This window comes from Rhodovulum viride (assembly GCF_003265965.1).
Lineage (GTDB): Bacteria > Pseudomonadota > Alphaproteobacteria > Rhodobacterales > Rhodobacteraceae > Rhodovulum > Rhodovulum kholense.
Window position 1 is genome coordinate 1 of sequence record NZ_MUAV01000013.1, and the last position, 113,395, is coordinate 113,395.

Here is a 113,395-nt window from a genome sequence, read left to right on the forward strand (position 1 = left end):
GGCCGCCCGCCGCGCCGTGCCCGCAAGACCGAGGAGCCGCCCGAACAGGGCTCGCTGCTCTGAGACCGGGGGCTCAGGCGCCGACGTCGGGGCCGGTGCACATCAGCGGTTCTCGGCTCTGGTTGACCTCGATCAGTTCGGTCTGGGCCGGGTCATTCTCGAACTGCGCCATCAGCCCGCCGCCGGATTCGAAGAAGCTCCAGCATTGCGGGTCTTCGGGGTCGTGGTCGTAGCGAAAGCAGATCTGGCCGTTGGACTCGTACCAGACCCCTTCCGAGCAGTTGCCATCAAGGAAGGTCCAGATCACCCGCCGCCCGCTGAGATATTGTTCCGCCCCGTAGGCATGACCGTCCGAGGCATAGAACAGGGTCTTTCCGGTGGCATAGCGGTCGAAGGCGGCCGCCGACATCGGTTCGGCGGTTTCCGCGGCCGGGGCGCGGACGGCCGGTACGGCCAGGGCGGCAGCCAGGATCAGGGCGGTTGGCGCAAGGCGCATCGGGGTCCTCCGGGATGTCGGCGGTTTCACTGTGCCAGAGCGCACCGGTCTTCGCCAGCCTGTCCGCCCCGGGCCGCGGGTGCGTCGGCGGGTGCCATGGCCTCCGTGCGCCCCTGTGCCAAAGATAGGTCCCGGCACGCCCCCTTCCATATCGGGGCGTTTCCGCTTAGGTCAGATCTGGCCCCCGGACGGGGCAGGCAGGAGGGGATATGGCGTTTTTCAGCAAGCTCAGGCAGCGGCTCGGCAAGTCGTCCTCGAAGATCGAGCAGGGGCTTGAAGACATCGTGCGCGACGGCGGCCGCGAGGAAGAGCTGGAGGCCTCCTCGTCAGAACCTCTGCCGTCCGACCCTTCCCCGTCCGGTGCCTCTGCCCCGGTCGACCCAACGGGCGATCCGGAGGACCCGCCTTCCGCGGCTCCGGAGGCCGGGCAGGCAGACCCCGAAAGGGCGGCCGAGGCCGATGCGACCGAGTCAGCGAGCGAGCGGGGCCGTCCCGTTCCGCTGGTCCTCGGCGCGGCCGAGGCCGTGTCGCGGCCCGCAGAACAGACGGAACCGGAGCCGGAAGCCGGGCCGGTCGCCGAGTTCGATTCCGCCGAATCCGCACAGGAGGTCCCGGGCCGCTCGGGCGTCGCGGCCCAAGAGGAGGGCGCATCCGAGGCCGAGGAACGGGACGGCGACGAGCCGGCAGCCCGTGAGCCCGCTCCCTATGAGTCCAGTGAGGCTGCTTCTGGCGTGTCTTCGGGGCCCGATCCCCTGCAAGATGCCCGGATCGACCGTCCTGCCGAGGCGCCATCCTGGACGATGGCCGCCCCGGACCCGGAACCCGACCTGCCACCAGAGCCTCCCGAGCCGGACCCCGAGCCTGAGCCCCAACCGGAACCTGAGCCGGACCCGGAACCCGGCCCTCTGCCAGAGCCCGAACCTGAACCGGAGCCGGTCGTGCCGCCCCGGCCCGATCCGCAGCCCGAGCCTCTGAACATCCCGCCCGGGCCGTCCGAGATCCCGCCGGAGCCGCCGCAGGAACTGCCGGACTGGCCCGAGGAAGTCCCGCCCGAGGTGCCGGACGAGATCCCGTCGGACAGCCCTCCGGAACTGCCGGGCCAATTGTCGGGGGGTGCCCTTGCCGCGCGCGACGCGATGCTGGACGAGGCTGAATCCTACGACGCCCCGGAAGCCGGGGCCGGTGCTCCGCGCCGGGGCTTCTTCGGGCGCATGTTCTCGCGGACCGAACAGAAGAAGACGGTCATCCGCCGCGAGCTTGACGACGCGATGCTGGAAAGCCTCGAAGAGCTGCTGATCTCGGCGGATATGGGGGTCGATACCGCGCTGCGGGTCACCGCCAACATGGCCGAGGGCCGGTTCGGCAAGCGGCTTTCGGTCGACGAGATCAAGGAACTGCTGGCCTTCGAAATCGCCCGCATCATGGAGCCGGTCGCGCGACCGATGCCGCTTTATTCCAAGAAGCCGCAGGTCGTGCTGGTGGTCGGCGTCAACGGGTCGGGCAAGACCACCACCATCGGCAAGCTCGCGAGCCAGTTCCGCGACGCGGGCAAGTCGGTGATCGTGGCAGCGGGCGACACCTTCCGCGCGGCGGCGGTCGAACAGCTTCAGGTCTGGGGCCAGCGCGCGGGCGTGCCGGTGATGACCGCGCCGCAGGGCGCCGACCCGGCCAGCCTTGCCTTCGACGCCATGGCCCGGGCCGAGGCCGAGGGCACCGACCTTCTGATGATCGACACGGCCGGGCGGCTGCAGAACCGGCAGGACCTGATGCAGGAACTGGCCAAGATCGTGCGGGTGATCCGCAAGCGCGACGAGACCGCGCCGCATAACACGCTGCTGGTGCTGGATGCGACCACGGGGCAGAACGCGCTGAGCCAGGTCGAGATCTTCCAAAAGCTGGCCGATGTGTCGGGGCTGGTGATGACCAAGCTCGACGGCACCGCCAAGGGCGGCGTTCTGGTGGCGCTGGCCGACAAGTTCGGCCTGCCGATCCATGCCATCGGCGTGGGCGAACAGATCGACGATCTGGCGCCGTTCGAGCCGGAGGACTTCGCCAACGCGCTGGCGGGCCTCGATGGCTGAGCAGCCCTGGCGCGACCGCGGGCGCGGCGATGAGCGGCCGAGGCACCGGCGGCGATGACCGACTGGATCGCCGCCATCGAGGGAACCGAGGCCGGGCACGATCTGGCGCTGGTGCTGGCGCTGTCGGCGGCGGTGCTGCATGCGGTCTTCGGGGCCTTGCAGAAGGGGCGGCACGACCCCTGGCTGTCGCGGGGTGCGATCGACTTCTCCTACGGGGCGATGGCCGCGCCCGTCGCGCTTTTCGTCGTGCCCTGGCCCGAGCCGCATATGTGGCCGATCTTCGCGGGCGCCTTCGCGATCCATCTCGCCTACAAGATCGCCCAGGGCTACACCTACACCAAGGGCGCCTATACGGTCGTCTATCCGGTGGTGCGCGGCACCGGGCCGCTGTTCACGGTGATCGGCGCCTGGGCCTTGTTCGACGAGGTCTTCCAGCCGATGCAATGGCTGGGGGTGGCGGTGCTGCTGGCCGGGATCTACGGCCTGGCCATCTATAACCTGCGGCACTGGACCACGAATCGCGAGACCCTGAAGCCTGCGCTGGCGCTGGCGGTTCTGACCGGCGGGTTCGTCGCGGCCTACACCACCTTCGACGCCTACGGCATCCGGGCGACGGCCGACCCGTTCACGTTCCTCGCATGGTTCTTCTTCATCGACGGACTGACGGTGATGCCCTGGCTGGCGCTGATGCGCTGGCGACAGATGCCCGACCCGCCGGCGGCGGGGCCACTGATGTTTCGGGGCTTTGCGGGCGGGCTGGTGGCTTTCATGAGCTTCGGCGCGGTGATGATGGCCACGCGGCTCGACAAGGTGGGCGAGGCGGCCGTGCTGCGCGAGACCTCGACCGTGTTTGCGGCCTTGATCGGCTGGCTGGTCCTGGGCGAGAAGGTGGGGCCGCGGCGGCTGGCGCTGATGACGCTGATCGCGGCCGGGGCTGTGATTGTCGAGATGGGAGGCTGAGGCCGATGGCCGAAAAGCGCAAGATCAACGCGGGGCTGAAACTGGCGCTGGAACTGGGGCCGATCGTGGCCTTCTTCGTGGCCTACGTGCGGCTGCGCGACCGGACCTTCACCATCGCGGGCACCGAATACGAGGGCTTCGTGCTGGCGACGGCCGGGTTCATTCCGCTTCTCTTGATCACGACGGCGATCCTCTGGGTGCTGACGCGGCATGTCTCGAAGATGCAGATCGCGACGGCGGTTCTGGTCGTTGTCTTCGGCGGGCTGACGGTCTGGCTGAACGACGAGCGGTTCTTCAAGATGAAGCCGACCGCGATCTACACACTCTTTGCCGCGGTGCTGGGGGTGGGTCTTCTTCGCGGGAAGTCCTATCTGCAATATGTGCTGGATGAAGCGGTGCCGCTGGAGAGGGCGGGCTGGATGATCCTGACCCGGCGGCTGATGCTGTTCTTCGTCGGGCTCGCCGTCCTGAACGAGGTCATCTGGCGGACGATGTCGACCGACATGTGGGTGAATTTCAAGACCTTCGGTCTGACCGTCGCGATCTTTGCGTTCTTCATGGCGCAGGGGCGGCTGTTCAAACGCTATGGTCTCGACGACGGCAAGCGCGACGGTTGAGCCGGGGCCAAAAATCTTCTGCGAAGATTTTTCGTTCAGCCCCTGCGTCAGATCCGGTCTGTTCGATTTGCCTAGCCCCTGCGGAACAGCATGGCCTGGGCCTTGCGGTCGGTGCTGAGGTCGGACCGTTTCTCGGCGGCCAGTGCCCGTCCGCGCTGCACCCCGGGCCGGGCGGCCACGTGGTCCAGCCAGCGCGCCATGTTGGGCTTGTCGTCCAGAGTCTGTTCCTGGCCTTCCCAGTTCGAGGCCCAGGGCCAGATCGCCATGTCGGCGATCGAGAAGAAATCGCCCGCCACGAACTCTGCCAGCGCCAGCTGCCGGTCGAGCACGCCGTAAAGCCGGGCCACTTCGCTGCGGTAGCGGTCCTTGGCATAGGGCAGGTCCTGCGGCGGCTCGAGGCTTGGCGCGTATTTCAGGAAATGGTGCGCCTGACCCGCCATCGGCCCGAGCCCGCCCATCTGCCACATCAGCCACTGGTCGACCGCGATGCGCTCGCGTTCGGTCCGGCCGCAGAATTGCCCGGTCTTGCGCGCCAGATATTGCAGGATCGCGCCCGATTCGAAGATCGAGACCGGTGCGCCATCGGGCCCGTCCGGGTCGATGATCGCTGGCATCCGGTTGTTCGGCGCGATCTTCAGGAAGTCGGGCTTGAACTGGTCGCCCGCGCCGATATCGACCAGATGCAGGGTGTAGGGCAGCGCCATTTCCTCAAGCGCGATGGAGATCTTCCAGCCGTTCGGGGTCGGCCAGTAGTAAAGCTCGATTTCGGATGTCATAGCGGTCTCCCGGTCCGTGTCGGGGCTCAGGATGGGGCGTTCCCGGCGAAGGGCAAGGACAACTCGACCCGGGGCAGCGCAAGAAGGCGTGACCAGCGGGCCGCCCGGGCTTCGGGCAGACGGGTCCGCAGCAGCTCGTAGGGCAGATCGCCCCGGATCAGCGCCGCGTAAAGGGCCAGCATGCCGGGTCGCACATAGGGGCTCCAGTGGCAGATCCGCCGGTCGGGCGGCGCGACCCGGTGGCCGAGACCCGCCAGCGCCGCCAGTGTCGGGGCATCGTCGATCCGCAGATCCGCCCAGTTGGCCTGCGCAGCTCCCAGCCCCCGGCCCAGCGTCGGGCCGTCGCCGCGCCGCGCCACGAACCGTTCGAGCAGCCAGTCGTAAAGGTCGTTCTCGCCGCTGGTGACGTTCAGTATCTTGGCCCGACGCCCGGCCGTCGAGCGCAGCGCGGCCTGCGCCTGCGAGGCGAATTCGGCGGGCGCCATCAGCACCGCATGGCCAACGGCATCGGTGCTCAGCGCCGCCATCGCCGACAGGGCCACCCGCGCGCCCAGCGAATGGCCCAGAAGATCGACCCGGCGGTCGGGGGCGCGCAGCCGGATCGCCTCGATCAGCCGGGCCAGCGCCACGCCCGCCCGCGCGGCCTCGTCATAGGCGCGCCAGACATTGCTGCCCGATTCCCAGCCGAAGGCGATGCACAGGCCCTCGGACCGGCTCTGACCGGTGAAGCCAAGCGCGCGCGGCCAGGACACCGCCTTCCAGCAGCGTTCTTCGGGGTCGAGGGCCAGGATATGCCGGTGCGGGCTCAGCTCCGGGACGCTTGGACTGAATTTGAGCCCATGGATCAACACCGCGACGGGCGCACGGGGCGGCAGCCCGGCCAACGCCCGGTCGAGCAACAGGCCCAGTCTGGCCGCGCCGCCCTGGGGCTCGGGCCGTTCTCCGGCGGCGTTTACCTGGACGAGGGGCATCCCGACCGCTCCGAAAACCTCTTGCGGCCGTTCGATAGAAAAGCTTTGAAACAAGCCCGTGAAGCCGCTGTTACATGTGCATGACGATGCTTGACGCGCCGACATACAGCGCTTACCCAATGCATCACGTGGCGATTTGTTCACCGGATTGCGGGCCACGCTAAACATTCCGCTAAAGAGGTCGGAGCTTGTCCCCGGCGTCTTTGACGATTCGGGGATTTTGTTTTGCGCAGGAGGCGCGCTCCATGGACCGGGACTGGACGAAACGCACGCGGGCGGTGCATGAGGGCGCGCGCCGCAGCCAGTTTGCAGAGCTTTCCGAGGCGATCTTCCTCACCCAGGGCTTCGATTATCCCAGCGCCGAGGCCGCCGAGGCGCGGTTCGAGAAAGCCGCGCGGGACGAGTTCATCTATGCCCGCTATGGCAACCCGACGGTCGCGATCTTCGAGGACCGGCTGGCGATGATCGAGGGCGCCGAGGATGCCTTTGCCTGCGCCTCGGGGATGGCGGCGGTGAACGGCGCGCTGATGGCGCTTTTGAAGGCGGGCGACCGGGTGGTGGCGGCCCGGGCGCTGTTCGGGTCCTGCCTTTACATCCTCGAGGAGGTGCTGGGCCGCTTCGGGGTCGAGGTGGTGCTGGTCGACGGCACCGATCTCGAGGCCTGGCGGCGCGCGGTCACGCCCGGCACGGCGGCGGTCTTCTTCGAGATGATCTCGAACCCGGTTCTCGAGGTGGTCGACCTGCCGGCGGTGGCCGAGATCGCCCATGCGGCCGGGGCCAGGGTGATCGTCGACAACGTCTTCGCGACGCCGGTCTTTTCGCGGGCCTTCGAGCAGGGCGCCGATCTGGTGGTCTATTCGGCGACCAAGCATATCGACGGGCAAGGTCGCTGTCTTGGCGGCGCGATCCTCGGCCCGCGCGAGGTGATCCGGGGGCCGGTGCAGACCTACATGAAACATTCCGGCGGCGCGATCAGCCCGTTCAATGCCTGGGTCATGCTGAAGGGGCTGGAAACGCTCGACCTTCGGGTTCGCGCCCAGGCGGCGGGCGCGCGGCTGATCGCCGAGGGGCTGAAGGACGATCTGCGGTTCGCGCGGGTCATTTACCCCGGGCTTGCCGGGCATCCGGGCCATGCGCTCTTCCCTGAAGGCGGGACGCTGCTGGCGCTCGATCTCGCGGGGGGCAAGGAGGCGGCCTTCAAGGTGCTGAACGCGCTCGACATCTGGCGGATCTCGAACAACCTCGGCGACGCCAAGAGCATCATCACCCATCCCGCGACCACGACCCATCAGAACCTGCCCGAAGAGACGCGGTCGGTGCTGGGGATCGGTCCGGGGCTCTTGCGGCTCAGCGTCGGGCTGGAAGATCCGGCCGATCTGCTGGCCGATCTGCGCGCGGCGCTCGATACGCTTTGAACCGGACATCCGGCAGCGGGCGCGGTCCTGCAAAATCTGGAAAATCGTCATGGACTTTCCGACCTCCGCGCCCATCTTGGAGGCATGGCGAAGCCGAGAAGGGGACAGCCCGATGAACGTTTTCAGCCGCGATATGGACCGCGAGCCCACCCGTGCCGAGGCCGAACGCGCGCTTGCGCTGCTGCGCGACTGGGCCGGATCGGCCTCTGACACCGAGATCGAGACCCTCGATCCGGCGCTGGCCCGCCTTATGCCCGGGCGGCCGGTCTCGGACTATCCGGCGCTGAGCCGCGCCTATCCCGAGGCTTTTGTCGCCGACGACACCTACAAGGCGACGCTCCCCGATCTGCAGAACGGCCCGGCGAGCCTGATCCGCGGCGCGCGGCTACCGATCCAGCATGTCGGGATTTCCAACTTCCGTCTGCCCATCCGGTTCCATACCCGGGACAATCGCGATCTGACTCTGGAAACCTCGGTTACCGGGACCGTCAGCCTCGAGGCCGAGAAGAAGGGCATCAACATGTCCCGCATCATGCGGAGCTTTTATGCCCATGCCGAACGGACCTTCAGCTTTCAGGTGATCGAGGCGGCCCTGGCCAGCTACAAGACCGATCTCGAAACCTTCGACGCGCGCATCATGATGCGCTTCTCGTTCCCGATGACCGTGCGCTCGCTGCGCTCGGGACTTGAGGGTTTCCAATATTACGACTTCGGGCTTGAGCTGGTCGATATGGCGGGAACCGCCCGTCAGATCATGCATCTCGACTATGTCTACAGCTCGACCTGCCCCTGTTCGCTTGAACTTTCCGAACATGCACGGCGTGAACGCGGGCAACTGGCCACGCCGCATTCCCAGCGCTCGGTGGCGCGGATCTCGGTCGCGCTCGAGCCCGGCGGCGACTGCCTCTGGTTCGAGGATCTGGTCGAGCTGTGCCGCAGCGCCGTGCCGACCGAGACCCAGGTGATGGTCAAGCGCGAGGATGAACAGGCCTTCGCCGAGCTCAATGCCGCCAATCCGATCTTCGTCGAGGATGCGGCGCGGCTCTTTGCCGAAGCCCTGTCGACCGATCCGAGGATCGGTGATTTCCGGGTCATCGCCAGCCATCAGGAAAGCCTGCACAGCCACGATGCGGTCAGCGTGCTGACCGAAGGACCGACCTTCGCGTCCGGCAGTCTCGACCCCAAGCTGTTCTCGACCCTGATCCACGCCCGCTGAGCGCGCTTGACAGGCCGGGGCCGCGCCGCCAAGCCTGCGCTCATGCTGGACTTGCGCCCTGTCGGATATGTGATCGGTCTGCTCGTGGCCGTGCTCGGTGCCACGATGCTGATCCCGATGGGGTTCGATCTCTGGGATGGTAACCCCAACTGGTCCGCCTTTTTGCAATCGGCGCTGGTGACCGGCCTGACCGGAGGGATGGTGGCGCTGGCCTGCGCCAGCGGGTCGGATGGCGGTCTGTCGACCCGGCAGACCTTCCTGCTGACATCGGCGGTGTGGCTGGCGCTGCCGGTCTTCGCGGGCCTTCCCTTCGTTCTTGGCCTGCCCGAAGCCCGTCCGGTCGATGCCTTCTTCGAGGCGATGTCGGGGCTGACCACCACCGGGGCCACCGTTTTCACCGGGCTCGACGCGCTGCCCCGGGGCACGCTGATGTGGCGCTCGATGCTGCAATGGTTCGGGGGCATCGGGATCATCGTGGTCGCCATGGTTTTCCTGCCCGAACTCAAGGTCGGCGGCATGCAGATCTTCCGGTCCGAGGCGTTCGAAACAGGGGGCAAGGTGTTGCCCCGTGCGGTCGAGATCGCGGCGCAGATCTCGGGGATCTACCTCTTCCTGACGGTCGCCTGCATGCTTTGTTTCACCGCCGTGGGCATGCCGCTTTACGACGCGTTGAACCATGCGCTGACCACCGTGTCGACCGGCGGGTTCTCGACCCATGACGCGTCGTTCGGGCTGTATCAGGGGGTGCCCGAATACGTGGCCTCGGTCTTCATGGTGCTGGCGAGCCTGCCCTTCGTGCGTTACGTGCAGCTACTGGCCGGGCAGGCGCAGCCGATCCTGCGCGACAGCCAGATCTGGACCTATCTCTCGGTGATCGCGGCCTTTGTGCTGATCATCGCTGCGTTCCGGGTCTTCGCCAATGGCGACCATTACGAACACGCCTTCCGCGAGGGGGTGTTCAACGTCACCTCGATCATCTCGGGCACCGGGTTCGCCAGCACCGACTACCAGCTTTGGGGGGCGCTGCCGGTGATCCTGTTCTTCTTCATCGGGCTGATCGGCGGCTGCGCGGGCTCGACCGCCTGTTCGATCAAGATCTTCCGCTATCAGTTGCTGTTCTCGGCGATCCGGGTGCAGATCAAGTCGATCTACGCGCCACACGGGATCTTCCAGCCGCGCTATGACGGGCGGCGGGTCGACGAAGACGTTCTGTCCTCGGTGATGTCCTTCTTCGTCTATTTCGTGGTGGCGCTGGGAATCGTGTCGGTCCTGCTGGGCGCCACCGGGCTCGACGCGACCACGGCGCTGTCGGGCGCGGCCACGACGCTGGGCAATATCGGGCCGGGGCTGGGCGACCAGATCGGACCGTCGGGCAATTTCGCGGGGCTGAACGACATCGCCAAATGGATCCTGTCGATGGCAATGTTCGTTGGGCGGCTGGAACTGCTGGTGGTCTTCGCGATCTTCACCGTGCAGTTCTGGCGGGCCTGAGCGGCGCTGTCGGAAGGTCCGGAGCGCCGACCAAAGCCAGCGCCCCGGGGCAACACATCAGTTCCAGCAGGACACCGGAACGGTCATGTCGGCCGCGCGGCGCGACAGCACCGCGGGCGGCAACGCGCCGGTGCCGGCCGCGGCGCGCGGGTCGACGCCGTTGGCCGACAGGAACGCGCCGACCGCCGCCGCATCGGCCGCGTAGCGCACCGAGTCGGGCAGCTGGCGCGCGCCCTCGGCCGGGGCCAGAAGCACCCCGAGAACCGCCCCCGACGCGTCGAGGATGGGGCCGCCGGTGTCGCCGGGCAGCGCGTCGAGTTCCAGCCGGTCGACCGCCTCTTCGCCGCCAAGGCCCTTGAGATCGGCCAGGACGCCGAAGGTCAGCACCGGCAGATCCAGCACCTCGCCATAGGAAAAGCCCGCAACCGCCACGTCCGACCGCAGCCGCGGCACGCCCGGCGCGAATTCGGCAAAGCCGATGGGGGCCAGCGTCCGCGTCGGCGTCAGCAGGGCCAGTCCCTGGGCCGGGTCGGTCGCCGTCAGCCGCATCTCCAGTTCCGGGCCGATGGTGATCCGGCGGCAGGCATCGAGCCCGTTGGTCGTGGTCAGGACCGTGCCCTTGGGATCGACGAAGAACCCCGAATGGGTCGCATCGGGCTTGCGCACGTCGAGCCCCGACAGCATGTCGGCGCGCTGCTCGGGCGTGGCTTCGCCCAGCGTCTCATCGAGCGCGACGTTCGGCACGGATTCGAGGCTGTCCTTCATCATCGCGACCGCGCGTTGCATCAGGCGGGAATCTTCGGTCGGGGTCCAGATCAGCGAGAAGCCCTTGATCATCCCGCCGGTCAGCACCGCATAGCTGTAGGATTCCAGCCGGTCGTTGCGCCCGGTCAGGGTGAAGCTTTGCGAATTGCGTTCGCGCGCCCCTTCCAGCGGCACGATCTCCAGCGTCTGCATGATGTCGTAAAGCCCATACAGCGTCGACTGATCGCCGCGCTCGCTGATCAGAAGCGCCTTGACCCCGCTGTCGCCGCGGCTTGCGTAATGCACGAAGGGCGGCTCGTAGCGGTCGAACTGCACCAGGCCCATTGGCATCTCGATGCGAATGCCGGCTTCGGGCTCGTCGACCGGGGTCATCCCCAGACGTGCGATCTGCGCCTGATAGCCGCCGACCAGTTCGGCCCGCTGGCGCGATGTCAGAACGCCGGTCGCCTCATAACCCTTGGCCGCTTGCCAGCTGGCCATGGCGTTGCGCGTGCCCGGGCCGAAGGCCGCATCGATGGTCGAGGTGTAGAACCCTTCCCATTTCAGCGCGGTCTGAATCTCCATCCGGCCCTGGGTGTCGAGCCGCGCCTCGGACTGGCGGGCCTCGTACGGAGTCTCGTCGGGAAGCTCGGGCACCGTCGTCGGCTCCGGCTCGGCTGCGGCGGCCATCTCGGGGGCCGGATCAGCGGCGGGCGCAGGGGCAGCCGCTGCGTCGGTTGCCGGGGGGGCAGTCACCGGGGCTTCGGTCGAGGGCGTGCCTGCTTCGGCACCGACCGGCCAGACGCGCCGTTCGTAATTGGTGCCGTCGGCGATGAAGGTGTCGGCCGGAACCAGTCCTCCGGCCTTGAAGCGGGCCAGTTCGGCCTCGGCCTCGGCAGAGGGGAAGGGGCCCACGGCAATGGTGTACCAGCCCGAATTCAGACGGTAGGCCCCGACATCGGGCAGGATGGCTGCATAGGCCCGGGCGCGCTCTTCGGCTTCGCGCAGCGTCGGATGGGCCTCGACCTGCACCCAGGCGCGATCCTGCGCGGCCGCGGGCAGCGCCGCCAGCAGCACGAAGGCGATCGTTGCGAAAATTCTCATCAGTCCAGTAAACCTTGTCGTGTATCTCACGTTCGCCCCTGCGGCGAATCCGTAGCGACCCTAGCAGGAAGCGGATTTAATGCACGTCTAACAAGCCCCTTTCTTGTCGGGTTGATTGACCCTGTTGCATCGCTTGCCTATTGAGGCGCAGTCATCCACCGGCACAGGGGATTTAGGGCGCCATGAGCGACGGCAAACCGCGCAGTTTCCAGGAGATCATCCTCAGGCTCCAGACCTACTGGGCGTCCAAGGGCTGCGCGATCCTGCAGCCCTACGACATGGAAGTGGGGGCGGGTACCTTCCATCCGGCGACCACGCTGCGCTCGCTCGGGACCCGGCCCTGGGCCGCGGCCTATGTCCAGCCCTCGCGGCGGCCGACCGACGGGCGCTATGGCGAGAACCCCAACCGGATGCAGCATTATTACCAGTATCAGGTGCTGATCAAACCCAGCCCGCCTGACCTTCAGGAGCTGTACCTCGGCTCGCTGGCAGCCATCGGCATCGATTTCGACTATCACGACATCCGCTTTGTCGAGGACGACTGGGAAAGCCCGACGCTGGGCGCCTGGGGGCTGGGTTGGGAGGTCTGGTGCGATGGCATGGAAGTCAGCCAGTTCACCTATTTTCAGCAGGTCGGCGGCCATGACTGCCACCCGGTCTCGGGCGAGCTGACCTACGGGCTGGAACGGCTGGCGATGTATGTGCTGGGCATCGACCATGTGATGGACATGCCCTTCAACGACCCCGATGCGCCGATCGCGCTGAAATATGGCGATGTCTTCCGGCAGACCGAGGAAGAATACAGCCGCTGGAACTTCGACGTGGCCGATACCGACAAGCTTCTGCACTTCTTCGAGGCGGCCGAGGCCGAATGCGCCCGTATCCTCGACCAGCCGGCCGAGGACCCGCGCAGCGGCAAGCGCATCATCATGGTGCACCCGGCCTATGACCAGTGCATCAAGGCCAGCCATTTCTTCAACCTGCTGGACGCGCGCGGCGTGATTTCGGTCACCGAGCGCCAGGCCTATATCGGGCGGGTGCGCGCGCTGGCCAAGCGTTGCGCCGACGCCTTCGTCGAAACGAAAGCCGGCGGCTGGACGGGCGATGCGCCCGCAGCCGCGAACTAGAGACGCCCCATGCCCGACCTTCTGATCGAACTTTTCTCTGAGGAAATTCCGGCGCGGATGCAGGCCGGGGCGCGCGAGGCGCTGCGCCAGCGGGTGACCGACGGGCTGGTCGAGGCGGGGCTGACCTATGCCCATGCCCGCGCATGGTCGACGCCGCGCCGTCTGGTGCTGGCCATCGAGGGGCTTTCGGCCCGCAGCCCCGATCTGAAGGAAGAGCGCAAGGGGCCCCGCGTCGATGCGCCGGAAAAGGCGCTGGACGGCTTCCTGCGCTCGACCGGGCTGACGAAGGATCAGCTTCAGGCCCGCGACGACAAGAAAGGTCAGGTCTGGATCGCGGTGATCGAAAAGCCCGGTCGCGACGCCGCCGAGATCGTGGCCGAGGTGCTGGAGGCGACGATCCGCAACTTCCCCTGGCCCAAATCCATGCGCTGGGGCACGGGCAGCCTGCGCTGGGTGCGGCCGCTGCAGTCGATCCTGTGCCTGCTGACGACCGAGGCCGGGGCCGAGGTGGTGCCGCTGGACATCGACGGCATCCGTGCCGGCGACATGACCCGTGGCCACCGCTTCATGGCGCCCGAGCCGTTCCGGGTGACGGGCTTCGAGGATTACGCGGTCAAGCTGAAGCGCGCGAATGTCATGCTCGATCAGGACGAACGCGCCGAACAGATCTGGCATGACGCGACCAACGCGGCCTTTGCGCAAGGTCTTGAGGTGGTCGAGGACGAGGGCCTGCTGACCGAGGTCGCGGGGCTGGTGGAATGGCCCGTGGTGCTGATGGGCGCCATCGGCGAGGCCTTCCTGGACCTGCCGCCCGAGGTGCTTCAGACCTCTATGAAGGAGCACCAGAAGTTCTTTTCGGTCAAGGACCCGAAGACGGGGCGGATTGTTCGATTTGTGACGGTCGCGAACCGGGAAACCGCCGATCACGGCGAAACCATCCTCATGGGCAACGGAAAAGTGCTGTCCGCGCGCCTGTCGGATGCGGCCTTCTTCTGGGGCAACGACCTGGCCGTGGCGAAGGCCGGCATGGAGGACTGGCGCGAGGCCCTGACCCATGTGACTTTCCAGAGCGCGCTGGGCTCGCAGGCCGACCGGATCGGTCGCATCGCGGCGCTGGCCCGCGAGATCGCGCCCTTGGTCGGCGCCGATCCCGATCTGGCGGAACAGGCAGCCAAGGTCGCCAAGCTCGATCTGGCCTCGCAGATGGTCTATGAATTCCCCGAGCTTCAGGGACTGATGGGCCGCTATTACGCCGAGGCCGCGGGTCTGCCCACCGAGGTCGCCGAGGCCTGTGCGCTGCATTACAAGCCGCTCGGCCCCTCTGACGAGGTTCCGACCGCGCCGGTGTCGGTCGCCGTGGCGCTGGCCGACAAGATCGATACGCTGACCGGCTTCTGGGCCATCGACGAGAAGCCCACCGGGTCCAAGGATCCCTTCGCGCTGCGTCGTGCAGCGCTGGGCGTGATCCGGCTGGTGCTGTCATGTGGGGTAAGGTTCGGCCTCTCCGACTTGATATATGCACATCTCTTCTTTCCCTTGCAGATCAAATCTGGCGAATGTGGAGACGGCTCCGGGTTCGGTTTCGGTGGGGGAACGGAATACCAAATTGAGTTCTGGAGATTGTCGTCTGGTATGGGATTTGGAGGCCCTGAAACTGAAAAAGCCATGTTCTGGGAACTTGAAGCCAAAGCAGTATCGCAGGACCTCCTCGCTTTCTTCCACGACCGGCTCAAGGTCCATCTGCGCGATCAGGGCATTCGCCATGACGTGATCGATGCCTGTCTGGCCATGCCCGGCAATGACGACCTGACGCTGCTGGTCCGGCGGGCCGGGGCGCTGCAGGCGGTGCTGGGCACCGAGGATGGCGAAAACCTGGTGCAGGGCTTCAAGCGCGCCAACAACATCCTGACCCAGGCCGAGGAAAAGGACGGGGTCGAATACTCGTTCGGGGCCGACCGGAAATTCGCCGACGACCCGGCCGAGGCCGCGCTGTTCGACGCGCTCGACGTGGCCGAGGCGGCCATCGGCCCGGCGATGGAGGCCGAGGATTTCGCGGCGGCGATGGCCGCCATGGCTGCCCTGCGCGCGCCGATCGACGCCTTCTTCGAGGCGGTGCAGGTCAATTCCGACAACGAGATCATCCGCCGCAACCGGCTGAACCTTCTGCACCGCATCCGCACGACCTGCGGCCGCGTGGCCGACCTGACCCGGATCGACGGCTGAAGGCCGCAGCGTGACGCTTTGCTTGTCAGATTCCGCCATCGGCGTATGCTGCAGCAGGGGCGAAGGATGCTGCGGTGCGGAAACTCACGGATATCGTTGACTTTACCGAGATAACGCCGGACGCGGCCATTACCGCGGACCGTCATGGCGGGCGGGCCAAGTGCCTGCAGCGCCTGATCCGCATCGACCTGCCGGTGCCGCATACCGTCGCGCTGTCCTTCGAGGCCGTGCACCGCATCGCGCTGGGCCAGATGCCCGATACCGAGGCCCTTCTGGCGGTCTTTGGCGCCGCGCCCCTGGTGTCCGTCAGGCCCAGTTCGCAGGACCCCGACTGGGGCGGCCCGGCCTCGATCCTCAATATCGGCATGAACGACGCGCGCCACCGGGCGCTGTGCGACACCCATGGCGAGGCCGCCGCCAACGCATTGTATCTGCGCTTCATCCAGGCCTATGCGGTCCATGTCGCGCGGCTCGACCCCGATCTTTTCGAAGCCGAGGGCAGTTCCGCCGAAACCGTACGCGCAGCACTTGCCGCCTATGCCGAAGAGGCCGAAGAGCCGTTTCCGCAAGACCCGGCGCGGCAGTTGCTGGAGGTGTTGCGGTCGATGGCGCGGGCCTGGGAGGGCACGACGGCGCGGCTTTTGCGGCAGGCCAAGGGCGCACCGGCCGAGGCCGGGCTGGGGCTGGTGGTACAGCAGATGGCGCTGGGCCTCGGGCCCGAGGAAAGCGGCTCGGGGGTGATCCAATTCGTCGACGGTACCACCGGGCAGCGGCGCATCACCGGGCGTTATCTGGGCCAAAGCCAGGGTCGCGACGCGGTCAGCCGCCAGAAACAGGCGTTGTTTCTGACCCGGGACCCGCGCGGTCCGGCGCTGGAGGATCGCTGCCCCGACCTTTTCGCCCGGCTCAAACGGTTCGGCGAGACCTGCCGGATCAACCTGCGCGAAGAGATGCAGATCGAATTCACCATCGAGGCCGGGCGGCTTTGGGTTCTGGACGCGGTGCGGGTGCAGCGCAGCGCCCGCAGCGCGGTGCGGATCGCGGTGATGCTGGCCGATGAGGGGATCATCGCCCGTGAAGAGGCGCTGGCCCGGATCGAGCCGCGCGCGGTCAGCGAATTGCTGCACAGTCAGGTCGATCCGACCGGGCGGCGGCATGTGATCGCGCAGGGTATTGCCGCGAGCCCGGGCGCGGCGGTGGGGCGGCTCGTCTTCGGCTCGGCCGCCGCGCAGGCCAGCGCGGCGCGGGGCGAGGCCTGCATCCTGGTGCGGCGCGAGACCACGCCCGAGGACATTCGCGGCATGCATGTGGCGGCGGGCGTGATGACCGAACGGGGCGGCATGACCAGCCACGCGGCCGTTATCGCGCGCGGGTTGGGTGTTCCCTGCGTCGTTGGCGTGTCGGATATGCGGCTGAACCGCCGTGACGGTGTGCTGATCACCTCGGACGGGCGGAAACTGCATGAGGGCGATATCGTCACGCTCGACGGCACCAACGGACAGGCTTTGCTGGGCGAGGCGAAGATGCTGCCGCCCGCGCTTGACGATGCGTTCCATGCGCTGATGGGCTGGGCCGAGGCGGCCTGCGATATCGGCGTCCGCGCCAATGCCGACACCCCCGCCGATGCCGAGACCGCGCGCCGGTTCGGCGCCGATGGCATCGGGCTTTGCCGCACCGAACATATGTTTTTCGAACATGACCGGCTGACGGTCATGCATGAGATGATCTTTGCCGCCGGCCCCGAGGATCGCGGCACCGTGCTGGAACGCCTGCTGCCAATGCAGCGCAGCGACTTCATCCGGCTTTTCGAGATCATGCAGGGGCTTCCGGTCTGCATCCGGCTGTTCGACCCGCCGCTGCACGAGTTCCTGCCGCAGTCGCGCGAGGGCATCCGCGAGCTGGCCGATGCGCTGGACCTGCCGCTTTCCGACGTGACCCGCCGGGTGCAGGCCTTGTCCGAATTCAACCCGATGCTGGGGATGCGGGGGGTCCGGCTCGGGATCGCCGTGCCCGAGATCTACGACATGCAGGCCCGGGCCATCTTCGAGGCCACGATCGAGGCCAGCCGCAAGGGCCAGCCGATCGTGCCCGAGATCATGATCCCGCTGGTTTCGGCGATGCGCGAGGTCGAACTGGTCAAGACCCGGATCGACTCGCTGGCGGCTGCGGTGCGCACCGAGCGGGGCGTGGACTTCGCCTTTCGCTTGGGCGTGATGGTCGAGACGCCAAGGGCGGCGCTTCGGGCGGGCGACATCGCCCAGCATGCGGCGTTCCTCAGTTTCGGCACCAACGATCTGACCCAGATGACCTACGGTCTGTCGCGCGACGATGCCGGGCGCTTCATGGGGTCCTATGTCAAGCAGGGCGTGTTTGCCGAGGACCCGTTCCACGTGCTCGACACTGAGGGCGTCGGGGAATTGCTGAGCATCGGCGCCGAGCGCGGCCGCAAGGCGCGGCCCGGGATCGTGCTGTCGATCTGCGGCGAACATGGCGGCAACGCAGATTCGATTGCCTTCTGCCGGACGGCCGGTTTCGACTATGTCTCGTGCTCGCCGTTCCGGGTGCCGGTCGCGCGGCTGGCCGCCGCGCAACTGGCCCTGGGGGCCACGCGCCGCCCAAAACATGGGCGTTATTGAAACAATGGGTTAGGGGGCGTTCTTCAGGTTTCGGGCGAGGCGTCATGCGCAAGTATCTGCCGAAATTCGATCTTCCCTGGGTTGCAAAATAGCCCCCCTGATAGACATTTAAGCCATTTTGACTTAAACGGCCGCCCCAGGGCCGCCTGAGGCCCTGCGTTCTGTAGGTCAGCGGTGAGGGGCAAATGGGTCGGGTAAGCGTTCGGGTCGCGGGTATCGCGGCAGCCGCAGCTTTGACATTGGCCGGGTCCGCCTGTCTGGCCGAGATGACCGGATCGCAGTCGAACGATCCGACGGCTGTGCTGGGCGACAATCTCGCGCGGCTTCTGGGCGCCGAGCGCGCCGGTCTGCAGCGGGTCGGCCAGCGCCGGATCAAGCGGCTGGCCGCGCCCTCGAAGGCCCGGGAGGCGGTGCGCTACGATCCGAAATGGCTGGACGCCCTGCCGCAGGCCCGTGGCGCCGCGTCGTGGAAATGCCTGACCGAGGCGCTTTACTTCGAGGCCCGGGGCGAGACCGTGAAGGGGCAGTTCGCCGTGGCCGAGGTGATCCTGAACCGTGTGGCGTCGCCGCTTTACCCCGACAGCGTCTGCGCCGTGGTCAATCAGGGCACCGGTCAACGCAACCGCTGCCAGTTTTCCTATACCTGCGACGGTCGTGCCGAGCATGTGTCCGACCAGCGGCTTTATACCCGGCTTGGCAAGGTCGCGCGGCTGATGCTGGATGGCAGCCCGCGGGTGCTGACCGGCGGCGCCACCCACTATCACAATCGCAGCGTCGATCCGAACTGGGCGCGGCGCTTTGCGCGGACCGCGTCCATCGGGCAGCACGTGTTCTATCGCCAGCCCGGCGCGGTCGCGGCCAACTGACCTCGGCAGCGGTCGCATCCGGTCGCTGACAGGACGCCCGCGGGGTGTTCGCCGGGCCCGTTTCCGCCTATGAACAAGGCCAGTTTGCCGGAGAGCCCGATGACCGATGACATCCGCCTTGCCTTCGCCCACCCGTCCGAACGGGCCGAAGCGATGACCCCGGAGCGCCCGCTGCGCGACCGGATCTCGCTGCGCGATCATGTGGTGGCGGTCGAGATCGGCGCCTTTCAGGCCGAACGCGGCTCGACCCAGCGGGTGCGCTTTAACGTGGTGGTCGAGGTCCGGCCCAATCCCGCGCCGCTGGAGGACGATGTCGACCGGGTGCTGTCCTATGACCTGATCGCCGACGCCATCGCGGCCGAGCTGTCCTCGGAACGACTGAACTTGCTCGAGACCCTGGCCGAGCGGATCGCCGAGCGCATCCTGGTCGCACCGCAGGCGATGCGGGCCTTCGTGCGGATCGAGAAACTCGACCGCGGTCCGGGGGCGCTGGGCGTCGAGATCGTGCGCGACCGCGCGCCTGACCAGCCCCGGCCTGTGCCCGTCGCGCCCGAGCCGGAACCGGCCCTGGTGCCGCTGGTTGTCTTTCTCACGAATGCCGCGCTGGCTGCGCCCGATCTGCCCCGCTGGCTCGACCGCTGGCAGGCCGGGGACCGGCCGCTCGTGCTGTGCGTCGGCGCGGCCGACGCGCCCGCGCCGCGTGCGGCGGTGCCGCTGGCCCAGCGGCGGATCGACCTGCTGGCCATCGAACAGAATGCCTGGGTGCTGGCCGGGCGCGATCCGCGCTGTGTGGTGCGCGGCAGCAGGACCGAGATCGACTGGGCGATGAAGCATCGCCAGATCAGCGTCTGGGCGCCCTCGAAGATCGTGCTGGATGCGGTCGAAAGCCCCTCGGCCAGTCCGCGCGACGCGCTGGCGCTGGCCTTGTGGTTCGCCGCGGGCCTTCATGCCGAGCAGGTGCTGGTGATCGGCGAGGATGTGCCCGAACACGACGCGCGCGGGCTTGACGTGCGCTATGTCCCGCCCGGGGTGGTCGGGACCGTGATCTGACGGCTTGCCAAGCGGCGCCCGTTGGCAGATCAACGGCCCATGACACGCTATTTCCGCCCCATCGTCCAGACCGATCCCGCCCGCCCTGCTGACGCCCTGACCCTGGCCGGCGGCTGGGGCTGGTTCGCGATGGCCGAGGTATTGGCCCGGGATGAACCGCCGCGGCTGGTCCCGGCGCGCGCAATCCCCGAGGACTGGCGCCTCGCACTGACAGCACCGCGCCCGGCCGTTGCCGGTCTGACCATGGACCGCCCGCGGCTGATGGGCATTCTCAACGTCACGCCGGACAGCTTTTCCGATGGCGGGCAGCACGACCGGCCCGAGACGGCTCTGGCCCATGGCCGGGCGCTGGCCGAACATTCTGACATTCTCGATATCGGCGGCGAGTCGACCCGGCCCGGCGCGGCCGATGTGCCCGTGGCCGAGGAAATCGAGCGCACCGCGCCCGTCATCGCGGCCCTGCGCGCCGCCGGGGTCGCGCGGCCGGTCTCGATCGACACCCGCAAGGCGGCGGTGGCCGAAGCGGCGCTCGCGGCGGGCGCCGATATGGTCAATGACGTGGCCGCGCTAGGCTTCGATCCGGATCTGGCGGGGGTGACGGCGCGGGCGGGCGCGGCGGCCTGCCTGATGCATGCCAAGGGCGACCCGGCCACCATGCAGGACGATCCGCATTACGATCACGTACTGCTGGACGTTTACGACTTTCTGGTCGAGCGGGTGCGGGCGGCGCTGGCGGCGGGCATTCCGGCCTCGCGCATCGTCATCGATCCGGGCATCGGCTTCGGCAAGACGCTGGCCCATAATCTGGCGCTGCTGCGGGGGCTGAGCCTCTTTCACGGGCTGGGCTGTCCGGTGCTGCTGGGCGCCTCGCGCAAGCGGTTCATCGGCACCATCGGCGGCGCCGAGCTGGCGGCGGCGCGGGGGCCGGGGTCGGTCGCGGTGGCCCTGGCCGCCATCGGGCAGGGGGTTCAGATCCTCCGGGTGCATGACGCGGCCGAGACCCGACAGGCGATGCGGCTGGACGCGGCGGTCAAGGGCATGGAGTTGGGACATGAGTAGACAGATCTTCGGCACCGACGGGGTGCGCGGCCGCGCCAACAACCATCCGATGACGCCCGACATGGCGCTGCGGCTGGGCCAGGCGGCGGGCCGCTATTTCCGCACCGACGGGCTGAACCGGCACCGGGTGGTGATCGGCAAGGACACGCGCCGGTCGGGCTACATGCTGGAAACCGCGCTGACGGCGGGGCTGACCTCGACCGGCATGAATGTGCTGCTGCTGGGGCCGGTGCCGACGCCGGCCGTGGGCTTTCTGACCCAGTCGATGCGCGCCGATCTCGGCATCATGATCTCGGCCAGCCACAACCCGCATGAAGACAACGGCATCAAGTTCTTCGGCCCCTCGGGCTTCAAGCTGTCGGACGAGGCCGAAGCCGATATCGAGGCGATCCTGCAAGGCGAGATCGCGCTGAGCCAGCCTGCCAATATCGGCAGCGCCAAGCGGATCGACGACGGGCTCTGGCGCTATGCGGAATTTCTCAAGACGACCTTCCCGCACGGGCTTCGGCTGGACGGGCTGAAGGTCGTCGTCGATTGCGCCAACGGGGCGGCCTACCGGGTGGCCCCGACCGTGCTGTGGGAACTGGGCGCCGAGGTGGTGCATGTCGGCACCGACCCGAACGGGTTCAACATCAACCAGAAATGCGGCTCGACCCATCCCGATACCGCGGCGGCCGCGGTGGTGGCCCATGGCGCCGATCTGGGGATCTGCCTCGACGGCGATGCTGATCGGGTGATGATCATCGACGAGACCGGGGCGGTGGCCGATGGCGATCAGATCATGGCTCTGTTCGCCGAGCGCTGGGCAGCGCAGGGGCGGCTTCGCGATGGCACGCTGGTCGCGACGGTGATGTCCAATCTGGGGCTCGAGCGGCATCTGGAGGCGCAGGGGCTTCGCCTTGAGCGCACCGCGGTGGGCGACCGCTATGTGGTCGAGGCGATGCGCAAGGGCGGCTGGAACCTTGGCGGCGAACAGTCGGGCCATATCGTGATGACCGATTACTGCACCACCGGCGACGGGCTGCTGGCGGGGCTGCAATTCCTCGCGGCGATGGTCGAGACCGGCCGATCTGCCTCGGATCTCGCGTGCCGCTTCGACCGGGTGCCGCAGCTGCTGAAGAACGTGCGCTATGCCGCCGGGGCCGACCCGCTGGGCAGCGCACCGGTCAAGGCCGCCATCGCCGAGGCCGAACACCGGCTGGACGGGCATGGGCGGCTTCTGATCCGCAAGTCGGGGACCGAGCCGCTGATCCGGGTCATGGCCGAGTGCGAGGATGACTCGCTCCTGACGGACGTCGTCGAGGGGGTGGTGCATGCGGTCGAGGCGGTGGCGGCGAAGGGCGCGGCGGGCCTGGCCGGGGTCTGACCCTTCCGCGCGGCCGGTCCCCCGGGAAAAAGCGGCAAGGAACGCGTTCAGCCCCGAACCGTTGGGTCTTTGGAAGCGGGCGCAATCAGATGCGCCCGCAGTCTTAAAGGAGAGCCCGTATGGACGCTTCATCCATGGACGCCACGTCCCTGATCGCAAATCTTGCCCTCGGGACGCTTTGCGCCGTTGTGGTCTTCGCCTGGGTCAGCAAGCGCCGGACCGAGGCGCGCAAGGCCGACCCGGATGCCCCCAAGAGCACGCTGGCCGCGGACGCGCCCAGCACCCGGAGCGACGGCAAGGGCGCGCCGTGATCCCGGCTGCCTGTCAGGACAGGGAAACGCGAAGGGCCCCGGAGAAATCCGGGGCCCTTTTTGCCGTATCCGAGAGGGACGGGCTCAGTTCTTCGACTTGTCGACCATCTTGCCGGCGGTGATCCAGGGCATCATGGCGCGCAGTTTTTCGCCGACCTGTTCGATCTGGTGGGCGTCGTTGTTGCGGCGGGTGGCCTTGAAATAGGGTTGGCCGACCGAACATTCCTGCATCCAGTTGCGCACGAAGGCACCTTGCTGGATGTCGGTCAGCACCGCCTTCATCCGCGCCTTGGTTTCGTCATAGGGCAGGATGCGCGGACCCGACACGTATTCGCCGTATTCGGCGGTGTTCGAGATCGAGTAGTTCATGTTGGCGATGCCGCCTTCATAGATCAGGTCGACGATCAGCTTCACTTCGTGCAGGCATTCGAAATAGGCCATCTCGGGGGCGTAGCCCGCCTCGACCAGGGTCTCGAAGCCCATCCGGATCAGCTCGACCAGGCCGCCGCACAGGACCGCCTGTTCGCCGAAGAGGTCGGTTTCGCATTCTTCCTTGAAGCTGGTCTCGATGATGCCCGAGCGGCCGCCGCCGATGGCCGAGCAGTAGCTGAGCCCCAGTTCCAGCGCCTTGCCGGTCGCGTCATTGGCCACCGCCACCAGGCAGGGCACGCCGCCGCCCTTGACGTATTCGCCGCGCACCGTGTGGCCGGGGCCTTTCGGCGCCATCATGATGACGTCGACGCCGGGTTTGGGTTCGATCAGGCCGAAATGCACGTTCAGGCCGTGGGCGAAGGCGATGGCGGCGCCTTCCTTCAGGTTGTCATGGACGTATTTCTTGTAGGTCTCGGCCTGCAGTTCGTCGGGCATGGTGAACATGATCAGGTCGCACCAGGCGGCGGCTTCGGCGATGCCCATCACGGCCAGGCCTTCGGCTTCGGCTTTCTTGGCCGAGGCCGAGCCTTCGCGCAGGGCGACGACGACGTTCTTGGCGCCCGAGTCGCGCAGGTTCAGCGCATGGGCATGGCCCTGGGAGCCGTAGCCCAGGATCGCCACCTTCTTGTCCTTGATCAGGTTGATGTCGCAGTCACGGTCATAATACACGCGCATCGCGTTCGTCCTTCATGAGGGTCGGTTGGCGCGAATTTAGGCGCATCCCGAACGGGACGGGTTTCATTCCTTGAAGGAATCCGCCAAAAACGGAAAAATACATTCGCAAGATAAGGCGAAGGCGCAATGATCATTCAACTGGACGATGCCGATCATCGCCTGCTGCGCTATCTGCAGGCCGAGCCGGGGCTCTCGACCGCCGATCTGGCGGATCGGGCCGGGCTGACCACCGCGACCTGCTGGCGGCGGCTGGAAAAGCTGCGCGCCAAGGGGGCATTGAAGGCCATCCAAGCAGTGATCGACTGGCGGGCGCTGGGCTATTCGGTCGAGGTCAGCCTGCGCTTTTCGCTCGACAAGACCAATCCCCGCGCCTTCGACGAATTCGTTGCGGCGGCGCGCGAGGTGCCCGAGGTGCGCGAGATCCAGACCTTTCTGGGCCGGGTCGATGTGCGGCTGAACATCCTCGCGCGCGACATGGCGCATTATCAGGAACTCTACCGCACCCGCATCCTCACCCTGCCGCATATCGCCGATATCGAGGCGCTGATGCATGTGGCCGACATCAAGCGCGCCGAGGCGCTGCCGCTGTGATCGAACTGGACGATACCGACCGCAGGATCCTGCGTGCGCTGGCCGAGGATGCCACGCAAAGCGCGGGCGCGCTGGGGCGCCGCTTCGGGCTGAGCCAGCCGGCCTGCTGGCGGCGGATCCGCCGGCTGGAAGAGGCGGGGGTCATCGCCGGGCGCCGGGCGGTGCTGGACGCAGAGGCGCTGGGCTTTTCGGTCAGCGTGTTTCTGGGCGTAAAGCTCGCCACCAAGGGCCGGGTCGGGCTGGAACAGTTCGAGCGCGCCGTGACCGCGATCCCCGAGGTGCAGACGGTGCAGCACGTGCTGGGGCTGTTCGATTACCGGCTGAAGGTCGTGGCCCGCGACCTGCCCGATTTCGAGCGGGTGCTGCGGCGCCGGATCATGACCCTGCCCGGCGTCGGCAATGTCGAGGCCAACGTGATCCTCAGCGAGGAACGCCTGCCGGGGCCGCTGGGCTAGGCGCGCTTACCCCCGCGCACCCATGCCCAGCCGCATCAGTGTCCTGCGCACCGGTTTCAGCGCGTAAAGGCTGGCCACGCCCGCCGCCCGCAGATCGCGCAGCGGCTGTGCCGATTGCATCGAGGCGCGGTTCAGGATGTCGATGCCGGTCACGCGGGCCAGCACCTCGGGGTGGCGGCGGCGGTGATAGAGATCGAGCATCGGCTCTTCGCCGATCCGGTTCGGTGCGGCGCGGCACAGGTCCAGCAGCACGCGCAGATCGGCGAGGCTCATGTTCAGGCCCTGCGCGCCAATCGGTGGCATCACATGCGCGGCCTCGGCGATCAGCGCGGTGCGTTCCCCGGACATGCGGTGCGCGACCTGGCTGATGATCGGCCAGACGGTGCGTCGCGTTTCCAGCCGCAAGGGGCCGTAGATCGCGCCCGACCGGGCGGTCATCTCGGCATTGAACTCGGCCTCGGGCAGGGCGGCAAGGCGCAGCACTTCGGGGCCGCGTTCCATCCAGACGATGGCCGAACAGGGCCGGCCGTCGCGGTCGGGCAGCGGCACCAGCGTGAACGGCCCGCCCGAGCGGTGGATCTCGGTCGAGACATTGCCATGGGGCTCGGGATGGGTGACGGCGAAGGCCAGGGCCTTCTGGCCATAGCGCATGGTGCGCACGCCGATCCCCAGCGATTCGCGAACGGGCGAATTGCGCCCGTCGGCGCCGATCAGCAGCTGGGCCGAAACCTTCGTGCCGTCGCTGAGATCGACCAGCGCCTCGGTGTCGCGGGTCAGCACCGCGGCGGTGGCGGTGCCTGGGCGGAAATCGACATTGGGCAGGCCTTCGAGTCGCCGCACCATCTCGCGCCGCAACAGCCAGTTGGGCAGGTTCCAGCCGAAGGGCAGGTCCGACACGTCGGTCGCGTTGAAATCGCGGGTGATGCGCGGCGAGGGGATCTTGCCACCGGCATCGACGATCCGCATCACCTGCAGATCGGTCGCGAATGGCGCCAGCCGGTCCCAGAGCCCGGCGGCCTTCAGCACGGCAAGCGAGGGTTGCAGGAAAGCCGTGCTGCGCAGGTCGGCGCCCTCGGCGGTTTCCTCGGTGACCGGCGGAGCGGGGTCCACGCAGATCACGGAATAGCCCTCGGTGCCGAACAGCGCCGCGGCGGTCAGTCCGGCGACGCCGCCGCCGGAAATCAGGATATCGGTGGAAATGCGCGTCATCTGGGTGCCTCCTGATCCTCAGATAGCCTGCTGGCCTCCGGGGTCCAAGAGGACGTTGCTCAGCCGCGGCTGATCCAGATCAGCATCCCGAGGCAGATCCAGGTCGCGACGACCGCGGGCAGGTAGAGGCCCAGCACGCCCCATTGCAGGATCGCGACGATCCACAGGCAGACGCCGCCGCCGACCAGATACCAGACGTTGTCTGCGTCGCCTTCATTCAGGTCGCGGGCGATCCAGCCGATCACCGGAATGGCATAGAAGATGCGCAGCCAGCGCGGCGTTTCGGTGGGTTCGACGGACGTTTCCGATGTCATGCGATTCTCCCTTGGATGCTCCCGATATGGGGGCCGGTCGCGGATGCCCCGCGCGGCATCCCGTCGCATACAATGGTGTTCAAGGCAAGGCCGACCAAATGCGGCACAGGCGTCCGAGAAAGGCCGTCAGGTCGTCGGTATGGTGGTGGATATGGACCGCGTCCTCGCGGACCGGGGCCACATGCACGGTGCGCATGCCCATGGCGCAGGGTTCGGCCAGGTTGCGGGCATCGTCCTCGAAGATCGCGGCCTCGCCCGGGACGATGCCGCCAAGTGCCGCGACCGTCTCGAAGGCCTCGCGCCGGGGCTTGGGGATGTAGCCCGCATGTTCGACCCCGAAGACCGCGTCGAACACGCCGTCGAGCCCGCGCGCCGCCAGCACCCGCTCGGCATAGGGCGCCGAGCCATTGGTATGTACGATCTTGCGCCCCGGCAGGGCGGCGATGCCCGCGCGCAGGTCCGGATCGGGCCGGATCTGGTCCAGCGAGATGTCGTGGACGCGGGTCATGTAGGGACCTGGCTCGACCCCGTGCAGCGCCATCAGCCCGGCCAGAGTCGTCCCGAATTCGGCCCAGTAGCTTTTGCGCAGGCGGTTGGCTTCGGGCTCGGCCACGCCCAGCGTCTCCATGACGAAGGCGGTCATCCGGACCTCGATCTGGTCGAAAAGTCGTATTTCGGGCGGATACAGTGTGTTGTCCAGATCGAAGACCCAGCCGCTCAGGTTCGAGAAATCTTTAGGCATCATGCGCCTTTGGATAGGGATCTGCGGCAATCGGCACAAGGAGGAGGACTTGATTTGCCCGGCCTCGGAGTCCTATTGTCTACCATCGTATGCAGGAGCCCATGGTTATGAAGGACGTCAGACCCGCACAAAAGGATGCCTACGAGTTGATTCTCGAGGCGATCGACGTCGGTGTCTATCGTCCCGGGGACCGGCTTGTCGAGAGCGAGCTGGCCGAACGCTTCGGTGTGTCGCGCACGCCGATCCGCGAGGCGCTGCAGCGCCTGGAAACCCAGTCGCTGTTGTCGCGCGACGGGCGCAGCCTGATCGTAGCCTCGCTGACCCATGATCAGATGGCCGAGCTTTACGTGGTGCGGGCCGAGCTCGAAGGGCTGGCGGCGCGGCTGGCGGCGCGGCACGCCACCGCCGAGGAGACCCGGGTGCTGCGCGCCATGGTCGAGGACGATTTCAAGTTGCTGAACGACCCGGCCGCGTTGGCGCGGGCGAACCGGCGGTTCCACAAGCAGATCCATCTGGCCTCGCACAACCGCTATCTGGTGCAGCAGCTCGATCTGGTGCATCGGACCATGGCGCTGATGGCGACGACCTCGCTGGCGGTCGAGGGGCGGGGGCGAGATGCGCTGGCCGAGCATGACGCCATCGTCGGCGCCATCGAGGCGGGCGACGGCGATGCGGCCTATGATGCGCTCAAGCGGCATATCTCGATCGCGTTCGAGACGCGGCTGCGTCACGACGCCGACGCGATGCTGGCCGAGGGCTGACCCTCGGGGCTGTGTGGCCGGGCCTCGGCCATGATTTCGGCGGCGCGGCGCGCCTCGTCTTCATGCAGCCCGTGCCGGGTCTTGTCCCAGTAGAACGGCCGCACGGCCATTTCCCAGAGCGCCTTGTAGGACCCGAGCGAGGCCAGCGGGAAGTAAAGATGCAGCGTCGGCAGCCAGGGGATAAGCCCGGGCTTGCCCGCCCGCGCCAGTCCCAGCGCGCCGATGGCCAGGTTGACGGCCTCGGCGGCGATGAAAAGCGCGAACAGCACCGCAAGACCGGTCGGCGTCAGCGTCGCGGTCAGCGGATGCGGCAGCCCCAGCGGCACCAGCCAGAACGACCACAAGAGCGGCGCAAAGACGAATTGCGTGAGCGTGCCCAGAAACATCACCTGCATCCCGAAGGTGCCCCAGGGGCCAAGCTGGCGCAGCAACTGGCCGGGGCGGCGGCTGTGGGTGGTCCAGGTCATGGCGTAGCCCTTGAGCCAGCGCGAGCGTTGCCGCACCCAGGGCCAGGCGCTGCAATTGGCCTCTTCCTCGGTGACGCTGTCGAGAAATTCGGTGCGGTAGCCGTGGCGGGCCAGACGGATGCCCAGATCGGCATCCTCGGTGACGTTATGGGCGTCCCAGCCGCCCAGGGCCTCGAGCGCGGGGCGCCGGAAGAACAGCGTCGTGCCGCCCAGCGGCACCGGCACGCCAAGCCGTGCGAGCCCGGGCAGGATCACCCGGAACCAGGCGGCATATTCGGCGGTGAAACAGCGCGCCAGCCAGTTGGCCCGGGAGTTGTAGAAATCGAGCACGCCTTGCAGGCAGGCGACCTCGGGGCCCCGGCTGTGGAAATGCGCGACCATCCGGCGGATCTGATCCGGGGCGGGGGCGTCTTCGGCGTCGTAGACCCCGATGATCGACCCGCGGCAGAATTCCAGCGCATAGTTCAGCGCGCGCGGCTTGGTCTTCAGCTGCCCCTTGGGCACGGTCAGGCAGCGCATCCAGGGCGGCAGGCGGGTGCGGTCGAGCATGCCGCGCGTGGCACTGTCGTCGGCCTCAGTGACGAGGCAGATGTCAAGCAAGGCGCGCGGATAATCGAGCCGCGCCAGCCGGGCGATCAGCCGGGGCGCCAGTTCGGTTTCGCGGTGCAGCGGCACCAGGATCGACACGGCGGGCAGCCGGGCGATGGTGGGTTCGGGGGCGGGCGGATGGCGCCGGGCATGCAGCAGGGCGCGGACCTGCGCGGTCGCGGCCGCGGCCTTCAGCGCCGTGCCCAGAACCATCCAGAGCACGGTCCAGAGGGTCAGCAGCGTCAGCACGGCCCGCGGCGAGATCAGCGCGGCGAGCCCGAGGCCCGAGAGACCCAGCGCCACCCCGGCGCGGGGGCCCGCGTGATACCAGAACCGGCAGCTGTCCCAGGCCCCGACCCGGGTTTCCGCCGCCCGCGCCAGAGCGGGTGCGCGCCGCGCGGCCAGCGCCTCCTGCAATTCGCCCTCGCGGCAGATCACCATCACCGCGGGCTGAAGATCGGCGGGCAGGTCGGCGCGGTGATCCTCGAACCGTTCGGGCCGGGCGGTGGCGATCAGGGTGGCGCCGCCGACCCGGCGCCAGGGCAGCAGCCCGTCGCGCAGGCAGCGGGCCGGGCCGAGACTGTCGATCAGGCGGGGGTCGGGCGGGTAGGACTGAAAATCGGCGCGCCCGGTGCCATGCAGTCGACACAGCGTCGCGTCGATCTCGTCGGGCAGTACCAGACCTTCGGCCAGCAGCAGATCGGCCAGCCGGATCTCCATCCGGGCCCGCCCGGCCAGCGCGCCGCCAAGTGCCTCGGGCGACAGCGCCCCCGAGGCCAGCAGCAATTCCCCCAGCCGCAGGTCGTTCGGGCGGGCAGGCGCGACAGACTCGGGGGAGGACGCGCGGCGACTGCGCGCCGACGCCAGGGAAATGACCTGCGGCATGGGGCTCCCGTTCGGCGAGAAACCCTGCCTTAATGCCCCGTTAAGGTTAATCGGCGGTAAATTGCCGGTGACGCAACGTCACTTTTGAGCGGACGGAAACAATTCGTGACCATCCCGCACGCCCCGGGGGGCTATGGGTCAGACGTCCTCGATCCGGATCGCGACCGGGGCGCCCACCACGACGCCTGTTTCGGCGAATCCCTCCAGCGCCTGATCCAGCGCGTCGCGGGTGGTTTTGTGGGTGACGACCAGAACCGGGGCGGTGGTCTCGCTGTGGCGGGTCTGGCGCATGCGGTTGATCGAGACCCCGGCCTCGCCCAGCACCGCCGCCACCTTGGCAAGCGCGCCGGGCTTGTCCTGCAGCTCCATCCGCAGATAGTAGGGCGCCGCGACCGTGGCCCGGGCCGGGCGGGCGCTTTCAAGCCCGGCGGCAGGCTGGCCGAAGGTCGCCACACGATAGCCGCGGGCAATGTCGATCACGTCCGACATCACCGCGCTGGCGGTCGGACCCTCGCCCGCGCCCGCGCCGCGCAGCACGATCTGGCCGACCGCGTCACCTTCCAGCACCACCATGTTGGTCGCACCCTCAAGCTGGCCCAGCGGAGACTGCGCGGGCACCAGGCAGGGCGACATCCGCTGTTCAAGCCCGCGCCCGGTCATCTGCGCGACGCCCAGAAGCTTGATCCGGAAGCCCATATCGGCGGCGTGGCGGATATCGACGATCGAGATCCGTTCGATCCCCTCCAGCTCGACCGCGTCGAAATCGACCCGGGTGCCGAAGGCGATGGCGGTCAGCAGGGACAGCTTGTGGCCCGCATCGATGCCGCCCACATCTAGCGTAGGATCGGCCTCGAGATAGCCAAGCGCCTGCGCCTCTTCGAAGACGGTTTCATAGGGCAGGCCATCGCGTTCCATCCGGGTCAGGATGTAGTTGCAGGTGCCGTTCATCACCCCCATGATCCGGGCGATCTGGTTGCCGGCAAGTCCCTCGGTCAGCGCCTTGACGACCGGGATGCCGCCCGCAACGGCCGCCTCGAACCGGATCACCCGGCCCGCCGCCTCGGCGGTCTCGGCCAGGGTCTGCCCATGGATCGCCAGCATCGCCTTGTTCGCGGTCACCACGTCCTTGCCCGCGGCCAGCGCGGCCTCGGTCGCGGCCTTGGCGGGGCCATCCGAGCCGCCCATCAGTTCGACCAGGACATCGACATCGTCGCGCCGGGCCAGGGCCACCGGATCGTCCTCCCAAGCATAGCCCGACAGATCGACGCCGCGATCCTTGCCGCGGCTGCGCGCCGAAACCGCCGTGACGACCACCGGCCGCCCGCCGCGCTGGGCCAGCAGATTGGCGCGGGACTGGACGATCTTGAGGACGCCGGCTCCGACGGTGCCGAGACCGGCGATGCCAAGACGCAAGGGGGTAGTCATGAAGGCGGCTCCCGGATCACAGGCTGAGGGTTCGCGGGTTGTTAGCGCGAAGCCGCCGGGCATGCAACGCGACCGGGGCGCGCCCGGGGGCGGCTCAGATCTCGCGGGCGCGCAGCCGAGCCGCGCGGGCCTTCAGCGACGCGGCACGCCCTTCCAGAGAGGGCTCGGGCGGCGCTTGGTCCCGAACCGCCTGCACCCGGTCCAGAAGCGGGTCGATCGGGGCGATTTCGGGCGCAAGCGTCGGTCCCGTCACGGCGCGTTCGGCCGCGTCGATCTCGGGGAAATCGGTGCAGGCGGCAAGCGCGGGCAGCAGCGCTGCGGCAAGGCATAGGGGCAGGCGCGCCATGGGCTCCTCCGTTGACCGCGCGCACCATAGACGGGGCGGCCGGGCGACGGCAAGACGGCGCAGGACGCGGATGGGGCAGGGATTGAACTGAACGCGCGTTCAGATACTCTGGGGCGATGGCACGCACCTCCGGGTCCCATTCCGAGATCACCGGCCCGCGGCTGCGGGCGGCGGCGCAGGCGCTGTTTGCCCGGCACGGGTACGCTGCGGTGTCGATGCGCCGGATCGCGGCCGAGGTGGGCGTGCAGGCGGGGGCGCTTTACAACTACATCCCGGACAAGCAGGGGCTGTTGTTCGAGCTGATGAAAAGCCATCTCGACGAGCTTCTGGCCGCCTGGGAGGCGCTGCCCAAGGGCACGGGCGCGCGCGACGCGCTGGAGGCCTTCACCCGTTTCCACGTGCGCTTTCACCTCGACCGGCCCGATGCGGTCTTCATCGCCTATATGGAGCTGCGCAACCTCGAGCCCGCGAATTTCCGGGCGATCGAGGCGCTGCGCCGCCGCTACGAGACCGTGCTGGAGGACATCCTGCGCCAGGGCGCGGCCGAAGGGGCGTTCGATGTGGCCGACAGCAAGCATGCAGCCTTCGCGGTGATCGCGATGCTGACCGGGGTCACCACTTGGTACCGCGACGAGGGGCGGCTGAGTCGCGCCGAGGTCGAGGATCTTTACTGGAGCATGGTGCGAAAGGCCGTCTCGGCCTGACGCGCGGACTGTCCGACGCGGCGGCGTCCCAAGTGCCTAAAACGCAAAACCCGCCGAGAGGTCCCGGCGGGTTCCGCGCCCAAAACGGCTGGCTTTGGCCGGCCCGCTTACTTCTGCGGTTCGCCGGTCATGATGCCGCGAATGAACTTGCTGACCGGGCTGTCGCCGGTGGCTTTGCTGCCGCCTTCGGCCGACGGAAGCTCGGTATCGAACATGGTCGCCTTGTCGCTGAGCAGCGGCCATTTCATCATGTCGGACAGCGGGGTCGTCCCGGTGGTCAGTTCGACCTGGGACTTGCGGCCCGACAGCAGCGGCCACTTGAACTGGCTGGAGAACGGCGTCGGATCGTCCGTTTTCAGCTCGGTTTTCGAGTTGGACGCGCTGAGCAGAGGCCAGTTCATCCGATTCGAGAACGGAGTCGGGTCTTCCAGGAGTTGCGCGGGCTTTTCCGAAGTTTTGTCAGTCATGATCCACCTGTGTTGATCCTGTCCACCAAAATGAATTGGCTTCCCCCCAAAGATGGCGACTTCGTCGCCTCGGGCAAGGTGCTTTTTCGCCGCGTCTGTCCGGTCGCGGCTTGACGTCGGCTCTTTCGCCCAACAAGAGGCGAGCCTACGCGAGACTCTGCCGGAATCACAAGGCGGCGTGGCGGGGTCTGCACGAATTTGATGCAGTCCGAGTCGGGCGCGCGGCGAAGGGGCGGAAATGACGGAAGAATTGGCAACGCTCAGGGTGTCCGCCCTGCGCCGGGTGATCGGACTGGGCGTGCTTCTGGCACTGGCGGGGCTGCTGTTGCAGATCGCCCTCGTGCATCCGCCCGCTGCGATCGGTTACCGTGCGTTCCTGCTGGCGATGGGGGCGGGTGCGCTGGCTTTGGCCGAGGCGATGCGCCGGGCGACGGCGCGCCGGCTGGTGCTGGCGCGCGAGGGTCTTTTCGACGACCGCGGGCGCGAACTGGCGCGGATCGAGCGAATCTCCGGGCTCGACCGGGGCATGCTGGCCTTCAAGCCCTCGAACGGGTTTTCCCTGAGCCTGACCGAACCGCTGCCCCGCGCCTGGGCGCCGGGGGTCTGGTGGCGGTTCGGCCGCCGGGTGGGCGTGGGCGGCGTGACCTCGGCGGGCGAGGCCAAGGCGATGGCCGAGATCCTGACCGCGCTGTTGCAGGAACAGGCCGGGCGGGGCTGAGCCGAAACCGGCCGCCGTCCCGCGTCTGGTGGCCACTCGCAGCTGCCCGCAGGCCCGGCCGATATGGACAGCCGCCCCCCGCGCCCGATATTGTTCGGCATGAGCTTGCCCCCCGGATTCCTCGACGAGTTGCGCACGCGGACCTCCATCGCCCAGGTGGTGGGGCGCAAGGTCCTGTGGGACGCGCGGAAGTCGAACCAGGGCAAGGGCGATCTCTGGGCGCCGTGCCCGTTCCATCAGGAGAAGACTGCCAGTTTCCATGTCGACGACCGCAAGGGCTATTACTATTGCTTCGGCTGCCAGGCGAAGGGCGACGCGGTCAAGTTCGTGCAGGAAACCGAGAATGTCGGCTTCATGGAGGCGGTCGAGATCCTGGCCCGCGAGGCCGGGATGCCGATGCCGGTGCGCGATCCCGCCGACAAGGTCAGGGCCGACCGCCAGACCCGCCTGCTGGAGGTGATGGAGGTCGCCCAGCGCCATTACCGGATGCAGTTGCAGACCGGCGCGGGCGCCGAGGCGCGGGCTTATCTGGCGGGGCGTGGCCTGTCGCCCGAGGCACAGGCGCGCTGGGAGATCGGCTTTGCGCCCCCTGGCTGGCAGGGGCTGTGGGAGCATCTGACCGGGCGCGGGCTCGACCCAGACCTGATTCTCGCGGCCGGCCTGGCGCGGCCCTCGGACAAGGGGCGTCAGCCCTATGACGTCTTCCGCAACCGGATCCTCTTTCCGATCCGCGACGGGCGTGGCCGGGTCATCGCCTTTGGCGGCCGGGCGATGGACCCGAACGACAATGCCAAATACCTGAACTCGCCCCAGACCGAGCTTTTCGACAAGGGGCATACGCTCTTCAACCTCGACCGGGCGCGCGAGGCGGCGGGCAAGGGCCAGCCGCTGGTGGTGGCCGAAGGCTACATGGACGTGATCGCGCTGTCCGAGGCGGGGTTCGGTGCGGCCGTGGCGCCTTTGGGCACAGCCGTCACCGAGCATCAGCTGCGGCTGTTGTGGCGCATTCATCCCGAGCCGGTGATCGCGCTCGATGGCGACAAGGCCGGGATCGGCGCGGCGCGGCGGGTGATGGATCTGGCGCTGCCGCTGCTTGAGGCGGGGCAGGCGCTGCGCTTTGCGATCCTGCCGCCCGGGCAGGACCCCGACGAGGTGATCCGGGCGGGCGGCGCCGGGGCGATGCGCAAGATCCTCGACGAGGCCCGGCCGATGGTTCAGATCCTCTGGGACCGGGCGACCGAGGGCCGGGTCTTTGACAGCCCCGAACGCCGCGCCGCGCTGGAACGCGACCTTACCGCCGCCATCGGCAGGATCCCCGACCAGACCCTGCGCCATCATTACGCCGAAGAGCTGAAACGCCTGCGCTGGGAGCTGTTCCGTCCGGCGCGGACCGGCGGCGGGGCACGCAAGGGCGGCTGGCCGCGCGCGCCGAGCCTGAGGCCTGTTGCCAGCACCAAAAGTTCCGAGCTGGTGCAGGCGATCCCGCGTTTCGAGGAAGAGCTGCGCGAGGCGGTGATTCTGGCCGCGCTGATCACCCATCCCGAGTTGATCGCACAATTCGCGGGCGAGCTCGAGACGCTGGTCTGCGCCGCGCCCGACCATGCCGCCCTGCAACAGGCGCTGCTGAGCCTGCCGCCGCAGGACGACCGCGATGCCATGCTGGCCGCGGTCGAACGGCGCATCGGACCCGAGCCCCTTGAAAAGCTCTTCTCGCTCAGCCATGTGCGCATTGCGCCGCCGGTTCATGCCCCGGGCGACACCGAAAAGGCCGCACTTTGCATCTCGCACGAGTTCAACCGTCTGATCCGGCTTCGCGGGGCAGAACGGGATATCGAGGAGGGCATGCGCGACCTGGAAGGCTTCGCCGACGAGGGGGTGACCTGGCGCCTGAGCCAGGCGGCCCGGGCGCGGCATGGCGCCGGTCTCTCTCAGGACGAGGACGAGGCCGACTTCGAGCTTGCCCCGAACGGGGCGCATGTGGACCGGGACGAACGCGATGCCTTCGCCGAACTTCTGGACCGAATCGACTATGGCAAAGGAAGAACGTCACGCCGCAATGCCCCGGAAAGTTGAGATTTGATCAACGAATCGGGGCTACACAGGTGTTCTTCCCGTTGATTCGCGCTATTGAGTCGGTTTGACCCGGTGGACGAATCAGCCATCCTGCAAGGAGACCTTCATGGCCGCCAAGGACACGGACGACAGCAAGACCGACGAGCAGGACGCCGACCTCGCGCTCGACATGAGCCAGGCTGCGGTCAAGAAGATGATCGCCGAGGCCAAGGAGCGCGGCTACATCACCTATGACCAGCTCAACCAGGTGCTGCCGCCCGACCAGGTGTCCTCGGAACAGATCGAGGACGTGATGTCGATGCTCTCCGAGATGGGCATCAACATCATCGAGGAAGACGAGGCCGAAGAGGGCGAGGAGAAATCGACAGAAGTGGTCGAGACCTCCACCTCGCGCGAGGTCGCGCTGGCCACCAGTACGTCCGAGACGCTGGACCGCACCGACGACCCGGTGCGGATGTACCTGCGCGAGATGGGCTCGGTCGAACTGCTGTCGCGCGAGGGCGAGATCGCCATCGCCAAGCGGATCGAGGCCGGGCGCAACACGATGATCGCGGGGCTCTGCGAAAGCCCGCTGACCTTTCAGGCGATCACCATCTGGCGCGACGAGCTTCTGAACGAAGACATCCTGCTGCGCGACGTGATCGACCTCGACGCCACCTTCGGGCGCTCGCTCGAAGAGGACGAGGGCGACGAGCCTGTCGTCGACGGGCTCGAGGTCGAAGCCGCGAACCCCAACAGCCGCAAGGACGAGGACAGCCCCGAGCTTGACGCCGACGGCAACCCGATCCGCCGCGACGACGACGACGAGGACGAGGAACAGGCCAACATGAGCCTCGCGGCCATGGAGGCGGCGCTGAAACCGCGCGTGCTGGAAACCCTCGACCAGATCGCCGAGGACTATTCCAAGCTCTCCGAGATCCAGGACAAGCGGATCCAGGCCACGCTGAGCACGACCCATCGCTTTTCCGACAAGGACGAGGCCGAATACCAGAAGCTGCGCGCCGAGATCGTGCTGCTGGTCAACGAGCTTCATCTGCACAACAACCGGATCGAGGCGCTGATCGACCAGCTTTACGGGATCAACCGCAAGATCATGTCGATCGACAGCGCCATGGTGAAGCTGGCCGACCAGGCCCGCATCAACCGGCGCGAATTCATCGACGAGTATCGCGGCCACGAGCTCGACCCGAACTGGATGGATCACATGGCCCGCAAGGGCGGGCGCGGCTGGGCGGCCTTCACCGAACGGTCGGGCCACAAGGTCAGCGAATTGCGCGCCGACATGGCCCAAGTCGGCCAGTATGTCGGCGTCGACATCAGCGAATTCCGCCGGATCGTGAACCAGGTCCAGAAGGGCGAGAAGGAAGCCCGTCAGGCCAAGAAGGAAATGGTCGAGGCGAACCTGCGTCTGGTGATCTCGATCGCCAAGAAATACACCAACCGCGGGCTGCAGTTCCTCGACCTGATCCAGGAAGGCAATATCGGCCTGATGAAGGCGGTCGACAAGTTCGAGTACCGCCGCGGCTACAAGTTCTCGACCTATGCCACTTGGTGGATTCGGCAGGCCATCACCCGGTCCATCGCGGATCAGGCGCGCACCATCCGTATCCCGGTCCACATGATCGAGACGATCAACAAGCTGGTCCGGACCGGCCGCCAGATGCTGCACGAGATCGGCCGCGAGCCGACGCCCGAGGAACTGGCCGAAAAGCTGCAGATGCCGCTGGAAAAGGTTCGCAAGGTGATGAAGATCGCCAAGGAACCGATCAGCCTCGAGACGCCCATCGGCGACGAGGAAGACAGCCAGCTTGGCGATTTCATCGAGGACAAGAACGCGGTCCTGCCGCTCGATTCGGCCATTCAGGAGAACCTGAAAGAGACGACGACGCGGGTTCTGGCCTCGCTGACCCCGCGCGAGGAACGGGTGCTGCGGATGCGCTTTGGCATCGGCATGAATACCGACCACACGCTGGAAGAGGTCGGCCAGCAATTCAGCGTGACCCGCGAACGGATCCGCCAGATCGAGGCCAAGGCGCTGAGAAAGCTCAAGCATCCCAGCCGGTCTCGCAAGCTCAGAAGCTTCCTCGACCAGTAACGGAGGCCTCCGGCGGGCGCGGCCATGGGATCGGAGGACATCCTTCCCGACTACGTCGCGCCCGATCTGCGCACTGTCTTTTGCGGCATGGCCGCGGGGCCCCGCTCGGCAGAGCTGGGCCTTTACTATGCCGGGCGGGGGAACCGGTTCTGGCCCGTGCTCTTTCGCGCAGGGCTGGTGCCCGAACCTCTGGCCGTCGGCGACGAGGCGCGGTTGCTGGCGCTGGGGATCGGGCTGACCGATCTGGCCAAGGGCGCCTGGGGCATGGATGCGGCCGTCCCGGCCGCCGCCCACGACGCCGACCGCCTGGCCCGCTTCGTCGAGATCTGGAGGCCCCGCAGCCTGGCCTTCAACGGCAAGCGCGCCGCGCAGGTCTTTCTGGGGGTCAAGCGACTGGGCTATGGCCAGTTCGATCATGACGGGCTGCCGGTCTGGGTGCTGCCCTCGACCTCGGGCGCTGCGTCTCGATACTGGGACGAAGCCGTCTGGCGTGACTTCGGGGCGGCGCTGCAGGGCAGGGGGTGACGGCGCGCCTGGACAGGTCGCAGGCCTGCGGACCGTGCCGAAGCCGTGATCGCGCCCCCCTTGCCGGGACCGGGCCGGGGTTCTATCCAAGGGAGAACGTGTCCGCATGCCAGTCCCGCGGGCCGGACGGAGATCGCCCAGATGCGCCTTTTGCCTTGTCTCGCCATTCTTGCCGCCACCGCCAGCCTGGCCGCCTGCGTCCCGCAAGGCGGGCCGACCCGTGCGCCGCACGCGATTCTGACCGACCATGGCAACCGGGTCGATCCGACCGGCAATCCCGGCGAATTCGAGGTGCTGGCGCGGCCCGGCGACGGCGGGGCCCAGCTCTGGTGCGCGGCCGGCGAATTCGCGCAAAGCCAGCTGCGCGCGAGCCCGGATCGGCGGATCTATCTGGTGACCCCGCGCGGTCCCAGCGCCACCCGGCCCGGCCGGACTTCGGCGGTCTTCACCGTGATGCCCAGCCCCGAGCTTCAGGCACGGGGCGACGCCATGTCCAACCAGATGCTTCTGGGGGTGCGCAAGGTGGGAACCAATTTCAGTACGATCCATGCCTACATGGTCTGCCGCCCGCCGATCGACGTGCCGGACTGACCGGGGGGCTCCGGGCTCTGCGTTTGACGCGGTTCAGGTGGTTTGATGCGGGGCTGAAAAATAGCAAGCCTTTTCAGTCGGTTGCAATCGGGCTGGTTCACGAGGTTTGATGCCGATGGGCCGATCTGGGCCGGAAACGCCGCAAAACACCCAAAGGTGGCGTAGAAAAAGCCAATGATATCAATGGGGCTTGCGGAAGGTGTGGGCAAATTCGCCCATGCCACACACGCTAAAGGGCACCGTATTCCTTTAGCGATTGAAGGTCGCGCTGCAAGGCGGCTTCCGGGTCCCGCAAGTCGTCGTGTAGCGCCATCGTTGTTGCAGTCTCGAAGCTGACATCGGCCTTCTCTTGGTGATTGAGGATCGCCCCCTCGGCTTGGCCCGGAATGGCAAAGAACGCGCGCGTGGCTCCTGCCGCTCTGAGGACTTGATGCAAATCAAGCCGCTCAACCTCGTGCGCCATCACTTTCGTATATCGCAGGAGTGCCAACCCAAACGCCCAGTTCGGGAATGGCCCCCAATCGACCGGAGGCGTCAGCACCGCAACCATATTGCTCTCGGCCGTCTTCTGGCGATCGGACCGGCCCTCGCGCGGAAAAGCTCATCGGGAAGATATCCACGGACTTTGGGTTGAGGATGGACCGAAGATCCCGGTTCGAAGCCTCCTCGGCATTGGCGAGATTCCGAAGGACCGGACCTCGCCAAGTAGTTGGTTGAACCGCAACGGCATATGCACGCAATGGATGCCTGCCAAGGCCGGTCGCGCTGCCTTCGTTGCAGTTTTCCGATGCACTCGATCAGGCAGAGGATGAACTCCGGGTCGGCCCTTCGAACGCGCATTCCAAGGGCGTTCAAGTCGGCTTCCAGGACCTGCCGGAACCGTCTGGCCATCGCCGCAATCATCGGCCCGGAAGACCCTCGAAGATCGAGGCGGACCCTGAATTGCGTGCCTTTATCGCTGCGCGCATCGACCGGATGACGTTCGACGATATCGTGTCAGAGGTATCGCGCACATCTCCCGAAGGCCGCCGGGTCGCGAAGTCCGCAATCCACGCATGGTGGCAGCGCCGCAGACGCCGTTGACCTTGCGCCGGAGGCCGCCGGGCCATCCAGGATAACCGGGGCTGCCGGGCTCTTCCGGGATCAATTCTCGTGAACCACCGGTATCAAGCCACCTGAACGCCAACAGCGTTTCACGCAGTTGTGAGAGCAGCATCCGCCGGGATCGGCGGGGGCTTGGCCTTGCAGTACAGGCGTTCGTGCGCTCCCTGCGGCAATTGGTGCCCCGGACAGTGCGACAGGTTTGACCTAAGTCAATCCGGATTCTCCCACATCCGGGTATCGACCAGCCATGACAACCGCACCCCAAACTCCACGCCTGCCCGGCGCGTCCGGAGGGTTTCCCTTCCTGCCGCCGCTGCCGCTGTTTCTTCTGCAGCCGGTCCTCAAGCGTATCGTGACCAAGATCGCGGCCGACAATCCGGACATGTTCGACCGGCTGGGCCATCACCGTCACGCCTATTTCCTGATCGACCCGGTCGACATGCCCTTCATGCTGTACCTGCGGCCTGATCCGGAGGCGCTGGACTTCAAGGCGCTGAACCGGCGCCGCGTCCTGCCGCCGCATTGCGCGCGGATTTCGGGCAAGTTCCTCGACCTGCTGACGCTGATGGATACCGAACAGGACGGCGATGCGCTGTTCTTCTCGCGAGATCTGATCGTGACCGGGGATACCGAGGCGGTGGTCTGCCTCCGGAACGCGCTCGACGACGTGGAAGAGCCCATTGCCGAAAGCGTGGCCGACATGTTCGGCGCTCCGGGCCGGGGGGCGCTGAACATGCTGCGCCGGGCGGCCGAGAATGCCCAGAAACGGAAAGGGTCGCACTCATGATCAAACCCGAACTGATCTGTCCGGCGGGGACGCCCGCCGCCTTGCGCTCGGCCGTCGATGCCGGGGCCGATGCGGTCTATTGCGGCTATCAGAACGCTACCAATGCGCGGAACTTCGTGGGGCTGAACTTCACCCCCGAAGAGATGGAGAAATCCATCAAATACGCCCATGACGGCGGCACCAAGGTGCTGATCACGCTGAACACCTTCCCGCCCGCGGGCAATGTGCAGCTGTGGAAGGACGCGGCGGACCTGTCGGCCAAGCTGGGCGCGGATGCCTGCATCGTCGCCGATATCGCGGTCGCGGCCTATATCCAGAAGACCCACCCGCAGATGCGCATCCACCTGTCGGTGCAGGCGGCGGCCTCGTCGCCCGAGGCGATCCGCTACTATGTGCAGGAATTCGGGGTGAAGCGGATCGTGCTGCCCCGGATCATGACCGTCTCCGAGATCCGGGGCCTCGTCGAAGAGATCCCCTGCGAGGTCGAGACCTTCATCTTCGGCAACCACGGTCTGATGGTCGAGGGCCGCTGCTCGCTGACCAATTACGTCACCGGCCAGTCGACCAACATGGACGGCGCCTGTTCGCCCGCCTCCTGCGTGAAATACGAACGCGCCGAGGATGGCAGCATGTCGACGATCCTGGGCGATTACATGATCGACCGCTTCAAGCCGGACGAGACCGCGGGCTATCCGACGATCTGCAAGGGCCGCTACAAATGCGACGCCCGCGATGACGGCTATTATGCCTTCGAGGAGCCGATCAGCCTGAACGCCTCGACGATGCTGCCCGATCTGATCAATGCGGGTGTGCATGCCTTCAAGATCGAGGGCCGCCAACGGAGCCGCGCCTATGTCAAGAAGGTGGTCGCCGCCTTCCGCGAGGCCGTCGATTCGATCATGGCGGGGCAAGAGCCCAAGCTGGCCGACCTGGTGGCGCTGACCGAGGGTCAGAAACACACCGAGGGTGCGCTCAAGACCAAGAAATGGAGGTAAGCCCGATGGCTGCCGAACTGACGCTGGGCCCGAACCTGTTCCACTGGCCCGCCGAGATGAAGCTCGACTTCTACAACCGGATCGCCGACGAAAGCCCGGTCTCGACCGTCTATCTGGGCGAGGTGATCTGTTCCAAGCGGACGCCGTTCTTCGACGACCACCACCTGGACAAGGTCGCCGACCGGCTGGAACGCGCGGGCAAGAAGGTGGTGTTCTGCTCGTTCTCGGAAGTGGTCATCAAGCGCGAACGCAACCTGCTGCGGGACTGGGCCGAGCAGGAGGGCCGCGATCTCGAGGTCAACAACACCGCGGCGCTTCTGTATCTGAAGAACAAGCCGCACCGGATCGGCGCGCTGCTGAACGTCTATAACGAAGACACGATGGCCTATCTCCACGAGCAGGGCGCCAACCATTTCGCGCTTCTGCCCGAGTTGCCGCGGGCCGCGGTTGCCAAGCTGGGCGAGAAGGCGGCCGAACTGGGCGTCGGGCTTGAGGTGCAGGTCTTCGGCCGGGCGTCTCTGGCGCTTTCGGCGCGGTGTTACCATGCCCGGGCGCACGCGCGGACCAAGGACAACTGCCAGTTCGTCTGCGGCGAGGATCTCGACGGCATGACGCTGAAGACGATGGACGAAAAGCCCTTCCTGACGGTCAACGGCATCCAGACGCTCAGCTATGGCTATCTCGACCTGATGCCCGATATCGACGATCTGAAATCGATTGGCGTGACCCATTACCGGGTGATGCCCCATACCTGCGACATGATCGCGGTGACGCGTCTGTTCGACGACGTGCTACAGGGCCGGATGGCCCCGGCCGAAGGCGATGCCAAACTGCGCGAGCTGGGCATCGAGGCGCCCTTCGTGAACGGCTTCTACCATGGGCGGTCCGGCCACACCTGGTCCGACCGGGCGGCGGCCGAGCTGGCGTGAGCCGATGACGATCGAACGGCAGAGCGCAGATCCGCGCTCTGCCCCGCGATCCTCCGTCCCGCCAGACCCTTCCGCGCCTCGCGTCATGCCCTCACGCGCCGCCGCGCTGTCCGTGTCGCAGCGACTGTCCCACTGTCCGGCTCTGCTTCGGGGGGCGGCAGCGGTCGACCTCTTCCCCCTTCGCTCCGCGTTCCGTACCTATTGCCGACCGGATCGGCCGACCGCCCGTGGACCGGTCGCCTGGCCGCGTCAGCGCGCCGGGGGCGCCACGCGCAGCGCTGACCCAATCCCCGCCGTCCGTTCCGGGTCAGGCGGGCCATCCGACAACTAACAGGGAAAAGTACATGTTGGAGATACTCAACTCGATCGACTCATTCGTCTGGGGCCCTCCGGTCCTGGTGCTGCTGCTGGGCACCGGGCTTTATCTGTGCCTGGGACTCCGGTTCCTGCCGCAGCGCAAGCTGGGCTACGGTTTCAAGATGATGCTGGAGGGCCGCAAGAAGGGCGGCGCAGGCCATGAAGGCGAGATCACGCCGTTTCAGGCGCTGACCACCGCGCTTTCGGCGACGATCGGCACCGGCAACATCGCGGGCGTTGCGACCGCGATCTTCCTGGGCGGTCCGGGCGCCGTGTTCTGGATGTGGCTGACCGCGCTGGTGGGCATGGCCACCAAATATGCCGAGGCGGTGCTGGCCGTGCATTACCGCGAGGTCGATGCCAATGGCCGCTATGTCGGCGGGCCGATGTATTACATCAAGAACGGGCTCGGTCCGCGCTTTGCCTGGCTGGCCTGGGTCTTCGCCTTCTTCGCGACCATCGCCGCCTTCGGGATCGGCAACACGGTGCAGGCCAACTCGGTGGCGGATGCGGTCCAGTCGACCTTCGGCATCCCGCATCTGTGGACCGGGATCGCGCTGGCCGTTGTCACCTTCGTGGTGATCGTGGGCGGGGTCCGGCGGATCGGGGCTGTCGCCGAATGGCTGGTGCCGCTGATGGCGGTTCTGTACATCCTTGGCGCGCTGGTCATTCTTGCCGTCAACTACCAGGCCGTGCCGGGCGCGCTGTCGCTGATCTTCGAGGATGCCTTCACCGGCACCGCGGCGACTGGCGGGTTTGCCGGGGCGGCGGTGATGGCCGCCATCCGCTTCGGGGTCGCGCGCGGCGTCTTCTCGAACGAGGCGGGGCTCGGGTCCGCGCCCATCGCCCATGCCGCGGCACTGACCGACGACCCGGTGCGCCAGGGCAACGTCGCGATGCTGGGGACCTTCATCGACACGATCCTTGTCTGCTCGATGACCGCGCTGGTCATCATCACCACCGGGGTCTGGACCAGCGGCGAGACCGGGGCCGCACTGTCGGCGCTGGCCTTCCAGACCGGGTTGCCGGGCGGTGAACTGATCGTCAGCCTCGGGCTGATCGTCTTCGCCTTCACCACGATCCTCGGCTGGAGCTATTACGGCGAACGGGCGGCCGAATACCTGTTCGGGTCGAAGGTGATCCTGCCGTTCCGCCTGCTTTGGGTGGCCGGCGTGGTCTTGGGCGCGGTCGCCAATCTGGGCGTGATCTGGATCGTGGCCGACATCATGAACGCCCTGATGGCCATTCCCAACCTGATCGCGCTGATTGCACTCAGCGGCACGGTCTTCGCCGTGTCCCGCGCCTACTGGCGCGCCAACCGGGCGGGCTGATCCGTCGCTCCCGGCGGGGTCCGCCCCCGCTGGGAGTTCTGTCCCGCGCCGTTTCCCGACAACCCCACGTTAATGGTGGCTTGCGTACACATGGCGCATGTCGGTCCACGATTCCCAGCTGTCCGAAACCCTCGCGCTCGATACGCCGCAGCTGTCGACGCTGCGTGGGGCGTTCCTGATCGCCGCGCATAACGGTATCATCCTCAGCCCCGATGAACTGCCCGATCTGGGGCAGGACGACCTCGCGCCCGGTCTGATGGCGCTGTTCGCGGCCAAGGGCCTGCGCTGCCGCCTGATCGGCAAGGCCGGATGGCGCATGGCCTCGCGGCTGGGGCAGGGGCTGCCGGTGCTGGCCGAGGTCGAACAAGGCCGCTGGATCGTGCTGGTCCATGCCGGTCTGATCGAGAAGGCCCGCACCGCCGCGCTGCTCGATCCACGGCACGAAGCCGATGGCGTGCGCAGCGTTCCCTGGGAGGAATTCGAGCTGCGCTGGACCGGCCGACTAATCCTGATCGGGCGGACGGATGGCAAGGCCGACGCGGCCCGGGCCTTCGGCCTGCGCTGGTTCCTGCCCGCGCTCCGGCGCGAACGCAGCCTATTTGCCGGGGTGGCCGTGGCGGTCGTCACCGGCAACCTGATCGCCTTTTCGCTGCCCTTGCTGCTGCAGGTGATGATCGACCGGGTGATCGCCCATCAGGCCTGGTACACGCTGATGTCGGTGACCGCGGTCTATGTGCTGCTGGTGCTTTTCGATGCGGGCTTCGGCTATGTGCGCCAGCGTCTCAGCCAGATCGCGGGCGGCCGGATCGATGCCGATATCGGCTCGCAAAGCGTCGCCCATCTGTTGCGCCTGCCGATGACCGTGTTCGAGACGACGCCTGCCGGGGTTCTGACCCGCAACATCCAGCAGACCGACAAGATCCGCCATTTCCTCACGGGGCGGCTTCTGCAGACGATGCTGGACGCGGCCCTGCTGCCGCTTCTGTTGACCACGCTGGCGCTTTTGTCGGGCACGCTGACGCTGATCATCGCGCTGTACGCCATCGCCATCGCGGGCTGCATCGGGCTGATGCTGCCGATCCTGCAGAACCGGCTGAACGCGCTTTACGGGGTCGAGGCGGAACGCCAGGCGCTGCTGGTCGAGACGCTGCACAACATGCGCGCGGTCAAGTCGCTGGCGGTCGAGCCCGCGCGCCAGCGGTTGTGGGAAGACAGCCTGGCCCAGTCGGTGCGCAAGCAATGGGATCTGGGCCGGATCTCGGCGCTGACCGGCACGCTGACCGGGCTTCTGGAACGGATGATGCAGGTCACGGTGGTCGCGGTCGGCGTCGGGCTGGCGCTTCAGGGCACGATCACGGTCGGCACGCTGGTCGCTATCCTGCTGCTGTCGGGCCGGGTCTCGGGGCCGCTGGTGCAGATCGTGGGCCTGATCAACGAATGGCAAGAGGCCGCGCTGTCGATCCGGATGCTGCGCAAGATCATGGATCACCCGCCCGAACGGCAGGATGACGGGCAACTGGCACAGCCGATGCTGTCGGGCGCGCTCGAGCTGCGCGAGGTGGGCTTTGCCTATCCCGGCGCCGCGACCCCGGCGCTCGACCGGGTCAGCCTTTCGGTCGCGCCGGGGCAGGTCGTGGGCATCGTCGGGCGGTCGGGGTCGGGCAAGACCACGTTGACGCGCCTGATCCAGGGGATCGAGACGCCGCAACAGGGGCTGATCCTGTTCGACGGCATCGACATCCGCAACATCGCGCTGTCCTCGCTGCGCCGTCAGGTCGGCATCGTGCTGCAGGACAACCTGCTGTTTCGGGGCTCGATCCGGGACAATATCGCGGTCGCGGTGCCGGGCGCCCCGCTCGAGGCGGTGCTGCGCGCGGCGACGCTTGCCGGGGCCGACGAATTCATCCGCCGCCTGCCGATGGGGTTCGACACCATGGTCGAGGAAAGCGGCGCCAACCTGTCGGGCGGACAGCGCCAGCGCATCGCCATCGCCCGCGCCTTGCTGGCCGACCCGCGCATCCTCATCCTGGACGAGGCCACTTCGGCGCTCGACCCCGAATCCGAGGCATTGGTCAACCGCAACCTCGCCGCCATCGCCCATGGCCGCACCATGATCGTGGTCTCGCACCGGCTGTCCTCGCTGGTCCGGGCCGATCAGATCCTTGTGCTCGATCAGGGCCGACTGCTCGACATGGCCCCGCACGAGACCCTTCTGTCGCGCTGCGAAACCTATGCGATGCTCTGGCGCCAGCAGACCGAGCATATCACATGAGCGCCCGCCCATGAGCAATGTCGCGCGCGACGCGCTCCCGTTTCAGCCGCCGCTGGTGCAAGTCCGCGAAGAGCCCTTGCCCTGGCTCCTGCGGCTCTGGCCCTTCGGATCGGCAGTGCTGCTGATCGCGCTGGTCACGCTGGCGGCCTTCGTGCCGATCGACGTCGTGGTCACCGCCGAGGGCCGGATCGTGACCGACGATCCGCCCGTGGTGATGAAACCTCTGGGCTCGGCGGTGCTCGACCGGCTTCTGGTGCGCCCGGGCGATGCGGTCGAGCCGGGCCAGCTTCTGGCGCGGCTCGATGCGCGCGATCCCGCAACCGACGCTGCCGTTCTGGCCGCCGAGCGGGTGGCGATCGAGGCCCAGATCGCCCGGATCGAGGCCGAACTCGACAACCGCCCTGTCGCGGGCGAGGGCGAGGAATTCGCCCTTCAGGCCCGGATCCAGAGCGAACGCGCCGCAACCGAGGCGGCGCAGCGCGACCAGCTGGTCACGGCGCTTGCCCAGATCGACGGCGGGATCGACGCGGCGCTGGAAAGCGTGCCGGCGCTGGCCGAGGCGGTCGCGACGGCCCGCGAGATCGAGACCATGCATGAAACCCTGCTGGCCCGGCAAAGCGGCACGCGCCTTGCGGTCAACCAGGCCCGGCTCTTGCGGCTGGATGCCGAAACCAGCAGTCGGGACAACATGGCCCAGCTTCTGTCCCTGCGCCAGGAACGCGAAACCGCCGCCGCCCGCCTTGCCGCCTTTGAAAGCGACTTGCGGCAGAGCCGTCTCGAGGAACTGGCCGGGCTCCGGCCGCGACTGGCGGTGATCGACCGCCAGCTGTCGCAGGCGACCGACCGCGCGCGGCTTTACGATCTGCGCGCGCCGCAGGCGGGCGTCGTGCTGTCGGTGGCCGAGGGAGGACCGGGCTCGTTGATGACCATCGCCGATCCGGTGGTGGTGATCGCGCCCACGGGCGGTGCGATGCATGCCGAGATCGGGCTGCTGTCCCGCGATGTGGGGCTGGTCCATCCCGGTGACCCGGTGCGAATAAAGGTGGATGCCTTTCCCTGGCGCCGCCATGGCCTGATCGCGGGGCGGCTGACCGATGTTGCGCCCAGTTCCAGCGTGCCGACCGGCGGCGGCCCGGCCCGCCATGCCGCGCGCGTGGCCTTCGACCGCGACACCGCCCTGCCGGACGGGCTGATGCCCGGCATGACGCTGACCAGCGACATCGCCACCGGTCACCGGACCCTCCTGACCTATTTCCTCGATCCGGTTCTCAACGGGTTGAGCGAAAGCCTGCGCGAACCCCGATCCTGAACCCGGAGCTCCTTCATGGACACCCTCACCCTCGACCCGGAAGATGTGACTGCCTCTCTCAAGACCGTGCTTCATGTGGGCTGTGGCATGGCCGACCCCGCCAAGCTTCCGGCCGACGCCTTCCCGGCCGATGGCTGGCGCGAGCTTCGGCTCGACATCGATCCGTCGGTGATGCCCGACATCGTCGCGAGCATCACCGACATGAGTGTGCTGGCCGAGGGCGCGGTCGATGCTGTCTGGTCGTCGCACAATCTCGAGCATCTGCGCGCTCATGAGGTGCCGCTGGCACTGTCCGAATTTTGTCGCGTGCTGCGGCCGGGCGGGTTCGCGCTGATGACGATGCCCGATCTGCAGCGCGTCGCGATCCTGGTGGCCCAGGGGTTGCTGGAAGAGCCCGCCTATGTTTCGGCCGCGGGCCCGATCTCGCCGATCGATATCCTTTACGGCTATCGTCCTTCGATTGAGGGTGGGAACGATTTCATGGCACATCGCACCGGGTTCACGATCGGCTCGCTCAGTGCCCACATGACGCGCGCGGGCTTCGTCGACGTGCAGGTCGAATCCGACGGTCGCTTTGCGCTTTGGGCCAGGGGGGTGCGGCCCGCCTGAGTCCCCGGCCCGACGCGCAAGAACGCCCCGGACGGCTTTCCGTTCCGGGGCGTTCTTGCATCTGCCGGGCGACCCTGCCGGGCGACCCTGCCGGGCGACCCTGCCGGGCGACCCTGCCGGGCGACCCTGCCGGGCGACCCTGCCGGGCGACCCTGCCGGGCGACCCTGCCGGGCGACCCTGCCGGGCGACCCTGCCGGGCGACCCTGCCGGGCGACCCTGCCGGGCGACCCTGCCGGGCGACCCTGCCGGGCGGCGCCCCGGGTCAGGCGCGTTTCACGACCGAAAGCAGGGCGGTTTCGAAGCGGCGGGCGAAATCGGCGCAATCGCCCAGGGTTTCGGTCCAGCGGGCCGCGAGGGCCGGGCCGCGCAATACCGGCCGGCGGGCCGGATCCGTCGCCATGGCGACGGCGCGGCGCACGTAATCCTCGGGATCTGTAGCGATGCAGTCGGTCAGGCCGACGGCGGTCAGAAGGCTCGTGCCCATCCGCGCCGAGAAGGTGCGCCCGGCCATGGTCAGAACCGGCAGCCCCATCCGCAGGGCATCCGAGGCGATGGTGCCGGCATTGTAGGGCGTGGTGTCGAGGAAGAGATCGCCAAGCGCGAGCCGCGCCCGGTAGCGTTCCGGATCGACCCTGGGCGCAAAGATCAGCCGGTCGGGGGCGAGGCCCGCCGCCTGCCAGCGCGCGCGCAGGGCGGCGACGCTTTCGGGCGTGTCCTCGATCAGCCAGAACAGCGCCTCGGGCGCGGCTGCAGCGATCCGGCACCAGGCGGCGAAGACGGGTTCGGTGATCTTGTAGTGATGCGAGACGCAGACGAAGACGAAGCGGTCCTCGGGCAGTCCTTCGCTGGCGCGGCTGACCGCGGGAAGGTCGGGCCGGCGGCCGTCATTGGCCTGGTAGCAGCCCTCGATCCGCAAGGGGGCAGGGGAATAGCGGGCGGTTTCTTCCTCGGGCACCGTGATCGCGTCGCACAGCAGCCAGTCGAGTTCGGGCACAGGAACCGAACCGATATAGCCCAGATAGGTGGCCTGGACCGGCGCGGGCTTCCAGCGCAGGATGCCCGGGCGACCGCCGCTGGTCAGCCCGTTCAGGTCGATCAGGATGTCGATCTCGTCGGCCCGGATGCGTCGCGCGGCCTCTTCGTCGGTCATGGTCCCGACCGGCACATGGCGGTCGAGTGCTGCAAGGATGCGGGCGCGTACATCGCTGCCGTCTTCGGGCGAGACGCAGTAGCCCGTGACCTCGAACCGGCTGCGGTCGTGGCGTTCCAGCAGTTCGGCGATCAGGTAACTCATGGCGTGGCGGCAGAAGTCCGAGGACAGATAGCCCAGCCGGATCCGGCCGTGCCGGTAGCCTTCGGGGGGCGCGAGGCGTTTGCCCGGATCGGGGACGTTGCGCGCGATCCAGTCGGCGGCGACGCGGCGCTGCATTTCGGGGTCGTCATGCAGCGCGAGCGTTGCAAGCGGGCCGCACCAGAGTTCGGCCTCGGCGGTGCTGAGCCCCGGAACCGCAAGCTCGGCGGGCGGCCAGGCTGCCATCTTCTGGCGGGTATGCACGAGATGCTGGATCACGTCGGGCTGGTGCGGTTCGATCAGCAGCGAGGCGCGCAGCTCTTCGGCCGAGGCGCCGAGGCTCTTGTCGAGTTCCAGCATCCGCCCCAGTTGCTTGTGCAGCGCCACCCGGCCCTCGGCCGGCGGCAGCGCCTGGCGCAGGAAGGCGATGGCCGCGGCGCGGTCGCCGAGGGCTTCGGCAGCCTGGCCCGCGGCAAGCGCGGCCTGCCAGAGGTCCGGTTTCATCCGGAGCGCCTGCACGGCCGCGTCATAGGTGCCGGCGAGATCGCCCGCCACGTTCAGCAACACCGACAGGTTGAACCAGGCGGCCCAGGCATCGGGACGCGCGCCATTCCGGTCGAGCCAGATGCGGTAGATCGCGGCCGCCGACTGCGGGGCGCGGCTGGCAAGATCGACCACGGCGGCGGCGTCGGCGCAGGCAGCGGTCATTCGGGTGAGAGCGTCGAGGTCGGGAACGGGGTCAGGGTCCGTCCGGCCGGTGCGCGACAGGAACCCGGCTGGCGGCGTCGGGCCGCCGGAGGGTAGGAACACGGTCTGGGACATATCGGTCATCGGGACTCTCCTCGGTTTGAGGCAAACTCGCGCTTAGCGGTTAAGACGGGATTGCCATTTGAGCCCAAAAAACGCCGCGATGTTTATCGAGAGTGTCCGACGACGCTTCTTGCCGGTTAGCAGCTTCTTTACGGGTTGCGCGGCAGGCTGGCGCGGATCCGAAGTCAGCAGGACTTCGACTGTCAGGCAGACGCGCGCGAGAAGCCGAGGCGTCGCCCCCCGAGTCGGACCCAGAGCCCATGTCGACCCTCAGTAACCTGTCGACCGCGCAAATCGCGGCGTTGACAACCGCCACAATCGCCTCGCTGACCAGCAGCGACATCGCCAGTATCAGTTCGGCACAGATGGGGGCTATGACGACGGCTCAGGTCGGTGCCCTGACCACCATGGCCATTCGCGGCATCGGCTCGGTCCAGGCTTCGGGCCTGACCACGGCCCAGATGGCCAAGTTCTCGACCGCGCAGCTTCAGCAGCTGTCGTCGCTGGCCATTCGCGGCCTCTCGACCGACAATATCGTGGCGCTGACGACCGCGCAGGCGGCCGAACTGTCCTCGCGGCAGGTTTCCGCACTGAGCTCGACCCAGGTCGCGGCGATGGAAACCGCCGATCTGGTCAAGCTGTCGACGATTGCCGTGAAGGGCCTTGGCAAGACGCAGGTGGCGGGTCTGACCACCGGCCAGGTCGCGGCGCTGACCACCGCGCAGACCGCGGTGCTGAGCAGCCTTACCCTGTCGGGCCTGTCCTCGACCCAGGTTGCGGCCCTGACCACGGCGCAGATCGGGGCGCTGACTTCGATCGCGATCAAGGGCCTGACCTCGACCCAGACCGCCGGTCTGACCACGGCGCAGGTCGCGAAGCTGTCGACCGCGCAGATCAAGGCGCTGAGCGTGTCCGCGATAAAGGGCCTGAGCACCGCCAATATCGTGGCGCTGTCGACCGCCCAGGCGGCCGAGATCTCTTCCCAGCAGGTCGCGGCGCTGAGTTCGACCCAGGTGGCGGCGATGGAGACCGCCGATCTGGTCAAGCTCTCGACGGTTGCGGTCAAGGGCCTTGGCCAGACCCAGGTGGCCGGTCTGAGCACCGCTCAGGTTGCGGCGCTGACAACGGCGCAGGCCGCGGTGCTGAGCAGCGTGTCGCTGGGCGGGCTGTCCTCGACCCAGATGGCGGCGATGACCACGGCGCAGATCGGCGCGCTGACCTCGATCTCGATCAAGGGCCTGACCTCGACCCAGACCGCCGGTCTGACCACGGCACAGCTGGCGAAACTCTCGACCGCACAGATCAGGGCGTTGGGCAGTTCGGCGATGGCGGGGCTGAGCACGGCCAATATCGTGGCGATCTCGACCGCGCAGGCGGCGGAACTGTCCTCGGTGCAGCTGAAGGCGTTGAGCTCGACCCAGATGGCGGCGATGGAAACTGCCGATCTCGTCAAGCTGTCGACAGCCGCGTTCCGCGGACTTGCCTCTGACCAGATCGACGGGCTTTCGACCGCTCAGGTTGCCGCAATCACCACGGCCCAGGCCGCGGTGATGAGCAGCACCATGCTGGGCAGCATGTCCTCGACGCAGTTGGCTGCAGTGACCACCGCCCAGATCGGGGCGATGAGTTCGATCGCCATCAAGGGGCTGACCTCGACCCAGACCGAGGGCCTGACCACGGCGCAGCTTGCGAAGCTCTCGACTGCACAGATCAAGGCGCTGAGCGGCTCGGCGATGTCGGGGCTGAGCACGGCCAATATCGTGGCGATCTCGACGGCGCAGGCGGCGGAACTGTCTTCGGCGCAGATCCGCTCGCTGAGCTCGACCCAGATGGCGGCGATGGAAACAGCCGATCTGGTCAAGCTGACCACCCTGGCCGTGAAGGCGCTGGGCGAGGATCAGGTCGAAGGCCTGACTACGGCGCAGGTCGCCGCGTTGACCACCGCGCAGGCCGCAGTTCTCAGCGATACGGCCCTGGGCGGGCTCTCTTCGACCCAGATGGCGGCGATGACCACGGCGCAGATCGGGGCGCTGACCTCGCGGTCGATCAAGGGGCTTGGCGCGACCCAGACCGCGGGCCTGACCACGGCACAGCTGGCGAAGCTCTCGACCGACCAGATCAAGGGGCTTGGCGCCTCGGCCATGTCGGGGTTGAGCACCGCGAATATCGTGGCGATCTCGACAGCGCAGGCGGCGGAACTCTCCTCGGTTCAATTGAGGGCGCTGAGTTCGACCCAGATGGCGGCGATGGAAACCGCCGATCTCGTCAAGCTGTCGACGGCTGCGATCCGCGGGCTTGCCGCCGACCAGATCGACGGCCTGTCCACCGCGCAGGTCGCGGCGATCACCACGGCGCAGACCGCGGTTCTCAGCAGCACCATGCTGGGGGAACTGTCCTCGACCCAGATGGCAGCGATGACCACCGCGCAGATCGGCGCGCTGAGCACACTGGCGCTCAAGGGCCTTGGCGCGACCCAGACCGAGGGTCTGACGACCGCGCAGATGGCCAAGCTCTCGACTGACCAGATCAAGGTTCTGGGCTCTTCGGCGATCTCCGGGCTGAGTACCGCCAATATCGTGGCGATCTCGACCGCTCAGGCTGCGGAGCTGTCCTCGACCCAGGTCTCGGCGCTGAGTTCGACCCAGGTCGCGGCGATGGAAACCGCCGATCTGGTCAAGCTCGACACCTCCGCGATGCGGGGCCTCGGGGTCGATCAGGTGGCGGGGTTGACCACGGCGCAGGTCGCGGCACTGACCACGGCGCAGGCGGCGGTGCTGACCGACATCACGCTGTCGGGTCTGTCCTCGACCCAGATGGGGGCGATGACCACTGCGCAGATCGGTGCCCTGACCTCGCGGTCGCTGCGCGGCCTGACTTCGACCCAGACCGAGGGCCTGACCACGGCGCAGATGGCGAAGCTTTCGACCGACCAGATCAAGGCGCTGGGCAGCTCGGCCATGTCGGGGCTCGGCACGGCCAGCATCGTCGCCCTGACCACGGCGCAGGCGGCAGAGCTGTCCTCGGTGCAGATCGCGGCGTTGGGCTCGGCCCAGATGGCGGCGATGGAAACCGCCGACCTGGTCAAGCTCGACACTTCGGCGATCCGCGGGTTCGGGGCCGACCAGGTGTCGGGGCTGACCACGGCGCAGGTCGCGGCGATCACCACGGCGCAGACCGCGGTCCTCAGCAGCTCGATGCTGGGCGCGCTGTCCTCGACCCAGATGGCGGCAATGACCACGGCGCAGATCGGCGCGCTGGGAACGCTGGCGCTCAAGGGCCTTGGCGCGACCCAGACCGAGGGTCTGACCACGGCACAGCTGGCCAAGCTCTCGACCGATCAGATCAAGGTTCTGGGCAACTCGGCGATCTCGGGACTGAGCACGGCGAATGTCGTGGCGATCTCGACCGCGCAGGCGGCCGAACTGTCCTCGACCCAGGTCGCGGCCTTCAGCTCGACCCAGATCGCGGCGATGGAAACCGCCGATCTGGTCAAGCTCGACACCTCGGCGATCAAGGGGCTCAGCTCGACCGGCATCGCGGGGCTGACCTCGGCCCAGGCGGCGGCGCTGACCACAGGGCAGATCACCGCGCTCTCGACGCTGCAGATCGGGAATATCTCGACCTCCAGCATCGTCGGCATGGGGACCGCGGCGATCCAGGCCTTCACGACCAACCAGATGGGCGGGTTCAACTCGCAGCAGATCGCGGCGCTGACCACGGCCCAGGTCGCGGCGCTGCAGACCCAGGACATCGCGGCGCTGTCCGATACCCAGACCGAGGCCTTCACCTCGACCCAGCTGGCGGCCATGTCGACAGCGCAGCTGAACGCGCTGTTCCTCTGATCCGGACCCGGGGCCGGCCGCCGCGCCGGCCCCGAAACACCTTTCGATGGCCGGTGCCCCAGAGGGCATCGGCCTTTTCCTTTGCCGCGCAGCGGTATCGGCGGACCGGCGGGTGGCGTTGACCGAAGCGCGCGCCCGGCCGGACGGTGCGGCAAGATGCAGGCCTGCGTTCCGCGGCCTCGGGGCCTATCGGGAGGCGCGAAAGCGCCGATGCGCGGGCCCGCGACCCGGGGCGAAACCGTCTTCGCCCGTGGCGTCCCGACCTGCGGGTGCCAACATTCTGGGTGCAGTCCGGTGGAATTTGCTCAAATGTCAGGATAATTCCGAATCGAAGGCGGCATCGGTCCGCCTGAGTTTCGGGAGGAGGCAAGAATGACGGATAGCCCAACGGCATCCCAATCCGGCGTCAGATCGCGGATCGAGGGCTTGCGCGACAGCGAGCCCGCCGACCGGCGCGCGGCCGTGGCCGCGGCGGCCGGTCTCGACGGCGCGGCGATGGAGGCACTGTCGGATGCGACCGCCCTGCCGCTTTCGGTCGCCAATGGCATGATCGAGAACGTCATCGGTACCTTCGAGCTGCCGCTGGGCGTCGCCACCAATTTCGTTGTGAACGGGCGCGAGTATCTGGTGCCGATGGCGGTCGAGGAACCCTCGGTCGTGGCGGCGGCCTCCTACATGGCCAAGCTCGCGCGGGCGGGCGGCGGTTTCACCGTCAGCTCGACCGCGCCGATCATGCGCGCCCAGATCCAGATCGTGGGGCTTGGCGATCCGTTCGGGGCGCGCGCGGCGCTGCTGGCGCATCGGGACGAGCTGATCGCGCTGGCCAATACCCGCGACAGCGTGCTAGTGGGCCTGGGCGGCGGCTGCAAGGATATCGAGATCGAGGTTTTCGCCAGCTCGCCCATCGGGCCGATGGTGGTGATGCATCTGCTGGTCGATGTGCGCGACTCGATGGGGGCCAATGCGGTCAATTCCATGGCCGAGTTGCTGGCTCCCCGGGTCGAGGCGATCTCGGGCGGGCAGGTGCGGCTGCGCATCCTGTCGAACCTCGCCGACCGGCGGGTGGTGACCGCCAGCGTCCGGGTGCCGGCCGAGGCTCTGACCACCAGGGCCCATGACGGGACCGAGGTCGCGCGGCGGATCGTCGAGGCCTGCGCGCTGGCGCTGATCGACCCCTACCGCGCCGCGACCCATAACAAGGGCATCATGAACGGCATCGACCCGGTGGTCGTCGCGACCGGCAACGACTGGCGCGCGATCGAGGCGGGGGCGCATGCCTATGCCGCGCGCTCGGGGCGTTATACCTCGCTGACCACCTGGGAAATCGCGGCCGACGGCGCGCTGGTGGGCACGCTGGAAATGCCGATGGCGCTGGGCATCGTGGGGGGCGCCACGCGCACCCATCCGGCGGCTCAGGCTGCACTCAGGCTGATGCGGATCGGCTCGGCGCAGGAACTGGCCGAGGTGACGGCGGCGGTCGGGCTTGCACAGAACATGGCCGCGCTGCGGGCGCTGGCGACCGAGGGCATCCAGCGCGGGCACATGACGCTTCATGCGCGCAACATCGCCATCACCGCCGGGGCGACGGGCGGCGATGTCGACCGGGTGGCCAAGGCCATCGTCGCGGCGGGCGACGTCAGCGTCGCCCATGCCAAGAAGGTTCTTGAAGGTGCCTGACTCAGTTAAAAATCCGGGAGAGTTACCCATGACCCAGACGACCCGACGCAAGATCCTGCATCTCGGCGGGGCGGCGGCGCTTGCCGCGCCCGCGATCCTGTCGACCGGCGCAGCCCGCGCGCAAGGCGTCACGAAATGGCGGATGCAGGCGCTGTGGGGCGGCGGCACCACGCCGATGCGCTACGAGGAAGACTTCTGCGCCCGCGTGGCCGAACTGACCGGCGGCGCCTTCGAGATCACACCGTTTTCGGGCGGGCAGATCGTGCCCTCGGCCCAGGCCTTCGACGCGGTCCGGGGCGGCGCCTTCGAGATGATGAAGACCTTCGACGGCTATACCGCCGGCAAGATCCCGGCGCATGGGTTTTCGTCGACCGTGCCCTTCGGCTTTCCCGAGGCCGACCAGTACGAGGCCTGGTTCTACGAACGCGACGGGCTGGCGCTGGCACGCGAAAGCTATGCCCCCGCCGGACTGACCTATATCGCCCCCACTGTCTATGGCGAGGAGCCGATCCATTCGCGCGTCGAAATCCGCAAGATCGCGGACATGGACGGGCTCAAGGGCCGCTTCGTGGGCCTTGCCTCGGCGGTGATGGCGCGTTTTGGCGTCTCGGTCTCGCCGCTGCCGACTTCCGAGGTCTATTCGGCGCTCGACAAGGGGCTGATCGACATCGCCGATCGCGGCGACATCAAGGCCAATTACGAAGAGGGCCTGCACGAGGTCGCGCCCTTCCTGATCCTGCCCGGGGTGCACCAGCCGACGACCGCCACCTCTTATGTCGCCAATACCCGCGCCTATGAGGCGCTCGACGACCAGAAGAAGGCGGCGCTGGCCGTGGCTGCGCGCGAAATCTCGGGCAGGCTGCGCCAGAACATCATCGTCTCGAACGGCGAATACCTCGCCAAGTTCGAGGAGGCGGGGGTCGAGATCCTGACCCTCGACCCCGAGGACGTTGCCGAGGCGCGCGGCCGGGCGGTCGAGTTCTGGGCCGAGGCCGCCACCGACGACCTGTCCCGTCGCATGATGGACTCGCAGGTCGCGCTGATGAAGGACCTGCGCCTTCTCTAGGCCTGACCCGGTGCTGGCCCCTTGGGGCCGGTGCCCTACGCGGAGCATCCGATGACGACACTGGCCCGGCTTATCACCGCCCTCAACCGCGGGCTTTTCGGCATTGCGAAATGGCTGGTCTACGCCATCGTGCTGCTGATGCTGTGGGAGGTGGTGTCGCGCTATTTCCTGGCCCATCCCACCTCCTGGGCACCGGAACTGGCGACGCTGATCTTCGGGCCGTTCTTCCTTCTGGGCGGGCCGTACCTCCTGCATTTGGGGGGCCATGTCGCGGTCGATCTGCTGTCGGCCCGGGCGACCGGCGGACTGGCGGTCCTGCTGCATCTGGTGGGGCTTGCCCTGGCCGCGGCCTTCGGGCTGATCCTGCTGTGGTTCAGCCTGCCGCTGGTCGCGCAGTCGATCAGCTATGGCGAGACCAGCTATTCCGCCTGGAACCCGGTCGTGTGGCCCGCCAAGGCCTTCCTGCCGCTTTGCGCGGGGCTGCTGGTCCTTCAGGCGGCGGCCGATGCCGTCTTCGCGGTCAAGGGGGCGGATGCGACGTGATCGAAAGCTCTCTGGTCCTTGTCTTCATGTTCACCGCGCTCGTGGCCTTCATGCTGAGCGGCGCGGGGCTTGCCTTCGTGCTGGGCGCCATCGCCTTCATCTCGACCATTCTTCTGTGGGGGCCGTCGGCGCTGATCGTCGCGGTGCTGAACACCTTCGAGACGATGACCTCGGAATCGCTGATGGCGATCCCGCTTTACGTGCTGATGGCCGCGATCCTGGAAAAGTCCGGGATCATCGAGGCGCTTTACGAGGCGATGGAAACCTGGTTTTCGCGGCTCAATGGCGGACTTGCGGTCGGCACCATCGCGATCTGCACGATCCTCGCCGCCATGACCGGCGTCGTCGGCGCGGCGGTGGCGGCGATGGGGATCCTGGCGCTGCCGTCGATGCTGGCGCGGGGCTATAACCCGCCGCTGGCGCTGGGCGCGATCTGCGCGGGGGGCACGCTGGGCATCCTGATCCCGCCCTCGGTGGTGACGATCGTCTATGCAATCACCGCCCAGATGTCGATCGGCCAGATGTTCGCCGCGGGCATCGTGCCGGGGCTGATCCTGGCGGCCAGCTATTCGGCCTATGTCCTGATCCGGACCGCGATCAATCCCGCGCTGGCGCCGAAGCCGCCTGAGGCGGCGACCCTGCCGCTGGGGGTGAAGCTTGCCAAACTGAAAAGCCTGATCCTGCCCGCCTTCGTGGTGCTGGGCGTTCTGGGCTCGATCTATGCCGGGCTGGCGACGCCGACCGAGGCGGCGGCGGTGGGCGTTCTGGGCGCCGCGCTGTCGGCGCTGGTCACGCGTAAACTCAGCCTGCCGATGCTGTCCGAGGCCGCCGGGGATACGCTTCGGGTGACGGCGATGATCCTCTGGATCACCATCGGCGCCCGGGCCTTCGTGTCGGTCTTTGCCGCGACCGGCGGGGCGGATTCGCTTCTGGGCTTCGTCGAGGGGCTCGAGACCTCGCGCTGGGTCGTGCTGGGCGCGATGGTGCTGGTGCTGGTCTTCCTCGGGCTTTTTCTCGACGAGATCGGGATCATCCTGCTGTGCGTTCCGGTCTTTCTGCCCATCGTCAAGGCGCTGGGCTTCGATCCGCTCTGGTTCGGGGTGCTCTTCATGATCACCGCGCAGATGGCCTATATCACGCCGCCTTTCGGCTATACGCTGTTCTACCTCAAGGGGGTGCTTCCGCCCGGGCTGGGCATCGGGCAGGTTTATCGCGGAATCGTGCCCTTCTTCCTGATCCAGCTGGCCGTGCTGCTCTTGTTCGTGGTGTTTCCGGGGATCGTCACCTGGCTGCCCGAAACCCTGCTGCCCAGCCTCAAGTGACGAAGGTCGCGAAAACCCCGGGTGCACACCCCGGCAGGGGTGCGACGCGACGTCCCCCGGGGACGGTTTGGGCTTGGCGCGGCCGGCCGGTCGGCGGTATGGGACGGCGACGCCGAGACGACATCCTCAGCCTTTCCGGATCTGGCGGGATCGATACCGGCGTCGCGGAGTTTCGCGTGGCGCATCAGTTCCTTTTGCAACCCGGCCGTCGCCTGGCCCCCTCGGAGCAGCCCGCCGGGATGTGCGACCGCCCGGCAGGGGGCGCCCGATGACCGTCGCGACCGCCCCTCACGGCACTGCCGATGCCCTGCCCGAGGACGCCTCGCGCGCCCATGCGCCGGGCAAGATCATCCTTTCGGGCGAACATGCGGTGGTTTATGGCGCGCCCGCGCTGGCCGTTGCGGTGGCGATCTATACCGAGGTCTGGTTTCGCCCGATCCATCCCAGCGACGGGCTGAAGACTGTCTTCGCTCAGGTTTCGCAGGGCGCGTTCTATCCGCTTTCGGCGCTGAATCATTTCAAGCAGTCGCTCGACCACCGGTTCGAGTCCTTCCTCCGCGGCGAACTGAAGGTCCAGCAGATCCTGCAGCGGCCCGACGACCTGATCGTCTATACCCTGATGTCGCTGGCGCAGCGGCTGCCGATGCCGGGCAAGAGCCCGGGCCATTGCCTGCCGGTGCCGGGCCAGCTGGGCGGCACCAGCGCGCTGCCGGTCGGGGCGGGGATGGGCTCGTCGGCCTCGATCATCGCGGCGACGATGGTGCTGTACGAGACCTTGCTCGACCGGCTGCACAGCACCGAGGAACGCTTTGAATGGGTGCGCTTCTGCGAGCGGCTGCAGCATGGCAAGGGCGGCGCCATCGACGCGGCGGCGGTGACCCATGGCGGTGCGATCCGGGTGCAGGGCGACAGCCGCTTCGCCCCGGCCATTCCGCCCGGCCACGGGCTCTGGCATGGCGAGGGTTGGTACTGGGTGCTGCATGGCAAGCCCGCCAGCTCGACCGGCGAATGCGTGGCGGCCGTGCGCGAGGCCCATGGCACCGATCAGGCGTTGTGGCATGGGTTCGAGGCCTGCACCGATGCCTTCCAGACCGCGCTTGAAACCGACAGCTCGCCGGTCGCAAGCCTGCGCGAGAACCACCGCCTTCTGACCCATATCGGCGTGGTGCCCGAAGCCGCGGCCCGTTTCGTCGACGAGGTCGAACAGGCCGGGGGCGCGGCCAAGATCTGCGGCGCCGGATCGATCCGGGGCGAAAGCGGCGGCGTGATCCTCGTGCATCTGCCCGACGCGCCCAGGATGGACCGCCTCATGGCCGCCCATCCCGACCTGCGCTGGGCGCCGCTTCATGTCGCGCCGACCGGGGCCGCGTTCGGACCGCCGCAATGAAGGTCTCCGCCCCTGGTTCGATCATGATCACCGGCGAACATGCGGTGGTCTACGGCCATGCCGCCATCGTCGCGGCGGTCGAACAGCGCATCACCATCGAGGTGACGCCGCTGGCCGAGCGGCAACTCGAGATCCTGTCCGACATCGCGCCGCCCGCCACGGTGCCGCTCGATCCCATCGTTGTCGAGGGGCCTTATCGCTTCGTGCTGGCCGCGGCGGCGCGCTTTGCCGGGCGTCTGCCCGGAGGGGCACGGCTGCAGATCGCGTCCGAGATCGACCCGACGCTGGGGCTCGGGTCTTCGGCGGCGGTGACGGTGGCGGCGCTTGGCGCCTTCGCCCACCTCAGTGGGGCACCGACCGAAGGGCTTCATACCGACGCGCTGGCCGTCGTCCGGCGGATCCAGGGGCGGGGCAGCGGGGCCGATCTGGCCGCCAGCCTCAAGGGCGGGATGAATGCCTACCGTCTTGGCGCCGACATGCTGACCGGCGCGCCGCCCGAGACCACCCGCGCGCGGATCGACCGGCTGCCGATGCCGCCCGCGCTCAGCCTGCGCTATGCGGGCTACAAGACGCCTACCGGCGAGGTGCTGGCCCGGATCGCCGCCGCGATGGAAGGTCGCGAGGCCGAGTTCGCGGCGCTTTACGACCGGATGGGCGATTGCGCCGCGACCGCCATCGCCGCCGCCGGGCGCGGTGATTGGGCGGGCCTTGGCGCGGCGCTGTCGGTCTATCAGGGTCTGATGGCCGAACTGGGGGTCTGCGACGACATGCTGGGCCGGATCATCGCCGAGGCAAAGACCACGCCGGGCCTTCTGGGCGCCAAGATCTCGGGCTCGGGGCTGGGCGATTGCGTGCTTGCGCTGGGCGCGCGGCCCGAGGGCTTCACGCCGGTCGCGGTGGCAGAAGAGGGACTTAAAATAGATGACTGACCGCGCCCGCGCGATCTTCGACGCCGTTCTTCCGGCGCGGCTTTCCGGACCCGTGTCCTTCTCGGCGGCTGCCCCCAGCAACATCGCCCTGTCGAAATACTGGGGCAAGCGCGATGCCGGGCTGAACCTGCCGCTGAACAGCTCGCTGTCGATCTCGCTGGCGGAATGGGGCACGACGACCCGGGTCGAGCCCGCCGGGGACGGCACTGACGCGGTCTGGCTGAACGGCGAGCGGCTGGCCCCCGAAACCGGCTTTACCCGCAAGGTCGTGGCCTTCGCCGACCGGTTCCGGCGCGACCAGAGGCTGCCACTGCATGTCGTGACCGAAAACACCATCCCGACTGCGGCGGGGCTGGCCTCGTCGGCCTCGGGCTTTGCCGCGCTGACCCGGGCGCTTGCGGGCAGTTTCGGGCTCGATCTGGCGGACGATACGCTCAGCATGCTGGCGCGGTTCGGTTCGGGCTCGGCCACACGCTCGCTCTGGCACGGCTTCGCGCGGTGGGAGCGCGGCACGCGCGAGGACGGGACCGACAGTTTCGCCCGCCCGCTGCCCGAGGTCTGGCCCGAGTTCCGCATTGCCATCGTCCGGGTCGATACCGGCCCCAAAAGCCAGTCCTCGCGCGATGGCATGGGCCATACGGTTGCGACGAGCCCGCTGTTCGCAGGCTGGCCCGCGCAGGCCGAGGCCGATTGCGCCGCCATCGAAGCCGCCATCAAGGCCCGCGATTTCATCCGTCTGGGCGAGTTGACCGAGGCCAATGCGCTGGGCATGCACGCCACCATGATCGCGGCGCGTCCGGCGCTGGCCTATCTCAAGCCGGAAAGCTGGCAGGTCCTGGACCGACTCTGGGCGGCCCGCCGCGACGGGCTTGAGGCCTATGCGACGATGGATGCGGGCGCGAACGTCAAGCTGATCTTCCTGGAAGACAGCACGCCCCGCATCGCGGAGCTTTTCCCCGATGCCGCCATCGTCGAGCCTTTCGGGGCTGCGGCAAAGCTCCCGGGGCAGCCCCGGCCCTGAGGCCGGAGCGCCCGGAGAGACGACGGGTTCGGGTCAGCCCAGCACGCGGCGCGCGATGACCTGCGCCTGGATCTCGGCGGCACCCTCGAAGATGTTCAGGATGCGCGCGTCGCACAGGATGCGGCTGATCGTGTATTCCAGCGCGAAGCCGTTGCCGCCATGGATCTGCAACCCGTTATCGGCGGCCGCCCAGGCAACGCGGGCGCCCAGCAGCTTGGCCATCCCGGCCTCGAGGTCGCAGCGCCGGTCATGGTCCTTTTCCCAGGCCGCGAAATAGGTCAGCTGGCGCGCCACCATGATCTCGACCGCCATCATCGCCAGCTTGTCGGCGACGCGCGGGAAGGCGATCAGCGGCTTGCCGAACTGTTTGCGGTCCTCGGCATAGCGCATCGAGACATCGAGCGCGGACTGCGCCACGCCGATGGCGCGCGCCGCGGTCTGGATGCGGGCCGATTCGAAGGTCTGCATCAGCTGCTTGAAGCCCTGGCCCTCGACCCCGCCCAGAAGGTTTTCCGCCGGAACCGCGAACTTGTCGAAGCCAAGTTCGTATTCCTTCATGCCGCGATAGCCCAGAACCTCGATCTCGCCGCCGGTCATGCCGGGGGTGGGGAAGGGGGTGTCCTCGGTCCCGGGTGTCTTTTCGGCCAGGAACATCGAGAGGCCCTTGTAGTCAGTCGTCTCGGGGTCGGTCCGCGCCAGCAGAGTCATCACATGCGCGCGCGCGGCATGGGTGATCCAGGTCTTGTTGCCGGTCACCTCGTAGCTGTCGCCCGCCTTGACCGCGCGGGTCCGGAGCGCGCCCAGGTCGGACCCGGTATTGGGTTCGGTGAAGACCGCCGTGGGCAGGATCTCGCCCGAGGCGATCCTGGGCAGCCAATGCGCCTTCTGGTCGTCGGTGCCGCCGCAAAGGATCAGTTCGGCCGCGATCTCGGAGCGGGTGCCAAGCGAGCCCACGCCGATATAGCCGCGCGAAAGTTCCTCGGAGACGACGCACATCGAGGCCTTGGACAGTCCGAAGCCGCCGAATTCCTCGGGGATGGTCAGCCCGAAGACGCCCAGCTCGGCCATCTCCTCGATGATTTCCATCGGGATCAGCGTGTCGTTCAGGTGCCAGTCATGGGCATTGGGCTCGACCCGGTCGAGGGCAAAGCGACGGAACTGTTCGCGGATCATTTCAAGCTCGTCGTCGAGCCCGGTCGCGCCCAGCGTGACATTGGCGACCTGCTCGCGCATCAGCGCGACCAGCCGGGCGCGGGCGGCGGGGGTGTTGCCGCCCCGGATCAGCGCGGTCACCGCATCGGAATAGAAGGCGTGATGGGCCTCGGACGAAACGCCCAGCTCGGGCAGGCGGACGATCTCGCCCTGGCTCATCGGGATGCCGCCCGCGATCTGAGCCAGATATTCGCCGAAGGCGATCTGCAGGATCAGCTGTTCGATCTCGCCGAACTTGCCCTGTTCGGTCAGCCGTCCGGCCCAGGCCTGCATCTGGCGCAGCGCCTGGGCATAGGTCGCGAGCCAGGCCAGCCCGTGGGCGGCGTGCTGTTCGGCCTCGACCAGGCGGCCCGAGACGCGGCCCTCCTCGGTCACGCGGGCAGCAAGCGCGGTGCGCGCAGCCTCGGTCACCGCCTCGACCGGGCCAAGTGCGGCCTCGGTCAGCGTCAGAAGATCGGCGAGAAGCGCCTGTTCGGCGGGCCTGTCCTGACCGTCATGGGGCATGAATCGTCTCCTTCCTTCGGGCTTGCCGTGACATAGGGCTTTCGCAGATGCAGCGCAACAAAAATTCAATTGAGTTGCATGTTTTGAAGGATAATGACCCGTCCATTTTGCGGCTGCGGCATGCGCCGGTCCGGGCTATAGCCGGAGCGGGGAGGCGCGCATGATCCTGGGTATCGACACGGACCTTTTCGCCGCCGCGCTGGCGGTGGCGCTTCTGGCGGGCTTCGTCAAGGGTGCGGTGGGCTTTGCCATGCCGATGATCATGATCTCGGGCCTGTCGAGCTTCCTGCCCGCCGATCTGGCGCTGGCCGGGCTGGTGCTGGCGACGCTTTTGACCAACATCGCGCAAGCCTTCCGGCAGGGGACTGCGGCGGCCTGGGGGTCGGTCCGGCGCTACCGGCTGCTGATCGGCTGCGTGGTGCTGGCGATCTGCCTCAGCGCGCCGCTGGTCGCGGTCCTGCCCGACCGGGTCATGTATCTGCTGATCGGGCTGCCCATCGCGGCCTTCACGGTGTCGCAGCTGGCCGGGCGGCAACTGATCCTGCCCGCCCGCCACCGCTCCCGGGCCGAGATCGCGATGGGGCTGACCGGCGGGTTCTTCGGCGGCATCTCGGGGGTCTGGGGGCCGCCGGTCATCGCCTATCTGCTGTCCTTCAACACCGAAAAGACCGAGATGGTCCGGGTGCAGGGCGTCGTCTTCCTGATCGGGGCGGTGATGCTGCTGCTGGCGCATCTGGGTTCGGGCGTGCTGAACGCGCAAAGCCTGCCCTTCTCGGCGGTGCTGGTGCTGCCCGCGGCGCTGGGCATGTGGGCGGGGGTCAGGCTGCAGGACCGGCTTGACCCCGTCCGGTTCCGCCGCGCCACCCTGGCCGTGCTGGCGGTGGCGGGGCTGAACCTGATCCGGAAGGGGCTGATGGGCTGAGGCGGCCGGTTAGCGCGCGTTGATACGTTCGATATAGGCGCGCAGCTCCTCGGCCTCCTGGCGGGCATGTTGCAGCCCGTCCATCGCGGCGTTCAGCTCGGCCTCGGTCTGGTTGAGCTGGTTGGTCAGTTCGGCCTCGCGCTGGTTCAGATAGCCCACCGCCTGATCGCGGGCCTCCTCGGCCTCGTGCAGCGCATGGGCCATGCGGTCCAGCTCGCCCATGTCGGCGGTCGTGGTGCGCCCCAGCCGCTGCACCAGCCAGCAGGCGACCCAGCCAAGTGCGAAGGCCACGAACAGCATGACGCTGGTGACCAGAATGAATTCAGTCCTGTCCATCGATCTGGTCCTCTTCACCGGCATCGGCCGGGTCCTCTGCGTCCTGGGCGGTGTCGTCGGCCTCGGTCTCGGGCCCGGTTTCGGCTCCGATGTCGTCCTGGGGTTTTGCCCCGGTTTCGTCCTCTCCCTCGGCTTCACCTTCGGCCTCGGACGTCGTGTCGTCGCCGGTATCGGCAGCTTCCGCTTCGGTGTCTTCGGCTTCGCTCCCGTCGGGACCGGCGTCTTCGATCAGGTGGAACTCGATCCGCCGGTTGGCCTCGCGGCCCTCCTCGGTGTCGTTTTCCGCGACCGGGTCCTGCTCGCCATAGCCCTTGGCGGTCAGGTTGCCGACCAGAATGCGGCGGGCCATCAGTGCGTCGACCACCGCATTGGCGCGGGCCTGGCTGAGTCGCAGGTTCATTTCGTCCCGGCCCTGGCTGTCGGTATAGCCCGCGATCTCCATCTTCGCGCGGGGGCAGCCGCGCAGGATGTCGGCGATCTGGTCGACCACGCGCAGCGAGGCGCCGTCGATGGTGGCCGAGCCGGGGTCGAAGGTGATCTTGGTTTCCGCCAGCACCGCGCCGATCTCTTCGACGCAGACGGCCGGATCGGCAAGCGCCGCGCCGGGCGTCTCGGGAGGCTTGCGATAGGTGATCTGCAGCCCGAAGTTCTGCGCATCGCCCAACCTGTCCGACAGGATCTGCGCGACCCGGGCGCGGGCGGTTTCGTCCTCGGTCAGCCCGTTGATCTGCACGAAATCGGGCTGCACCACGGCCGAGCCGTTCCGGAGCTGCGACAGCGCCTCAAGCCCGGCCAGAACCCGCATCGGCCAGCCCTCGGGCAGCGCGGGGTCGAGCCGCAGCGCCGAATGCACATGCTCGCCGCCAAAGCGCGACCGGGCATAGGTTTCGGTCGCGTCGCGGACCATCGCATCGGTCACCCGGCCGCGCATCTGTACCAGGCCCTCGGGGCTCAGCGTCGCCACGAACTCGGCCGGACCGGGGGCGGCGCCGTCGGTCTTGACCGGGGCGGGCAGAACGGTGTGCAGGGTGAAGGCCTCGGGCAGGTCGGCCTTGAGCGCGGCGCTGACCCGGTCGAACAGGGCGGTCTCGGTCCCGGCAGCGGCGACCAGCGTCACGTCCGTATCCGAAAAGGTCAGGCTTCCGCCGCCCAGCTCGGCCAGCGCCGCGATGCCGCTGGCCGCGGCCGTGCCCCAGTCGGCCGAGGGGGCGCCAAGCCCCAGCGTGCAGGTGGCGTCGTCGGGCGCACCCGCTTCGCGCGCGGCGGCAAGGATCAGCGCGGCCGCGCCTTCGGTATCGGCGGCGCAGGCATCGAAACGCGCGCCCGACTCGTCCATCAGGAAGCGCAGGGTGAAGGGGGCGATGGTCGGCCGCGGCGCCGAAATGTCCAGCGCCAGATCGAGCCCCCTGGGCGCGGCGGCGCGCAGTTCGCGTTCCAGCCGCGCCTTGTCCTTGGCGCTGTCCGAAATCGCGGTGACGGCGACCCGGTTCGCGGTGATCGAGATCTTCGAGCGTTTCAGCCGGTCGAGCGCGACCAGACCGAAGTCGAGCGCGGCGTCCCAGCCTCGGGGCGCGGCATCCTCGGCGCTGTCCATCATGTCGGTAACCGGCAGGCGCCCGGCGATCCGGGCCAGTTCGGCGGCCAGGGCGTCGGTGCGCGAGCGCCGCGGGATCAATCCGATCACGGAAATGCCGGTGTCGTTGCGCAGAAGCTCGACAGAAAAGCGCGGCCCGTCCAGCGGCGTCGGCGCGGCGACCTCGATGTCGTCGATCAGGTTGGTGCTGTCGACCACCGTCCCGGCCGCGGCCAGCGCATGGAACCGGGCGGCCTCGTCCGGCGCGGTGCCGGACAGATGCATCAGCATGCCGTCGGCCCGCACATTGGCCCAGGGGATGCCCCGGTCGGTCAGCGCCGCCCGCACCGACTGGCGGGTGTGGGATTCGATCCAGTTGACGGCAAGCAGCGCCGCGCCGAGGCAAACGGCCGCTGCCAGCGCAAAGACGGCGGGGGCAATCAGCTTCGACAGGAGGTGCCGCATCGGCCGGTCCGGGCTTGGGGTGTCATCGAAGGCCTTTCATCGCTTGGGGGCGGGACGGTGCGGCGGTCAGGCAAGGATCGCGAGACCGAAGCACAGCACCGGGATCAGCCCGGCATCGCGGTTGCTGCGGAACAGCGACAGGCAGCGGTCGGTATTCTCGGTATCGAGGCGCCGAAGCTGCCAGGACATGTGCAGCGCAAAGCCCGCAGTGCCGATCAGCCCCATGAAGGCCGCCGTGCCTCCGGCCGGGCGCAGGAGCGCCAGCAGCACCGCCAGCACCATCAGCCCGGTTGCGGCGATCAGGAATTGTTGCAGACGGACCGGCGTGTTTTCGGCAAAGAGCCGCGCGGTCGACTTGACCCCGATCAGGGCGTCGTCCTCCTTGTCCTGATGGGCATAGATGGTGTCGTAGAAGATCGTCCAGGCGATGCCCGCCAGATACAGCAGCACCGGGGCGAGGCTCAGGCTGCCGGTATGGGCGACCCAGGCCAGCATCGCGCCCCAGTTGAAGGCCAGCCCCAGAAAGACCTGCGGCCACCAGGTAAAGCGCTTGGCGAACGGGTAGATCGCCACCAGCGCCAGCGAAGCCACGCCCATCGCGATGGCGGCCGCGTTGAAGGTGATCAGGATGCAGAAGGCGGCGAGCGACTGGATCACCATCCAGAAGACCGCCTGCGCCACCGTCACCTGCCCCGAAGGGATCGGGCGTGAGCGGGTGCGCGCGACCTCGCCGTCGATATTGCGGTCGGTGATGTCGTTCCAGGTGCAGCCCGCGCCGCGCATCAGGAAGGCGCCGATGCCGCAGCCCAGCACGATCCAGAGGTCGATCCAGCGGAACCCGGTCGAGGCCGCAGCCAGCGTCACGCCCCAGAGGCAGGGCAGGTACAGAAGCCAGGTGCCGACCGGGCGGTCGGCCCGCGACAGCCGCAGATAGGGGCGGGTCCAGACCGGGGCGAGGCGGTCGACCCAGTTGCCCTTGACGGCATCGGCGACCTGGCCCTCCACGGCTCTGTCCAAGGCGCTGTGGACCTCTGGCGTTTCGGCGGTGTCGGACATAACAATGGCCCCCATGAACGATCTTCGGTCAGCAAGAATCCGGCTCTATGTAGAGCAGCCCTTGGGGGAAGGGCAAACCGTTCCTCTGACGGGCGACCAGGCGCATTACCTGTTCGCCGTGATGCGGCTGGTTCCGGGCGACCCGGTGCTGGTTTTCGATGGTAAATCAGGGGAATGGCTGGCCGACGTGGTCGAGGCGAAGAAGCGCGCAGGGGTGCTGGTCTGCCGCGAAAACACCCGACCGCTGCAGCTTCCGCCCGATCTGTGGCTGTGCTTCGCGCCGATCAAGAAAACGCGAACGGATTTCATCGTCGAGAAGGCGGCCGAGCTGGGCGCGGCCCGGATCTGTCCCGTGCAGACCGAGTTCACCAATTCCGAACGCATCCGCCGCGACCGGCTGCAGGCTCATGCCGTCGAGGCGGCCGAGCAATGCGGCGGCACTTATGTACCCGAGGTGGCCGATCTGCAAAAGCTGTCCGATTTGCTCGATGCCTGGCCCGAGGGCCGCCATCTGATGTTCTGCGACGAGGCGCTGGTCGGCGCCGGTCAGGCGCTGGGGGAGGCGCCGAAGGGCCCCTGGGCGATCCTGATCGGGCCCGAGGGCGGGTTTTCCGAGACCGAGCGCGCCCGGCTTCGCGCGCTGCCCTTTGCCCATCCGGTCAGCCTCGGCCCCCGGGTATTGCGCGCCGATACGGCGGCGGTTGCCGCGCTGACGGTCTGGCAGCAGGCGCTGGGGGATTGGGGGTGAGCTTTCTGCGGCCCGAGGCGGTCGCGGCTCTCCGGCAGCGGCGCGAGGTCATCGCGGCGGGCTGCGTTGCCTTGGCCGGGCTCTGGATCTTCGGGCTGGGCGGGTATCTGTTCCAGGCGCTGGGCGTGCTGACGGTGGCACTGGGCGCGGGGCTTGGTTTCGTCGCGATCCGACGCAACCGGTTCCGCATCCCGGGCAATGGCCCCGGGATCGTGCAGGTCGACGAGGGCCAGATCACCTATCTGGCGCCCCGGGGCGGCGGCTTTGTCGCGCTGAGCGAGATTACCCGCATCGAGTTGGTCTTCGACGAGACCGGCGCGCGCGGCTGGCGGCTGAGCCAGACACGGTTTCCGGAGGTCACGATTCCCGCCTCGGCCAGCGGCGCCGACGCGCTGTTCGACGTGTTCATGGCGCTGCCCTGCGCCAATCCCCGCGCGATCCTCTCGGCGCTCGACCGCAGCCCTGCCGACGGCCCGGTGACGGTCTGGTCGAGGATCGTCCGTCCGGCCTTGACTTGAGCCCGCCCGCGACGCAGGTCTTGGCCGGAACACGAGCGAACAATCTGGAGGCCGCTGGCCCATGTCCATTCCCCAGTCAGGCGGCGGCCCGATCGAATCCCATGCGCAACTGGCCGAATACCTGGCTTCGGGCTGCAAGCCCAAGGCCGACTGGCGGATCGGCACCGAGCACGAGAAATTCGGCTATTGCAAGGATGCGCTGAAGCCCATCCCCTATGACGGACCGCGCTCGGTCAAGGCGGTGCTGGAAGGGCTGCGCGACCGCCATGGCTGGGCGCCGGTGATGGAAGGCGAGAACCTTATCGGGCTGCAGAAGGACGGGGCCAATGTCAGCCTCGAGCCGGGCGGCCAGCTGGAACTGTCGGGTGCGCCGCTCGAGACCATCCACCAGACCTGCGACGAGGTCACAGAGCATCTGCGCGAGGTGAAGGGCGTCGCCGACGAGATCGGCGTCGGCTTCATCGGGCTCGGCGCCGCTCCGGTCTGGAGCCATGAGGACATGCCGATGATGCCCAAGGGGCGTTACCGGCTGATGACCGATTACATGGACCGGGTCGGGACCATGGGCAAGACGATGATGTACCGGACCTGCACGGTTCAGGTAAACCTCGACTTCGGCTCCGAGGCCGACATGGTGCAGAAGCTGCGCGTGGCGCTGGCGCTGCAGCCTGTCGCGACCGCGCTTTTCGCCAATTCGCCCTTCCTCGACGGCAAGCCCAATGGCATGAAATCCTGGCGCAGCCGGGTCTGGCGCGATCTGGATGCCGCTCGCACTGGCATGCTGCCCTTCGTCTTCGAGGACGGGTTCGGCTTCGAGCGCTATGTCGACTATGCCCTCGATGTGCCGATGTATTTCGTCTATCGCGACGGCCGCTATATCGACGCGCTGGGCCAGTCCTTCCGCGATTTCATGGCCGGTCGGCTGCCCGCGCTGCCGGGCGAGGTGCCGACGCTGTCGGACTGGGCCGATCACCTGACCACGATCTTCCCCGAGGCGCGGATGAAGAAATTCATCGAAATGCGCGGCGCCGATGGCGGGCCGTGGCGCCGGCTGTGCGCGCTGCCCGCGCTTTGGGTCGGGCTGACCTACGATCAGGGCGCGCTCGATGCCGCCTGGGATCTGGTCAAGGACTGGGATGCCGAGACCCGCGAGGCCTGGCGCGTCGCCGCCGCCACCGACGGGCTCGATGCCGAGGTGAATGGCGTGAAGATGCTGGGCCTTGCCCGGCAGGTGGTCGACATCGCCCGGGGCGGGCTCAAGGCCCGCGCGCGGCCGGGGCTGGGCGGCATGGTCCAGGACGAGCGCCATTTCCTGCATGCGCTGGAAGACAGCGTCGAGACCGGCAAGACCCCGGCCGATGAGCTGCTCGACCATTATCACGGCGACTGGAACGGCGATCTGAGCCGGATTTACGCGGATTTCAGCTACTGACCCTGCGGCTTCGGCTCGCCAGTCCGTCTTCTTTCAGCGCCTGTTTGCCCGCGACGTCGGAATAGTCGATAAAAAGACTCGGAAACGACGCGCGAGGGACAGGACGTGGGGATCATCGACAGGCTCCGCACCCGGGGACGGGTGGCGGACGGGGCAGAGGCGGCGCTGGAGGCGCTGCGCGCACTGGCCAGGGACTGGGAGAGGCCCCTGACCGAAAGCGCCCAAGGGCTGGTGCTGGAGCTTTTCCGGGCGCGGGTCTCTGCGCGGCGCGAGGGCGCGGATCTGGGTCTGGAGATCGTCGCCCCCGACGCGGCCTGCCTGCGCGGCGTTCAGGACAGCCTGACGGAGCTGCTGGCCGGGCACTCCATCGCGATCCGCTGGGAGGATGTCGCCACCGGCGCGCTGGCCCCGGGGCTGTCGATCGGGCAAGCCGTCTGGTGCAGGCGCATCTCGCCCGGTTTCCTGCGGCTGCGGGTGCGGCTTGCCGATGCCGCGCGTTTCGGCACGGGCGGGCTGCATGTCCGGCTGCTGGTCCCGCCCGGCGGGCGGGCGCCGGTCTGGCCCCGGATCGGTGCCAGCGCGCGGGTCGACTGGCCGAGCGGCGCGGACGCGTTGCACCGGCCAGTCTACACGGTCTCCGACTTGGGGCCAGACCGGGTCGATATCGACATCTTCGACCATCCGGGCAGCCCCACCTGCGACTGGGCGCGGGGCGTCGTTCCGGGGGCGCCGGTCGGGGTCATGGGGCCAGGTGGCGGCTGGTTGCCCGAGGGCGATCCGCTGCTGCTATTTGGCGACGAGACCGCGCTGCCCGCCATCCTGCGGATCCTGAGGATCACCGGAGTCCCGGCCCGGGCTTGGGTCACGGCCGCGCCCGAGGATCTGGCGGCGCTGGGCGCCGACCGGCGCGTGACCCGCACCGACGATCTTCTGGAGGCGCTCGATGCGGCCGATCCGGGGCCGGGCGGCTTCGTCTGGTTTGCCGCCCGCGACGAGGTCTCGCGCGAGGCGCGGCGCCGGCTGACCGCACGCGGCCTGCCGCGCGGGCGTTTCTCCGCCGTTGCCTATTGGCGCTGAGGCGCCGGCGCTCGGGCTGACCTGCCGCTCGCGGGAAGTTCAGAACGCGTGGGGCCGGTTGCCTTGAAGGGCGGCGGGCCGGTCCATAGCTCTGCCTGGATCACGCGAAAGGGAGAGGCGCCATGAATATCGAACGGCTGCTGCAGGAGGCGCTGGGCTCGGGGCAGGGGCGGAGGCAGAACCCGGGGCAGGGCGGCTCGACGCTGCCGGGCGGCCTTGCGGGCGGTGCTGCCGCGGGCGGGCTGGTGGCGCTGCTGCTGGGCAGCAAGAAGGCCCGCAAGCTGGGCGGCAAGGCGCTGACCTATGGCGGCATGGCCGCGGTCGGCGGGCTGGCTTACAAGGCCTGGCGCGACTGGCAGCAGAACCGTCCTTCGGGCACCGAGGCCGATCCGCTGCACCTGCCGCCGCCGCCCGCCGATAGCGGCTTCGACATGGCTCAGGAGCGCGACAGCGCCGGGCAGGATTTCCGGCTGGCGGTGCTGCGCGCGATGATCCTTGCGGCGAAATCCGACGGCCATATCGACCCCGAGGAACACGGCCGCATCCGCGACCGGATCGAGGCGCTGGGCCTCGGCGCCGAGGAAAAGGCCGCCCTGTTCGACAGTTTTGCCGCGCCCGCCGATCCGGCCGAGGCCGCGCGCCCGGCGCGGACCGATGCCCAGCGGGCCGAGCTGTACCTGGCCTCGGCCCTGGCCGTCGATCCCGACACGCCCGACGAACGACGCTATCTCGACGATCTGGCGCGCCATCTGGCGTTGCCAGAGGGCCTGCGCGGGCATCTCGACCTCGAGGCCGAGGCGGCGCGCCGTCAGGTTGGGGCGTGAGCGCCGCTCTTGCACCCTGACGTTGGGGCAGGGCGCAAGATCAGAGGTTTAACTGTCCTCTCCGCGGGCTAGGCTCTGGCCAAAGTCTTCGGGGAGGAGTGGATATGCTTTCGGTTGTGGCAAGGCCGCTGGTGCGCGTGTTCGAGCGTTACCTGCCGGACCCCTATGTTTTCGTGATCATCCTGACCATCGTCGTGATGGCGGCAGCGGTGCTGTTCGAGGGCCGCTCGCCGGTCGCGGTGATCGAGATGTGGGGCGACGGCTTCTGGACGCTTTTGTCCTTCTCGATGCAGATGCTGCTGGTGCTGGTAACGGGCTACATGATGGCCTCGACGCCGGCGGTGCGCGGGCTTCTGAACCGTCTGGCCGACACCGCCCGCGGGCCGGCCCGCGCGATCTTGCTGGTCACGCTGGTCTCGCTGCTGGCCAGCTGGATCAACTGGGGCTTCGGTCTGGTGGTGGGCGCGCTGCTGGCCAAGGCCGTCGCCCGCCGGGTCGCGGTCGATTACCGGCTGCTGGTCGCCTCGGCTTATTCGGGCTTTCTGGTCTGGCATGGCGGGCTGGCGGGCTCGATCCCGTTGGCGATCGCGACGCCCGGCCATACCTTCGAGGACCAGATCGGGATCATCGGCACCTCCGAGACCATTTTCGCGGCCTTCAACCTGATCATCGTCGCGGCGCTTTTCATTACCGTGCCGCTGGTCAACTGGCTGATGCTGCCCAAACCCGGGCATGAGATGATCGTCGATCCGGCGAAGCTGGAAGAGCCCGAATTCGGCGGCGGGCCGACCCACCGGCCCTCGGACCGGATCGAGAATTCGCCGATCCTGTCTTGGATCATCGGCGGCGCGGGGCTGGCCTGGCTGGTGATCGACCTGCTGGACGGCGGCGGGCTGACGCTGAACTACATCAACTTCCTCTTTCTCTTCGTCGCGATCCTCTTGCACGGCACGCCCCGGCGGCTGCTGGATGCGCTGGCCGAAGGGGTCAAGAGCGGCGCTGGCATTGTCATCCAGTTCCCGTTCTATTCCGGGATCATGGCGATCATGGCGGGGTCGGGGCTGGCGGTCTCGATCTCGGACGGGCTGACCTCGTTCGCCAGCGCCGAAAGCCTTCCGTTCTGGAGCTTCATCAGCGCGGGCATCGTCAATTTCTTCGTGCCCTCCGGCGGCGGGCAATGGGTGGTGCAGGCGCCGGTGATGCTGCCCGCGGCCGAGGCGCTGGGCGTCGACCAGGCGCGCGTCGCGATGGCAGTGGCCTGGGGCGATGCCTGGACCAACATGGTGCAACCCTTCTGGGCCTTGCCGATCCTCGCCATCGCCGGGCTGAACGCCAAGGACATCATGGGGTTCTGCGTGGTGCAGCTGGTGGTCAGCGGGATCATCATTGCGCTGGGTCTGAGTTTTCTCTGACGCGGCCTTCGGACTGCGGAAAGGCAAGCCGGACCCGCAGGCCCGGCGCGTTGTCCTCCAGCGTCAGGCGCGCGCCATGCAGGCTCGCGATGGCCGCGACCAGCGACAGGCCGAGCCCGTGGCCCGGCGTGGTGCGGCTTCGTTCCAGCCGGTAGAGGCGGCGCAGCACCTTGTCGCGTTCCCCTTCGGGCACGCCGGGGCCGTCATCGGCGACGATCAGGCCCGGTGGATCGGCCGTGACGGCAATGTCGATCCGGCTGCCCTCGGGCGTGTGACGAAGCGCGTTCTCGACCAGATTGGCCAGCGCCTGCGCGATCAGGTTCGGCTCGCCCCGGACGGTCGGGCCGGTTTCGGGGCAGGACAGGCTCAGCCGGTGCCCGGCATCCTCGACCGAGGGCTGGTACAGCTCGACCACCTGCCGGACGGTGAGCCCCAGATCGAAGGGCTGGAACCGGGCCGAGGCCTGACCGCCCTCGATCTGGGCGATTTCCAGCATGGCGCGGAACACCGACACGGCGCGGTCGACCTCGGCACTGGCGCGGTCGGCAAGCTCGGCCGGATCACCCTCGTCGGGCAGCCGCGCGCGCAGGTCCTGGATCAGCACCGAGATCCGCTGCAGGGGCGTGCGCAAGTCATGGGCGATGTCGGCGGTCACCTGGCGCAGCGCCTCGGTCGCGGCTTCCTGGCGGGCGGCCAGCCGGTTCACTCCGGCGCCGATCCGCGACAGGTCGTCGGCCGGGAGCGGGTCGGGCGGAAGCCGGGCGCTGAGATCGCCCGCCGACAGCCGGTCGAGCGTCTCTTCGATGCCATCCACCCGGCGCGCGGTGCGCCGGGCGATCAGCACGCCGACGCCCAGTGAAATCAGCACCGTCGGGCCGAGGCTGAAGGCCAGAAGCGACAGGAAAGTGCGGCGCAGCTCGGCGATGGGGGCGAGGCTTTCGGCCACGATCAGGAGCCCGCCCGACAGCGGCCGCACTTCGTGCAGGTAGCCCGCAGCCCCCAGCGGCTGGTCGCCCGGACTCAGATGGATGTCGCCGCCGTCAAGCGTGGCGCGGGCATTGCCCACCTGCCGCCCGTCGGCCGCCAGAAAGACCGTGACCGTCTTGGCCGGATCGGCCGCCCGCGCCCGTGCCCGCACGATGGCTGACAGGGCGGCGGGCGTGGCACTCAGATCGAAGCTGGCCAGTTCCGCGTCGAGATCGGCCCGGATCGACCGGGCCAGATCGGCGCGAAGCGTCAGATAGGCCCCGCCCAGCGACAGAAGGTTCGCAAGCGCCACCACCGCGACCAGCGCCAGCGCCTGCCGGACCGGGGTCGAGCGCATAAGGTGCCTGAGCGAGGCGGCGCGGGGCCCCATCTCAGTCGCCGATCCGGTAGCCCGCGCCGCGCACGGTGGTGATCAGTTCCTTGTCGAAGGGCCTGTCGACCTTGGCGCGGAGCCGGCTGATATGGGTTTCGACCACGTTGGTCTGGGGGTCGAAATTGATGTCCCAGACCGATTCCAGCAGCATGGTGCGGGTCTGCACCCGGCCCTTGTGGCGCAGCAGATGTTCCAGAAGCGCGAATTCGCGGGGCAGCAGATCGATCTTTCGGCCCGCCCGGGTGACGGTGCGGCGGACCAGATCCATCTCCAGATCGGCCGCCTTCAGCACGGTTTCGGTCTCCTGCATCGGCGGGCGGCGCCCCAGGGCCTCGATCCGGGCGGAAAGCTCGCCGAAGGCGAAGGGCTTGACCAGATAGTCGTCGCCCCCCGCCCTCAGCCCGTCGATGCGGTCGTCGACCCCGCTCATCGAGGTCAGGAAGATCGCGGGCGTGGTGACATGGGCGGCGCGGAGCGCGCGCACCAGCGACAGCCCGTCCAGTTCGGGCAGCATCCGGTCGACCACCATCACGTCATAGGCGGTGGCCAGCGCCCGGGCCAGAGCGTCGCGGCCATTGTCCAGGCAATCGACCGAGTGGCCCTCCTCGCCCAGCCCGCGGGCGATGAACTGGGCGGTGGTGGGATCGTCCTCGACGACGAGCAGTTTCATGGCGAACGGCCTCCGACCCTCGATCCTTTACGCGACTGGCCCTCACTATGGCGCCGCGCGGGCCGCGTTCAACCGCCTCCGCGCCCGGGTTTCGGCCCCGTCACCGGCACGTGAGAGCGATTGCAGGAATGTAATCGGCGCGGGGATGTGACCGCAATCCGGGGGCGCCATCTTGGTCCTGCAACCGGCGTTCCGGCCGGCAAGATGCCCCAGTTCAGGAGACCAAGGACATGTCGAACAAAGCAAAGCGCAATGCCGTCTCGGCCGTGGCGCTCGCCGCGCTCCTCGGGGCGACGGCGGGGATCGGGCTCGACCATGCGGTGCCGGCGGCCAATGCCGCGACGGCGCCCGCAGGCGGGTATGTCGATCTGGTGGCGCGGGTCGCGCCCGCCGTCGTGACCATCGAGGTCGAGAAGGCCGCGCCGCAGGCCCAGCTGCAGACCTTCCAGTTCCCCGACGGCTTTCCGATGGAGGAATTCGCCCGCCGCTTCGGCCTGCCGATGCCCGGCTATCCGCAAGGCCCGCAGGGCGAGGCGCCGCGTCTGAAGGGCGTCGGCACCGGTTTCATCGTGTCTCAGGACGGCAAGATCGTGACCAACGCCCATGTGGTCGACGGCGCCGACAGCGTGACCGTGACCCTGTCCGATGGCCGCAGCTTCGACGGCAAGGTGCTGGGCGCCGACACGGCCTCGGACATCGCGCTGGTCTCGATCGACGGCCAGAACCTGCCCCATGTCGATTTCGGATCCTCCGATGCGCTGAAGGTCGGTCAGCCGGTTGTCGCGATGGGCAACCCGTTCGGTCTGGGCCAGACCGTCACCAGCGGCATCGTCTCGGCGCTGGGCCGCGACATCAATTCGGGACCCTTCGACAACTTCATCCAGACCGATGCCGCCATCAACAAGGGCAATTCGGGCGGGCCGCTCTTCAATGAAGAGGGCGAGGTCGTCGGCATCAACACCGCGATCCTGTCGCCCACCGGGGGGTCCGTCGGCATCGGCTTTGCCGTGCCCTCGGACATGGCCAAATCGGTCGTGGCCGACCTTGAGAAAGGCGGTCAGGTCGATCGCGGCTTCCTTGGCGTGCAGATCGGCCAGGTCAGCGAGGAGGTCGCCGCGGCGCTGGGCTTCGACAGCCCGCACGGCACCATGATCGTTGACGTGACCGCCGACAGCCCGGCCGCGAAGGCGGGGCTGAAGAAGGGCGACATCGTGCTGGCGGTGGACGGCCAGGAGGTGACCGGGCCGCGCGATCTGACGCGTTTCATCGCGACCGACGCGCCCGGCACCGATGTGTCGCTGAACGTGTTGCGCGCGGGCAAGTCGATGGATGTCTCCGTCACCCTCGGCAACCGCGCGGATCGGCCGGCCTGACGGCCGGTCGTGACAGGCGACCGGACGCTCCCACCCTTCGGCGTCCGGTCGCGGCCCACGCCCCTTCTTCTTTCGGGCAAGTCCCGTCCCGGAAGGAGGAAGGCTCCGGGCCCTGACATCGCCCGTTCCGACCCTCTTGGCCGGTGCGGCGACCCCGGACCCGATCCTTGCCCCGGGTCCGGTCGGATACTCCCGCGCCCCGGCTGGACACCGGGGTGTAGCCTGCCCCGCCCGGCCTCCCCCCGGACGGGGCTTTTTCTTGTGACACGGCGTGCCGACCTGTCCGGACCGCGCGGCCCACGCGTTCGCAAGCGTGCCCGCGCACGGGCCACTGCAGAGGCGATGAAGATCGGAATGCAGCAGATTCGGGCGACGCTTGCCGGGTGCAGTCGGCCAAGCCTCGACAGGCGGCTGGAAAAGGGCGGGCGCGGGGACGCGCGCCCGCCAGAGATGGCGCGGGACGGCCCGGCCTATTCGGCCTGCATCGAGCCGGTCTTGACGAAGCGCAGGTGCCAGGACAGCGCCTCGTCCAGAAGATGCGGCGCGTGCTTGCCGTAAGAGCCTTCCATCGCGCGCTTGTAGTAATCGCGCAGCGCCGGGCGGAAATCGGGATGGGCGCAATTCTCGATGATCAGCGCCGCGCGCTGCTTGGGCGCGAGGCCGCGCAGGTCCGCAAGCCCCTGTTCGGTCACGAGGATCTGCACGTCCTGGGCAATGTGATCGACATGGGCGACCTTCGGCACGATGGCCGAGATCTTGCCGTTCTTCGCGGTCGAAGGGGTCATGAAGACCGAGACATAGGCGTTGCGCGCGAAATCGCCCGAGCCGCCGATGCCGTTCTGGATCCGCGAGCCCATGACATGGGTCGAGTTGACGGCGCCGTAGATGTCGGCCTCGATCAGCCCGTTCATGGCGATGCAGCCGAGGCGGCGGACGATTTCGGGGTGGTTCGAGATTTCCTGCGGCCGCAGGATCAGCTTGTCGCGGAACCGGTAGGCATGGTCGTTGAACCATTCCGCAGCGGTGGGGCTCAGCGACAGGGAGGTGGCCGAGGCGCTGCGCAGCTTGCCCGCGTCGAGCAGTTCCAGCATGCCGTCCTGAATGACCTCGGTATAGGCGGTCATGTTCTCGAAGGGCGAATTCATCAGCCCGGTCAGCACCGCGTTGGCGACGTTGCCCACGCCCGACTGCAGCGGCAGAAGCTGCGGCGGCAGGCGGCCCTTCGAGACCTCGTGCAGGAAGAAGTCGAGCAGATGCCCGGCAATCGACTGCGCCACCTCGTCGGGGGCCTTGAAGGGCGCGTTGCGGTCCGGCGCGTCGGTTTCGACGATGGCGACGATCTTCTTCGGATCGCAGCGGAAATAGGGCTGGCCGATGCGGTCGTTGGGGCTCGACAGCGGGATCGGGCGGCGATGCGGCGGCAGCGCGGTGCCGTAGTAGATGTCATGCATCCCGCGCAGCGCTTCGCTTTGCCAGTGGTTGACCTCGAGGATGACCTTCTCGGCCTGGTCGAGCCAGGTCTTGTTGTTGCCGATCGAGGAGGACGGAATGAGCTGGCCATCCGAGGTGATGCCCGAAACCTCGACGATGGCGGTGTCGAGCTTGCCGAGGAAGCCCTGCCATGCCATCGGCGCGACCTGACTCAGGTGCATGTCGAAATAGTTCATCTCGCCCGCGTTGATCTTTTCGCGGGCGATGGGGTCCGAGTTGTAGGGCAGGCGGAACTCGATCCCCCCGGCCTTGGCCAGAGCGCCGTCAAGCTCGGGCCCGGTCGAGGCGCCGGTCCAGACCTTGACCTGGAACGGGTTGCCGGCGGCATGTTCGGCTTCGATCCGGGCGGCCAGCGCCAGCGGCACCGACTTGGGGTAGCCCGACCCTGTGAAGCCACTCATCCCGATGGTCGATCCGGGCGCGATCAGGGCCGCGGCGTCCTCCGCGCTCATCACGCGGTTGCGCAGCGTCGGGTCGCCGATCCTCGATGCAATGGTCTGGGCGATGGTCATGGGCTCCTCCTCCTCGAGCTCCCCGTCCCGGACGTCCGGTGCGGAGCGGGGAAGTGCTGGCGTTCAGGCGGGAGTTCCGGCCCTGGGCGGTCGGAGGATCCCACGGTTCCGATCTCTTGGACAGACTGCCGCGTCCGACGGCAAGGGTGGATGCTGGCATGGCCGCCATGCGCTGAGTGCAATTCCCGTGTTTCGGATGTGTGATTTGCGGGATTTGTGCGCCTGCGGTATAAAATTGCCGTCAGGTGCGATTGTTATCCCGCACTGTGAAATTGTTTTCAGATGTTCCGGTCTGCTGCGGCAGAGGGGCGATTTGATGCGCCTTGGCCGGCCTGACGACATGGGCCGGATCGGTCCCGCCATCGATGCCAATCGGCCGTCCCGCAGCCGTTCCGGCGCAGCAGCGCGCTTCGTGGACGAGGGTATACCCACCGGAAAGCCCGCGTCTGGCGGTCTTCCGGTCCGCTGCGAATCATACGTGAGGGCGGTTTGCCCGGGCCGTCGCGAGCTCAGTCGCCGGTCCCGGCCTTCGGGGCAGAGGCGGTGGGAGCCGGCGGGCGAACCCGGAAGACCACGCAATACAGTGCCGGGGCGAACAGCAGGGTGATGCCGGTCCCGGCGATGATGCCGCCCATCATCGCGAAGGCCATCGGCCCCCAGAACACCTCGCGCGCGATCGGGATCAGCGCGAGGCTGGCCGCGGCGGCGGTCAGCAGGATCGGCCGGGCGCGGCTGTCCGAGGCGCCATAGACAGCCTCCCAGGGGCTTTGCCCGGCCCGGATCAGCACCTCGACCTCATGGATCAGGATCACCGCATTGCGGATCAGGATGCCGACGAGGGCCAGAACCCCCAGCAGCGCGACAAAGCCCAGCGGCGCGCCTGAGGGCAGAAGCGCCGCGACCACTCCGATCAGCCCCAGCGGGGCCACCGCCAGCACCACGAACAGCAGCCGGAAGCTTTGCATCTGGATCATGACCAGCGTCAGGATGCTCAGCACCATCACCGGCACCACATCGAGGATCGGGGCCTGGCTTTCGGCGCTGGATTCCTCGGACCCGCCCAGCGCGACGCGGTACTCGGGCGGCAGGCCGTCCGCGAAGGCCGCGATCCGGGGCGTGAGGTCGGCCACGATGGTGGCGGGTTGCTCGGCGCCGCGGATCGCCGCGCCCACGGTAATCGTCGGCACCCGGTCGCGTTGATGGATCTCGGGCTGTTCGGTGGTCCATTCCAGTCGCGCGATCGACAAAAGCGGGATCGGGTCGCCCGCGGCATTGCCGAATTGCAGGGTCTCGAGCGCGGCGATGGTGGAGCGGTCGGCTGCCACGCCGCGTGCCAGCACATCGACCAGCTTGCGGCCGTCGCGCAGTTCGGTCACGCCCGCGCCCTCGAACAGACCGTACAGCGTCTGGGCCACGTCGGACTGGGTCAGACCAAGCTGGCGCAGCCGCGCCTGATCGAGGATCACCCGCACCACGCGGGCCGGTTCCGACCAGTTCAGGCTGATCGAGGTCAGCCGCGGATCGGCATCCAGCAGCGCAGCTAGATCGCGGGCCCGGTCGCGCAGGGGCTCGATCTCGGGGCCGGACAGGCGGTACTGGACCGGCTTGCCGACGGGCGGTCCCAGCTCGATCAGGCGGGTGTAGAAATCGGCCTCGGGATGGGCCCGGTCGTAGGCCGCGATCTTGTCGCGCAGCCGGTCGCGGGCCTCGAGCCCCGGCGTCATCACCATCAACTGGCCGATATTCTCGCTGGCGGTCGGCTGGTCGAGGGTCAGCACGAAGCGCGGGACGCCGCGGCCGACATAGGCGGTCGAATAGCTCGCCTCGTCCTGCTGGCCGAGCCAGGCCTCGAAATCGGCCATTGCGGCATCTGTGGCGGCAAAGGCGCCGTTCTGGCGCAGCGTGACCTCGACGATGATCTCGGGCCGCTCGGAGGTCGGAAAGAACTGTTTTTCGACATGCCCGAGCCCGACGACCGAGGCCGCGAAAAGCGCTGAGGTCAGCAGGATCGTCGTCCAGCGGAACCGCATGGCCTTCAGCAGGACCGTGCGGAAGGCCCGGCGCACGCGGCCCGCCGCGCGATGGGCATGGCGCAGCTTCTTTGGCAGGAAGGTCACGCCCAGGATCGGCGCGAACAGAACGGCGACGATCCAGCTGAGCAAGAGCGAGATCGCGATGACGTAGAACAGCGACCGGGTGTATTCGCCCGCCTGGCTGGAATTGAAGGCGATGGGGATGAAGCCCGCGGCGGTGACCAGCGTACCGGTCAGCATCGGAAAGGCGATCGAGGTCCAGGCATAGGAGGCGGCCTTCGTCAGGCTCTCGCCGATTTCGAGCCGCGAGATCATCGTCTCGATGGCGATCATCGCGTCATCGACCAGCAGACCCAGCGCGATGATCAGCGCGCCAAGCGACACCCGTTGCAGCGTGATCCCCATCACGTCGAGCAGCACGAAGGTCATGGCCAGCACCAGCGGGATCGACAGCGTCACCACCATCCCCGCCCGAAGCCCGAGCGAGATGAAGCTGACGGCCAGCACGATCAGCACCGCTTCGGCCAGTGCCCGGGTAAAATGGCCAACCGACTCCTCGACGACCTTGGGCTGGTCGGCGACCTTGTGAACCTCGATCCCGACCGGAAGCCGCTGGGCGACCCCGTTCATCAACGCTTCGAGCTCGGTGCCGAACTGCAGGATGTTGCCGCCCTCGCGCATGCCCACCAGAAGCGCGATGCCCTCGTGCCCGTTAAAGCGGAAAAGCTCGGTCGGCGGGTCGGCATAGCCCGCGGTCACGTCGGCGACATCGGCCAGCGAATAGAAGACATCGCCAGTCCTGAGCGGGGTCGCCGCCAGATCCTCGGCCGAGGCGTATTGGCCTGTGACCCGGATCAGGATCCGTTCGGCCTCGGTACGGATCGTGCCCGAGGGCACGATGGCGTTTTCCTGCGCCAGCGTGTCCAGCACCGCCTCGCGGTCGAGCCCGAGCGCGGCCAGGCGGCGGTTGGAAAACTCGATATGGATTTCGGGCGCGCGCACGCCCACCAGCTCGACCTTGCCGGTCTGGTCGAGCCGCAGGATCTCGGACCGGATGTCTTCGACCCGGTCTTCCAGCTCGCGGGGGGTGAAGCCGTCGGCGACGAAGGCATAGATGCTGCCGAACACGTCGCCGAAATCGTCGTTGAAGGAAAAGCCCGCGAATTCCGAGGGAAACTCGCCCCGGATATCCGACATCATGTTGCGGACCCGGAGCCAGGTCGCATCGACCTCCTCGGCGCGGGTGGCATCACGCAGTTCGACATAGACGACAGACCGGCCGGGATAGGTGACCGAACGGGTGAACTTGAGCGCGTCGATTTCCTGCAGCTTCTTCTCGATCCGGTCGGTGACCTGGGTCACCGTTTCCTCGGCGGTGGCGCCGGGCAGGGCGGCCGAGACCACCATGACCTTGATCGCGAAGGAGGGGTCCTCTTCGCGGCCCATCGACAGATAGGCCAGTGTGCCCGCGACCAGCGAGACCAGCATCAGGAACCAGACCAGCGAGCGGTGCCCGAGCGCCCAGTCCGACAGGTTGAAGCGCGGGCGCAGGCTCATGGCGCCACCCGGGGGCCGACGGCCAGCCCGTCCCGCAGGCAGGCCGCGCCCTTGGTCACGATCTCGTCCCCGACCGACAGGCCTTCGGTGATCTCGATCCGGTCCGCAAGCCGCCGCCCGGTTTTGATGCCCACGCGTTCGACCCGGCGGTCGGGGGGCAGCACGCGCCAGACGGCCGGGTCGGTCTCGGTCCCGGTCAGCGCGGTCGCGGGCAGGGTCATCACCGGCAAATCAAGGCGGGCCAGCGTGGCGGACACGAGGCTGCCGATGCGGAAATCGGAATCGCCTTCAGTGATCGTCAGGCGGAGCCGCCGGGTGCGGATATTGTCGCCGATGACCGGTTCGACCAGCCGCAGCCGCGCCTTGCGGGGATTGGCGAATTCGGCATGGACCACGACCTCGAACTGCGCATCTTGCGGCAGAACCTGCAGGAATTCGGTCGGCACGTCGATCACCGCCTCGCGGCCCTTCAGATCGGCAAGGGTCAGGATCGGGGTGCCGGCGGCGACCACCGTACCTTCCTCGACCTCGGTCGAGAGCACGATCCCGTCATTCGGGGCGACCAGCGTGCCATGGCCCAGCGCGTCGCGCGCCCGCGCCAGATCGGCCTGGGCGGCCTCGGCCTGGGCCTGGGTCGCATCGCGCGCGGCCTCGGCCTCTTCCAGCTGGGCGCGGGGCGCGATCCCGCGCTCGGCCAGGGTGTTCACGCGCTCGAAGCTTTGGCGGGCAAAGGCGGCCTCGGCAAGGGCCGCGCTCAGTGCTGCGCGGGCCGAGGCGACGTCTTCCTGCAGGCTCACCCGATCCAGCGTCGCCAGCACGTCGCCGCCCGCGACCCGGTCGCCGGGATCGACCTCGATCCGGGCGACGCGACCGATGGTCTGGAAGGCCAGATCGGTGCTGTGGGTGGCGGCGACGACACCGGCGAAGACCCGCTTTCGGGTCGGATCAGCGCTGACCGTCTCCGAGACCACGGGGCGCCCGGCGGCCGGATCGCCGCCGCAGGCCGGGCTGGCCGAGTGGGCGGTCGCGGGCAGCGTCGCCAGGGCAAGGGCAAGCAGGCGGATCATTCGTCCCCCCCAAGCGGGCGAACCTCGCGCCCGGGGAAAAGGTACTGGGACCCCGCGCCGACCACGGCGTCGCCCTCGGCCAGGCCCGCGGCAATGCGGATGCCGCGGTCGGTATAGGCGCCGATCTCGACCGGGGCGAGCCGGACCCGGCTGTCGGCGGCGTCGACGGTCCAGACGGCAGGGCCGTCGGCCGTCGCGGTCAGCGCCGTCCAGGGCACCGTGATCGCCGTCTGGCGGGCCAGGGTGACGATGCCCACGACAGGCTGGCCGATGGCAAAGAGGCGCGCGGCCTCGCCGTCGATGCGGACCTTGGTCTCGACCGTTCCATTGCTGCCCACGACCGGCGCAAGCTCGCTGACCGGCGCGCTGGTGCCGGGGCCGCCCTCCAGCGGGACCAGCCGCACGGGGCTGCCAAGAAAGGCGCCGAGTTCGGGGATGTCTGGGACCTGGAACACCGCCTCGCGCGGGCCGCGATTGGCCAGCGTCACCACCGTCTGCCCGGCGGCCATGACCTGACCCGGCTCGGCCGAGCGGTGAGTCACGATCGCGGGCTCGATGGCGCGCAGCACGGTGTCTTCGGCGGCGCGGGTCGCCACGGCGCGTCGGGCCCTGGCCGCGTCCCGGTCGGACCGGGCCGAAAGATAGTCCTGCACCGCGGCATCGAGGTCGGATTGCGTGGTATTGCCCTCGTCCAGCAAGCGCGTCGCCCGGTCGCGGGCCTGCCGGGCCTGCACCAGCGCCGCCTCGGCCGAACGCAGCGCCGCCGCGGCCGAACGCAGCCGGGCTTCGGCTGCAGTGGCGTCTACCCGCGCGATCACGTCGTTCCGGTCCAGCTCGTCGCCCGCTTCGACCGCCACTTCGACGATGCGTCCGCCATCCCGGAACGAGGCCGGGTAGTCGTCCACGGCCTCGATGGTGCCGGTAAGGGTGTAGGTGGTTTCGGCGGATTCAGCGCCGACGCGGAGGATCTCCACCGGCAGAGGCTGGTCGGCCCCGGCCGGAGCCGCGGCCAGAAGAAGGGCGCCCAGGGCGCAGATCCCTTGCCGAATTCGTCTCAAATTGCACTCCGGTCGCTGTCGGGCGCGTTTCTCCCGCCGGTCCGGGATACCTTTCGCATGGTTTCGACCCTGTCAATACGCGCAGACCCGACCCTGGACCGGGCCGTGGCGGAAGCGACGGGTCAGGCCTCGGCCCCGCGGGCGGCGCCGCGCCGTGCCGCGAAGACGGCGGCGCAGACGATCATCACGCCGGCCGCCAGCACGAAGGGCGCGCCGGGCAGGTGCAGCGGTGCGTCGGGGCGGCTGAACAGGAAGAAGGTCTGGGTCATGACAAGCGGCGAGGCGATCATCGAGACCGACCGGAGCGAACTGACCATGCCCTGCAATTCGCCCTGCTGGTTGTCGTCGGCCGCCTTCGACATCATCCCCAGCAGCGCGGGCGTCACCACCGCACCCAGCGCGATCATCGGGGTCAGGATCAGGACGGCGGTGCCGTTGCCGATCAGGCCGATCGCCAGGAAGGCCACGAAATTGTAGCCAAGCCCGTACCAGACCGCGATCCTCTCGCCCATCACGCGCAGCACGACGCGGATCAGGCCGCCCTGCACGATGGCAACCCCGATCCCGAACATCGCCAGCGAGATGCCGATGGTGCCCGCGCTCCAGCCAAAGCGGTACTGGGTGAAATAGGCCCAGATCGCGGGATAGATGAACATCGCGAATTCATAGAGGAAAAACAGCAGCAAAAGCGGCCGGACCCCGGGCAGGCGGCCGACGGCGCGGAAGGCTCCCAGCGGGTTGGCGCGCCGCCAGTCGAAGGGGCGGCGGATGCGGTCGGTGACGGTTTCGGGCAGCACCAGCGCGCCGAAGATCAGGTTCAGCGTGGCCAGCCCCGCCGCAGCCCAGAACGGCGCGCGCGGGCCCAGCTCGCCCAAGTACCCGCCAATGAGCGGGCCGATCACGAAGCCGATCCCGAAAGAAGCGCCGACCATGCCGAAGCGCGCGGCCTTCTCCTCGGGTTTCGAGATGTCGGCCAGAAAGGCGCTGGCGGTGGCCTGGGTCGAGGCGGTGACGCCGCCCACGACCCGCGCGGCCAGCAACAGCCAGATCGAGCCCGCGACTGCCATCACCACGTAGTCGAGCGCCATCGTCGCCAGCGAGATCAGCAGCACCGGGCGGCGTCCGAACCGGTCCGAGAGACTGCCGACGGTCGGGCCGCAGAGGAACTGCATGACCGCAAAGGCGGTGGACAGGACCCCGCCCCAGACCGCCGCCTGCCCGAGGCTCGTGGCGCCCTCGACGTCGCGGATCAGATCCGGCATCACCGGCAGGATCAGCCCGATCCCGATGGCGTCCAGCACCAGCGTCACCAGGATGAAGACGATCGGAAGACGAGGCGAGGGCTGGGTCATGGCGGGCCTTCCGCAGGACAGAACCCCCTTCGCATATCCCGGCCGCCGGTCCGGTTCAAACCCCGTTCGCGGGGGCGGGTGCCAGTGTGAGGATCGCGCGGGCTTCGGCGGGGCTGGCCACCGGGCGTTCGTACCGCGCGCAAAGCTCCGCCGCGCGCCGCACCAAGGCGGCGTTCGAGGGCGCCAGCCTGTCGCGGTCGAGCCGGACATTGTCCTCGAGCCCGGTGCGGGTATGGCCGCCGAGCGCGATGGACCACTCATTGACCTCGATCTGGTGCCGTCCGATCCCCGCGCCGCACCATTCGGCATCGGGGGCGATGCGCTTCAGCGTCTGGACATAGAATTCGAAACTCGGCCGGTCGGCGGGCATCGCGTTCTTCACGCCCATCACGAACTGTACGTAAAGCGGTGCCTTCAGGCGGCCGTCCCGGGCCATCGTCACCGCTTGAAAGATATGGCTGAGGTCGAAGGCCTCGATTTCGGGCTTCACATCGTATTTCTGCATTTCCGAGGTCAGCCAGTCGACCAGATCGGGCGGATTCTCGTAAACCCGTGTCGGAAAATTGTTGGACCCGACCGCCAGCGAAGCCATGTCGGGGCAGAGCGGCAGCATTCCGCCCCGGACCGCGCCGACGCCCGACCGGCCACCGGTCGAGACCTGCACGATCATGCCGGGACAGTGCTTGCGGATGCCCTCCATCAGGCGGGCGAATTTCTCGGGGTCGGCGCTTGGGCTGTGGTCGTCGTTCCGGACATGGCAATGGGCGATGGCGGCACCGGCCTCGAAGCAGTCCTGCAGGCTTTCGACCTGCTCGGCCACGGTGATCGGCACCGCCGGATTGTCTTCCTTCCGCGCGACCGAGCCGGTGATCGCTGCGCAGAGGATACAGGGACGGGTCATCCGGCGGCGCGCAACAGAAGGCCCGCCAGAGCCTCGGGGGCCGCCAGGAAGGGCGAATGCGAACAGTCCAGCGTATCGATCCGGTCCGCAGGCCAGTCCGCGGTCATGGTCGCCTGATATTCGGCGGGAATGGCGCGGTCCTGCAGGCAACGGATATAGCGTTTGGGAACAGAGCGATAGCGATTGCCAAGCGTGATCGGCGTGGCCTGGGGTAGGATCGGCTGAGGCCCGAGCCGGGCCTTGGCGAAGGCCACGGCCTCGTCCGAGCAATCGTGAAAGAGCTTGTCGCGCACCTTCTCTGGATCGAAGCTGAACGAAACCCCGTCCTTGGATTTGACGATAGCGTCGAGCAGCGGCTGACGCGGCGCGGCGCGGCGCATGTCGACCAGCGAGAGGCCCGCGACCGGGGCATAGGCGCAGACATAGACCAGCGCCCGGATCTTCCAGGGCGCCTTCTCGGCGGCGGCCGAAATCGGGAAACCCGCCATCGAATGGCCGACAAGGATCACCGGTTCGTCGATGGCACCAAGGATCGCTTCGGCATAAAGATCGAGCGTGACATCGGCCAGCGGCGTCGGGTCGGTGCCATGCGAGGGCAGGTCGATGGCCCGGGCCTTTGCCCCCGCATGGTGAAGCGCGGGCAGCACGTCGCGCCAGCACCAGGCCCCGTGGCAGGAGCCGTGGATCAGTAGAAACTCAGTCATGCGGGCCGGTCTGCGCCAGGTGTGCGAATTTGATACTTCCGGGCTCTCCAGGCGCGAGAATTTGGCCTGTTTCGAGTGCGCGAGGTTTGAATTTCACCATTGTCTCTGTGCCGATTCAGTCCGGAACATGGCCGATGTCTTTCAGGAAGGTGGTCAGGACATCGGCATAATCGCCGGGTTTATCGACGCAGGGCAGATGGCCTGCGCCGCGGATCAGATGAAACTGGGCGCCCTTGATCAGGGCTGCCGTTTCCCGCACCAGATCGGGCGGGGTCGAGCCGTCCTCGCTGCCGGCGATGGCAAGGGTCGGCAGGGTCAGGCTGGCCGTCGGCGTGTAGAAATCGGTGCCCGAGATTGCGGCGCAGCAGCCCAGATAGCCTTCGACCGGCTGGCGGGTCAGCATGTTGCGCCAGATCGCGCAGTCGGGGCTTTGGCGGAAGGGGCGCGAGAACCATCGCTCCATCGTGCCATCGGCCAGCGCCTCGATCCCGCCCGCGCGCACCGTCGCCATGCGGTCCTGCCAGATCGCGGGCGTCCCGATCTTGGCGGCGGTGTTCGACAGCACCATCGCGCGGACCTGATCGAGCCGCTTGACCGCCAATCCCTGGGCAATCATCCCGCCGATCGACAGGCCGACGAAGACGCAATCGCGAACCCCCAGAAATTCGAGCAGCCGTTCGGCGTCGCGCACCAGGGCGCCCATCGCATAGGGGCCCGGCGGACAGGAGGACAGGCCGTGGCCGCGCATGTCGTAGCGGATCGCGCACAGCCCGGGCGGCAGCAGCGCCACCACCGCGTCCCAGACCCGCAGGTCGCAGCCCAGCGGATTGGAAAAGACCACGGGCAGGCCGTCGGGATCGCCATCTTCGCGGAAATGCAGCGCCACGTCGCCCAGATCGGCGATCTTCATGCGGGGTGTCCTCCCTGATCTTCGCGGCGCAGGATGGCCGAGCGCGCCAGATGCGTCAATCAGCGCAGCCGGATATGGGCCATAACCTGGCCATGGTCCGAAACGATGCGGGCGGCGGGCGACTGGGGGTCGGCGCCGTCGGTGATATGGTCGTTATAGGCGCCGAAATGGATCATCTCGCCAATCCGGTCGACCCGGTCCGGGTCGAAATGGCGCGACAGCAGGATCGCGTCGAGCGCCTGATAGACTCCGGCGAAGGAGGCGGTATAGATCATGTCACGCAGGCTCTGGCGCATGAAAAGCTGCGCCGCGGCCTGCAGGCGGACGCGGTCGATGGCCTCGCGGATCTGGTCGGACTCGGCTTTCGTATAGCGGTCGTCGGGGCCGTGCGGGTTTGGCCGTCGCATCCAGCTGTAATCGGGCAGGGGCCGTTCGCCGCAGATGATTTCATGGGTGGCCGACCGGTCGTCGTCGTTCAGGTCGCCCAGAACGATCACCGGCCGGTCGAGCGCAAGTTCGTCCAGCACGAGGCGCCGCAGCACCCAGGCCTCGGACATCCGCCGCAGACCCGAGCGGAGCGCGCCCATCGCCCGGCCCGCCGGGTCGTAGTTCAAGAGGTCGATTTCGGGCGAGAATCGCGCGCCATGGGGGCGCACGAATTCCCCGAGCCGCGATTTCAGATGGGCGTTGAAGACGGTGACGACATGATCGCCGACCGGGATGCGGGCCTTGAGGATCGGACGGGTCAGCCGCCGGATCTGATAGCTGCCCGCGTCGCCTCCGCCCAGATGATGGAACGGCACGTCGACGGGCGGATCGAGCAGCTGGATCGACTGCGGCTGGTCGGCAAAGCCGAAGCGCGACAGGATCGCGACGCCGGGCCGCCGTTCGCCGGGGCCGGAATCGGCGATGTTGGGGGCGAAGGCCAGCGCGGTCTCGCCGTAACTGTCATAGCGCTCCTTGCGGTGGATCGCCTTCCGTCCCGGTTCGGCCCCCGGCTGCCCGGCCGCGTTCGACTGGTCTCCGCGCGCATCGGCCAGTGCGATCACCTGTTGCAGCGGCTCGGGCTCGAAGATCTCCTGAAAGCCCACGATGTCGGGATTCATCCGGGTCAGCTGATCAGCCAGCCAGTCCTGCTTCCAGGCATGTTCGGCCGAACTGTATTTTTCAAAACGATAATATTCCCGGTCCGGGCCGATCAGGTTCTGGACGTTGAATGTTGCAATCGTGAAAGTCGTCATGGCGCATCCCCGTAGCGGTCGAGCGCCATGCGGAAGGTTTCTGCCGAGACATTGCCGCCCGAGGCGATGGCGATGACCGCGTCGCCCGCGACGTGCTCGGGATGATAGAGCGCGGCCGCCAGAGCCACCGCGCCACCCGGTTCCAGCACGATCTTCAGCCGCTCGAAGGCCGCGGCCATCGCGCGCAGTGCCTCGTCCTCGCTGACGACGATCCCGGGGCCGCAAAGCCGGGACATCACGGGAAAGGTCAGGTCCCCCGGCGAAGGCGTCTGGATCGCGTCGCACAGCGAGCCCGCGCGGCGGGTGTTGGTCTCGATCCGTCCGGAGACCAGCGAGCGGGTGGCATCGTCGAAGCCCTCGGGCTCGACCGGGCGGACGCGCAGCCCCGGCGCCCGGGCCTCGAGCGCGAGCGCGACGCCCGAGGTCAGCCCGCCGCCGCCGCAGGGCACCAGCACCTCGGCGGTGTCGGTCCCGGCCTCGGTGGCCTGGGCCGCGATTTCAAGCCCGCAGGTGCCCTGGCCCGCGATCACCTGGGCGTCGTCGAAGGGGCGGACCAGCGTCAGGCCGCGTGCCTCTGCGATCTCGGCGCCGATGGCGTCGCGATCGCCCGTGGCGCGGTCATAGGTCACGACCTCGGCCCCGAGCGCGCGGGTATTGGCGATCTTGGGGCCGGGCGCGTCCGAAGGCATCACGATGACGGCGGGCGCGCCCAGCATCCGCGCGGCCAGCGCCACGCCCTGGGCATGGTTGCCCGAGGAAAAGGCGATCACGCCGCGCGCGCGGGCCTCTGGTGTCAGTGCCGAGAGCGCCGACCAGCCGCCCCGGAACTTGAAGCTGCCGGTGTGCTGCAGGCACTCGGCCTTGACCAGAACGCGCCGCCCCGCGAGGTCGTCGAGAAAGGGCGAGGACAGAAGCGGTGTCCGCCGCGCCCTGCCGGCCAGGCGGGCGGCTGCGGCGTCGATCAGGTCGATGGACATTTCGAAATGCGCTCCAGGAGGATCGCGATGGCGGCCACCGCGTCGGGTTCGTCAAGAAAGGGCGTATGCCCGCGGTCGGGGATCTCGGCATAGATCATGTCAGGGCGGCGGCGGCACATCTCGGCCGCGGTCTCGGGCGACAGGATGTCGGAATGCACGCCGCGGATCAGCGCCAGCGGCAGGCCCTGAAGCGCGTCGAAAAGCGGCCAGAGGTCGGGTAGCGCGCCGGTCGCCGACTGTTCCATCACCGCATGGCGAAGCGCCGGGTCGTAGCGCAGCGTCAGCCCGTGGTCGGATTGCTTCCAGAGCCGCCGGGCATAGCTGCGCCACTGCTCGCGGGTCACGCCGGGAAAGCGGTCGCTCATGCTGGCCTCAAGCCGCCGGGCGGCATCGTCATAGTCGGAATAGTCCGGCGGAATGCCGAGATAGGTCATGATATGGGCCAGACCCCGCGGTTCGACCAGGGGGCCGATATCGTTCAGGCAGACGCCCGACAGGCGGTCCTTGTGCCCGGCGGCCAGCATCATCGCGATCAGCCCGCCGCGCGAGGTGCCGAGGATCGCGGCCTTCGGCAGCCCCAGATGGTCCAGCAGGTTCAGCGCGTCGCGGCCCTCGCGGATCAGGTTGTAATTCATGAAATCCGGGTCGTGGTCGGACCCGCCGCGGCCGCGGGTGTCCAGCCGGATGACCCGGGCGCGGTCGGCGAAGGCGTCGACCACCGGTTCGAAATCGTCCATGTTGCGGGTGAGCCCCGCGAGGCAAAGCAGCGCGGTGCCTTTGCCGCAATCGTCATAGGCCAGCATTCGGCCGTCATCGGCCGCGAACCGGATCATGCCAGCATCTCCGCCAGATGCGGAATTCCGGCAAGATCGGTCAGCACATGGGCTGGACGCCAGGGCAGGCGGTCGACCGGGTCGCCCGCGCGGTTGACCCATGCGGAGACGAAGCCGTAGCCCGCCGCTGCGCCCGCGTCCCAGCCGTTCGACGAGACGAACAGAACCTCGGAGCGGTCGCAGCCGAAGCGCCGGCCCACGAGATCGTAGACCGAGGGGTGGGGCTTGTAGACGCCGACGCTTTCGACAGAAAGCAGGTCGTCGAGCAGGGCGCCGATACCGGCCGCCTCGACCGCGTCGGTCAGCATGTCGGGCGAGCCGTTCGACAGAATCGCCGTCGCCTTGCCCGCGCGCTTGAGCGCCTCGAGCATGGCGGGGACCTCGGGATAGGCGTCAAGCTCGCGATACAGCGCCATCAGCCGGGCGCGCAGCCCCATGTCGCCCGCCAGCCCCTGCGCCTCGAGCGCCCAGTCGAGCGCCTCGCCGGTGACCTGCCCGAAATCGGCATGGGCCCCGGTGATTGCCCGGAGCCAGGTATATTGCAGCTGCCTGGCGCGCCAGGCGGCGGCCAGGGTCGGCCAGCTCTCGGCCAGAGCGGCATGGTCGGGCTCTGCCGCGGCCCGGCGGGCGGCGGCGGCCACGTCGAAAAGCGTCCCGTAGGCGTCGAAAATACAGGTGGTGATCGGCATCTTGTCCTCCCTCGCGGGGCGAGATTGGCACAGCGATGTGACGGGTGGAAGGTTACGCCATGCCGCTGTTGCACGAATCCGGCTAGGTTGGGGGCGGCAGTCGCAGGAGGGGACGATGTCGCAAAATCACGGCAAGGTCTGGTGGACCGAATTGCTGACCCATGACGTTCCGGGCGCGCTGAAATACTACAAGGCGGTCTGCGGCTGGCATTTCCAGCCGATGCCGATGGGGGCGGGGGTCTACCATGTCGCCCATTGCGGCGCTAAGCCGGTGGCGGGGGTCATGGACATGGCTATGCTGCCGGGCATGGAGACCGCGCCCGCGGACTGGTTCAGCTATTTCGCGGTCGACCGTCTGGACAAGGCGCTGGAGGAAACCCGCAGCCGGGGCGGCTCGGTCCTGCGCGAACCTTTCGACGTGCCCGGGATCGGACGCATCGCCATCGTTCTTGACCCGACCGGCGCGGCGACCGGGCTGATCATGCCGACGCGCTGAGCCGGGAGGGGATTGTCCGGGCGACAGGGTTTACATCTGGGACCGAATGTCTAGGCTTATGCCACGTCGGGAGTACCCGCGCGATGCGCGCGGCCTCTGCAAATCCACCCGCCTCACTGAAAGGAACCGTGCATGACCCAGGTTCAAACGGGTGACAAGGTCCGTATCCATTACACCGGCACCCTGGCCGATGGTTCTACCTTTGACAGCTCCGAGGGCCGCGACCCTCTCGAATTCACCGTCGGATCGGGGCAGATCATCCCCGGCCTCGACGCCGCGCTGCCGGGCATGTCCGAGGGCGACAGGAAAACCGTCGAGATACCCTGCGCCGAGGCCTATGGCGCACATAATCCCGATGCCACCCAGGCGATCCCGCGCGCGCAGGTGCCGGACACGGTGCCGCTGGAGGTTGGCACCCGGCTGAACGTGCAGACCTCCGAGGGCGAGGTGCTGCCGGTGACCGTGGCCGAAGTGACCGAAGAGGCCGTGGTGCTGGACGGCAACCACCCGCTGGCGGGCAAGGACCTGACCTTCGAGATCGAACTGGTCTCGATCGGCTGAACGGCCCTTGAAACGCGAAGACCCGGGCCTGGCCCGGGTCCGTGCCCCCGAAGGCGGGGGAGAGGGCTATGCGTCGTTAGATGTTCTCGAACCGCGGCATGCCGAGGACGTGATAGCCGCCGTCGACGGTGACGATCTCGCCGGTCGTGCAGGCCCCCATGTCCGAGGCCAGATAGACGGCGGTGCCGCCGATGCAGTCCAGCGTCGCGTTCCGGCCGAGCGGCGCGTTCATTTCGGTATGGCGGAAAGTCTTGCGCCCGCCCGAGATCGCGGCCCCGGCCAGGGTCTTCATCGGACCCGGAGAGATCGCGTTCACGCGGATGCCTTCGGGGCCGAGATCGTTGGCCAGATAGCGCACGGTCGATTCCAGCGCCGCCTTGGCGACGCCCATGACGTTATAGAAGGGCGTGACCCGGTTCGAGCCCTGATAGGTCAGCGTCAGGATGGTGCCGCCCTCGGGCATCAGCGGCCGGGCGCGCCGCGCCACCTCGATCAGCGAATAGCACGAGATCGTCAGCGAGTTCCTGAAGTTCTCGCGCGAGGTGTTGATGAACCGGCCGGTCAGCTCGGTCTTGTCGGAATAGGCGATGGCATGGACCAGAAAGTCGAGGCTGCCCCATTCCTCGGCGATCCGGCCGAAGGCGGCATCGAGCGAGGCGTCGTCGTTGACGTCGACATCGACCAGAAAGCTCGACCCCACGCTTTCGGCCAGCGGCTCGACCCGCTTGCCGAAAGCCTCGCCCTGATGCGAGAAGGCCAGTTCCGCCCCCTCGTCGGCCATCGCCTTGGCAATGCCCCAGGCAATCGACCGGTCATTGGCGACGCCCATGACGAGGCCGCGCTTTCCTTTCATCAACTCAGGCATTGAAGATCATCCGTGATATTTGCTCATCACCAGGGTCGCGTTGGTGCCGCCGAACCCGAAACTGTTCGACAGCACGCTGTCGATCTCGATACCGTCGCGCAGCTCGGTCACGATCTCGCCCGGCCGGATCTCGGGGTCGAGTTCGGTGACATTCGCCGAAGCCGCCATGAACCCTTTCTGCATCATGATCAGCGAGTAGATCGCCTCATGGACGCCGGTCGCGCCCAGGCTGTGCCCGGTCAGCGACTTGGTCGAGCCGATAGGCGGCGCGCCGCTTTCGCCGAAGACCTCGCGCACGCCCTTGACCTCGACGATGTCGCCCGCGACGGTCGAGGTGCCGTGGGCGTTGATGTAGTCGATCCGGCGGCCTTCGGGCAGAGTTTCCAGGGCCAGCTTCATCGAGCGCACACCGCCCTCGCCCGAGGGGGCGACCATGTCGTAGCCGTCCGAGGTTGCGCCGTAGCCGGTCACTTCGGCATAGATCGTGGCGCCCCGGGCCTTGGCGTGTTCCAGCTCTTCCAGCACCACGACCCCGCCGCCGCCGGCGATCACGAAGCCGTCGCGGGTCGCGTCGAACGGGCGCGAGGCGGTTTCTGGGGTGTCGTTGTATTTCGACGACATCGCGTTCATCGCGTCGAAGAGGCAGGACAGCGTCCAGTCGACCTCTTCGCCGCCGCCCGCGAAGACCACGTCCTGCTTGCCCATCTGGATCAGCTCGGTGCCATTGCCGATGCAATGCGCCGAGGTCGAGCAGGCCGAGGTGATCGAGTAGTTCACGCCCTTGATCTTGAAGGGCGTGGCGAGACAGGCCGAGTTGGTCGAGGACATGCAGCGGGTGACCATGAACGGGCCCATCCGCTTGGGGCTGCCCTTTTCCTTGACGGTCTTGTGGGCCACGAAGAAATTCGCGGTCGACGGCCCGCCCGAGCCCATGATCAGCCCGGTGCGCGGGTTCGACACCTCGTCCGGTTCAAGCCCGGCATCGGCGATGGCCTGTTCCATGGCAAGGAAGTTGTAGGCCGCGCCCGCGCCCATAAAGCGCAGCTGACGCTTGTCGATCGAGGCTTCCAGATCGATCTGCGGGATGCCCGCGACCTGGCTGCGGAAGCCGTTTTCGGCATAGACGGGTTCGAAGCGGATGCCAGAGCGGCCGGCGCGCAGGGACGCCTCGACCTCGGCGGTGGAATTGCCGATGGGCGAGATGATGCCCATGCCCGTGATGACGACGCGGCGCATGGCGGTCTCCTTTCTAAGATGGATCAGCTTTCAGACAGAGCGACCTTCATGTCCTTGACATGATAAATCGTTTCGCCATCGGCCTCGACCCTGCCATCGGCCACACCCATCGTCAGCCGACGGGTCTGGATGGCCTTTGTGAAATCGACGAAATAGCGGATCAGCTTGCGCTCGGGGCGGACCATGCCGGTCAGCTTGACCTCGCCCACGCCCAGCGCATAGCCGCGGCCTTTCCAGCCGCGCCAGCCGAGATTGAAGCCGGTCAGCTGCCAGAGCCCGTCGAGCCCGAGGCAGCCCGGCATGATCGGGTTGCCGGGGAAATGGCACGAAAAGAACCACAGGTCCGGATGGATATCGAACTCTGCCACGACATGCCCCTTGCCGTGCTCGCCGCCTTCGGCGCTGATGTCGGTGATGCGGTCCATCATCAGCATGGGCGGTTCCGGCAGCTGCGCGTTGCCGGGGCCGAACAGCTCTCCCCGCGCGCATTTCAGGAGGTCGTCCTTGTCGAAGCTCGTCGGAAAATCGGTCATACGGGACCCGTCCCCCCCTTTGGATTGGCCTGTTTCGCGTCCCGCCCCCTCTATCACCGCGCCTTGCGAAGTGGCAATAGTGCCCCGATGCCGCGCCAAAGCGTCGCTGCAGATCAGAATCATTTGAATTACAGGGTTGATCGCACCATATATCGCCCATGGCACAGCTGAATGAAAACCCCAATAATCCCGACGCCATCGAGCGCGGCAGCCGCTGGCTTTCCAAGGCCGGTCTGCGCCCGACCCGTCAGCGGGTGAGCCTTGCCTCGCTGCTGATCGGCGACGGCAACAACCGCCACGTCACGGCGGAAACGCTGTACGCGGCGTCCTGCGCGACCGGCGAGAAGGTGTCGCTGGCGACGGTTTACAACACGCTTCGGGCCTTCTGCGATGCAGGCCTGATGCAGGAAGTCATGGTCGACGGGACGAAAAGCTATTTCGATACCCGGGTCGACGACCATCCGCACTTCTTCTGGGAAGACGAGCACCGGCTGAGCGATGCCCCGGCGGGCGAGCTGGAAATCGCCAAGCTTCCCAAAGCCCCCGAAGGCGCCGAGATCTCGAAGATCGACGTCGTGATCCGGCTGCGGCGGATCTGACCCCGAAGCCGCTTCCGCAAGGAAGCGGCGACGAAAAGGACATATGGTGTCCGGGAAAGGGGTCTTTCCCGGGCTCTTTGTTTTGCGGCTGCCCGGGGGACGCGTCCACCGGGTCTCAGAACCACTGCCCGGGTTCCATCAGCCCCAGATCCATCAGTTGCTGGGACTCCCAGCGAAACGCGTCCGACATCGGCCAGCGGAAATGCGCGATCTCGAACCGCGAGCCGGGATTGGTGCGCAGCGCCTTGGCGGCCCGGAACGAACAGATCGCTGCCGTCAGGTTGTTGTGCCAGGGGCAGGCATAGGTATTCATCTCGGGCTCGCTCAGAAGATGCCCGTCAAGCAGCCGCAGCCCCGGCCGCGCGCGAAACAGGCCGATCCGGTCGATTCGCCGCCGGTCCTCTGGGATGTGTTCCTCGAACCGCCAGCGCAGCCCGCCGAAGAAGTCGAGTTGCCGCTCGAGCACCCGGCCGGTCGCAGGATCGGTTCGGAGCTGGGCGAAATAGCCCGTGCGGTCCAGCATGGCGCCGTCGCGCGAGACCCCGTTGGGGCACTGCTCGAGATCGGCGGCATAGAGATCGACCACATAGGTCAGCATCGCCTCGCGCCGCTCTTCGATATGGAAGGCCAGCATCTCGCCGATGCTGCGGGTCTCGCAGAAGGGGAAGAACAGGTATTCGGCATTATAGCAGTAATGCAGCCAGGCCCCGGGTGCTGCGGCGATCACCGCATTGACGGCCCGGGGCAGGGCACCCTCGGCCAGGGTGTCGTAGGTCACGCGGTGCACCCGCTCTGCCGCACCGGGCGCCAGATCCAGCCCCTCGGGCGTGAACAGGACCAGCGTGCCGAAGCCTAGTGCATCGAGATGGTCGACGGTGCTTTCGACCTCGATCTCGTCCTCGACGAAGATCAGCGCGACCGGGCGCGGGCCCAGCGCGCCCCGCGCCCGTCCCAGGAACTGTGCCAGCCCCGCATATTGCCCCGCCATGGCGGTCCTCCTCGGCCTTGAGCGCAGGGTCGGGCAGGGCGCGCCCATATGCAAGCGGGATGCAAGCGTTGCGGCCCGCGCCCGGTTTCGTGTAGGACAGCGCGCAACCGACCCGGCAGACCGGTCCGCAGACCGGAAGGACGCGCGCATGACCTCCCCCACTCCTCCGACCCGCAAGCTGTTCATCCGGACCTATGGCTGTCAGATGAACGTCTATGACAGCGAACGGATGGCCGAGGCGCTGGGCCCGTCGGGATATGAACTGACGGACAGCGCCGAGGGCGCCGACCTGATCCTGCTGAACACCTGCCATATTCGCGAAAAGGCGGCAGAGAAGGTCTATTCCGAACTCGGGCGGCTTCGGGCGCTGAAGGCGGAAAACCCCGACCTGAAGATCGGTGTGGCGGGCTGCGTCGCCCAGGCCGAGGGCGAGGAGATCCTGCGCCGCCAGCCGCTGGTCGATCTGGTGGTGGGGCCGCAAAGCTATCACCGCCTGCCCGAGCTCGAGGCGCGGGCGCGCGGCGGGGCCAAGGCGCTCGATACCGATTTCCCCGAGGAAGACAAGTTCGACCGGCTGGGCGGGCGGGCGAAGGCACAGCGCGGCCCGACCGCCTTCCTGACCGTGCAGGAGGGCTGCGACAAGTTCTGTGCCTTCTGCGTGGTGCCCTATACGCGCGGCGCCGAGGCCTCGCGCCCGGCGGCGCAGGTGCTGGCCGAGGCCCGCGATCTGGCGGAACGGGGCGTGCGCGAGATCACCCTGCTGGGCCAGAACGTCAATGCCTATCACGGCGCCGGTCCCGACGGGGACTGGGGGCTGGCCCGGCTGATCCGCGAGCTGGCCGCGATCGACGGGATCGACCGCCTGCGCTATACCACCTCGCATCCGAACGACATGTCGGACGACCTGATCGCCGCCCATGGCGAGGTGCCCGAACTGATGCCCTATCTGCATCTGCCGGTGCAGTCGGGGTCCGACCGGATGCTGAAGGCGATGAACCGCAAGCACACGGCCGAGGACTACCTGCGCCTGGTCGAGCGCGTCCGCGCGGCCCGTCCCGACATCCTGATGTCGGGCGATTTCATCGTCGGTTTCCCGGGCGAGACCGAGGCCGATTTCGAGGACACGCTGGCGCTGGTGCGCGCGGTGAATTACGGCCAGTGCTATTCCTTCAAGTATTCGCCCCGCCCCGGCACCCCTGCGGCCGAGCGCGATCAGATCGACGAGGACGTCAAGACCGACCGGCTGCTGCGGCTGCAGGCACTGTTGACCGACCAGCAGGTGGCGGCGCAGGCGGCGATGGTCGGGCGCCGGGTCGGCGTCCTGTTCGAGAAGGCCGGGCGGATGCCGGGCCAGCTTGTCGGGAAGTCCGATCACCTGCAGGCGGTTCATGTCGAGGCGCCCGAGGCGCTTCTGGGCCGGATCGCCGAGGTGGCGATCACCGGAACGGCGCCGAACTCGCTGGCGGGCGTCCTGGCGGGGTGAGACGCGCGAGGTCGGAGCGCGCCGCAGAAGACGGCCGGGAACCGATCCGGCCGTTTCCCGGTTCGGTCAGTGCGAAGCCAAGTCCGGGCAAGGCGCGCAGGCGCGTTCTGCACAAGCCCTGGTCGCCGCGCACGCGGGGTTAGGTCTTTTTTGTTTCAACGAGGTGAAACATCGCAGCTATCGCTTGCGCCATGACCGGGGCGTTGGCACCATATATGCACGGGATTCAACCGACGGAGTCTTTATTGGGCATCAGCGCTCTGACCCCCCCGCCGAAGGTCGAAGACGTCCACGAGACGTTTCTCGAGTTTCCGGACAACCGCCTTCTGATCGACCTTTGCGGTGAATTCGACCGCAATCTCGCGCAGATCGAGCACAAGCTCGGCGTTCATATCCTCCGACGGGGCAACCGGCTGGCGATCGTTGGCGAAGGCGCGGCGCGCGGGCAGGCGGCGATGGTGCTGCAACAGCTTTACGCCAGGCTCGAGGGCGGCAAGCCGCTTGAGGCGGGCGATGTCGACGGGGCGCTCCGGCTGGGCGATTCCGCTGCGGGCACGGGTTCGCGGGCGGGCGACCAGCTGGAGATGTTCCATGGCGGGCGGACCGAGGTCCATACCCGCAAGAAGATGGTCGAGCCGCGGACCGAGGCGCAGAAGGCCTATGTGAAGGCGCTGTTCGAGAACGAGCTTTGCTTCGGGATCGGACCGGCCGGGACCGGCAAGACCTATATCGCGGTCGCGGTCGCGGTGAACATGTTCATCGGCGGCCATGTCGACCGCATCATCCTCAGCCGTCCCGCGGTCGAGGCGGGCGAGAGGCTGGGCTTTCTGCCCGGCGACATGAAGGAGAAGGTCGACCCCTACATGCAGCCGCTTTACGACGCGCTGCACGATTTTCTGCCGGGGCGCCAACTGGCCAAGCTGATCGAGGAGAAGCGGATCGAGATCGCGCCGCTTGCCTTCATGCGTGGCCGCACGCTGGCCAATGCCTTCGTGGTGCTCGACGAGGCGCAGAACGCGACCACCATGCAGATGAAGATGTTCCTGACCCGTCTGGGCGAGGGCAGCCGCATGGTCATCACCGGCGACCGCAGCCAGGTCGACCTGCCGCGGGGCGTGTCGAGCGGGCTCGCCGATGCGGAACGGCTATTGAAGGACATCGACAACATCTCGTTCAACTATTTCACCGCAAAGGATGTGGTGCGGCACCCTCTGGTGGCCCGGATCATCGAAGCCTACGACGCCGACGACGCGAAAGCCTGATACGGTCGCGAACGCCCTGTAACGCCGCCCGGTTTCGCTGTAGACGACGCGTCCATGAGCATCGAGATTCTCTTCGAGGACGACCGCTGGGCCGCCGCCGGGCTGGCGCGACTGGCCGAGAGTGCCTGCCGCGAGACACTGACGCATCTGGGGTTCGATCCCGAGATCCACGAGATCAGCGTGCTGGCCTGCGACGATGCGCGCATCGCCACCCTGAACGCCGAGTTCCGCGACAAGTCCGCGCCGACCAACGTGCTGTCCTGGCCCGCCGAGGATCTGGCGGCCGAGGAGGACGGCGAGGCGCCGCTGCCGCCCGAGCCGGATCTTGAGGGCGAGCCTGTGGAGCTTGGCGATATCGCCATCGCCTGGGAGACCTGCGCCCGCGAGGCCCGCGAGCAGGGCAAGGCGTTTCATGATCATGTAACGCATCTGATGGTACACGGATGCCTGCATCTGTTGGGATACGACCACATCCGTCCGCGGGATGCCGCCCGGATGGAGGGGATCGAGGTGGAAATACTTGCCAAACTCGGTCTGGCGGACCCATATGATTGAGGCGGGCCAAAATGCCCGGGAGTTTCGGTAAGGATTGATGGGCGACGAGACGGACGGGTCGTCTAGGGCCGCGCAAGGCGCGCTAGACACCGACAATCTGGACAGCCGCGGCCTTCTGGGCCGGCTGGTGGCGGCGATCCTGCCTGCAGGCGCCGAAGAGTCCGAAGAGGGCGCAGACCACGCCGTGGCCAACGGGACCGCGCGACCGGCCTTGACCCATGGCATCGGCAACCTCGCCAAGATGCGGGTCGAGGACGTGGCGATTCCCAAGGCCGAGATCGACGCCGTGCCGCTCGACATCTCGATGGAGGATCTCGTGCAGGTCTTCCGCGAGTCCGGGCTGACCCGGCTGCCGGTCTATGACGGCACGCTGGATTCGCCCATCGGCATGGTACACCTCAAGGATTTTGCCCTGCGCCACGGGTTCAACGGCAAGGACACGCCCTTCGTTCTGAAGGACATGATCCGCCCGCTGCTGTATGCGCCGCCCTCGATGCCGATCGGGGTGCTCTTGCAGAAGATGCAGAGCCAGCGGATGCACATGGCGCTGGTGATCGACGAATATGGCGGGGTCGACGGTCTGGTGACCATCGAGGATCTGATCGAGCAGGTCGTCGGCGAGATCGAGGACGAGCACGACATCGACGAAGGCACGCTCTGGACCGTCGAGAAGCCCGGGATCTATCTGGTGCAGGCCCGCGCGCCGCTCGATGCCTTCGAGGACGAGATCGGCCTGCGGCTGCTCGATGCCGAGGAAGAGGAAGAGGTCGATTCGCTGGGGGGGCTGATCTTCATGATGATCGGCCGGGTGCCGACGCGCGGAGAGGTGATCCGCCATGCCTCGGGCGCCGAGTTCGAGGTGGTCGATGCCGATCCGCGCCGGATCAAGCGGCTGCGGGTGCGTCTGCCTGCGGTGACCGCCGCCGCCGCGGCTTCTGCCTGACCCGAATGCGGGCCGGTCCGTTCCGCCGGGTGCTGGCCCGGCCTGCCTGGGCGGCCTTCGGGCTGGGGTTGGGCCTTGCTCTGGGCCAGGCGCCCTGGTCGCTTTGGCCGCTCGCGCTTTGCGCGCTGGCTGCGCTGATCTGGCTGGTGGCCCGTGCGGAAACGCCCGGCCGTGCGGCGCGGATCGCCTGGGCGGGCGGTGCGGGCCAGTTCGCGCTGGCACTGTCCTGGATCGTCGATCCCTTCCTTGTCGATATCCGCCATGACGGCTGGATGGCGCCCTTTGCGCTGATCTTGATGGCCGGGGGGCTCGCGCTCTTCTGGGGCGCGGCCGGGGCTTTTGCCGGATGGGCGGGGCGCGGCACGCGCGGCCGGGCGATGGCTTTGGTGCTTGCGCTGTCGGCGGCGGAACTGGCGCGCGGCTATGTGCTGACCGGCTTTCCCTGGGCGCTTCCCGGCCATGTCTGGATCGGGGCGCCGCAGATGCAGCTGGCAGCACTCACCGGGCAATACGGGCTGACCCTCGTCACGCTTTTCATCGCGGCCCTGCCGGTCCTGCTGCCGGTCGGGCCGGGCCGGAGCCTGGGCGCAGGGCTCGCTGTGGCAGCGGTGGCGGGGCTCGGGCTGTGGGGCGCGGCGCGCGAGGCGGCTCCGGTGCCGACAGAGGCCGATCCGCCGCAGGTGCGGCTGATCCAGCCCAATGCGGCGCAGCATCTGAAATGGCGCCGCGACATGATCCCGGTCTTCTGGGAGCGCCAGCTGGCCTATACCGCCGAACCGGGCGACCCGCCGCCCGATCTGATCGTCTGGCCGGAAACCGCCGTGCCTTTCTGGCTCGAGACCGCCGGGGACGGGCTGGAGACCATCGCAGAGGCGGCGGGCGGCGTGCCGGTCGCGGCGGGCATCCAGCGGGCAGACGGGCCACTGGCCTATAACAGCCTCGCGGTGATCGGCGCGGGTGGTCGGCTTCTGGGGCTTTACGATAAGCATCATCTGGTGCCCTTCGGCGAATACATCCCCGGAGCGGCTTTGCTCGGACGGTTCGGTATCCGCGGCCTCGCGGCGAACGATGTCTATGGCTATGCGCCGGGGCCCGGGCCGCGGCTGCTCGATCTGGGCGCGCGGCTGGGGAAGGCGCTGCCGCTGATCTGCTACGAGGCGGTGTTTCCGCAGGATCTGCGCGGGACCGGGCGGCCGCGCTGGCTGTTGCAGATTACCAATGACGCCTGGTTCGGCACCAGCACCGGCCCCTATCAGCATCTGGCCCTGGCGCGGCTGCGGGCGGTCGAGACCGGGCTGCCGTTCCTGCGCGCGGCCAATACCGGGGTCTCGGCAGTGATCGACGGGCGAGGGCGGGTCTTGGCCAGCCTGCCGCTGGGTCAGCAGGGCCAGATCACCGCCCCGTTGCCCCCGGCGCTGGCCGAAACGCCCTATGCGCGCACCGGCGACTGGCCGGTCTTTCTGGTGCTTTGTCTGGGTCTGGCCGCTTTCGTCGCAACCCGCGCCCTGAAATAGACATTGATTCCTGACAGGTGGCGGCGTAAGCCCGACCGGTCGAACCGTCACAACGGCTTCCTGGCGTGGCGGGGATAGCATCAACGGAGCGCCTTTCCATGACACGTCAAAACTACGTCTTCACCTCCGAATCCGTTTCGGAAGGACACCCCGACAAGGTCTGCGACCGCATTTCCGACGCGGTTCTGGATGCCTTCCTCGCCGAGGAACCCAATGCCCGCGTCGCCTGCGAAACCTTCGCGACCTCGTCGCTTGTGGTGATCGGCGGTGAGGTCGGGCTTTCGGACAAGACCCGCCTGAAACAGCTGATGGGCTCGATCGGCGAAATCGCCCGCGAGTGCATTCGGGATATCGGCTACGAGCAGGACAAGTTCCACTGGAACACCTGCCATGTGCTGAACTTCCTGCACGAGCAGTCCGCCCATATCGCGCAAGGCGTGGACAAGGACGGCGCCGGCGACCAGGGGATCATGTTCGGTTACGCCACCGACGAGACGCCCGAACTGATGCCCGCGCCGATCCAGTACGCCCATGCGATCCTGCGGCGTCTGACCGAGGCGCGGAAATCGGGCGCCGAGCCGACGCTTCGTCCCGACGCCAAGTCGCAGCTGACCGTGCGCTACGAGCATGGCCGCCCGGTCGCGGTCGACTCGATCGTGCTCTCGACCCAGCATGCGAGCGCGGATCAGACCTCGGACGACATCCGCTCCATCGTCGAGCCTTATATCCGCGAGGTTCTGCCCGAGGGCTGGCTCCATGAGGGCACCGAATGGTGGGTCAACCCCACCGGGACCTTCGTGATCGGCGGTCCCGACGGCGATGCCGGGCTGACCGGCCGCAAGATCATCGTCGACACCTATGGCGGGGCGGCCCCCCATGGTGGCGGCGCCTTCTCGGGCAAGGACCCGACCAAGGTCGACCGCTCGGCCGCCTATGCGGCGCGCTATCTGGCGAAGAACGTGGTCGCGGCGGGGCTCGCGTCGAAATGCACGCTGCAGCTGTCCTACGCCATCGGCGTGGCCAAGCCGCTGTCGATCTATGTCGACGCCCATGGCACCGGCAAGGTGCCGGAGGCCGAGATCGAGAAGGCGGTCGGGCAGGTGATGGATCTGACCCCGCGCGGCATCCGCGAGCATCTGGGGCTGAACCGTCCGATCTATGCCCGCACCTCGGCCTATGGCCATTTCGGCCGCATGCCCGAGGAGGATGGCGGCTTCTCCTGGGAGCGCACCGATCTGGCCGAGGCGCTGAAGAAGGCGTTCTGAGGCGGGACCGCGCCGGGCCTTGCCCGGGCGCTGGATCCAGTTTTGCAGGGGGCGCGTGCCAGATGGTGCGCGCCCCTCTCGCATGACCGTTTCGCTCAGAGCTTGACCGCCGCGCGGGCGCGGCCTATGGCGCGGCCGATGAGCGACGACACCCGCAAAAGCCCCGACCAGACCTCCGGCCCCACCGAGGGCGCGCCCGCGCGCGCCTGGCGCAATTTCTACGGTCGCCGCCATGGCAAGACCCTGCGGCAGACCCAGAAGGGCTATCTCGACAGCGATCTGGCGGCGTTGGCGCCGGGGGCGGTTGGCTGGGACGAGAACCCCGACCGCGCGCCGCTGGATCTTCAGGCGCGCTTCGGCGACCGCGAGGTCTGGCTGGAAGTGGGCTTTGGCGGCGGCGAGCACATGGTGCATCAGGCTGCGACCCACCCCGAGGCGGCGATCATCGGCTGCGAGCCCTTCATCAATGGCGTCGCGATGCTTCTGGGCAAGATCCGCGAGGCCGGGGTCGACAATCTGGCGGTGCATCCGGGCGATGCACGCGATCTCTTCGACGTGCTGCCCGAGGCCAGCATCTCGCGCGCCTTTCTGCTGTATCCCGACCCCTGGCCGAAGGCGCGCCATCACCGGCGGCGCTTTGTTACACCGGAATTCCTGGAGCCGCTGGCTCGGGTGCTGAAACCGGGCAGCGCGTTCCGGGTCGCAACCGACATTCCGGATTATGTGCGCCAGACGCTGGTCGAGGTCCCGAAGGCGGGGTTCGAGTGGCTGGCCGAGTGCCCAGAGGACTGGCGCGCGCCCTGGGACGACTGGATTTCGACCCGCTACGAACAAAAGGCGCTGCGCGAGGGGCGGGTGCCGCATTACCTGACCTTCCGCCGGCGCTAAGCCGTTGCGGCCCCGCCCCGGGCGCCGCGCGCCGGGGCAGGGTCGCGTCAGGGTATTTGGACCAAGAAGAAGCCCGCAAGCGATCCGGGCAGGGGCCGCCGGCAGGGGCCGGAGCGCCGTCGCCGGACGCGGAAGGGGACGTCATGTCCGATATCCGGATCACCAACTGCCACATCCACACCTTCACCGCCGCCCATGCGCCGCTTTACTATCCGGCGCCGCCGGTCGCCGCGATCCGGGCCTGGCCGGGGCTGTTGCACGGGTTGCGCCAGGCGGCACGGTTGCAGCCCTGGGAAGGGGCCCATGAGGCGGTCCTGCAGCTTGATCATTTCCGCAAGACCGGTTGTCGCGAAAGCCAGCGCGCCGTGTTTCTCGAGGCGCTGCGGCACTATCCGGCCAGCGCGCGCTTCGTCGTTCTGCCGATGGATCTGGAATATTGCGGCCACGGGCCGGTGCCGGTCGGGCTGGAGGCCCAGCATCGCGAGCTTTACGACCTGAGCCGCGACCCCGAGCTGGGGCATCGGGTCATTCCCTTCGCCACCCTCCATCCCGATCGGCCGGGCGCGGTCGCCGAGCTTCGGCGCTGTCTGGACGAGTATGGCTTCCGGGGGGTGAAGATCTACCCCCGGCTCGGTTATGCCCCGAGCCACGAGATCCTGATGCGCGAGGTCTATCCGCTGTGCGTCGAGCGCGGGCTGCCAGTCGTCTCGCATTGTTCGCGCGGGGGCGTGCGGCACCGGCGCTGGACCCCGGCCCGGGCGGATGCGGTGACCGATCCGGCGGCGCATGTGCCCGTGCTGCGCGCCTTTCCCGAGCTCAGGCTGTGCCTGGCGCATTTCGGCGGCGATACGGACTGGCTGTCTTATCTGGCCGAAGGGCTCGACCCGCTCGATCCAGAGGCGCGGCGGCGGAACTGGGTCACGCAGATCGCCGACATGATCGAGGGCGGGGCCTATCCCAATCTCTACACCGACGTTTCCTACACGGTCTTCAAGGTCCCCGCCTGCATGCCGCTGCTGACGCTGTTCATGGAGAACGAGCAACTGGCCTCGCGCATCCTCTTCGGGTCGGATTTCTACATGCCGCGGCCGGAGGATCTGTCCGAGAAGGCGGTCTCGATCCGGCTGCGCGCGGCGCTGGGCGAGGCGCGGTTCCGCCGGATCGCCGAGACCAATCCCGAAACCTGGCTGGGCGAGCGGTAGAGGCGGGGCGGTACGGGCGGGCGACAGGGGCGGGGCGACAGGGGCGGGCGGAGGCTGGACGGCTCGGCGCGCATTGGGTAAGCCGCAGGAACCCAATCCGAGGAGCCTTCCGCATGTCCGCCCATGGCGATCCGATCCCGATGACCGCGCGCAGGTCCGGCCCGCTGAGGGGCGCGGCCGTGGTGCCCGGCGACAAGTCGATCAGCCACCGCGCGCTGATCCTGGGCGCGCTGGCGGTGGGCGAGACCCGCATTTCGGGCCTGCTCGAGGGCCAGGACGTGCTGGATACCGCGAAGGCGATGCGGGCCTTCGGCGCCGAGGTCACACATGAGGGACCCGGCGACTGGACCGTGCAGGGCGTGGGCGTGGGCGGCTTTGCCGAGCCCGCCGACGTGATCGACTGCGGCAATTCCGGCACCGGGGTGCGGCTGATCATGGGGGCGATGGCGACCTCGCCGCTGACCGCGACCTTCACTGGCGACGCCTCGCTGCGGAAACGGCCGATGGGGCGGGTGACCGAGCCCCTGGCGCTGTTCGGCACCCGCGCCGTCGGGCGGCAGGGCGGGCGGCTGCCGATGACGCTCATCGGCGCGGCCGATCCGGTGCCGGTGCGCTATGTCGTGCCGGTGCCCTCGGCGCAGGTGAAATCGGCCGTGTTGCTGGCCGGGCTGAATGCGCCGGGCGAAACCGTGGTGATCGAGCGCGAGGCGACGCGGGATCATACCGAGCGGATGCTGGCGGGCTTCGGCGCGACGCTCCGGACCGAGGAGGTGCCGGAGGGCCGGGCCATCGTGCTGACCGGTCAGCCCGAGCTGGTGCCCCAGACCATCGCCGTGCCGCGCGACCCGAGTTCGGCGGCGTTCCCTGTGGCGGCGGCGCTGATCGTCGAGGGCTCGGACGTTTTGGTGCCGGGGATCGGGCTGAACCCGACCCGGGCCGGGCTGTTCGCGACGCTGCGCGAGATGGGGGCCGATCTGGTCTATGAAAACGAACGCGAGGAGGGCGGCGAGCCGGTCGCCGATCTGCGCGCGCGGTTCTCGCCCGCGATGGCCGGGATCGAGGTGCCGCCCGAGCGCGCGCCCTCGATGATCGACGAATACCCGATTCTCGCCGTGGTTGCCGCCTTTGCCAGCGGCCCGACGATGATGCGCGGGATCGGCGAATTGCGGGTCAAGGAAAGCGACCGGATCGCGGCGATGGCCGCCGGGCTTCGGGCCTGCGGTGCCGAGGTCGAGGAGGGCGAGGACTGGATGATCGTCCATGGCATGGGCGCGGGCGGTCTGCCCGGGGGGGCGGTCTGCGCCACCCATCTCGATCACCGGATCGCGATGTCCTTTCTCTGCGCGGGACTGGCGGCGCAAAAGCCGGTCTCGGTCGACGATGCCGGGCCGATCGCAACCTCTTTCCCGATCTTCGAGGGGCTCATGGCGGCCCTCGGCGCCGAATTCGACAGGGGCGACGCATGAGCGTGACGGGCGGGTGCCTGTGCGGCGCGGTCCGCTACCGGATCGACGGGCCTCTCAGCCCGGTCGTTGCCTGCCATTGCAGCCAGTGCCGCAAGGCAAGCGGCCACCATGTCGCCTCGGCCTCGGCGCCGCGCGACAGCATCGCCGTCGCGGGCGAGCTGCGCTGGTTCGCCTCCTCGGCCCTGGCGCGGCGGGGCTTCTGTCCGGTCTGCGGGTCGAACCTGTTCTGGGACGGGCAGGGCCCCGACATGGCGATCCATGCGGGCAGCTTCGACGGCGATCCGGGGGTCCGGCTGGTCGCCCATATCTTCTGCGCCGACAAGGGTGCCTATTACGAGATCGCGGACGGGCTGCCGCAGGCCCCGGCGGGGCGGTCCGGTCTGCCGGAGGACATCGGATGAGCTTTACGGTCGCCATCGACGGTCCGGCGGCAGCGGGCAAGGGCACGATCAGCCGGGCGGTTGCCGCGCATTTCGGCTTTGCCCATCTAGACACCGGGCTGCTCTACCGGGCGGTGGGGGCGCGGATGCTGGACGGGCTCGACCCGGTCGAGGCGGCACAGACGCTCGACCCCGAGGCGCTGGAACGCAGCGACCTGCGTGCACCCGAGGTGGCCCAGGCCGCCAGCAAGGTCGCGGCGATCCCGGATGTGCGGGCGGCGCTGGTTGATTTCCAGCGCGCCTTCGCGATGCGGGCTGGTGGCGCGGTTCTGGACGGGCGCGACATCGGCACGGTGATCTGCCCCGAGGCGCCCGCCAAGCTGTTCGTCACCGCCTCGGATACCGTCCGGGCCGAAAGGCGGTTCCGCGAACTGTCGGACAAGGGCGTCGAGACCAGCCTCGAGGAGGTCCTGACCGAGATGCGCGAACGCGATGCCCGCGACAGCGCGCGTGCCGCGGCCCCGCTGCGTCCTGCGCAAGATGCGGTGATCCTCGATACCTCCCGGCTGTCCATCGACGCGGCGGTGGCGGCCGCGATCGAGACCATCCGGACCCGGCAGCAAGGCTGAACCTGGCTGGGCCGACCTGAGCCGGGCCATGCCAGTCTGGGGCGTTTGCGGAAACCTGTGGCGGATCGGCCGCAGGGCGCGCGGCGCCGTGCAAGGCAGATTGCCGAATCGGCCGATCCGTGCAATGGAACCCGCGTCCGAAACACGCAAACATGAGGGGGCGTGACATGCAGTTCACCTATCGCGCATCCCTCTGGCGATTCGGCACCTTTGCCGGCACCGGCGTATCGCAGCGAACTTATTCGCGCCGATGATCCGGTCGGCCTGATCCGTCAGGCCTGAGCCCGCACCCCTCCGACCATCCACCGTCCGGATCCCGGCCGCCCTGCGCGTTCCTTCGTCCGGACTCCCTTTTCATCACGACACCATTCAATGGGCGTCCCCGCAGGGGGAGGCCTGCGGAGACAAATCATGAACATCCTCGCAGACCGGCGGGCGGGCCGGATCGAACCGCCGATACCCATCGCGATCGTCATCGAGCAGCACGGCGCCTGGAGCGTGCTGTTCGCGGCGATCGCCGCCCTCTTCGACGGGCGCGGCCGTCCGGGCGATGCCCGGCTGGGACAGCTCGACAACCACCTGCGGCGCGACATCGGCCTGCCGCCGCTGCCGCCCCGCCGGTCCGAACCGCCGCGCTGGATGTGAAGACGGGATCGGGGCGACCAACCGCGGGCCCCCGCCCGGATGGCGTCGGGCGGGGGCTGCCCCCTTGCGGGATGTGCGAAAACCCTATATTAGAGCGCGCGTCGAAAAAGGCGAAAACGCCGGTGGCGAAGGCGAGCAGGGGTCGGACGTTCTCCGGCCCTCTTTGTTATACGGAACGGCGCCCGCACTGACCAATCCAAGACCGGCGGAGACAACCGCCCGGCCAGAAAACAGATCGTAAAGGAAACCTGAGACCACATGGCTCAAAGCGCATCCATGGAGGACTTCGAAGCCCTCCTCAACGAAAGCTTCGAAATCGACACGCCGTCCGAAGGCAGCGTTGTCCGCGGCAAGATCATCGCCATCGAGGCGGGTCAGGCCATCATCGACGTCGGCTACAAGATGGAAGGCCGCGTCGATCTGAAGGAATTCTCCAATCCGGGCGAGGCCCCCGAAGTCACCGTCGGCGATGAGGTCGAGGTCTACCTGGATCGTGTCGAAAACGCCCGGGGCGAAGCCGTCATCAGCCGTGACAAGGCCCGTCGCGAAGAAGCCTGGGACCGTCTGGAAAAAGCCTATGCCGAGGATTCCCGCGTCGAAGGCGCGATCTTCGGCCGCGTCAAGGGCGGCTTCACGGTCGACCTTGGCGGCGCCGTGGCGTTCCTGCCCGGGTCTCAGGTCGATGTGCGTCCGGTGCGCGATGCCGGCCCGCTGATGGGCCTGAAACAGCCGTTCCAGATCCTCAAGATGGACCGCCGCCGCGGCAATATCGTGGTCTCGCGCCGCGCGATCCTCGAAGAGTCCCGTGCCGAGCAGCGCGCCGAAATCATCGGCAAGCTCAACGAGGGCGATGCCGTTGACGGCGTGGTCAAGAACATCACCGAATACGGCGCCTTCGTCGATCTCGGCGGTGTCGACGGCCTGCTGCACGTCACCGACATGGCCTGGCGCCGGGTCAACCACCCGTCGGAAATCCTGTCGATCGGCGAGACCGTCAAGGTTCAGGTCATCAAGATCAACAAGGAAACCCATCGTATCAGCCTCGGCATGAAACAGCTGCAGGCCGACCCGTGGGATTCGGTCGAGCGGAAATTCCCGCTGGGCACCGTCCACAAGGGCCGCGTGACCAACATCACCGACTACGGCGCCTTCGTCGAGCTGGAGCCTGGTGTCGAGGGTCTGGTCCACGTCTCGGAAATGTCCTGGACCAAGAAGAACGTCCATCCCGGCAAGATCGTCTCGACCTCTCAGGAAGTCGACGTCATGGTGCTGGAGATCGACACCGCCAAGCGCCGCGTGTCGCTGGGCCTGAAACAGACCATGCGCAACCCGTGGGAGGTCTTCTCGGAGACCCACCCGATCGGCACCGAGGTCGAGGGCGAGGTCAAGAACATCACCGAATTCGGTCTGTTCATCGGTCTCGACAACGACATCGACGGCATGGTTCACCTCTCCGACCTCAGCTGGGACCAGCGCGGCGAAGAGGCGATCCAGGAATACCGCAAGGGCGACATGGTGCGTGCCGTGGTCACCGAGGTGGATACCGACAAGGAACGCATCTCGCTGTCGGTCAAGGCGCTTGAAGGCGACCCCTTTGCCGAAGCCGTTGGCGGCGTGAAACGCGGCTCGATCATCACCGTCACCGTGACGGCGATCGAGGATGGCGGCATCGAGGTGGAATACGAAGGCATGAAATCCTTCATCCGCCGCTCGGATCTGTCGCGTGACCGGTCCGAACAGCGCCCCGAGCGCTTCCAGGTGGGCGACCATGTCGACGTCCGCGTGACCAACATCGACACCAAGACCCGCCGTCTGGGCCTGTCGATCAAGGCGCGCGAGATCGCCGAAGAGAAGGAAGCCGTCGAACAGTATGGCAGCTCGGATTCGGGTGCCTCGCTGGGCGACATTCTGGGCGCCGCGCTGAAAGGCGAAGATCGCTGATCGCGACCCTGTGCTGAACGGGAACGGCTCCGCAACCTTTGCGGAGCCGTTCTTTTTTGCGAATCGCAGGCGCCGAGTCGCGGCTTTTGCCCGGGCGTCATCCGTGCTTGGCGAAGTCAATTCCGGATTGGCAGCCCCCGCTTTGCAACCTTGAGGTGTTTCAGGGGCTTTCACCCGTCTTTTCAATGGGTTTCTGTTTCGCAGCCGCGCATTTCGCGGCTATAGTCCGCAAGCCTCAGCTGCGCATAATCGGCAATGGCCTTGACCTAGGGACAGACATCAAATGATCCGTTCGGAATTGATCCAGAAAATTGCAGAAGAGAACCCGCATCTTTATCAGCGGGATGTCGAGAGAATTGTGAATACCATCTTCGAAGAGATCATCTCGGCCATGGCGCGGGGCGATCGGGTGGAGTTGCGCGGTTTCGGCGCGTTCTCGGTCAAGCAGCGCGACTCGCGCACCGGGCGCAATCCGCGCACCGGCGAGTCGGTGCAGGTCGACGAGAAATGCGTGCCTTTCTTCAAGACCGGCAAGCTGCTACGTGATCGGCTGAACGGAAAATAACAACCGAGTCTCCGCTATGCGCCTGATCCGCTACCTGTTTCTCGTCCTTCTCGCCATCTGCCTCGTGGTTGTGGCGACCGCCAATCTCGACCCGGTCTCGGTGACCCTGTTGCCCGGCGAACTGGCGACCTATTCCGGTTTCCAGTTCACCGCCGAGGTGCCGCTTTATGTCGTGGGCTTTGGCGGCATGCTGCTGGGCCTGCTGATCGGCTTTTTCTGGGAGTGGCTGCGCGAAAGCAAGCACCGCTCGGTTGCGTCGCGGCAGCGGCGCGAGACGGCGCGGATGCAGCGCGAGCTTGACCGGCTTCAGGCCGAAAAGCGCCGCAACGACGGGCATGACGACGTGCTGGCCCTGATCGAGAAGGGCGGCACCCGCTAGGGGCCGGCCATGTCAGACAGTATCCGGGTCAAGATCTGC

At 67.9% G+C, this 113,395-nt stretch carries 100 protein-coding genes, 4 pseudogenes and 2 riboswitches (1 of these 106 cut by a window edge); of the genes and pseudogenes, 68 read left to right on the forward strand and 36 right to left on the reverse strand.

Annotation, left to right across the window (positions count from 1 at the left end; translation table 11 throughout):
* Positions 1-73 precede the first annotated feature (73 nt).
* Positions 74-496 (reverse strand): hypothetical protein, encoded by a 423-nt coding sequence (locus tag BYZ73_RS12070; RefSeq protein ID WP_112316149.1) that lies wholly within the window; start codon positions 494-496, stop codon positions 74-76.
* 800 nt (positions 497-1,296) lie between these two features.
* Between BYZ73_RS12070 and ftsY the strand changes: the two genes are divergently transcribed.
* Genes ftsY through BYZ73_RS12085 form a run of 3 tightly spaced genes read left to right on the forward strand, consistent with a single transcriptional unit; the run spans position 1,297 to position 4,154 of the window.
* Positions 1,297-2,577: a signal recognition particle-docking protein FtsY gene (ftsY, locus tag BYZ73_RS12075; RefSeq protein ID WP_220086834.1), complete on the forward strand. Its 1,281-nt coding sequence runs from the start codon at positions 1,297-1,299 to the stop codon at positions 2,575-2,577.
* A gap of 54 nt (positions 2,578-2,631) precedes the next feature.
* On the forward strand, positions 2,632-3,537 hold the full coding sequence (locus tag BYZ73_RS12080; RefSeq protein WP_108023939.1) for an EamA family transporter: 906 nt from the start codon (positions 2,632-2,634) through the stop codon (positions 3,535-3,537).
* A gap of 5 nt (positions 3,538-3,542) precedes the next feature.
* Positions 3,543-4,154, forward strand: a complete 612-nt coding sequence (locus BYZ73_RS12085) for an inner membrane-spanning protein YciB (protein ID WP_112316150.1) — start codon at positions 3,543-3,545, stop codon at positions 4,152-4,154.
* 71 nt (positions 4,155-4,225) lie between these two features.
* Here BYZ73_RS12085 and BYZ73_RS12090 read toward each other — a convergent pair whose 3' ends face one another.
* Together BYZ73_RS12090 and BYZ73_RS12095 are read right to left on the reverse strand one after the other, a co-directional pair.
* Complete coding sequence (locus BYZ73_RS12090; RefSeq protein ID WP_112316151.1) at positions 4,226-4,930, reverse strand: glutathione S-transferase N-terminal domain-containing protein; 705 nt, start codon at positions 4,928-4,930, stop codon at positions 4,226-4,228.
* Positions 4,931-4,956: 26 nt separating this feature from the next.
* The gene (locus tag BYZ73_RS12095; protein WP_181498040.1) at positions 4,957-5,901 is read right to left on the reverse strand and encodes an alpha/beta fold hydrolase; all 945 of its coding nucleotides are present in this window, start codon (positions 5,899-5,901) and stop codon (positions 4,957-4,959) included.
* Between the two features lie 118 nt (positions 5,902-6,019).
* Positions 6,020-6,098, forward strand: a riboswitch (SAM riboswitch).
* A gap of 48 nt (positions 6,099-6,146) precedes the next feature.
* Here BYZ73_RS12095 and metZ point away from each other — a divergent pair.
* The 3 genes from metZ (at position 6,147) to BYZ73_RS12110 (ending at position 10,023) form a co-directional block, all read left to right on the forward strand.
* Positions 6,147-7,316: an O-succinylhomoserine sulfhydrylase gene (metZ, locus tag BYZ73_RS12100; protein WP_112316153.1), complete on the forward strand. Its 1,170-nt coding sequence runs from the start codon at positions 6,147-6,149 to the stop codon at positions 7,314-7,316.
* Between the two features lie 112 nt (positions 7,317-7,428).
* Positions 7,429-8,532: a GTP cyclohydrolase FolE2 gene (gene folE2 / locus BYZ73_RS12105; RefSeq protein ID WP_112316154.1), complete on the forward strand. Its 1,104-nt coding sequence runs from the start codon at positions 7,429-7,431 to the stop codon at positions 8,530-8,532.
* 42 nt (positions 8,533-8,574) lie between these two features.
* Positions 8,575-10,023, forward strand: coding sequence for a TrkH family potassium uptake protein (locus tag BYZ73_RS12110; protein WP_112316155.1), 1,449 nt, complete (start codon positions 8,575-8,577; stop codon positions 10,021-10,023).
* A 57-nt stretch (positions 10,024-10,080) separates the two neighbouring features.
* Here BYZ73_RS12110 and BYZ73_RS12115 read toward each other — a convergent pair whose 3' ends face one another.
* Positions 10,081-11,871 carry a serine protease gene (locus BYZ73_RS12115; protein ID WP_112316156.1) on the reverse strand — a complete coding sequence of 597 codons (1,791 nt, stop codon included), beginning with the start codon at positions 11,869-11,871 and terminating at the stop codon, positions 10,081-10,083.
* 182 nt (positions 11,872-12,053) lie between these two features.
* Between BYZ73_RS12115 and BYZ73_RS12120 the strand changes: the two genes are divergently transcribed.
* The 9 genes and pseudogenes from BYZ73_RS12120 (at position 12,054) to BYZ73_RS22760 (ending at position 22,509) form a co-directional block, all read left to right on the forward strand.
* Positions 12,054-12,998 (forward strand): glycine--tRNA ligase subunit alpha, encoded by a 945-nt coding sequence (locus BYZ73_RS12120; protein WP_112316157.1) that lies wholly within the window; start codon positions 12,054-12,056, stop codon positions 12,996-12,998.
* Positions 12,999-13,055: 57 nt separating this feature from the next.
* Positions 13,056-14,726: pseudogene (glyS, locus tag BYZ73_RS12125) on the forward strand (glycine--tRNA ligase subunit beta); the annotation flags it as partial.
* Positions 14,700-15,221: pseudogene (locus tag BYZ73_RS24145) on the forward strand (DALR anticodon-binding domain-containing protein); the annotation flags it as partial. The pseudogenes glyS and BYZ73_RS24145, both read left to right, overlap by 27 nt.
* Before the next feature lie 74 nt (positions 15,222-15,295).
* On the forward strand, positions 15,296-17,857 hold the full coding sequence (locus tag BYZ73_RS12130; RefSeq protein WP_108023919.1) for a putative PEP-binding protein: 2,562 nt from the start codon (positions 15,296-15,298) through the stop codon (positions 17,855-17,857).
* Positions 17,858-18,123: 266 nt separating this feature from the next.
* Entirely contained in the window at positions 18,124-18,723 is a 600-nt protein-coding gene (locus tag BYZ73_RS12135) for a cell wall hydrolase (protein WP_245943131.1), read from the forward strand.
* Positions 18,724-18,822: 99 nt separating this feature from the next.
* Positions 18,823-19,773: a dihydroneopterin aldolase gene (locus BYZ73_RS12140; RefSeq protein ID WP_112316160.1), complete on the forward strand. Its 951-nt coding sequence runs from the start codon at positions 18,823-18,825 to the stop codon at positions 19,771-19,773.
* 39 nt (positions 19,774-19,812) lie between these two features.
* Positions 19,813-20,832 (forward strand): dihydropteroate synthase, encoded by a 1,020-nt coding sequence (gene folP, locus BYZ73_RS12145; protein ID WP_112316161.1) that lies wholly within the window; start codon positions 19,813-19,815, stop codon positions 20,830-20,832.
* Positions 20,825-22,198 (forward strand): phosphoglucosamine mutase, encoded by a 1,374-nt coding sequence (glmM, locus tag BYZ73_RS12150; protein ID WP_112316162.1) that lies wholly within the window; start codon positions 20,825-20,827, stop codon positions 22,196-22,198. Before folP ends, glmM begins: the two co-directional genes overlap by 8 nt.
* A 134-nt stretch (positions 22,199-22,332) precedes the next feature.
* Positions 22,333-22,509 (forward strand): hypothetical protein, encoded by a 177-nt coding sequence (locus BYZ73_RS22760; RefSeq protein ID WP_181498041.1) that lies wholly within the window; start codon positions 22,333-22,335, stop codon positions 22,507-22,509.
* An 84-nt stretch (positions 22,510-22,593) separates the two neighbouring features.
* Here BYZ73_RS22760 and ilvC read toward each other — a convergent pair whose 3' ends face one another.
* Positions 22,594-23,616 carry a ketol-acid reductoisomerase gene (gene ilvC / locus BYZ73_RS12155; protein ID WP_108023909.1) on the reverse strand — a complete coding sequence of 341 codons (1,023 nt, stop codon included), beginning with the start codon at positions 23,614-23,616 and terminating at the stop codon, positions 22,594-22,596.
* A gap of 126 nt (positions 23,617-23,742) precedes the next feature.
* Here ilvC and BYZ73_RS12160 point away from each other — a divergent pair, with 126 nt between their 5' ends.
* The gene (locus tag BYZ73_RS12160; protein ID WP_112316163.1) at positions 23,743-24,207 is read left to right on the forward strand and encodes an Lrp/AsnC family transcriptional regulator; all 465 of its coding nucleotides are present in this window, start codon (positions 23,743-23,745) and stop codon (positions 24,205-24,207) included.
* A complete protein-coding gene (locus BYZ73_RS12165; RefSeq protein WP_108023907.1) occupies positions 24,204-24,662 on the forward strand; it encodes an Lrp/AsnC family transcriptional regulator in 459 nt (152 codons plus the stop codon). The genes BYZ73_RS12160 and BYZ73_RS12165 overlap by 4 nt, the downstream gene beginning before the upstream one ends.
* Before the next feature lie 6 nt (positions 24,663-24,668).
* Here the strand turns inward: BYZ73_RS12165 and BYZ73_RS12170 are convergent, their stop codons facing one another.
* The 3 genes from BYZ73_RS12170 to BYZ73_RS12180 all read right to left on the reverse strand — a co-directional run bounded on the left by BYZ73_RS12170 (position 24,669) and on the right by BYZ73_RS12180 (position 26,930).
* Complete coding sequence (locus tag BYZ73_RS12170; protein ID WP_112316164.1) at positions 24,669-25,871, reverse strand: UbiH/UbiF family hydroxylase; 1,203 nt, start codon at positions 25,869-25,871, stop codon at positions 24,669-24,671.
* A 59-nt stretch (positions 25,872-25,930) separates the two neighbouring features.
* The gene (locus tag BYZ73_RS12175) at positions 25,931-26,185 is read right to left on the reverse strand and encodes a hypothetical protein (protein WP_108023903.1); all 255 of its coding nucleotides are present in this window, start codon (positions 26,183-26,185) and stop codon (positions 25,931-25,933) included.
* A 79-nt stretch (positions 26,186-26,264) separates the two neighbouring features.
* Positions 26,265-26,930: a pyrimidine 5'-nucleotidase gene (locus BYZ73_RS12180; protein ID WP_112316165.1), complete on the reverse strand. Its 666-nt coding sequence runs from the start codon at positions 26,928-26,930 to the stop codon at positions 26,265-26,267.
* A 104-nt stretch (positions 26,931-27,034) separates the two neighbouring features.
* Here BYZ73_RS12180 and BYZ73_RS12185 point away from each other — a divergent pair, with 104 nt between their 5' ends.
* The gene (locus BYZ73_RS12185) at positions 27,035-27,688 is read left to right on the forward strand and encodes a GntR family transcriptional regulator (protein WP_108023900.1); all 654 of its coding nucleotides are present in this window, start codon (positions 27,035-27,037) and stop codon (positions 27,686-27,688) included.
* Here BYZ73_RS12185 and BYZ73_RS12190 read toward each other — a convergent pair.
* The 3 genes from BYZ73_RS12190 to BYZ73_RS12200 form a co-directional block, all read right to left on the reverse strand.
* Positions 27,655-29,628 (reverse strand): glycosyltransferase family 2 protein, encoded by a 1,974-nt coding sequence (locus tag BYZ73_RS12190; protein ID WP_245943132.1) that lies wholly within the window; start codon positions 29,626-29,628, stop codon positions 27,655-27,657. The two genes, BYZ73_RS12185 and BYZ73_RS12190, sit on opposite strands and share 34 nt — an antisense overlap.
* Positions 29,629-29,766: 138 nt before the next feature.
* Entirely contained in the window at positions 29,767-31,053 is a 1,287-nt protein-coding gene (locus BYZ73_RS12195; RefSeq protein WP_108023898.1) for a homoserine dehydrogenase, read from the reverse strand.
* Positions 31,054-31,147: 94 nt separating this feature from the next.
* Positions 31,148-31,399: a hypothetical protein gene (locus BYZ73_RS12200; protein WP_112316166.1), complete on the reverse strand. Its 252-nt coding sequence runs from the start codon at positions 31,397-31,399 to the stop codon at positions 31,148-31,150.
* 116 nt (positions 31,400-31,515) lie between these two features.
* Here BYZ73_RS12200 and BYZ73_RS12205 point away from each other — a divergent pair, with 116 nt between their 5' ends.
* Entirely contained in the window at positions 31,516-32,103 is a 588-nt protein-coding gene (locus tag BYZ73_RS12205; RefSeq protein ID WP_108023894.1) for a TetR/AcrR family transcriptional regulator, read from the forward strand.
* 107 nt (positions 32,104-32,210) lie between these two features.
* Here BYZ73_RS12205 and BYZ73_RS12210 read toward each other — a convergent pair whose 3' ends face one another.
* Positions 32,211-32,504 carry a hypothetical protein gene (locus BYZ73_RS12210; RefSeq protein WP_075784950.1) on the reverse strand — a complete coding sequence of 98 codons (294 nt, stop codon included), beginning with the start codon at positions 32,502-32,504 and terminating at the stop codon, positions 32,211-32,213.
* Between the two features lie 304 nt (positions 32,505-32,808).
* Here BYZ73_RS12210 and BYZ73_RS12215 point away from each other — a divergent pair, with 304 nt between their 5' ends.
* The 5 genes from BYZ73_RS12215 to BYZ73_RS12235 all read left to right on the forward strand — a co-directional run bounded on the left by BYZ73_RS12215 (position 32,809) and on the right by BYZ73_RS12235 (position 38,572).
* Positions 32,809-33,288: a hypothetical protein gene (locus BYZ73_RS12215; protein WP_112316167.1), complete on the forward strand. Its 480-nt coding sequence runs from the start codon at positions 32,809-32,811 to the stop codon at positions 33,286-33,288.
* A gap of 99 nt (positions 33,289-33,387) precedes the next feature.
* Positions 33,388-35,361 (forward strand): DNA primase, encoded by a 1,974-nt coding sequence (gene dnaG, locus BYZ73_RS12220; protein ID WP_112316168.1) that lies wholly within the window; start codon positions 33,388-33,390, stop codon positions 35,359-35,361.
* 106 nt (positions 35,362-35,467) lie between these two features.
* Positions 35,468-37,456 carry an RNA polymerase sigma factor RpoD gene (rpoD, locus tag BYZ73_RS12225; RefSeq protein ID WP_108023886.1) on the forward strand — a complete coding sequence of 663 codons (1,989 nt, stop codon included), beginning with the start codon at positions 35,468-35,470 and terminating at the stop codon, positions 37,454-37,456.
* Positions 37,457-37,480: 24 nt separating this feature from the next.
* A complete protein-coding gene (locus BYZ73_RS12230) occupies positions 37,481-37,981 on the forward strand; it encodes a mismatch-specific DNA-glycosylase (protein ID WP_112316169.1) in 501 nt (166 codons plus the stop codon).
* Positions 37,982-38,122: 141 nt separating this feature from the next.
* On the forward strand, positions 38,123-38,572 hold the full coding sequence (locus BYZ73_RS12235) for a hypothetical protein (protein ID WP_108023882.1): 450 nt from the start codon (positions 38,123-38,125) through the stop codon (positions 38,570-38,572).
* Positions 38,573-38,801: 229 nt separating this feature from the next.
* Here BYZ73_RS12235 and BYZ73_RS12240 read toward each other — a convergent pair whose 3' ends face one another.
* Positions 38,802-39,035, reverse strand: coding sequence for a hypothetical protein (locus BYZ73_RS12240; protein ID WP_181498042.1), 234 nt, complete (start codon positions 39,033-39,035; stop codon positions 38,802-38,804).
* A gap of 311 nt (positions 39,036-39,346) precedes the next feature.
* Here BYZ73_RS12240 and BYZ73_RS22395 point away from each other — a divergent pair, with 311 nt between their 5' ends.
* The 8 genes from BYZ73_RS22395 (at position 39,347) to BYZ73_RS12275 (ending at position 48,265) form a co-directional block, all read left to right on the forward strand.
* A complete protein-coding gene (locus BYZ73_RS22395) occupies positions 39,347-39,655 on the forward strand; it encodes a hypothetical protein (protein ID WP_146746292.1) in 309 nt (102 codons plus the stop codon).
* A gap of 268 nt (positions 39,656-39,923) precedes the next feature.
* The gene (ubiT, locus tag BYZ73_RS12245; RefSeq protein ID WP_245895497.1) at positions 39,924-40,463 is read left to right on the forward strand and encodes a ubiquinone anaerobic biosynthesis accessory factor UbiT; all 540 of its coding nucleotides are present in this window, start codon (positions 39,924-39,926) and stop codon (positions 40,461-40,463) included.
* Positions 40,460-41,458, forward strand: a complete 999-nt coding sequence (gene ubiU, locus BYZ73_RS12250; RefSeq protein ID WP_112316171.1) for a ubiquinone anaerobic biosynthesis protein UbiU — start codon at positions 40,460-40,462, stop codon at positions 41,456-41,458. Before ubiT ends, ubiU begins: the two co-directional genes overlap by 4 nt.
* 5 nt (positions 41,459-41,463) lie before the next feature.
* On the forward strand, positions 41,464-42,387 hold the full coding sequence (gene ubiV, locus BYZ73_RS12255; RefSeq protein WP_245943133.1) for a ubiquinone anaerobic biosynthesis protein UbiV: 924 nt from the start codon (positions 41,464-41,466) through the stop codon (positions 42,385-42,387).
* A gap of 344 nt (positions 42,388-42,731) precedes the next feature.
* Positions 42,732-44,075, forward strand: a complete 1,344-nt coding sequence (locus BYZ73_RS12260) for an alanine/glycine:cation symporter family protein (protein WP_112316173.1) — start codon at positions 42,732-42,734, stop codon at positions 44,073-44,075.
* A 97-nt stretch (positions 44,076-44,172) separates the two neighbouring features.
* Complete coding sequence (locus tag BYZ73_RS12265) at positions 44,173-46,347, forward strand: peptidase domain-containing ABC transporter (RefSeq protein ID WP_112316174.1); 2,175 nt, start codon at positions 44,173-44,175, stop codon at positions 46,345-46,347.
* A gap of 10 nt (positions 46,348-46,357) precedes the next feature.
* Entirely contained in the window at positions 46,358-47,656 is a 1,299-nt protein-coding gene (locus BYZ73_RS12270; protein WP_112316175.1) for an HlyD family type I secretion periplasmic adaptor subunit, read from the forward strand.
* Positions 47,657-47,671: 15 nt separating this feature from the next.
* The gene (locus tag BYZ73_RS12275) at positions 47,672-48,265 is read left to right on the forward strand and encodes a class I SAM-dependent methyltransferase (RefSeq protein ID WP_108023869.1); all 594 of its coding nucleotides are present in this window, start codon (positions 47,672-47,674) and stop codon (positions 48,263-48,265) included.
* Positions 48,266-48,528: 263 nt separating this feature from the next.
* Here BYZ73_RS12275 and BYZ73_RS12280 read toward each other — a convergent pair whose 3' ends face one another.
* The gene (locus BYZ73_RS12280) at positions 48,529-50,388 is read right to left on the reverse strand and encodes an O-linked N-acetylglucosamine transferase, SPINDLY family protein (protein WP_245943134.1); all 1,860 of its coding nucleotides are present in this window, start codon (positions 50,386-50,388) and stop codon (positions 48,529-48,531) included.
* A gap of 353 nt (positions 50,389-50,741) precedes the next feature.
* Here BYZ73_RS12280 and BYZ73_RS12285 point away from each other — a divergent pair.
* The 9 genes and pseudogenes from BYZ73_RS12285 to mvaD all read left to right on the forward strand — a co-directional run.
* Positions 50,742-53,114, forward strand: a pseudogene (locus BYZ73_RS12285) (beta strand repeat-containing protein); the annotation flags it as partial.
* Positions 53,115-53,330: 216 nt separating this feature from the next.
* Positions 53,331-54,209 (forward strand): annotated as a pseudogene (locus tag BYZ73_RS24150) (beta strand repeat-containing protein); the annotation flags it as partial.
* A 372-nt stretch (positions 54,210-54,581) separates the two neighbouring features.
* A complete protein-coding gene (locus BYZ73_RS12290; RefSeq protein WP_112316177.1) occupies positions 54,582-55,886 on the forward strand; it encodes a hydroxymethylglutaryl-CoA reductase, degradative in 1,305 nt (434 codons plus the stop codon).
* Positions 55,887-55,914: 28 nt separating this feature from the next.
* The gene (dctP, locus tag BYZ73_RS12295; RefSeq protein ID WP_112316178.1) at positions 55,915-56,952 is read left to right on the forward strand and encodes a TRAP transporter substrate-binding protein DctP; all 1,038 of its coding nucleotides are present in this window, start codon (positions 55,915-55,917) and stop codon (positions 56,950-56,952) included.
* A gap of 51 nt (positions 56,953-57,003) precedes the next feature.
* Positions 57,004-57,495, forward strand: coding sequence for a TRAP transporter small permease subunit (locus BYZ73_RS12300; RefSeq protein ID WP_112316179.1), 492 nt, complete (start codon positions 57,004-57,006; stop codon positions 57,493-57,495).
* Positions 57,492-58,817, forward strand: coding sequence for a TRAP transporter large permease (locus BYZ73_RS12305; RefSeq protein ID WP_245943135.1), 1,326 nt, complete (start codon positions 57,492-57,494; stop codon positions 58,815-58,817). The genes BYZ73_RS12300 and BYZ73_RS12305 overlap by 4 nt, the downstream gene beginning before the upstream one ends.
* Positions 58,818-59,085: 268 nt before the next feature.
* On the forward strand, positions 59,086-60,204 hold the full coding sequence (locus BYZ73_RS12310; protein WP_112316180.1) for a mevalonate kinase family protein: 1,119 nt from the start codon (positions 59,086-59,088) through the stop codon (positions 60,202-60,204).
* A gap of 23 nt (positions 60,205-60,227) precedes the next feature.
* Positions 60,228-61,133, forward strand: a complete 906-nt coding sequence (locus BYZ73_RS12315) for a mevalonate kinase family protein (RefSeq protein ID WP_181498043.1) — start codon at positions 60,228-60,230, stop codon at positions 61,131-61,133.
* A complete protein-coding gene (gene mvaD / locus BYZ73_RS12320) occupies positions 61,126-62,154 on the forward strand; it encodes a diphosphomevalonate decarboxylase (RefSeq protein ID WP_112316182.1) in 1,029 nt (342 codons plus the stop codon). The genes BYZ73_RS12315 and mvaD overlap by 8 nt, the downstream gene beginning before the upstream one ends.
* Positions 62,155-62,187: 33 nt before the next feature.
* Here mvaD and BYZ73_RS12325 read toward each other — a convergent pair whose 3' ends face one another.
* A complete protein-coding gene (locus BYZ73_RS12325) occupies positions 62,188-63,870 on the reverse strand; it encodes an acyl-CoA dehydrogenase family protein (RefSeq protein WP_112316183.1) in 1,683 nt (560 codons plus the stop codon).
* A 160-nt stretch (positions 63,871-64,030) separates the two neighbouring features.
* Here BYZ73_RS12325 and BYZ73_RS12330 point away from each other — a divergent pair, with 160 nt between their 5' ends.
* Positions 64,031-64,792: a sulfite exporter TauE/SafE family protein gene (locus BYZ73_RS12330; RefSeq protein ID WP_112316184.1), complete on the forward strand. Its 762-nt coding sequence runs from the start codon at positions 64,031-64,033 to the stop codon at positions 64,790-64,792.
* A gap of 9 nt (positions 64,793-64,801) precedes the next feature.
* Here BYZ73_RS12330 and BYZ73_RS12335 read toward each other — a convergent pair whose 3' ends face one another.
* The 3 genes from BYZ73_RS12335 to ubiA all read right to left on the reverse strand — a co-directional run bounded on the left by BYZ73_RS12335 (position 64,802) and on the right by ubiA (position 68,222).
* Positions 64,802-65,128, reverse strand: a complete 327-nt coding sequence (locus tag BYZ73_RS12335) for a hypothetical protein (protein WP_075786816.1) — start codon at positions 65,126-65,128, stop codon at positions 64,802-64,804.
* Positions 65,115-67,166, reverse strand: a complete 2,052-nt coding sequence (locus BYZ73_RS12340) for an OmpA family protein (RefSeq protein ID WP_112316185.1) — start codon at positions 67,164-67,166, stop codon at positions 65,115-65,117. The genes BYZ73_RS12335 and BYZ73_RS12340 overlap by 14 nt, the downstream gene beginning before the upstream one ends.
* A 66-nt stretch (positions 67,167-67,232) precedes the next feature.
* Positions 67,233-68,222: a 4-hydroxybenzoate octaprenyltransferase gene (gene ubiA / locus BYZ73_RS12345; RefSeq protein ID WP_112316186.1), complete on the reverse strand. Its 990-nt coding sequence runs from the start codon at positions 68,220-68,222 to the stop codon at positions 67,233-67,235.
* Positions 68,223-68,235: 13 nt separating this feature from the next.
* Between ubiA and BYZ73_RS12350 the strand changes: the two genes are divergently transcribed.
* From BYZ73_RS12350 to BYZ73_RS12375, 6 genes are all read left to right on the forward strand, one after another.
* Positions 68,236-68,970 carry a 16S rRNA (uracil(1498)-N(3))-methyltransferase gene (locus tag BYZ73_RS12350; RefSeq protein ID WP_108024432.1) on the forward strand — a complete coding sequence of 245 codons (735 nt, stop codon included), beginning with the start codon at positions 68,236-68,238 and terminating at the stop codon, positions 68,968-68,970.
* Entirely contained in the window at positions 68,967-69,488 is a 522-nt protein-coding gene (locus BYZ73_RS12355; protein ID WP_112316187.1) for a hypothetical protein, read from the forward strand. The genes BYZ73_RS12350 and BYZ73_RS12355 overlap by 4 nt, the downstream gene beginning before the upstream one ends.
* Before the next feature lie 61 nt (positions 69,489-69,549).
* Entirely contained in the window at positions 69,550-70,920 is a 1,371-nt protein-coding gene (locus tag BYZ73_RS12360) for a glutamate--cysteine ligase (RefSeq protein WP_108023843.1), read from the forward strand.
* Positions 70,921-71,025: 105 nt separating this feature from the next.
* Complete coding sequence (locus BYZ73_RS12365) at positions 71,026-71,997, forward strand: siderophore-interacting protein (RefSeq protein ID WP_112316188.1); 972 nt, start codon at positions 71,026-71,028, stop codon at positions 71,995-71,997.
* Positions 71,998-72,119: 122 nt separating this feature from the next.
* A complete protein-coding gene (locus BYZ73_RS12370) occupies positions 72,120-72,821 on the forward strand; it encodes a tellurite resistance TerB family protein (RefSeq protein WP_112316189.1) in 702 nt (233 codons plus the stop codon).
* 104 nt (positions 72,822-72,925) lie between these two features.
* Positions 72,926-74,233, forward strand: a complete 1,308-nt coding sequence (locus tag BYZ73_RS12375) for a short-chain fatty acid transporter (RefSeq protein ID WP_112316190.1) — start codon at positions 72,926-72,928, stop codon at positions 74,231-74,233.
* Here the strand turns inward: BYZ73_RS12375 and BYZ73_RS12380 are convergent.
* Together BYZ73_RS12380 and BYZ73_RS12385 are read right to left on the reverse strand one after the other, a co-directional pair.
* Positions 74,205-75,557 (reverse strand): HAMP domain-containing sensor histidine kinase, encoded by a 1,353-nt coding sequence (locus BYZ73_RS12380; protein ID WP_181498044.1) that lies wholly within the window; start codon positions 75,555-75,557, stop codon positions 74,205-74,207. The two genes, BYZ73_RS12375 and BYZ73_RS12380, sit on opposite strands and share 29 nt — an antisense overlap.
* Positions 75,558-75,591: 34 nt before the next feature.
* Positions 75,592-76,263, reverse strand: coding sequence for a winged helix-turn-helix domain-containing protein (locus tag BYZ73_RS12385; RefSeq protein ID WP_108023832.1), 672 nt, complete (start codon positions 76,261-76,263; stop codon positions 75,592-75,594).
* Between the two features lie 230 nt (positions 76,264-76,493).
* On the opposite strand from BYZ73_RS12385, the gene BYZ73_RS12390 reads away from it, so the two are divergent.
* Positions 76,494-77,636, forward strand: coding sequence for a Do family serine endopeptidase (locus tag BYZ73_RS12390; protein WP_108023830.1), 1,143 nt, complete (start codon positions 76,494-76,496; stop codon positions 77,634-77,636).
* Positions 77,637-78,106: 470 nt separating this feature from the next.
* Here the strand turns inward: BYZ73_RS12390 and scpC are convergent, their stop codons facing one another.
* From scpC to BYZ73_RS12450, 12 genes are all read right to left on the reverse strand, one after another.
* Positions 78,107-79,639 (reverse strand): succinyl-CoA:acetate CoA-transferase ScpC, encoded by a 1,533-nt coding sequence (gene scpC / locus BYZ73_RS12395; protein ID WP_108023828.1) that lies wholly within the window; start codon positions 79,637-79,639, stop codon positions 78,107-78,109.
* A gap of 509 nt (positions 79,640-80,148) precedes the next feature.
* Positions 80,149-83,229 carry an efflux RND transporter permease subunit gene (locus tag BYZ73_RS12400; protein ID WP_112316192.1) on the reverse strand — a complete coding sequence of 1,027 codons (3,081 nt, stop codon included), beginning with the start codon at positions 83,227-83,229 and terminating at the stop codon, positions 80,149-80,151.
* Positions 83,226-84,296: an efflux RND transporter periplasmic adaptor subunit gene (locus tag BYZ73_RS12405; RefSeq protein ID WP_112316193.1), complete on the reverse strand. Its 1,071-nt coding sequence runs from the start codon at positions 84,294-84,296 to the stop codon at positions 83,226-83,228. The genes BYZ73_RS12400 and BYZ73_RS12405 overlap by 4 nt, the downstream gene beginning before the upstream one ends.
* A complete protein-coding gene (locus tag BYZ73_RS12410) occupies positions 84,293-85,270 on the reverse strand; it encodes an efflux RND transporter periplasmic adaptor subunit (protein ID WP_181498045.1) in 978 nt (325 codons plus the stop codon). Before BYZ73_RS12410 ends, BYZ73_RS12405 begins: the two co-directional genes overlap by 4 nt.
* A 206-nt stretch (positions 85,271-85,476) precedes the next feature.
* Positions 85,477-86,706 carry a TCR/Tet family MFS transporter gene (locus BYZ73_RS12415; RefSeq protein WP_112316195.1) on the reverse strand — a complete coding sequence of 410 codons (1,230 nt, stop codon included), beginning with the start codon at positions 86,704-86,706 and terminating at the stop codon, positions 85,477-85,479.
* Positions 86,707-86,761: 55 nt separating this feature from the next.
* Positions 86,762-87,607 carry a 3-oxoadipate:acetyl-CoA acetyltransferase gene (locus tag BYZ73_RS12420; protein ID WP_112316196.1) on the reverse strand — a complete coding sequence of 282 codons (846 nt, stop codon included), beginning with the start codon at positions 87,605-87,607 and terminating at the stop codon, positions 86,762-86,764.
* Positions 87,604-88,311, reverse strand: coding sequence for an alpha/beta fold hydrolase (locus tag BYZ73_RS12425; protein ID WP_112316197.1), 708 nt, complete (start codon positions 88,309-88,311; stop codon positions 87,604-87,606). The genes BYZ73_RS12420 and BYZ73_RS12425 overlap by 4 nt, the downstream gene beginning before the upstream one ends.
* A 115-nt stretch (positions 88,312-88,426) precedes the next feature.
* Positions 88,427-89,221, reverse strand: a complete 795-nt coding sequence (gene pcaD / locus BYZ73_RS12430; RefSeq protein WP_112316198.1) for a 3-oxoadipate enol-lactonase — start codon at positions 89,219-89,221, stop codon at positions 88,427-88,429.
* Between the two features lie 59 nt (positions 89,222-89,280).
* Complete coding sequence (locus BYZ73_RS12435) at positions 89,281-90,462, reverse strand: endonuclease/exonuclease/phosphatase family protein (RefSeq protein WP_112316199.1); 1,182 nt, start codon at positions 90,460-90,462, stop codon at positions 89,281-89,283.
* A complete protein-coding gene (locus BYZ73_RS12440) occupies positions 90,459-91,439 on the reverse strand; it encodes a threonine ammonia-lyase (RefSeq protein WP_112316200.1) in 981 nt (326 codons plus the stop codon). The genes BYZ73_RS12435 and BYZ73_RS12440 overlap by 4 nt, the downstream gene beginning before the upstream one ends.
* Positions 91,424-92,272, reverse strand: a complete 849-nt coding sequence (locus BYZ73_RS12445) for an alpha/beta fold hydrolase (RefSeq protein ID WP_112316201.1) — start codon at positions 92,270-92,272, stop codon at positions 91,424-91,426. Before BYZ73_RS12445 ends, BYZ73_RS12440 begins: the two co-directional genes overlap by 16 nt.
* Positions 92,269-92,961 (reverse strand): haloacid dehalogenase type II, encoded by a 693-nt coding sequence (locus tag BYZ73_RS12450; RefSeq protein WP_112316202.1) that lies wholly within the window; start codon positions 92,959-92,961, stop codon positions 92,269-92,271. The genes BYZ73_RS12445 and BYZ73_RS12450 overlap by 4 nt, the downstream gene beginning before the upstream one ends.
* A gap of 115 nt (positions 92,962-93,076) precedes the next feature.
* Here BYZ73_RS12450 and BYZ73_RS12455 point away from each other — a divergent pair, with 115 nt between their 5' ends.
* Both BYZ73_RS12455 and BYZ73_RS12460 read left to right on the forward strand, forming a co-directional pair.
* Positions 93,077-93,457: a VOC family protein gene (locus tag BYZ73_RS12455; protein WP_108023804.1), complete on the forward strand. Its 381-nt coding sequence runs from the start codon at positions 93,077-93,079 to the stop codon at positions 93,455-93,457.
* A gap of 132 nt (positions 93,458-93,589) precedes the next feature.
* Complete coding sequence (locus tag BYZ73_RS12460) at positions 93,590-94,018, forward strand: FKBP-type peptidyl-prolyl cis-trans isomerase (protein WP_108023802.1); 429 nt, start codon at positions 93,590-93,592, stop codon at positions 94,016-94,018.
* Positions 94,019-94,094: 76 nt separating this feature from the next.
* Here BYZ73_RS12460 and BYZ73_RS12465 read toward each other — a convergent pair whose 3' ends face one another.
* From BYZ73_RS12465 to fabA, 3 genes are read right to left on the reverse strand one after another with little or no spacing between them, the layout of a single operon-like run.
* On the reverse strand, positions 94,095-94,883 hold the full coding sequence (locus BYZ73_RS12465; RefSeq protein WP_108023800.1) for an enoyl-ACP reductase FabI: 789 nt from the start codon (positions 94,881-94,883) through the stop codon (positions 94,095-94,097).
* 6 nt (positions 94,884-94,889) lie between these two features.
* On the reverse strand, positions 94,890-96,119 hold the full coding sequence (fabB, locus tag BYZ73_RS12470; RefSeq protein ID WP_112316203.1) for a beta-ketoacyl-ACP synthase I: 1,230 nt from the start codon (positions 96,117-96,119) through the stop codon (positions 94,890-94,892).
* Positions 96,120-96,142: 23 nt separating this feature from the next.
* Complete coding sequence (gene fabA / locus BYZ73_RS12475) at positions 96,143-96,652, reverse strand: bifunctional 3-hydroxydecanoyl-ACP dehydratase/trans-2-decenoyl-ACP isomerase (protein WP_112316204.1); 510 nt, start codon at positions 96,650-96,652, stop codon at positions 96,143-96,145.
* Positions 96,653-96,810: 158 nt separating this feature from the next.
* On the opposite strand from fabA, the gene irr reads away from it, so the two are divergent.
* A complete protein-coding gene (irr, locus tag BYZ73_RS12480; protein WP_108023795.1) occupies positions 96,811-97,251 on the forward strand; it encodes a Fur family transcriptional regulator Irr in 441 nt (146 codons plus the stop codon).
* 115 nt (positions 97,252-97,366) lie between these two features.
* Here the strand turns inward: irr and BYZ73_RS12485 are convergent, their stop codons facing one another.
* Positions 97,367-98,239 carry a hypothetical protein gene (locus tag BYZ73_RS12485; RefSeq protein WP_245943136.1) on the reverse strand — a complete coding sequence of 291 codons (873 nt, stop codon included), beginning with the start codon at positions 98,237-98,239 and terminating at the stop codon, positions 97,367-97,369.
* A gap of 148 nt (positions 98,240-98,387) precedes the next feature.
* Between BYZ73_RS12485 and miaB the strand changes: the two genes are divergently transcribed.
* From miaB to BYZ73_RS12565, 16 genes are all read left to right on the forward strand, one after another.
* Positions 98,388-99,722: a tRNA (N6-isopentenyl adenosine(37)-C2)-methylthiotransferase MiaB gene (miaB, locus tag BYZ73_RS12490; protein WP_112316205.1), complete on the forward strand. Its 1,335-nt coding sequence runs from the start codon at positions 98,388-98,390 to the stop codon at positions 99,720-99,722.
* A gap of 245 nt (positions 99,723-99,967) precedes the next feature.
* Entirely contained in the window at positions 99,968-100,984 is a 1,017-nt protein-coding gene (locus BYZ73_RS12495; protein ID WP_425451090.1) for a PhoH family protein, read from the forward strand.
* Positions 100,985-101,038: 54 nt separating this feature from the next.
* Entirely contained in the window at positions 101,039-101,539 is a 501-nt protein-coding gene (gene ybeY, locus BYZ73_RS12500) for an rRNA maturation RNase YbeY (RefSeq protein ID WP_108023789.1), read from the forward strand.
* Between the two features lie 37 nt (positions 101,540-101,576).
* A complete protein-coding gene (locus BYZ73_RS12505) occupies positions 101,577-102,482 on the forward strand; it encodes a hemolysin family protein (protein WP_108023786.1) in 906 nt (301 codons plus the stop codon).
* 5 nt (positions 102,483-102,487) lie between these two features.
* Complete coding sequence (gene lnt / locus BYZ73_RS12510; protein ID WP_112316207.1) at positions 102,488-103,996, forward strand: apolipoprotein N-acyltransferase; 1,509 nt, start codon at positions 102,488-102,490, stop codon at positions 103,994-103,996.
* Positions 103,997-104,037: 41 nt separating this feature from the next.
* Positions 104,038-104,087: riboswitch (SAM-SAH riboswitch) on the forward strand.
* Positions 104,088-104,094: 7 nt separating this feature from the next.
* On the forward strand, positions 104,095-105,261 hold the full coding sequence (gene metK, locus BYZ73_RS12515) for a methionine adenosyltransferase (RefSeq protein ID WP_108023782.1): 1,167 nt from the start codon (positions 104,095-104,097) through the stop codon (positions 105,259-105,261).
* A gap of 138 nt (positions 105,262-105,399) precedes the next feature.
* The gene (trmB, locus tag BYZ73_RS12520; RefSeq protein WP_112316230.1) at positions 105,400-106,149 is read left to right on the forward strand and encodes a tRNA (guanosine(46)-N7)-methyltransferase TrmB; all 750 of its coding nucleotides are present in this window, start codon (positions 105,400-105,402) and stop codon (positions 106,147-106,149) included.
* 143 nt (positions 106,150-106,292) lie between these two features.
* On the forward strand, positions 106,293-107,351 hold the full coding sequence (locus BYZ73_RS12525; protein ID WP_108023780.1) for an amidohydrolase family protein: 1,059 nt from the start codon (positions 106,293-106,295) through the stop codon (positions 107,349-107,351).
* Positions 107,352-107,464: 113 nt separating this feature from the next.
* On the forward strand, positions 107,465-108,817 hold the full coding sequence (gene aroA, locus BYZ73_RS12530) for a 3-phosphoshikimate 1-carboxyvinyltransferase (RefSeq protein ID WP_112316208.1): 1,353 nt from the start codon (positions 107,465-107,467) through the stop codon (positions 108,815-108,817).
* On the forward strand, positions 108,814-109,218 hold the full coding sequence (locus BYZ73_RS12535; protein WP_112316209.1) for a GFA family protein: 405 nt from the start codon (positions 108,814-108,816) through the stop codon (positions 109,216-109,218). The genes aroA and BYZ73_RS12535 overlap by 4 nt, the downstream gene beginning before the upstream one ends.
* Positions 109,215-109,826, forward strand: coding sequence for a (d)CMP kinase (locus BYZ73_RS12540; RefSeq protein ID WP_112316210.1), 612 nt, complete (start codon positions 109,215-109,217; stop codon positions 109,824-109,826). Before BYZ73_RS12535 ends, BYZ73_RS12540 begins: the two co-directional genes overlap by 4 nt.
* A 411-nt stretch (positions 109,827-110,237) precedes the next feature.
* Complete coding sequence (locus BYZ73_RS12545) at positions 110,238-110,471, forward strand: hypothetical protein (RefSeq protein WP_108023772.1); 234 nt, start codon at positions 110,238-110,240, stop codon at positions 110,469-110,471.
* Between the two features lie 258 nt (positions 110,472-110,729).
* Positions 110,730-112,412: a 30S ribosomal protein S1 gene (rpsA, locus tag BYZ73_RS12550; RefSeq protein ID WP_112316211.1), complete on the forward strand. Its 1,683-nt coding sequence runs from the start codon at positions 110,730-110,732 to the stop codon at positions 112,410-112,412.
* A gap of 283 nt (positions 112,413-112,695) precedes the next feature.
* Positions 112,696-112,977, forward strand: a complete 282-nt coding sequence (gene ihfB, locus BYZ73_RS12555) for an integration host factor subunit beta (protein WP_075786777.1) — start codon at positions 112,696-112,698, stop codon at positions 112,975-112,977.
* Positions 112,978-112,993: 16 nt separating this feature from the next.
* On the forward strand, positions 112,994-113,356 hold the full coding sequence (locus BYZ73_RS12560) for a lipopolysaccharide assembly protein LapA domain-containing protein (protein ID WP_108023769.1): 363 nt from the start codon (positions 112,994-112,996) through the stop codon (positions 113,354-113,356).
* A gap of 9 nt (positions 113,357-113,365) precedes the next feature.
* On the forward strand, positions 113,366-113,395 hold the 5' portion of the coding sequence (locus BYZ73_RS12565) for a phosphoribosylanthranilate isomerase (protein ID WP_112316212.1). The gene runs 627 nt beyond the window's last position; only the first 30 of its 657 coding nucleotides appear in the window; its start codon is at positions 113,366-113,368; the stop codon falls past the right edge of the window.

Bases quoted from the DNA above. Each gene is read 5' to 3' on its own strand.
- BYZ73_RS12210 (WP_075784950.1), bottom strand. From the start codon at position 32,504: ATGAACTGGCCTCTGCTCAGCGCGTCCAACTCGAAAACCGAGCTGAAA.
- BYZ73_RS12135 (WP_245943131.1), top strand. From the start codon at position 18,124: ATGACCGGATCGCAGTCGAACGATCCGACGGCTGTGCTGGGCGACAAT.
- BYZ73_RS12350 (WP_108024432.1), top strand. From the start codon at position 68,236: ATGAACGATCTTCGGTCAGCAAGAATCCGGCTCTATGTAGAGCAGCCC.
- dnaG (WP_112316168.1), top strand. From the start codon at position 33,388: ATGAGCTTGCCCCCCGGATTCCTCGACGAGTTGCGCACGCGGACCTCC.
- trmB (WP_112316230.1), top strand. From the start codon at position 105,400: ATGAGCGACGACACCCGCAAAAGCCCCGACCAGACCTCCGGCCCCACC.
- BYZ73_RS12390 (WP_108023830.1), top strand. From the start codon at position 76,494: ATGTCGAACAAAGCAAAGCGCAATGCCGTCTCGGCCGTGGCGCTCGCC.
- BYZ73_RS12385 (WP_108023832.1), bottom strand. From the start codon at position 76,263: ATGAAACTGCTCGTCGTCGAGGACGATCCCACCACCGCCCAGTTCATC.
- irr (WP_108023795.1), top strand. From the start codon at position 96,811: ATGGCACAGCTGAATGAAAACCCCAATAATCCCGACGCCATCGAGCGC.
- metZ (WP_112316153.1), top strand. From the start codon at position 6,147: ATGGACCGGGACTGGACGAAACGCACGCGGGCGGTGCATGAGGGCGCG.
- BYZ73_RS12095 (WP_181498040.1), bottom strand. From the start codon at position 5,901: ATGCCCCTCGTCCAGGTAAACGCCGCCGGAGAACGGCCCGAGCCCCAG.
- BYZ73_RS12335 (WP_075786816.1), bottom strand. From the start codon at position 65,128: ATGGACAGGACTGAATTCATTCTGGTCACCAGCGTCATGCTGTTCGTG.
- BYZ73_RS12240 (WP_181498042.1), bottom strand. From the start codon at position 39,035: ATGGCGCACGAGGTTGAGCGGCTTGATTTGCATCAAGTCCTCAGAGCG.
- BYZ73_RS12185 (WP_108023900.1), top strand. From the start codon at position 27,035: ATGAAGGACGTCAGACCCGCACAAAAGGATGCCTACGAGTTGATTCTC.
- BYZ73_RS12080 (WP_108023939.1), top strand. From the start codon at position 2,632: ATGACCGACTGGATCGCCGCCATCGAGGGAACCGAGGCCGGGCACGAT.
- pcaD (WP_112316198.1), bottom strand. From the start codon at position 89,221: ATGAAGATCGCCGATCTGGGCGACGTGGCGCTGCATTTCCGCGAAGAT.
- BYZ73_RS12070 (WP_112316149.1), bottom strand. From the start codon at position 496: ATGCGCCTTGCGCCAACCGCCCTGATCCTGGCTGCCGCCCTGGCCGTA.
- BYZ73_RS12330 (WP_112316184.1), top strand. From the start codon at position 64,031: ATGATCCTGGGTATCGACACGGACCTTTTCGCCGCCGCGCTGGCGGTG.
- BYZ73_RS12315 (WP_181498043.1), top strand. From the start codon at position 60,228: ATGATCACCGGCGAACATGCGGTGGTCTACGGCCATGCCGCCATCGTC.
- aroA (WP_112316208.1), top strand. From the start codon at position 107,465: ATGTCCGCCCATGGCGATCCGATCCCGATGACCGCGCGCAGGTCCGGC.
- BYZ73_RS12325 (WP_112316183.1), bottom strand. From the start codon at position 63,870: ATGCCCCATGACGGTCAGGACAGGCCCGCCGAACAGGCGCTTCTCGCC.
- BYZ73_RS12280 (WP_245943134.1), bottom strand. From the start codon at position 50,388: ATGACCGATATGTCCCAGACCGTGTTCCTACCCTCCGGCGGCCCGACG.
- BYZ73_RS12205 (WP_108023894.1), top strand. From the start codon at position 31,516: ATGGCACGCACCTCCGGGTCCCATTCCGAGATCACCGGCCCGCGGCTG.
- scpC (WP_108023828.1), bottom strand. From the start codon at position 79,639: ATGACCATCGCCCAGACCATTGCATCGAGGATCGGCGACCCGACGCTG.
- BYZ73_RS12560 (WP_108023769.1), top strand. From the start codon at position 112,994: ATGCGCCTGATCCGCTACCTGTTTCTCGTCCTTCTCGCCATCTGCCTC.
- BYZ73_RS12190 (WP_245943132.1), bottom strand. From the start codon at position 29,628: ATGCCGCAGGTCATTTCCCTGGCGTCGGCGCGCAGTCGCCGCGCGTCC.
- BYZ73_RS12115 (WP_112316156.1), bottom strand. From the start codon at position 11,871: ATGAGAATTTTCGCAACGATCGCCTTCGTGCTGCTGGCGGCGCTGCCC.
- BYZ73_RS12425 (WP_112316197.1), bottom strand. From the start codon at position 88,311: ATGACTGAGTTTCTACTGATCCACGGCTCCTGCCACGGGGCCTGGTGC.
- BYZ73_RS22760 (WP_181498041.1), top strand. From the start codon at position 22,333: ATGGACGCCACGTCCCTGATCGCAAATCTTGCCCTCGGGACGCTTTGC.
- fabA (WP_112316204.1), bottom strand. From the start codon at position 96,652: ATGACCGATTTTCCGACGAGCTTCGACAAGGACGACCTCCTGAAATGC.
- BYZ73_RS12270 (WP_112316175.1), top strand. From the start codon at position 46,358: ATGAGCAATGTCGCGCGCGACGCGCTCCCGTTTCAGCCGCCGCTGGTG.
- BYZ73_RS12290 (WP_112316177.1), top strand. From the start codon at position 54,582: ATGACGGATAGCCCAACGGCATCCCAATCCGGCGTCAGATCGCGGATC.
- BYZ73_RS12085 (WP_112316150.1), top strand. From the start codon at position 3,543: ATGGCCGAAAAGCGCAAGATCAACGCGGGGCTGAAACTGGCGCTGGAA.
- fabB (WP_112316203.1), bottom strand. From the start codon at position 96,119: ATGCGCCGCGTCGTCATCACGGGCATGGGCATCATCTCGCCCATCGGC.
- BYZ73_RS12340 (WP_112316185.1), bottom strand. From the start codon at position 67,166: ATGCGGCACCTCCTGTCGAAGCTGATTGCCCCCGCCGTCTTTGCGCTG.
- BYZ73_RS12300 (WP_112316179.1), top strand. From the start codon at position 57,004: ATGACGACACTGGCCCGGCTTATCACCGCCCTCAACCGCGGGCTTTTC.
- BYZ73_RS12180 (WP_112316165.1), bottom strand. From the start codon at position 26,930: ATGATGCCTAAAGATTTCTCGAACCTGAGCGGCTGGGTCTTCGATCTG.
- BYZ73_RS12235 (WP_108023882.1), top strand. From the start codon at position 38,123: ATGCGCCTTTTGCCTTGTCTCGCCATTCTTGCCGCCACCGCCAGCCTG.
- BYZ73_RS12540 (WP_112316210.1), top strand. From the start codon at position 109,215: ATGAGCTTTACGGTCGCCATCGACGGTCCGGCGGCAGCGGGCAAGGGC.
- BYZ73_RS12195 (WP_108023898.1), bottom strand. From the start codon at position 31,053: ATGACTACCCCCTTGCGTCTTGGCATCGCCGGTCTCGGCACCGTCGGA.
- metK (WP_108023782.1), top strand. From the start codon at position 104,095: ATGACACGTCAAAACTACGTCTTCACCTCCGAATCCGTTTCGGAAGGA.
- BYZ73_RS12465 (WP_108023800.1), bottom strand. From the start codon at position 94,883: ATGCCTGAGTTGATGAAAGGAAAGCGCGGCCTCGTCATGGGCGTCGCC.
- BYZ73_RS12375 (WP_112316190.1), top strand. From the start codon at position 72,926: ATGCTTTCGGTTGTGGCAAGGCCGCTGGTGCGCGTGTTCGAGCGTTAC.
- BYZ73_RS12505 (WP_108023786.1), top strand. From the start codon at position 101,577: ATGGGCGACGAGACGGACGGGTCGTCTAGGGCCGCGCAAGGCGCGCTA.
- ilvC (WP_108023909.1), bottom strand. From the start codon at position 23,616: ATGCGCGTGTATTATGACCGTGACTGCGACATCAACCTGATCAAGGAC.
- BYZ73_RS12455 (WP_108023804.1), top strand. From the start codon at position 93,077: ATGTCGCAAAATCACGGCAAGGTCTGGTGGACCGAATTGCTGACCCAT.
- BYZ73_RS12310 (WP_112316180.1), top strand. From the start codon at position 59,086: ATGACCGTCGCGACCGCCCCTCACGGCACTGCCGATGCCCTGCCCGAG.
- rpoD (WP_108023886.1), top strand. From the start codon at position 35,468: ATGGCCGCCAAGGACACGGACGACAGCAAGACCGACGAGCAGGACGCC.
- BYZ73_RS12440 (WP_112316200.1), bottom strand. From the start codon at position 91,439: ATGTCCATCGACCTGATCGACGCCGCAGCCGCCCGCCTGGCCGGCAGG.
- BYZ73_RS12215 (WP_112316167.1), top strand. From the start codon at position 32,809: ATGACGGAAGAATTGGCAACGCTCAGGGTGTCCGCCCTGCGCCGGGTG.
- mvaD (WP_112316182.1), top strand. From the start codon at position 61,126: ATGACTGACCGCGCCCGCGCGATCTTCGACGCCGTTCTTCCGGCGCGG.
- BYZ73_RS12415 (WP_112316195.1), bottom strand. From the start codon at position 86,706: ATGACCCAGCCCTCGCCTCGTCTTCCGATCGTCTTCATCCTGGTGACG.
- BYZ73_RS12275 (WP_108023869.1), top strand. From the start codon at position 47,672: ATGGACACCCTCACCCTCGACCCGGAAGATGTGACTGCCTCTCTCAAG.
- BYZ73_RS12450 (WP_112316202.1), bottom strand. From the start codon at position 92,961: ATGCCGATCACCACCTGTATTTTCGACGCCTACGGGACGCTTTTCGAC.
- BYZ73_RS12380 (WP_181498044.1), bottom strand. From the start codon at position 75,557: ATGCGCTCGACCCCGGTCCGGCAGGCGCTGGCGCTGGTCGCGGTGGTG.
- BYZ73_RS12545 (WP_108023772.1), top strand. From the start codon at position 110,238: ATGAACATCCTCGCAGACCGGCGGGCGGGCCGGATCGAACCGCCGATA.
- BYZ73_RS12170 (WP_112316164.1), bottom strand. From the start codon at position 25,871: ATGACGCGCATTTCCACCGATATCCTGATTTCCGGCGGCGGCGTCGCC.
- BYZ73_RS12445 (WP_112316201.1), bottom strand. From the start codon at position 92,272: ATGATCCGGTTCGCGGCCGATGACGGCCGAATGCTGGCCTATGACGAT.
- dctP (WP_112316178.1), top strand. From the start codon at position 55,915: ATGACCCAGACGACCCGACGCAAGATCCTGCATCTCGGCGGGGCGGCG.
- glmM (WP_112316162.1), top strand. From the start codon at position 20,825: ATGAGTAGACAGATCTTCGGCACCGACGGGGTGCGCGGCCGCGCCAAC.
- BYZ73_RS12525 (WP_108023780.1), top strand. From the start codon at position 106,293: ATGTCCGATATCCGGATCACCAACTGCCACATCCACACCTTCACCGCC.
- BYZ73_RS12230 (WP_112316169.1), top strand. From the start codon at position 37,481: ATGGGATCGGAGGACATCCTTCCCGACTACGTCGCGCCCGATCTGCGC.
- ubiA (WP_112316186.1), bottom strand. From the start codon at position 68,222: ATGTCCGACACCGCCGAAACGCCAGAGGTCCACAGCGCCTTGGACAGA.
- miaB (WP_112316205.1), top strand. From the start codon at position 98,388: ATGACCTCCCCCACTCCTCCGACCCGCAAGCTGTTCATCCGGACCTAT.
- ftsY (WP_220086834.1), top strand. From the start codon at position 1,297: ATGGCCGCCCCGGACCCGGAACCCGACCTGCCACCAGAGCCTCCCGAG.
- BYZ73_RS12260 (WP_112316173.1), top strand. From the start codon at position 42,732: ATGTTGGAGATACTCAACTCGATCGACTCATTCGTCTGGGGCCCTCCG.
- BYZ73_RS12265 (WP_112316174.1), top strand. From the start codon at position 44,173: ATGTCGGTCCACGATTCCCAGCTGTCCGAAACCCTCGCGCTCGATACG.
- ihfB (WP_075786777.1), top strand. From the start codon at position 112,696: ATGATCCGTTCGGAATTGATCCAGAAAATTGCAGAAGAGAACCCGCAT.
- BYZ73_RS12360 (WP_108023843.1), top strand. From the start codon at position 69,550: ATGTCCATTCCCCAGTCAGGCGGCGGCCCGATCGAATCCCATGCGCAA.
- BYZ73_RS12120 (WP_112316157.1), top strand. From the start codon at position 12,054: ATGAGCGACGGCAAACCGCGCAGTTTCCAGGAGATCATCCTCAGGCTC.
- folE2 (WP_112316154.1), top strand. From the start codon at position 7,429: ATGAACGTTTTCAGCCGCGATATGGACCGCGAGCCCACCCGTGCCGAG.
- BYZ73_RS12370 (WP_112316189.1), top strand. From the start codon at position 72,120: ATGAATATCGAACGGCTGCTGCAGGAGGCGCTGGGCTCGGGGCAGGGG.
- BYZ73_RS12175 (WP_108023903.1), bottom strand. From the start codon at position 26,185: ATGACATCGGAAACGTCCGTCGAACCCACCGAAACGCCGCGCTGGCTG.
- folP (WP_112316161.1), top strand. From the start codon at position 19,813: ATGACACGCTATTTCCGCCCCATCGTCCAGACCGATCCCGCCCGCCCT.
- ybeY (WP_108023789.1), top strand. From the start codon at position 101,039: ATGAGCATCGAGATTCTCTTCGAGGACGACCGCTGGGCCGCCGCCGGG.
- ubiT (WP_245895497.1), top strand. From the start codon at position 39,924: ATGACAACCGCACCCCAAACTCCACGCCTGCCCGGCGCGTCCGGAGGG.
- BYZ73_RS12160 (WP_112316163.1), top strand. From the start codon at position 23,743: ATGATCATTCAACTGGACGATGCCGATCATCGCCTGCTGCGCTATCTG.
- ubiV (WP_245943133.1), top strand. From the start codon at position 41,464: ATGGCTGCCGAACTGACGCTGGGCCCGAACCTGTTCCACTGGCCCGCC.
- BYZ73_RS12485 (WP_245943136.1), bottom strand. From the start codon at position 98,239: ATGGCGGGGCAATATGCGGGGCTGGCACAGTTCCTGGGACGGGCGCGG.
- BYZ73_RS12110 (WP_112316155.1), top strand. From the start codon at position 8,575: ATGCTGGACTTGCGCCCTGTCGGATATGTGATCGGTCTGCTCGTGGCC.
- BYZ73_RS12200 (WP_112316166.1), bottom strand. From the start codon at position 31,399: ATGGCGCGCCTGCCCCTATGCCTTGCCGCAGCGCTGCTGCCCGCGCTT.
- BYZ73_RS12420 (WP_112316196.1), bottom strand. From the start codon at position 87,607: ATGACCCGTCCCTGTATCCTCTGCGCAGCGATCACCGGCTCGGTCGCG.
- rpsA (WP_112316211.1), top strand. From the start codon at position 110,730: ATGGCTCAAAGCGCATCCATGGAGGACTTCGAAGCCCTCCTCAACGAA.
- lnt (WP_112316207.1), top strand. From the start codon at position 102,488: ATGCGGGCCGGTCCGTTCCGCCGGGTGCTGGCCCGGCCTGCCTGGGCG.
- BYZ73_RS12435 (WP_112316199.1), bottom strand. From the start codon at position 90,462: ATGACGACTTTCACGATTGCAACATTCAACGTCCAGAACCTGATCGGC.
- BYZ73_RS12535 (WP_112316209.1), top strand. From the start codon at position 108,814: ATGAGCGTGACGGGCGGGTGCCTGTGCGGCGCGGTCCGCTACCGGATC.
- ubiU (WP_112316171.1), top strand. From the start codon at position 40,460: ATGATCAAACCCGAACTGATCTGTCCGGCGGGGACGCCCGCCGCCTTG.
- BYZ73_RS12405 (WP_112316193.1), bottom strand. From the start codon at position 84,296: ATGATCCGCCTGCTTGCCCTTGCCCTGGCGACGCTGCCCGCGACCGCC.
- BYZ73_RS12460 (WP_108023802.1), top strand. From the start codon at position 93,590: ATGACCCAGGTTCAAACGGGTGACAAGGTCCGTATCCATTACACCGGC.
- BYZ73_RS12140 (WP_112316160.1), top strand. From the start codon at position 18,823: ATGACCGATGACATCCGCCTTGCCTTCGCCCACCCGTCCGAACGGGCC.
- BYZ73_RS12090 (WP_112316151.1), bottom strand. From the start codon at position 4,930: ATGACATCCGAAATCGAGCTTTACTACTGGCCGACCCCGAACGGCTGG.
- BYZ73_RS12400 (WP_112316192.1), bottom strand. From the start codon at position 83,229: ATGAGCCTGCGCCCGCGCTTCAACCTGTCGGACTGGGCGCTCGGGCAC.